The following is a 115,063-nucleotide window of genomic DNA, read 5'->3' on the forward strand; positions in this document are numbered from 1 at the left end:
GCCGCAAAGTCGACCGCCCGTTCGGGCGCGACGGCATCCAGACCGTGCGCGGTTCGGGATATCGACTGGCGGCCGACGGTGGCTGATTCCTCCACCGCGCGCGCCTCCACCACGCGCGCCCCCGCCACGCGAGCGGATGCCGGGGACCGGCGCCGCACATCGCTGCGAACCCGCATCGTGGCCGTGGCCGTCGCGGTGGTCGCCCTCGCGCTCGGACTCGGCGCGGTGGGCGTCGTCATCACCCTCGACCGCATGCTCACCTCGCAGGTCGCCGAGCAGCTGCGCGGCGACCTGGACACCATGGCCGACGGCATCGAAGACGGCACGCTGACGCGGGACGGGGTGGAGCAACGGGACGACGACGTCCTCATCGCCTGGCACACCGGAGGCGAGACGGTGGTGAACGAGGACGAGGCCCGGTCGCTGCCCATCCCCGACGAGGACGCCGTCGCGCACACGACGGTCGACGGCGAGCGGATGCTGGTCGTGGCCGAGCGCATCGACGGGGGCGCGCTCGTGCTGGCGCGTTCGGTCGACGATGTGACCGAGGCCGTCGGCACGACCGGCGCGCTCCTGGCCGTTGCGGTACCGCTCGCCATCGCGCTGATCGGACTCGTCGTGTGGCTCGTCGTGACGCGGGCACTGGCTCCCGTCGAGCGGATCCGAGCACAGGTCGACGGCATCGATGCGTCGGCGCTGGACCGCCGGGTCCCCACCAGCGGACGGGGCGATGAGATCGATCGGCTCGCGGGCACGATGAACCGGATGCTCGACCGCGTCGAGGACGGCTACCGTGCGCGACAGCGCTTCGTCGGCGATGCCTCGCACGAGCTGCGCTCGCCGCTCGCGACGATCCGGCAGTTCGCGGAGCTGTCGCGGGCGCATCCCGAGACGACGGCGCCGGGCGAGCTGGCCGAGGTCGTGCTGGCGGAGGGTGGGCGGATGCAGGACATCGTCGAGGGGCTGCTGCTGCTGGCGCGACTCGACGAGAACGCGGTCTCGACGGCATCCCTCGTCGATCTCGACGATCTCGCGCTCGCCGAGGTGCAGCGCTTGCGCGGCCTCGGCGCTGTCGCGGTCGATGGGCGCGCGATCTCCGCGGTGGCCGTGCGCGGCGACGAGCGGCTGCTCGCGCGGGTCGCGCGGAACCTCGTCGACAACGCCGCGCGGCATGCGCGCACGACGGTGGCGATCGGATGCCGTGTCGCCGAGGGTCGCGCGCTGCTGTGGGTCGACGACGACGGCGACGGGGTCGCCCCGGACGATCGGGAGCGCGTCTTCGAGCGATTCGTGCGACTGGACGAAGCGCGATCGCGGGATGCCGGCGGCAGCGGCCTGGGCCTGGCGATCGTGCGAGAGATCGTCCTCGCCCACGGCGGCGAGGTGCGCATCGACGATGCCCCCTCCGGCGGGGCCCGTTTCGTCGTCGTGCTGCCCGCCGCCTGAGCTGCGCGTCCGCCGTGCGGGACCGACGTCACGCGCCTCCTGACAGCGCGTTCAGGGGAGTTCAGACCGGGTTCAGCGGCCCCGCGGGATCGTGGACACATGAACAGCCACGACTCCTCCTCCGCAGACCGCACGCCCGCCGACGACCAGCCCACGCAGGACTTCGGCGCCGCTCCCTCCGCCCACGCCGCGCCCGCCCTCCCCGCTGAGCCGGCCGCCGCCGAGAAGACCCCCGCCCGTCGCCGCCTCTCCCGTCCCGCCCTCATCGGCGCCGCGGCCGCCGGCATCCTCATCGTCGGTGGCATCGGGGCGGGCATCGGCTTCGCGCTCGCCGACCTCGACGACGATGACGACGACCGCTTCGAGGGCTCGCCGGCGTCCACCTCCTCGTCGCTCACGACCGCGGATGCGGACGACGACGACGCGGAAGACGCCGCCATGGATGGCGACGCGGACGACGCCGCGGCGGATGACGATGCGGACGACGCCGCCGCGGATGCCGCGGGTCCCGCGGACGCGGATGACTTCGTCGCCGCGATCGACGCGGCGATCGCGGCCGCGGACGCCGACGGCGCGACGTCGATCGAGCGCGAAGGCGCCGGCTGGTCCGTCGACGTCGTGCTGGCCGACGGGACGGAAGCCGACGTCCGCGTCGCGGCGGACGGTGCTGCCACGGTCCGCCCCGATGACGACACGAAGCGCAGCACGGACCCGCTGCTGGACACGTCCCGCGTCGCCGACATCGCCGCCGCCGCGATCGCCGCCGCCGGAGGCTCGGGCGCGGTCACCTCGATCGAGACCGATCGCGACGACAGCCACGCCTTCGACGTGAGCGTCGACCTCGGCGGTGGCCGCGACGCCGACGTCGCCCTCAGCGACACCCTCGAGGTCGTGCAGGTCGAGCAGGACTGACCTCGCCCGTCCCCGGCCCCGCTGTCCTCTCGGACGGCGGGGCCTTCGTCGTCGCGACATCCGCTTGGTTCATCCGCGCCAATTGGCGGGTCTGCCGGGCCCGCACCCGCATGTCGGCGCGGATGAACCCCGCCTGAGCCCGCGCGATCCGCTCGCCTGTCGCGAGACGCCGCCCCGAGTCGAAGATCGCGCCCGGCGAAGTGCACGGATTCATCCGCGGCACTGTGCGGGTCACGCGGCCCCGCACCCGCGAATCGGCGCGGGTCAACGGCATCCGCTTCGTTCATTCGCGCCACATCGCGGGTCGCGCGACCTCGCACCCGCATTTAGGCGCGGATGAATCCCGCAGACCCCGCACGCGCATTTCAGCGCGGGTCAACGGCATCCGCTACGTTCATCCGCGCCACATCGCGGGTCTGCCGGGCCTGCACCCGCATTTCGGCGCGGATGAATCCCGTCTGAGCCCGCCTGAGCCCGCCCGAGCCCCGCGCGACCCCGCTCGCCCGGCCCCGCCACCCCGCCGGCCCCGGATCCGACGGCGGATACCCTGGAGGTGTGATCCTCGGCATCGACACCTCCCTCGGCACCGCGGTCGCCGTCGTCGATCGCGACGGTGTCGTCCGGGCCGACGAGTCCCGCACCGACCCGCTGGGCCACGCCGAGGCGATCGGCGGACTCCTGCACGATGCCCTGGCCGCCGCCGCCCTCGGTCCGCTGGGAGCGACGTCGCCCGAGCCGGTCACGCTCACGGCCGTCGCCTCCGGCATGGGCCCGGGCCCCTTCACCGGTCTTCGCGTCGGCATCGCGGCGGCGCGGGCGTTCGCGCTGGGGCGCGGCATCCCCGTCATCCCGGTCGCCAGCCATGACGCCGCGGCCCTCGCGATCCTCCTCGCCGACCCGTTCGCCGACCTGCCGCGCTTCGCGGTCGTCACCGATGCGCGCCGGCGCGAGCTCGCCTTCACGGTGTACGAGGGTGTCGACGACGACGGGCTCCCGGTCCGCGTCACCGAGCCGGCCCTCGCGCCGCGCGACGACCTCGACGCGCGCCTCGCCGATGTCGGCGCGGAGCGCCGCGACGTCGCCGCGATCTCCGCCGCCATGATCGCCCTCGTCGCCGGGCGCGCCCTCGCCGCCGGGCGCGAGCTCGCGTCGGCCGAGCCGCTCTACCTGCGTGCGCCGGACGTCACGCTGCCGGGCGCCCGGAAGAAGGTCGGCACGTGACGCTGCGCACGGCGACGGCATCCGATCTCGCCGCCATCATGGATCTCGAGCGCACCTCGTTCCCCACCGACGCGTGGAGCGAGGCGATGATGCGTGCCGAGCTCGCGTCGCCGCACGGCCGTTACGTCGTCGACGAGTCCGGCGAGAGCCTCCTCGGGTACGGCGGGGTGCGGGCCGTGCAGGGCGCGGGGGATGCCGACATCCAGACCATCGCGATCGCCGAGGCGGCCCGCGGTCACGGCCGTGGTCGCGCGCTGCTGACCGAGCTGCTGCGCACAGCGAACGAGCGCGGCGCGCGCGACGTGTTCCTCGAAGTGCGCGCCGACAACCCCGTCGCCACCGCGCTGTACGCCTCGGAGGGGTTCACCGAGATCGCCCGCCGGCCCCGGTACTACCAGCCGGATGACGTCGACGCCGTCGTCATGAAGCTCGACCTCGCGGCGTGGGCCGCGAATGCGGCCGCCGCGGACGAGCCGGCACACGACACGGCGGCGCCGCATCCCGCGGAGACGATCGACGGAAAGGGATGGTGCTGATGGGCCGCGCCGAGCCGCTCGTCCTCGGAATCGAGACCAGCTGCGACGAGACCGGCATCGGGATCGTCCGCGGTCGCACGCTGCTGAGCAACACGATCGCGAGTTCGATGGACGAGCACGCCCGCTACGGCGGCGTCGTCCCCGAGGTCGCCGCCCGTGCACACCTGGAGGCGCTGCAGCCCGCCATCGAAGCGGCCGTCGCCGAAGCGGGCATCGCCCTGTCCGACCTGGATGCCGTCGCCGTGACCTCGGGTCCGGGTCTGGCCGGCGCCCTCATGGTCGGCATCGGCGCGGCCAAGGCGCTCGCCGTCTCGCTCGAGAAGCCCCTGTATGCCGTCAACCATCTCGTCGGGCACATCGCCGCAGACGTCCTCACCGGCGAAGAGGTGCAGTACCCGACGGTCGCCCTCCTCGTCAGCGGCGGCCACACCTCGCTCCTCCTCGTGCGCGACCTCGTCTCGGATGTCGAACTGCTCGGCGAGACGATGGATGACGCCGCCGGCGAGGCGTTCGACAAGATCGCGCGCATCCTCGGCCTGCCCTACCCGGGCGGTCCGGAGATCGACCGCGCGGCCGCGAAGGGCGACCCGAACGCGATCCGGTTCCCGCGCGGCATGTCCCGCGCGTCGGACATGGCCGAGCATCGGTACGACTTCTCGTTCTCCGGCCTCAAGACGGCGGTCGCGCGGTGGATCGAGCAGCGCGAAGCGGCCGGCGAGCCGGTGCCGGTCGGCGACGTGGCGGCATCCTTCCGCGAAGCCGTCGTCGACGTGCTCGTGACGAAGGCCCTCGACGCCTGCGCCCGCCACGACGTCCCCCGACTTCTCCTGGGCGGCGGCGTCATCGCCAACCGGCGCCTGCGCGAGGTCGCCCTGGAGCGTGCAGCGGCGGCCGGCGTCGCCGTGCGGATCCCGCCCCTGTCGCTGTGCACCGACAACGGCGCGATGATCGCCGCGCTCGCCGCGGAGCTCATCATGAGCGGCCGCGAACCGTCGACGCTCGCGTTCGGCGCCGATTCGACCCTCCCGGTCACGGAGATCCAGGTGGCGCCGGCATGAGCGGGCCCACTCCCGACGAGCGCCCGACGCGCCCCGACGACCGCCCGCCGCTGCCGGAGATCGACGCGTCGATCGCGGCAGCCCGCCACACGACGCCCGCACCGGATGCCGTGCCCGCCGCACCGCCCGCGCTGCCCGCACCACCCCTGCCGCCGTCAGCCTCGTCGGCCGCCGACCCCCTCACCGCCTCGCCGGCCGCCGGCGACCCCGTCCCCGATGTGCTCCGCCCGCCCGCCGTCGACGCGCCCACCGAAGACGTCGACCCGGCGGGTGATGCCCCGGCGCTGCCGGGGGAGCACCGTGGGGGCTTCCAGCGCGCGATGACCGAGCCCGTGCCGATCACGCAGCCCATCCACACCGAAGTCCGGTGGGCGCCCCCGCCGCCCGCGCCGCTCCCGCGCTCCGCCGGGTGGGCCATGACCTTCGCGGTCCTCGGACTGCTGGTCTCGTTCCTCGTCGGCTGGGGCTTCCTCATCGGGCTCGTGGGTGCCGGGTTCGCGATCGTCGCGCTCCGCCGCCCCTGGGAGCGCCGCGGCCTCGCCCAGTGGGCGCTGTGCCTCAGCCTGCTCTCCCTCGTCTTCAGCGCGGGCTGGCTCTGGTGGGCGTCGACCCAGGCGAACCTGTTCGGCTGAGCCGAGCACGGACACCGGGCACCGCAGGGCACCGGATGCCGGCGCTCAGACCCGCTCGGCGAGGATCGCCACCCGCCGCGCGGCCGCCTTCGGCCCTACCCGCGTGAGGATGAGGGTCGCCGAGGCATCGCCGCGCAGCCGCAGCCTGCGGCGGAACTGCGCCGGATCGATGTCCACCCCGCGCTTCTTGATCTCGATGGTGCCGATGCCGTTGGCCGCGAGCGCGGCGTTGATCGCGGGGACCTTCAGCGGCATGACCTCGCGCACGCGGAAGGTCTGCACGAACGGGCTCGTGAGCGCCGCCTCCGAGGTGAGGTAGGCGATGCCCTCCGCCAGCATCCCGGCCTGCAGATCGCGGGCGACCTCCCCGATGAGGCGCGCGCGGATGACGGCGCCCTCCGGCTCGTGCAGGTACCCGTCCACGACGAGGTCGCGGACGTCCGCGTCGGGCGCGTCGGCGGCGGCCGTCAGTTCGTGTGCGGCACCTCCGCGGATGACGAGCGCGGCCCGGCCCACGCCCGCCCGGGCCAGGCGGCCCGACCAGACGACCAGCTCGATCGTCGACCCGTCGACGCTGATCCACTGCGCCTCCATGCCCGCCGGCACGCGGTCGCGGTCGAACGCCGGTCCCAGCTTGATGCCGGCCGGCATCCGCTCGGCCAGGTCGAACGTCCAGTCCAGCGACGGCGACCACTCGTCGGCGCCCAGACGCGAGGTCTCGCTGTGCCCCGCGGAGCGACGGGCCGGGTCGAGCCACACGGCATCCACGCCGTCCAGGTCGACGTCCTCGGCGCGGGCGTGCCGCACCTGCACGGCGTCGCCGAACGGAGCGAGGTTGTAGGCGGCGAGCGCGGCGGTGATCTCGTCGGCGTCGACCGCGAGGACGTCCAGGCCGATGCCGGCGAGGCCGAGGGCGTCGCCGCCGATGCCGCAGCCGAGGTCGGCGACGCGCGTGACGCCCGCGTCGCGGAAACGCCCCGCGTGCCGCGCGGCGACCTCCAGACGCGTCGCCTGCTCGAGACCGGCCCGCGTGAACAGCATCCGGTCGGCGAAGGAGCCGAACTTCGCGCGCGCCTTCACGCGCAGCCGGGCCTGCCCGACGACGGCCGACACGAGGTCGGGGGAGTGCCCGGCGCTGCGCAGCCGCGAGACGACGGCGGCGACGTCGGCGGACGACTCCGCCGCGTCGGTCTCATCGAGCAGGCGCAGGCCCTCCGGGGTCAGCAGCGCGGTGAGCTCGGCCTGTTCCATCCGGCCAGCCTAGGCGCTGGGCGCGCCGCGATCCCGGGTGCATGACGCCGGGCTGGCACTCGCGTTGCGAGAGTGCCAGACGCGCTCTAGACTTGCCGTTAGCACTCTCAGTGTGTGGGTGCTAACCAGTCTTGAAGCAAGAAAGAGGTAGACCGTGTCGGTTTCCATCAAGCCGCTCGAGGACCGCATCGTCATCAAGCAGGTCGAGGCCGAGCAGACCACTGCCAGTGGCCTGGTCATCCCCGACACTGCGAAGGAGAAGCCCCAGGAGGGCGAGGTCGTCGCAGTGGGTCCGGGTCGTATCGATGACAACGGCAACCGTGTTCCGCTCGACGTCGCCGTGGGCGACCGTGTGCTCTACAGCAAGTACGGCGGCACCGAGGTCAAGTTCGGCGCGGACGAGTACCTCGTCCTGTCGGCTCGCGACGTCCTGGCGGTCGTCGTCCGCTGATCTGCAGCGCTTCTGAGGGGCCCGGATGCTTCGGCATCCGGGCCCCTCTGCGTCTCTGGCAGTCCGCGCACGCACATCGGCAGGATCCGGCACCCTCGCGTGAACCCGGTGCAGTCATGACCGTTCTAGGCTCGGACTCATGACACCCGAGGAATCCGCCCGCGAGGAGACCCTCGGCGGCGTCTACGCCTTCTGCGCGTACTTCCTCTGGGGATTCATGCCCCTCTTCTTCCTCGTCCTCACCCCCACCGGGCCGTGGGAGATCGTCGCCTGGCGCATCCTGCTCTCGCTCGGCTTCTGCGCCATCCTCCTCACCGTCACGCGGACGTGGGCGAAGCTCTTCGCCATCCTCCGCAATCGCCGGCTCGTGTTCTGGACGATCGTCGCGGGGCTCCTCATCTACGTGAACTGGCAGGTGTTCCTCATCGGGACGCTCACCGGGCACGTCATCGAGGGCAGCCTCGGGTACTTCATAAACCCGATCGTGACCGTCCTGCTCGGCGTCCTCGTGCTCAAGGAGCGCCTGCGCATCGCCCAGTGGGTCGCGATCGGCATCGCTGTCCTCGCGGTCATCGTCATCATCGTCGGCTACGGCGCGTTCCCCTGGATCGCCCTGACCCTCGCGGCGAGCTTCGGCACGTACGGTCTCGTGAAGAAGCAGATCGGTCCCTCCGTGGATGCCGTCAGCGGTCTCACGCTCGAGTCGCTGTGGCTGGCGCCCGTGGCCGTCGTCCAGCTGATCGTCGTCGCCGCGACCGCAGGGCTCACGATGGGGCAGATCAGCGGCTGGCACACCGTCCTGCTCCTGCTGGCCGGAGCCGTCACGGCCACGCCGCTCCTCTTCTTCGCGGCCGGTGCGCGCCGCGCCCCGCTGACCGTCATCGGCCTGCTGCAGTTCGTCGCTCCGATCCTGCAGTTCATCACCGGCGCGTGGATCATGCAGGAGCCGATGCCCCTCGAGCGGTGGATCGGATTCGGCCTCGTCTGGCTCGCCCTCGTCGTGCTCATGGTGGACTCGCTGCGCAGCGCGCGACGGCCCGTGGTGGGCACCGCAAGATAACGATTCATCTCCGTTACACATCGTTAACGAGACGCAACACTCGCGAGACGTGGACTTGGTTAGGTTTGTCCCACTGGGCGGCGCCCGAGCCACCCGTGTCCAAACACAGCAAGGAGCAACATGAGCGTCTTTACACGTTCGCGTGCTGGCAAGGCTCTCGGCGGCATCGCCGTCGCTGCCGTCAGTGCGGTTCTGCTCGCGGGGTGTGCCGGTGGGGGAACCCCCGCCGAGCCCAGCGAGTCCAATGCACCTCCCGCGGAGGACCTGACCCTCAAGATCGGCACTGTGCTGCCGCAGACGGGCAGCCTCGCGTTCCTCGGCCCGCCCGAGGAGGCCGGCGTCCTGCTCGGTGTCAACGAAGTCAACGAGGCCGCCAAGGGCATCACCGTCGACCTGACGCCGGGCGACTCGGGTGACGCCGACAACAAGGCTTTCGAGACCACCGTCCCCAAGCTCCAGAACGCGGGCGTCTCCGCGATGATCGGCGCCGCCGCCTCGGGCGTGACGAAGCTGTTCCTGGACTCCAACGTCTCGGCTGGGATCATCACGTTCTCGCCGGCGAACACCTCGCCGGACTTCACCGAGTGGCCGGATGACGACCTGTACTGGCGCACCGCTCCGAGCGACCTGCTCCAGGGCGAGGTCATCGGCAACCTCGTCGCCGAGGACGGCCACAAGAACATCGGCATCCTGTACCAGAACGACGCGTACGGCACGGGCCTGCGCGCCGTCGTCAAGGAGGTCTTCGAGAGCACCGGCGGTACCGTCGTGGCCGAGGCTTCCTACAACGACGGTGACGGCCAGTTCGACGCTCAGGTCCAGACGATCTCGGCGGCCAACCCCGACGCGATCGTGCTGATCACGTTCGACCAGTTCGCGACCATCGCGCCGCTGCTGGTGAACGCTGGCCAGGACGCGGCGAACTTCTACCTCGTGGACGGCAACCTCAAGCAGTGGGGCGACGACGTGTCGGTCTCGCTCGAGGGCGCCAAGGGCACCACGCCCGGTCCGGTGCTCGAGGACGACTTCCAGGGACGTCTGAACGACGCCTGGACGGCCGAAGGCAACGACGCGCTGACCGACTTCTCGTACGCCGCAGAGTCGTACGACGCGGTCATCCTGATGGCGCTGGCCTCCCTCGCGGCAGGCTCGACGGACGGCGCCGACATCGCCGGTTCGCTGCAGGAGGTCTCCGGTGGCTCCGGCGAGGGTGAGAAGTGCAGCTCGTTCGCGGACTGCGCCGACATCATCCTCGGTGGCGGCACGGCTGACTACGACGGATACTCCGGCCCGGTCACGTTCGACGAGAACGGCGACCCGACCGAGGCGTCCATCGGTGTCTTCCAGTACAAGGCCGACAACACGCACGAGCGCATCGAAACCCGCTGACGCTCAGCACAACGCGGAAGGGCCCCGGAGCGATCCGGGGCCCTTTCCCGTGCGTGCGGCGCGCTCGGCGGCGTCGGGTGCGGTGCGAGGCGGTGCGAGCCGCAGGGCCGAGCGTGACCCCTGTGGCGGGTCGCACGCCGGGGCACAACGACGAGGGGGGCGGATGCCGCAGCATCCGCCCCCCTCGTGACGCGCGTCAGTCGTTGCCGAGCGTGCCCAGGTACAGGCCGATGACGTGCGGGTCGTTGAGCAGGTCGCGGCCGGAGCCGGTGTGGGCGTCGCGGCCCTGGTCCAGCACGTAGCCGCGGTCGCAGATCTGCAGGCAGCGACGCGCGTTCTGCTCGACCATGATCGTCGTCACGCCGGCCTTGTTGATGTCGGAGACGCGCAGGAACGCGTCGTCCTGGCGGACGGGGGACAGACCGGCGCTCGGCTCGTCCAGGAGCAGCACGGACGGCTCCATCATGAGCGCGCGGCTCATCGCGACCATCTGCCGCTCGCCGCCGGAGAGCGACCCGGCGCGCTGCTTGAGGCGCTTGCCGAGCTCGGCGAAGATGCCGGTCACGAACTCGAGACGCTCGGCGTAGATCTTGGGGTTCTGGTAGAGCCCCATCTGCAGGTTCTCCTCGATGGACAGCGAGGGGAACACGTTGTTCGTCTGCGGGACGAAGGCGACGCCGCGCTGCACGAGCTTGTCGGCGTTGAGGCCGACGATGCTCTCGCCGTTGACGGTGATGTCGCCGCCGCGGATCTTCACCATGCCGAAGATCGCCTTCAGGAGCGTCGACTTGCCGGCGCCGTTCGGGCCGATGATGCCGATCAGCTCGCCCTTGCGGGCCACGAGATTCGCGCCGTTGATGATGTTGATGCCCGGCAGGTAGCCGGCCGTCAGGTCCTGCACGTCGACGACGATGTCGGATCCGGTCGTCGTCGGCGCCGTGGCGGGGGCGGGAGTGCTCACTTGGTCTCCTCCTCGGCGTGGGCGATCGATGCCGCCTCTTCCTCCTTGATCTCCTCGAGCAGCTCCTTCGCGGAGCTGTCGAGCTCACCGGCCACACGGCCGGTCACGACACCGAGGTCGACGTCCTGGTGGCTGCCGAGGTACGCGTCGATGACCGCCTGATCCTGCATGACGCTGTCCGGCGGGCCCTCTGCGACGACGCGGCCTTCGGCCATCACGACGACCCAGTCGGCGATGTGGCGCACCATGTGCATGTCGTGCTCGACGAACAGGACGGTGACGCCGAGGTCCTTGAGGTCGAGGATGTGGTCGAGCAGCGACTGCGTGAGGGCCGGGTTGACGCCGGCCATCGGCTCGTCGAGCATGACGAGGTTCGGGTCGCTCATGAGTGCCCGCGCCATCTCGAGGAGCTTGCGCTGGCCGCCGGAGAGCGAGGCCGCGAAGTCCTTCTCCTTGGCGTCGAGCTTGAACCGCTTGAGCAGTCCGCGCGCCTTCTCCTCGTTGTCGGTCTCCTGCGTGCGCCAGACGAACGGCAGGAACGCCTGCCAGAACTTCTCGCCGCGCTGCCCGGGAGCACCGAGCTTCATGTTCTCCAGCACCGTCAGGAGCGACAGCGCCTTCGTCAGCTGGAACGTGCGGACCTGGCCGAGGCGAGCGACCTTGAACGCGGGGATGCCGGCGAGGCTCTTGCCGTCGTACGACCATGTGCCGGTGTTCGGCTTGTCGAACCCGCACAGCAGGTTGAACAGGGTCGTCTTGCCGGCGCCGTTGGGGCCGATGAGGGCGGTGATGGCGTTCCGCGGGATCTCGAGGTGCTCGACGTCGACGGCGGTGAGACCGCCGAAGCGGCGCGTGACGCCGTCCATGACCATGATGGGGTCGACCTTCGCGACGCCGGGGACGCCGGGTCCCTTCGCGAGTCCCGTCGCCTTGGGACGGGGGATGCTTCCGGTGGCGGAGGCCGGTTCGGTGACGCCGTCCGTCTCGCCGGCCGGGGTGTCGCCCATCGGGACGTACGCCGGCTCGCTCGGACGGTCGCCCGGAGCGCCGGCCGCGTTGCTTGGCGGGTTATTTGACAAAGGTCATCTCCCTCTTGTCGCCGAGGATGCCCTGCGGCCTGAAGATCACGATGAGCATGAGCGCGACGCCGACGAGGATGTACCGCAGCGTGCCCGCCTGGATGTCGGTCATCGGCAGCCAGCCGGCCTGCGCCATCTGGGGGAGCAGGTTGCCGAGCAGCGCCAGCACCATCCAGAAGATCACCGCGCCCAGCGACGGGCCGAAGATCGTCGACGCGCCACCCAGAAGGAGGATCGTCCAGAGGAAGAAGGTCAGCGCCGTCGTGTAGCTCGACGGGATCACGGCGGACGGCAGCACGTAGATGATGCCGCCGAGAGCGCCGATGACACCACCGACGACGAGCGCCTGCATCTTGTACGCGAACACGTTCTTGCCGAGCGACCGCACGGCATCCTCGTCTTCACGGATGCCCTTGAGGACGCGGCCCCACGGGCTGCGCATGAGCGCCCAGACGACGAACAGCGAGACGGCGAGCAGGAGGACGCCGAACACGATGACCCACAGCTGGGCCGCGGTGTACTGCCACGGGCCGAAGCCGTACCGCTCGCCCTTGGGCAGCGCGGGGAAGGGGTTCGCGGACTGGAAGCTCCCGTTGTAGCCGCCGAGGCCGTCGGCGGAGTTCGTCCATGTGTCGAACACCTGCGTCGTGAACAGCAGGCGCACGATCTCGGCCGCCGCGATCGTGACGATCGCGAGGTAGTCGGCGCGCAGACGCAGCGTCGGCACACCGAGGATGATCGCGAACAGCGCCGCGAGCAGGAGGCCGACGAGCATCGCGAGGTACCACGGCATGCCGAAGCTCAGGACCGAGATGGCGTACCCGTAGGCCCCGAGGGCCATGAAGCCCGCCATACCGAAGTTGAGCAGACCCGCGTAGCCGAAGTGGACGGCGAGACCGGTCGCGGCGAGCGCGTACGCGATCGTGACCGGGCTCAGCAGGTAGCCGAGCGTGTTGGTGAGGATGGCGCCCCAATCCATGGCGGCTACCCCAATCTTTCTTTACGGCCGAGGAGACCCTGCGGCCTCACGAGGAGGATGAGGATCAGGACGACGAGGGCGCCTGCGTACTTGAGGTCGGAGGGGATCCACAGCGTCGAGGTCTCCACGACGATGCCGACGATCAGCGAGCCGAGCAGGGCGCCGAACGCGGTGCCGAGGCCGCCGAGGGTGATGGCCGCGAAGATCAGCAGAAGCATCTGCGTGCCCATGTCCCACCGCATCCCGGGGCGGAAGTAAGCCCACAGCACGCCGGACAGGGCGGCGAGGATGCCGGCGACCACCCAGACGATGCGGATGACGCGGTCGACGTTGATGCCCGACGCGGCCGCGAGCTGCGGGTTGTCGGAGATCGCGCGGGTCGCCTTGCCGATGCGCGTCCGCAGCAGGAAGTAGGCCACGGCGAGGATCGCCACGACGCTCACCGCCATGCTGATGAGGTCGATGTACGAGAGCTGGATCGGTCCGAGCTGGATGGGCGCGGGGCTGGCCCCGGCCAGCTGGTAGGTCTTGCCGCCGATGAAGTACTGGAACGTGTACCGCATCGCGAGCGACAGGCCGATGCTGACGATCATGAGCTGCACGACGCCGAGTCCGCGGTGTCGCAGGGGACGCCAGAGCCCGGCGTCCATCGCGAGGCCGAGGACGGCGCCGCCGAGCACCGCGGCGATCACGCCGGCCCAGAGCGGCAGCTGCCACATCGTGGTGGCGACGAGGGTCACGAGCGCGCCCCAGGTCACCATCTCGCCGTGCGCGAAGTTCGACAGGCCCGTCGTGCCGTAGATGAGGGCCGCGCCCATCGCCGCGAGGGCGAGGAGGAGGCCGAAGTTCAAGCCGCCGATGAGGCGGACGAACAGCTGCTCCGCGAAGCCCTGCGTCACGCGCTCGCCCTCGCCGAGGAAGAGGTTGACGATCTTCGACTTGGTGAGGCCGAACTCGACCTTCTGCGATGCCGACTCGCCTTCGACGATGACGCCGTCCGGCAGCGTCGACTCGTCGACCGTGAGCGTGTACTCCGCCTTCTCCGGCACGTACAGCCGCCAGCGGCCGTCGTCGCCCGTGAGCGTCTCGGCCTCGAAGCCGGCGCCTTCGATCCGCAAGGTGACATCCGGAACCGGCTTGTCCTCGAAGGTGATGACACCGCCGAAGTAGAAGTCGGTCTGCTCCTGGTCACCGCCCGGCTCGTCGGGTGCGGCAGCCATCGCCGCGACCGGACTGCTGAACAACAGCAGTGCGGCCGCCAGCATGGCGCCCAGGAACAGCACAAGCCACCTCAATGGGCGTCTTGCGGTCACGGTCGTGGGACTCACGAATCCTCCAGTCCGGCGCACCTGCTCGGGTTGATGCGGTCGCATCGGCATTGATCAACGACGGTACGAGCGTAATGTGTCGGTTTTGTTTCGCCTATCGCACTCTTTTCCGCCTGCGGCCGCGGGGGCCCGCAGATGCCCGGATTCCCGGCGATCACGCACCCGGATCCGGAATGAAACGCCCGGCGCGCCGCTTAGAATCAGTAAGCCCGGAAGATGCAGGAGAGCGCATGGAGCACAACGACCCGTTCGGTTTCGTAGGACTGACGTACGACGATGTCCTCCTCCTCCCGGGGCACACCGACGTGATCCCCTCCGAGGCGGACACCTCGTCGCGCGTGTCGCGTCGCATCACCGTCGCGACACCGCTGCTGTCCTCCGCGATGGACACGGTCACCGAAGCGCGGATGGCGATCGCGATCGCCCGCGAAGGCGGGCTCGGCATCATTCACCGGAACCTCTCCATCGAGGACCAGGCGTCGATGGTCGACCGCGTCAAGCGCTCCGAGTCGGGCATGATCACCGACCCCATCACGACCACGCCGGACGCGACGATCGACGAGGTCGACGCGCTCTGCGCGCAGTACCGCATCTCCGGTCTGCCGGTCATCGACGAGGACGGGCGCCTCCTCGGCATCATCACCAACCGCGACATGCGGTTCGTCTCCGGCTTCGAGCGGCAGAGCACGAAGGTCCGCGACGTCATGACGAGCGAGGGCCTCGTCACCGGCAAGGTCGGCATCGGCGCGAACGAGGTCATCGCCCTCTTCGCCCAGCACCGGGTCGAGAAGCTCCCGCTCATCGACGACGACGGCAAGCTCGCCGGCCTCATCACGATCAAGGACTTCGACAAGAGCGAGAAGTACCCCCTCGCCACGAAGGACGAGCAGGGCCGACTCCGCGTCGGCGCCGCCATCGGATTCTTCGGGGATGCGTGGGAGCGCGCCGAGGCGCTGCGCGACGCGGGTGTCGACGCCATCGTCGTCGACACCGCGAACGGGCAGTCCGCCGGCGTCATCGACATGGTGCGCCGCATCAAGGCCGACCCGACGTTCGCGCACATCGACGTGATCGGCGGCAACGTCGCGACGCGCGAGGGCGCCCAGGCGCTCATCGACGCAGGTGTGGATGCTGTCAAGGTCGGTGTGGGTCCGGGCTCGATCTGCACGACCCGCGTCGTCGCGGGCGTCGGCGTCCCGCAGGTCACGGCGATCTGGGAGGCGTTCCTGGCCGCCCGCGAGGCCGGCGTCCCGATCATCGCCGACGGCGGTCTGCAGTACTCCGGCGACATCGCCAAGGCGCTCGTCGCCGGCGCCGACACCGTCATGCTCGGCTCGCTGCTCGCCGGCACCGACGAGTCGCCGGGCGAGATCGTCTTCCAGGGCGGCAAGCAGTTCAAGCTGTACCGCGGCATGGGGTCGCTCGGCGCGCTGCAGACCCGCGGCAAGAAGACCTCGTACTCGAAGGACCGCTACTTCCAGGCCGACGTCCCGAGCGACGACAAGCTCATCCCCGAGGGCATCGAGGGTCAGGTCGCGTACCGCGGCCCCGTCTCGGCCGTGGCGTACCAGCTCGTCGGAGGCCTCCGGCAGTCGATGTTCTACGTGGGCGCTCGGACGATCGAGGAGCTGAAGGCGCGCGGCAAGTTCGTCCGCATCACCTCCGCGGGCCTCAAGGAGTCGCACCCGCACGACGTGCAGATCATCGTCGAGGCCCCCAACTACAAGAAGTAGCCTCGCGCTCGGCGCCGCGGCGCGCCGGCATCCGGCATCCATCTCGCCGAGAAACCACATCGGACACGAGAAACCACGGATGCCGTGATTTCTCATGCGGAATGTGGTTTCTCGCAGGCGCGACGTCTGGGGCTCGCGGGCGCGACGTCGGGGGCGAGCGCATTGCGCGAGCGCGCGCCGAAACCCTGAGAGTCGTCTCCGAGACCGGGCTGTGGCTTGAGATGCCGGCCGGTTCTCGGCATCGTGGCCTGCTCCAACGCCCGACGAACGAAGGAGAAGGCATGCTCACCCTCACGACAGACGCACGCACGGCCGTCGCATCGATCGTCTCGAACGCCCACGTGGCCGAGACCGGCGGTGTGCGCATCGCCGATGACGGCACCGGCGCGCAGGGCTTCGCGCTCAGCATCACCGGACAGCCCGAAACGACCGACACGGTCGTCGACGATGCCGGAGCCCGCGTCTTCCTGGACGCCGCCGCGGCGGCGGTCCTCGACGACAAGGTGCTCGACGCCGCCCCGGACGAGAACGGCGCAGTGCGCTTCGAGCTGCTGCCGCAGCCGTAACCGCTCACTTGTGCGACGGCCCCCGGTGCGATGCGCGCCGGGGGCTTCGTCGTGCGCGGCGGCGGCAGAATGGATGCCGTCGCCCGTCGAGAGGAAGCACCCATGCCCGAGCGCACCAGATTCGTCGTCGTCGGTGGCGGCGTCATGGGGCTCGCCGCGGCGTGGGAGCTGAGCCGGCGCGGTGAGCGTCCCCTCGTGCTGGAGCGCTTCGCGCGCGGCCACACCCGCGGCGCCTCGCATGGAGCGACCCGGAACTTCAACAACGCCTACGCCGAGGAGCACTACCTCGACCTGCTGACCCGCGCGCGGACGGGCTGGGACGCGCTCGGCGAGGTGGAGGGCGAACCGCTCCTGCGTCTGCACGGCCTCGTGTCGCACGGCGCGGGCGCGACGCTCGGGGGCACCGGCGGCGGCCTGGTCGAGGTCGAGCGGAGGCTCCGCGAGCGCGGCATCCCGGCGACCCTCCTCGACCCCGCGGACGCCGCGCGGCGCTGGCCCGGGATGCGGTTCGAGGACACCGTGCTGCACTCGCCCGACGCGGGCGTGGCGCGCGCCGACGCGACCCTCCGCGAGCTCGAGCGACGCATCGTCGCGGCCGGCGGCGAGGTCCGGTGGGAGACGCCGGCGCTCGGCATCGACGAGGACGCCGACGGCGTCACGGTGCGCACCGACGGCGGAGCGATCCGGGCCGAGGTCGTGGTCGCGGCGGCCGGAGCGTGGACGAAGGCCCTGCTCACCGGCATCCGCCTGCCGCGTCTCACCGTCACGGAGGAGAGCCCCGCGCACTTCACGCCGCGCGAACCGGGCTCGCCGTGGCCGTCTTTCAACCACTTCGTGACCCCCGGGACGTGGCCCGCCCCGGTGTACGGCATGCCGACGCCGGGCGAGGGCGTCAAGGTCGGCTTCCACCGCGTCGGCGACGAGGTCGACCCGGACGCGCGTCCCTTCCGCCTCGACGCGCACGCGGAGATGCTCGCCGCCTACGTGCGGGAGTGGATGCCGGGGCTGGATGCCGGCACCGCCGCTCCGATCAGCTGCACCTACACCTCGACGGACGACGACGCCTTCGTGCTCGACCGGCGCGGGCGGATCGTGGTCGGCGCGGGGTTCTCCGGGCAGGGCTTCAAGTTCGCGCCAGGCGTTGGCGCCGTGCTGGCCGACCTCGCGCTGGATCCGGCGGCGCTCGCCGCGCCGGCGTTCCGCCTCCCCGCCTGACGCCTGCGCGGGCCCGGGGTGTCGCGCACCGCGACCGGTAGGCTGGGGGGGTGACCATGGAGATCGAGCTCGGCCGCGCCAAGCGTGCCCGCCGCGCATATGCGTTCGACGACATCGCGGTCGTGCCCTCCCGGCGCACGCGCAACCCCGAGGACGTGTCGACGGCGTGGTCGATCGACGCCTTCGGCTTCGGGATCCCCGTGCTCGGGGCGCCCATGGACTCCGTCATGAGCCCCCGCACCGCGATCATGCTGGGCCAGCTCGGCGGGCTCGGCGTCCTCGACCTCGAGGGCGTATGGACGCGCTACGACGACCCCGAGCCGCTGCTCGCCGAGATCGCCGGGCTCCCGACGGATGCCGCGACCTCGCGCATGCAGGAGCTCTACTCCGCGCCCATCAAGCCGGAGCTCGTCCGGGCCCGTCTCGCCGAGATCCGCGCGGCCGGCGTCACGGTCGCCGGCGCCCTCACCCCGCAGCGCACGCAGGAGCTCTACGAGACCGTCGTCGCCGCGGGCGTCGACCTCTTCGTCATCCGCGGGACCACCGTCTCGGCCGAGCACGTCTCGAGCGTGTCCGAGCCGCTGAACCTCAAGAAGTTCATCTACGACCTCGACGTCCCCGTCATCGTCGGCGGTGCGGCCACCTACACGGCCGCCCTGCACCTCATGCGCACCGGCGCCGCAGGCGTCCTGGTCGGGTTCGGCGGCGGCGCCGCCTCCACGACGCGCGCAACCCTCGGCATCCACGCCCCCATGGCGACGGCCGTCGCCGATGTCGCCGGCGCGCGCCGCGACTACCTCGACGAGTCCGGCGGGCGGTACGTGCACGTCATCGCCGACGGCGGCGTCGGCACCTCCGGCGACATCGTGAAGGCGCTCGCGATGGGCGCGGATGCCGTCATGCTCGGCGTGGCCCTCGCCCGCGCGACCGACGCGCCCGGCGGCGGGTTCCACTGGGGCCCCGAGGCCCACCACGCGAAGCTGCCCCGCGGAACGCGGGTCGAGGTCGGACAGGTCGCCCCGCTCGAGGAGATCCTCTACGGACCGGCCCCGGTCGCCGACGGCACCGCGAACCTCATCGGCGCGCTCCGCAAGTCGATGGCGACGACCGGCTACTCCGACCTCAAGGAGTTCCAGCGGGTCGAGGTCGTCGTCGCCCCGTACACCTTCGGCTGAGATGAGCTCTGCCGGCCCCGAGGTCTTCCCGCCGACCCTGCGCGAGGTCATGCTGCGCCCCTGGTGGCTCGGGATGCTGGCCTTCGCTCTGCTGCTCGCCGCCGTGTTCGCGTGGCTCGGGCAGTGGCAGCTCTCGAGTGCGCTGGACACGGCGCCCGTCGATCCCGGCGCCACCGAGAACGTGCGGCCGCTCGAAGACGTCGCGACGCCCGGCGCCTACCTGCCGGACCCCCTGGTGGGTCAGAAGGTCGCGGTCACGGGGTCGTTCGTCGCCGGCGACTTCGTCGTCGTGTCCTCGCGCTACAACGACGGGGCGGCCGGCTTCTGGGTGACCGGCCAGCTGCGCATCACGGAGGCTGCCGCCCCGACCGCCCTCGCCGTCGCCGTCGGCTGGACCGCGGACCGGGACGACGCGGAGGACACGGCATCCGCTCTGAACGACGACCCCCCGCAGGACGTCGATCTGACCGGCAGGATCATCTCCGACGAAGGGCCCGCCCTGCCGCGTCCGGGAGCACCCGCCGCCGAGATGACGCGGATGTCGCCGGCGGCGCTCCTCGGCGTGTGGCACGACGTCGACGGACTCGCGGTCTACCGCGGCTACCTCACGGCGGCGGAGCCGCTCGGCGGCCTCACCGCCATCCACTCCCCGGCGCCGGAGGAGAGCGGCGGGGTCAACTGGCTGAACGTCTTCTACGCCGTCGAGTGGGCCATCTTCGCGGGCTTCGCGTTCTACATGTGGTACCGCCTCGCACGGGATGCGTGGGAGAAGGAGATCGAGGCCCTCGAGGAGAGCCCGGTTCCAGCCGGAGACTAGACTTGAGGCATGCCTCAGCCCAAGCTCGCCACCTTTCCGGCGATCCGCGGAGCGCTGAAGTTCTACCAGGTCGCGTCGGTCATCACCGGCGTCATGCTGCTGCTGCTGTGCGCCGAGATGATCGTGAAGTACTTCCTGAAGTACGAGCTGTTCCTCGGCGGGGCCGGCGGCTTCCTGTGGTTCGCGCAGGTGGACGCCTTCGGCGAGTCCACCGGCGACGGGATCAATCTGTCGCTCCTCATCCTCATCGCGCACGGCTGGTTCTACGTCGTGTATCTCTTCGCGTGCTTCCGCGTGTGGAGCCTCATGCGCTGGGGCTTCGTGCGGTTCGTGATGCTCGCCCTCGGCGGCATCGTCCCGCTGCTGTCGTTCTTCATGGAGCTGCGCGTCGCGCGTGAGGTGCGGGCGTACCTCGCACAGCGCGAAGCGTCCGAGCGTGAAGCCGCCCTGACCTCCGAATCCACCCCGATCCCGACGGAGAACATCCGGTGACCAGCCAGACCGAGACCGCCCAGCGGCCCGTCCTCGTCGTCGACTTCGGCGCGCAGTATGCGCAGCTGATCGCGCGCCGCGTGCGCGAAGCCGGCGTCTACAGCGAGCTCATCCCGCACACCGCGACGGCGGCCGAGGTCGCCGAGCGCAACCCCGTGGGCATCATCCTCTCCGGCGGGCCGTCCTCCGTCTACGAGCCCGGCGCTCCCTCGCTCGACCCCGGCGTGCTCGAGCTGGGCATCCCGACCCTCGGCATCTGCTACGGCTTCCAGGTGATGGCGCAGCAGCTCGGCGGCGAGGTCGCCAACACGGGCCTCCGCGAGTACGGCGCCACCGACGCGACGCTCGCCGGCGACGGCGGCGTGCTGCTGGGCGGTCAGCCCGCCGAGCAGAACGTCTGGATGAGCCACGGCGACCAGGTCGCCAAGGCCCCCGAGGGCTTCGACGTGCTCGCATCGACCGCCGCGACGCCCGTCGCCGCGTTCGGCAACGCCGAGCGGAACCTCTACGGTGTTCAGTGGCACCCCGAGGTCAAGCACTCCGACCACGGGCAGAACGTCCTGGAGAACTTCCTGCACAAGGCGGCGGGCCTCCCCGCCGACTGGAACAGCGGCAACGTCATCGCCGAGCAGGTCGAGAAGATCCGCGCCCAGGTCGGGTCGAGCCGCGTCATCTGCGGCCTCTCCGGCGGTGTGGACTCCGCCGTGGCCGCGGCGCTCGTGCACAAGGCCGTCGGCGACCAGCTCGTCTGCATCTTCGTCGACCACGGCCTCCTCCGGAAGGACGAGCGCGAGCAGGTCGAGCAGGACTACGTCGCCTCCACCGGCGTCCGCCTCGTGACCATCGATGCGCGCGACCAGTTCCTCGCAGCGCTCGCCGGCGTCAGCGACCCGGAGCAGAAGCGCAAGATCATCGGCCGCGAGTTCATCCGCACGTTCGAGCAGGCCGAGGCCGCCCTCGTCGCGGAGGCCGCCGCCGACGGCGAGCCCATCCGCTTCCTCGTGCAGGGCACCCTGTACCCCGACGTCGTCGAGTCGGGCGGGGGAGCGGGCACCGCGAACATCAAGAGCCACCACAACGTCGGGGGCCTGCCGGAGGACCTGCAGTTCGAGCTCGTCGAGCCGCTGCGGACCCTCTTCAAGGACGAGGTGCGCGCGATCGGGCGCGAACTGGGGCTTCCCGAGGTGATCGTCGGCCGCCAGCCGTTTCCGGGGCCCGGTCTCGGGATCCGGATCGTCGGTGAGGTCACCGCTGACCGCCTCGCGATTCTGCAGGATGCCGACGCCATCGCCCGCGAGGAGCTGACCAAGGCAGGCCTGGACGACGAGATCTGGCAGTGCCCCGTCGTGCTGCTGGCCGACGTGCGCTCGGTCGGCGTCCAGGGCGACGGCCGCACCTACGGGCACCCCATCGTGCTGCGCCCGGTCTCCAGCGAGGACGCCATGACGGCGGACTGGACCCGCCTGCCATACGACGTCCTGTCGAAGATCTCCAACCGCATCACGAACGAGGTCCGCGAGGTCAACCGGGTCGTGCTCGACGTCACGTCGAAGCCCCCGGGGACCATCGAGTGGGAGTGAGCTGAGCCGACCGGCTCCGCAAAATCGCCCCTTCCGGACAAGAGCGGGGACCCCTACCCCGATTGCCCGGAAGGGGCGATTTCGCTGCGCCTGCGTCGTTCGCGGCTGATGACGACGGAAGGGCCGCCCGGCGTACCGGACGGCCCTTCTCGAGGAGTGGATGTCAGTTGCTGCCGCGGACGATCGCGATCATGCGCAGGATCTCGACGTACAGCCAGACGACCGTGACCATGATGCCGAAGGCGCCGAGCCAGCCGAACTGACGCGGGGCGCCGTTGCGGACACCCTGCTGGATCTGGTCGAAGTCCAGCACGAGCGAGTACGCCGCCATGATGACCACGAGGACGCCGATGATGAGGCCCAGCGGGATGCCGGCGACCTTGGCGCTGTAGAGGCCGAACGCCTGGTCCTGCGGCAGGACGTTGGTCCACATGAGCACGAGGTTGAGAAGCGAGAACACGAGGTAGCCGACCATCGCGATCATGAAGATCTTCGTGGCCTTGGCCGAGGCGCGGATCTTGCCGCTCGCGAACAGCGCCAGCGTCACACCGACCACCGAGACGGTCGCCAGGGTCGCCTGCATGACGATGCCCGGCCACATGATCTCGAAGAACGCCGAGATCCCGCCGATGAAGAGGCCCTCGAACGCCGCGTAGGCGAAGATCAGCGCGGGGCGGATCTTCTTGCGCGACGTGAAGGTGATGACCAGCGCGAGCACGAAGCCGCCGAGCGCGCCGACGATCCACGGCACCATCGTGAAGGCCTGGTTCGGGTCGCCCGTGATGCCGAACGAGCCGCCGAGCGTCCACAGCCACCCGACGACCGCCGTGACCAGCAGGATGCCGAACAGGGCGAACGTCTTGATGACGGTGTCCTCGACGGTCATGCGACCGGTCTCGAGCGATCCCGCCGGCGGGGCGGCGAACATGCCCTCGAGCTGTGCGTTCGCGGCGACGTCCGCGCCCTGGTGGGCCGCGGTGGCGTACTGCGTCGTGGCGCCCGCCTGCTGCGCCGTGGGAGGGGTCAGTCCCGGCCGCTGCTCTTTGAAGGCCGGGTTGTTGAATGCGAAGTTGCCGGAGGCCATGGTCTCTCTCACTCCAAAATCGGGTCACAGCGCGGTGCTGTGGATTACAGGGTATCGGACACGGTTCTCGCGGTGACAGTGCAGCCTGTGAGAGCGCTACGAACCGCTGGGATCGCGGCGGGTAGCCTGGAACGATGCCCCGCCGCAGACCCCTCGTGATCGGTCATCGCGGCGCGCCCGGGTACCGCCCCGAGCACACCCGCTCGTCCTACGATCTGGCACTCGAGCTGGGCGTCGACGCCGTCGAGCCCGACGTCGTCGTCACGAAGGATCACGTCCTCGTCGTGCGGCACGAGAACGAGATCGGCTCGACGACCGACGTCGCCGCGCACCCCGAGTTCGCCGACCGCCGCACGACGAAGACGATCGACGGGGCCGAGATCACGGGCTGGTTCACCGAGGACTTCACGTGGGACGAGCTCACGACGCTGCGGTGCCGAGAGCGGCTCCCGCAGCTGCGCCCCGCGAGCGCGAGCTTCGACGGCGAGCAGCCGCCGCTGCGGCTGCTCGACGTGCTCGACATCGTGCGCCGGGCGTCGCTCGAGCAGGGCCGGGAGATCGGTGTCGTGCTGGAGATCAAGCACGCGACGTACTTCGCGGGGCTCGGGGTCGACGTCGCGAGCCTGGTCGCCGCGGAGCTCCGGGCGAGCGGCTGGGCCGACGGCGAGCTGCCGCTGGTGCTCGAGTCGTTCGAGTCGACGGTGCTGACGCAGCTGCGCGAGCACGGCATCCGCGGGTCGTACATCTACCTCTTCGAGTCGGCCGGCCGCCCGTACGACCTCGTCGCCGCGCACGGTCGCGACGCCCCGACCTACAAGGCGCTGGCCACCCCGGCCGGACTGGACGGGCTCGTCGGGTCGATCGACGGGATCAGCCTCGACAAGCGGATGATCCTCGCGCCCGACCGTCGCGGCCGCGCCACCGGACCGGCGCCGATCGTCGCCGATGCGCACGCCCGCGGCCTCCGGGTCTTCACCTGGACGTGCCGGCCGGAGAACACGTTCCTCCTGCCGTCGTTCCGGCACGGGCGGGACAAGGCCGCGCTCGGCGATTACGAGGCCGAGTGGCAGGTCATCGCGGATGCCGGCGTGGACGGCGTCTTCGTCGACCACCCCGATCTGGGCCGGGAGTTCTTCGCCTGATCACGCGGGCGCAGAGGCCCGTCGTCCGGCGGATCGGGCACATGCCGCGACGTTCATGCATGGGCCACAGCAAACCCCTAAGGTGAGCGCATGAGCACCCCTGGCATCGTCGCGCGCGGAGTCAAACGGTCCTTCGGGAACGTCCACGCGGTCCGCGACGTCACACTCGAGGCGCGCGAGGGCGCCGTCACCGGCCTCGTCGGCCCGAACGGGTCGGGCAAGACCACGCTGCTGCTGATGCTGGCATCCCTTCTCCAGCCCGACGCCGGCGAGCTGCGGATCGGCGGCATCGATCCGATCGCCGACCCGGCCGGTGCGCGGGCCCTGCTCGGCTGGATGCCGGACGCGCTCGGCGCGTGGCAGACCCTCACCGCGCGCGAGACCATCGTGACGACCGGGCGTCTCTACGACCTGGACAAGGACCGCGCCGCCGCCCGCGCAGCCGAGCTGCTGAGCACCGTCGGCCTCGAGGACCTCGCCGACGCACCCGCCCGCGTCCTCTCCCGCGGCCAGAAGCAGCGCCTCGGGCTCGCCCGCGCGCTCGTGCACGACCCGCGCGTCCTGCTCCTCGACGAGCCCGCGTCGGGCCTGGACCCGCAGGCGCGCATCGACCTGCGCGTGCTGCTGCGCCGGCTCGCCGCCGAGGGCCGCACGATCCTCATCTCCAGCCACATCCTCTCCGAGCTCGAGGAGGTGGTCGACGACGCCGTCTTCCTGATCCAGGGCGAGACGGTCAGCTCCGAGCGCGTCGCCGCCGCGGCGGCCCGGGGCCGGATGTGGCGGCTGCGCCTCGCCGACCGGGACGCCACCGCCGCCGCCCTGCCGGTCGCCCAGGCGCTGGGATGGGACGTGAACCACATCCCGATCGAGCGGCGCGACCTGCTGCTGCACTTCGCCTCCGACGCGGACGCCGCCTCCGGGGTCGCCGCCCTCGTGCGCGCCGGCCTTCCGGTCGCCGAGTTCAGCGCCGCCACGGGCCTCCTCGAACACACCTTCCTCGACCTCGAAGGGGGCGCGCGATGAATCTCGCGAGACTGTGGGCCATCGCCCGGCTCGAGCTCGTCCAGCGGATGCGGACGGTGTCGTGGTTCGTCCTGCTCGGCATCTTCGCGGCCCTGCTCGCGGGTGTGACGCTGCTGTCGTTCTTCGCGTTCCAGCGCACCGACCAGAGCGGCGCCGCGATCTACTCGACGGTCGTCTACATCACGCTGCTGCTCGTGATCCTCGTCTCGCCGACCCTGAGCGGCAACAGCATCAACGGCGACCGGGACGCGGCGACCCTCGCGCCCGTGCAGGTCACTCTCGTGACGACCGGTGAGATCCTCCTCGGGAAGTTCCTCGCCGCCTGGATCACCGGCCTCGCCTTCGCGGTGGTCGCCGCCCCGTTCCTCGTCATCGCGACCTTCGCCGGCGGCGTGCAGGCCGGGACGGTCCTCGCCTCCCTGGTGATCCTGATCGTGGAGACGGGCATCATCGCCGCGATCGGCATCGCGATCAGCGGCATCCTGCCCCGCCCGCTGTTCTCCGTCGCCGCCACGTACCTCGTCGTCGCCGCGCTCGCGATCGGCACGGTCATCGGCTACGGGCTCGTCGGCGCCAGCATCACCTCGGAGGCGACGAACTCCTACCGCACCGCCGAGTACGACCCCTCGACGGGCAACCCGGAGTGCAAGGACGGCTCCGAGAAGTGCTGGGGCAACCCCGAGGACATGGTGTGCGGCGACTGGCAGGTGGACACCTGGCATGTGCCGCGCTTCGACTATGTCTGGTGGATGCTGGCGGCGAACCCGTTCGTCATCCTCGCCGACGCCACACCCACCCAGTTCGACGGGCAGGGCAACGCCGTCGACGCCTTCGGGATGGTGAAGTACGGCGTGCGCTCCGCCCAGCTGCCGCCCGATCTCGATCAGCGCTGGGACGAGTGCGCGCCGTACGAAGAACAGATGATGCCCACCGCACGCGAGGTCATCGGCAAGACCGTGCCGAGCTGGTTCGTCGGGCTCGGCGTCCAGATCGCCCTGGCCGCGGCGCTGCTGTGGTGGGCCTGGGCGCGCACCCGCACGCCCGCGCGGCATCTGCCGCCCGGAACGCGCATCGCGTGAGCACTCCCCGTCCTCGAAGATGAGAGCCTTCTCATCTTCAGAGGGCTATCGTCGGCTGTCGGTCGATGCATAGCCTCCTATGAGCCTCTGCACACGAAGCGGAGGTAGTGCCCTGCACGGAAAGGCGGTTCCCTTTTGCACCGACGAATCCTGGCGGCAGCCGGCGTCATCGCGCTCTCGCTGCCCACCTCCGCGGCTTTCGCCGCGACAACCGACGACGATCCGTCGTCGCGCTTCACCCAGACGGAATCCAGTGGTCGCATCGACTCGAGCTTCCGCTCGGCCGCGCTCGACGCGGACGGCCGTGTCACCGTCGTCATCGAGATGGCGGGCGACCCCGTCGCCGTCGTCCAAGCCGAGAAGGGTCGCGAACTCACCTCGACTGAGCGCTCGTCCGTCAAGGGCAAGCTGAAGAAGGCCCAGGACTCGATCCGCGGCTCGATCACCGGCAAGGGCGGCAAGATCCAGGCGCAGATGCAGTCCGCGTACAACGGCTTCCAGGCCTCCGTGCCCGCCGCCCAGCTCGACGCCGTCGCCGAGCTCCCCGGCGTCGTGGCCATCCACCCCGTGCGCACCTACGAGCTCGACAACGCCGTCTCCGTGCCGTACCTCGGCGTTCCGCAGGTCTGGGAGAACACCGGCTACACCGGCGAGAACGTCAAGGTCGCCATTCTCGACACCGGCATCGATTACACCCACGCCACCTTCGGGGGCCCCGGCACCGTCGCGGCGTTCGAAGCGGCCGAGGCCACCTCGACCCAGCCCGCCAACCCCGCGCTGTTCGGTCCGGCCGCGCCGCGCGTGAAGGGCGGCATCGACCTCGTCGGCGACGCCTACGACGCCGGCGGATCCGGCGCCGCCCTGACGCCCGTTCCCGACACCAACCCGCTGGACTGCCAGGGGCACGGCTCGCACGTCGCCGGCACCACGGCCGGCAGCGGCGTCCTCGCCGACGGCTCCACGTACGACGGCGCCTACGACTCGACGACGTCGTCGAACTCGTTCCGCGTGGGTCCCGGTGTCGCACCTGAGGCAGACCTCTACGCGGTCCGCGTCTTCGGCTGCGAGGGATCGACGGATGTCGTCGTCCCGGCCATCGACTGGGCTGTCGCCAACGGCATGGACGTCATCAACATGTCGCTGGGCTCCTCCTTCGGTCGCGGGGATGACCCCGACGCCGTCGCCGCCTCCAACGCGGTGGGTGCCGGCGTCGTCGTCGTCGCCTCCGCCGGCAACTCCGGCCACAACCCGTACCTGACCGGTTCGCCGGGCACGGGTGACGGCGTCATCGCGGTCTCTGCGGTGGACAGCTCGGAGAGCTTCCCCGGCGCGACGATCACCGTGAACGGCACAGCCGTCGAGGCGATCAACGCGAACGGCGCCTCGCTCGCCGGCATCGGCGCCCTCACGGTCGTCCGTCTCGCCGACGACCCGGCCACCGCGGGTGAGAACGAGGCCCTCGGCTGCTCGGTCGCGGCCTTCACCAAGGCCGGAATCGTGGCGGGCGGCAACCAGCTGGCCGTCATGCAGCGTGGCACGTGCGCCCGGGTCGCGAAGGCGATCTACGCGCAGCAGGCCGGCGCCGCCGCGGCTGTGATGGTCAACTCCGACAACACCCTGCCCCCGTACGAGGGCATGATCACGTCGAACCCCGACGACGGCACGCCGTACGTCGTGACGATCCCGTTCCTCGGAGTCCGCGCCTCGAGCAGCGCCACTCTCGTGGCGGGTGCCACCGCGACCCTCGCGGCGGCGCAGATCGCCAACCCCGGGTTCCGCGGCTACGCGTCGTTCACCTCCTCGGGTCCCCGCAGCGGTGACAGCGCGATCAGCCCCGACGTCGCGGCGCCGGGCGTCTCGATCGCGTCGGCGGATGTCGGCTCCGGCAACGGAGCGGCCATCATGTCGGGCACGTCGATGGCGGCCCCGCACGTCGCGGGTGTCGCGGCGCTGTCCGTGCAGGCGCACCCCACGTGGTCGGCCTCGCAGGTCTCGGCAACCATCGTCTCGACGGCTGACCCGGAGAAGGTCGCCGGGCAGAGCCTCACCATCGGCGGCGTCGGCCTCGTCGACACGGCCCAGGCCGTCGCGACGACCGTCACGGCGACCGGTGATGCGTTCCGCACGGAGAGCGGCTGGGCGCGCGAGTCGGCGCTGAGCTTCGGCTTCCAGGAGTCGCCGGTCGGCTTCGGTGGCGTGAAGACGGTGACCGTCCGCAACGACGGCAAGCAGGCCGTCACCTACCAGGTGACGACCACGCCGTCCGCGGCATCGCAGAAGGCCAAGGTGAACGTCAGCGCCAAGTCGGTGACCGTCCGCCCCGGCAAGTCGGTCAAGCTGCTGGTGACGGTCGCGGCCCTCGCGAAGGACATCCCGACGTCGAACGCCGGTGACGACCAGTTCTCGTTCTACGAGATCTCGGGCGACATCGTGCTGACGGCGCCGAAGTCCACGCTGCGGGTGCCGTACTTGCTCGTCCCGCGCTCGAACAGCACGGTGTCGGCGACCACGAAGGGCCCCTGGGTCACCAAGGGCCAGAAGGTCACCGACGGCACGAAGCAGGTCACGCTGCGCAACACGCGCGGTGCACTCGACGCGGACGCCGACTTCTACACGTGGGGTCTGTCCGACGCGAAGGATGCCACGAAGTCCCTTCCGGACAACGGCTACGACATCCGCGCCGCCGGCGTGCAGTCGTTCCCCGTGGCCGGCGGCGACCACCTGGTCGTCTTCGCGCTGAACACGCACCATCGCTGGTCCAACGCGGCGAGCAACGAGTACGACGTCATCATCGACACGGATCAGGACGGCGAGCCGGACTGGATCGTGCTGTCGTACGACTCCGGTGCCGTGCGCGCGGGTGACAACGACGGCCTGGCCGAGACGTTCCTCGTGAACGCCAAGACCGGTGCCCTCTACCCGAGCGGGTTCCTCACCACCGCCCCGACCGACAGCAGCACCCTGCTGCTGCCGGCCTACGCGAGCGACCTCGGGATCACGGGCGAGTTCGACTACACGGTGCAGACGTTCGGCATCTCCGGCGGCGAGGACGCGGCGTCCACCTGGGCGACCTACGACCCGACCGCTCCGGCGATCAGCAACGGCCAGTACGAGACCGTCCCGCGGCGCGGCAGCGTCACGGTGCCCGTCGACGTGGATGCTGCGGCGTACGCCGCGCAGAAGCCGCTGGGCAGCATGATCGTGGTGCTCGACAACAAGTCGGGCTCCGACGAAGCGGTGCTCGTCAAGATCAAGTAGGACAGATGCAGTGAGGGCCGGGCGCGCGAGCGCCCGGCCCTCATCGCGTGTGCGGGCTGCGCGCGCTCAGCGCTCGCAGAGCTTGGGCGCGTCGCCGGTGCCGAACCGGTAGTCGTAGCGGACGCCGTCCACCTCGACGACCACGCGCATGCCGTCGACGATCGCCTGCGTGTAGGACTGCCCCGGCTGGGCACACCCGAGCGCGCCGTCGTTGAACGTCACGGCTTCGGCGGAGACGACCTCCGGAGTCCCGGTCACGCCACGGGATTCGAGGTCGGCGACGAGCGCCGACCAGCGCGCATCGGGGACCGTGATCGGGGTGCCGGTCGGCGCCATCGGGGTGGTCGTGATGAACGGGGGGCGGCTCGAGCCGGAGGGCGAGCCGGGGGAGGCGTCGTCGGACATGGGGCTCCCTGCGCAGGCGGTGAGGGCGAGTATCAGCAGTGCGGTGGCGGATGCCGCGACCATGTGACGTCTCGTGCGCATGGCGCCTCCCTCTCAGCTGCTCGCGTGACCGCACCAGCGTATGGCTGGGCCCTGCGAAACGGCGGGGAGTTTCCGGCATCCGCCACCCGTCTCCTGCTCGAGGCGGCGGGACGCGGGGCGGGTGTCCCCGCCCCGCCCCGCGCGTCGTTGCGCGTCAGCCGTTGCTGAGGTGCTCGCGCGACTGCTGCGCCTGGTCGGAGACGGTGTCCGCGGCGTCGGTCGCCTCGCTCTTGACCGTCTCGACGGCCTCGGTCGCGCGGTCCTTGACGGCCGCGGCTGCCTCCTGGGCCGGCTGCTTGAGGTCGCCCGCGACCTCCTTGGCCACGCTCGCCACTTCATCCACGAGCGGCTGCGCGGTGTCCTTGACCGACTCGGCGAGCTCCTTCTCCTTGCGGGAGGCGGGGATCAGCGACGAGACGAGGAGGCCGAACCCGAAGGCGATGAGGCCGACGGCGAGGGGCGCGCCCTCCGCCTTGACCTTGACGTCGTGGGCGACGTCCGCGGCCCCGTGGGCGAGGCCGGACGCGGCCGACGACGCCGACGACGACGCGTCATCCGCGGCCCCCATCACACGCTCGCGCACGGACACGAACGCCCCGCGCACCTTGTCGGCCTGGCGCTGCGCGATCTTGGACGGGGTGACCTTGTCGGCGAGGGCGTCGACGTCCTGGCCGAGTTCCTCACGGGTGCGCTCGATGTCGGCGCGGATCGCTTCGGGTGAATCGCTCATCGGTTCTCCTCATTTCTCTTGAATGCTTCCGGGATCTCCTGGAGCGTCTCCACGGTCTGCGGAGCGCCCTTGACTTCCTGCAACTGCTTGCGGCCGACGGCGTACAGCACGGCGGCGATGATGGCCCACAAGACGGCGACGACGACACCGGACCAGCCCGCGCCGATCAGGTCCGACAGGGCGGCCCAGAGCGCTATGGACAGGAACAGCACCGTCATGGATGCCGCGTACCCGGCGCCGCCCAGAAGGCCCGCACCCTTGGCGGATGTCGTCGCCGTCTCCTTCAGCTCCGCCTTCGCGAGCGCGAGCTCCTGGCGCATGAGCGTCGAGAGGTCGCGTGTCACCTCGCCCAGCAGGTCGCCGAGCGACGTGTCGGCGGCGCGCCGCTCAGACGGAGTCGTATCGCTCATCCGACACCCCCTGTCCGGTGCCACCGAGGCGGGACTCGGACGCCGAGAACACCGGGGTCTGCTCCGCGTAGCTCGGCGTCCTCTCCACGACCGGCGTCGGCGGGACGATGGTGACGTTCGACGGGAGGGCAGGCTTCGCGGTCGCCGCGGTCGCATCGGACTGGTCCTTCGCGTTTGCGGCGAGGGCGCGGGTGAGTCGCCCGACGAGGACGCCGGCGACGAGTGCGCCGCCGATGAATGCCCCCGGACGACGTCGCGCGAACGCCTTGACATCCGTCATGACCGCCGAGGGGTCGCGGCTGCTCAGCCACGTGGCCGCCCCGGAGACCCGCTCGGACACCTTCTGGACGAGATCGCCGGCGATGCCGCCGCCGTCGGAGGTGCGGGCCATCGAGCCGAGCTGGTCGCCGAGCGCGCTCAGCCCGGTCGCGATGCGCTCCTGCTGCTTCGACGCCTGGTCGGCGATCTCGTCACGGGCCTGGTGATAGAGGTCGGTGACCTGCGCCTTGGTCTCGTGCGCGACCGACGCCGCTTCATCCTTCGCCGTCCCCGCGACATCCTTCGCCGCACCGGTGGCGGTGTCCTTCAGGTCGGCGGCTTCCTGCTTCGCGGTGTCGACGACGTGCGACTCTCCGCTCCGCGTCTCCTGGGACTCACCGGCGCCCATGGCGTAGCTGCCATCTGACATGGTCTCTCCTTCGATCGGGGCCCCACCGGGTTTCAGTGGGGTCACCCCGGTCTACGCGTCCCGTGAGGAGTGACTGAGGGGCTTGCGTCGAGCGCAGGTATGTGGCACACGCGCCCGAGGCGTGACGGCGCCTCGGATCGCCCCGACCGACCACGGTCGCGGCGTCAACCCCCTCGGGGCGGTGTGCGCACCGGGATACCGTGACGCCATGGCCCGATCTCCTTTCGCCGCGCGTCGCCGCCGCGTGGCGGGCGCAGTGCGCACCGCACGCGGCGAGGTGTTCGCAACCTCGCGGCTCGTGCTCGCGCTGAAGACCGCGATCGCTGCGGCGGTCGCCTGGTATCTCGCGCCGCTTGTGCCGTTCGCCGATGCGGAGTACTCCTACTACGCGCCCCTCGGCGTGCTCGTGGCGATGTACCCGACCGTCGTGGACTCGGCGCGATCAGGGCTCCTTGCGCTCGTCGGGCTCGCCTGCGGCATCGCGCTGGGACTCGGCGGGCTCGGGCTCGTGGCTCTCGGGGCGCCCGGGATCGTCGCGGTCGCCGTCGTCGTGGGCGTCGGTGTCGCCGTCGGCGGCATCCGCGCTCTCGATGCCGGGCGGGACTGGATCGCGATCGCCGGGCTGTTCGTGTTGCTGCTCGGCGGCCGCGAGACCGAGGAGTTCTCGAGCTCCTATATCGCGACGATGGCCTTCGGCGTGCTCGTGGGTGTCGTGGCGAACCTCCTCCTCTTCCCGCCCGTGTACCTCCGCGAGGCGGCGGAACGCCTGTCCGAGTTGCGTGGCGACCTCGAAGCCGAGTTGCGGCTGATGGCCGACATGGTGGACGCCGGACGAGTCGATGGCGACCGGCTGGCGCGGGCCAGCGACCACCTGGCCGCCCTGGCCGCCGCGGTCGCCGACGATGTGCACGAGGCAGCCCGAAGCCGACGGGCCAACCCGCGCGCACGGCGCCTCGATGATCTCGATGAGGAGAACGAACGACGGTGGTGGGCGCTCGAGCGATCGGCCTTCCTGACCCGCGACATCGCGGACATGCTCGCCCATCACGCAGGTCTGGTCGACAACTCGGCGGGCCCCCTCGCCCACGCGCTGCGCCGGACGGCGGACGTCGTCGCCACGCCGCTCGGCGATCCGGCGGCTGAGCCGCGCCTGGATGAGGCCCAGGCCGCAATCGATGCGTACACCGCCACCGTGCCCCACGACGCCGAGCGCCGCCTCTCGAGCCTGCGGCCGGAGCTGGCCGTCGCCGCGGCCCTCGGTCGCCTGACCGAGATCTCGCGACCGTTCGTCTGAGGCGCCGACCCCGCAGGTGCGGCGCGTGGCCGGCTCGGGGTCCACACCCCCGTCGAGAAACCGCTTCGGGCATGAGAAACCACACCCGGAGCGGTTTCTCATGCTGGATGTGGTTTCTCGCGCCCGCGGCCCGGCGCGCGTGGCCGCGCGGGCCGGGCGGGGGACGCGCGGCGCGGATAATGGGCGGGTGGAGCCGTGGGAGATGCGTGAGTGGCACGCCGAGTACCTCGACGCGTGCAACCGCCACGACCTCGACGCGATCCGCTCGTTCATCGATCCGTCCGTGCGCCGCGCGCACCTGCCGGGCGGCGCCGATGCCTTCATCGCCGACATGGCCGACCTCTTCCACGCGTTCCCGGACTGGCGGTGGCGGCGCATCCAGCTCATCGCCGAGGACGACCGCCTCGCGGTGCATCTGCGCGGCGGCGGTACGCACCTGGGCGCGTTCCGCGGCATCCCGGCGACGCGGCGGCACGTCAACGTCGCCGAGTTCGCGATGTACCGCGTGCAGAAGGGCCGCATCGCGGAGGCCACCGGCACCGACACCGGCGAGCTGCTGGCCCAGATCGGGGGATGACCCGGTGCCACGCCCGGGCGCCAGACTGGTCGTCATGACGATCGACGAGGCGCTCGTGACACGGCTGGTGTCGGAGCAGTTCCCGCAGTGGCGGGGGCTTCCCGTCCGTCAGGTCCGCCCGGGCGGCTGGGACAACCGCACCTTCCGCCTCGGCGACGACCTGCTGGTCCGCCTGCCCAGCGCCGATGGCTACGCCGCGGCGGTCGCGAAGGAGCAGCGCTGGCTCCCGGTGATCGCCACCGGGGTGCCGTTCGAGATCCCGGAACCGGTCGGGCTCGGCACGCCGACGGCGGACTTCGAGCGCCCGTGGTCGGTCTACCGCTGGATCGAGGGGGTGCCGGCCGGCGAGGCGGGCATCGGTGACCTGGATGCGTTCGCCGCCGACGTCGCTCGGTTCCTGGCCGCGCTCGCCGCAGTGGACGCGTCCGGCGGACCGGCGGCGGGCCCGCACAGCTTCTGGCGCGGCGCGCATCCGCGGGTCTACGAGCAGGACGTGACGCGTTCGCTCGACGCACTGACGGGGCGGATCGACAGCGCGGCGGCGCGGGCGGTGTGGGATGCCGCGCTGCGAACGGAGATCGCAGACCCGCCGGTCTGGTTCCACGGCGACATCGCGCCGGGCAACCTCCTGCTCCGGGACGGGCGTCTCCGCGCCGTCATCGACTTCGGTACCTCGGGCGTCGGGGATCCGGCATGCGATCTGGCGATCGCGTGGACGATGTTCGACGATTCGGCCCGGGCGGTGTTCCGCGACGGCCTGCCGTGGGATGACGCCGTGTGGGCGCGCGGTCGCGCCTGGGCGCTGTGGAAAGCGCTCCTGCTGCTGGCGGACGGCACCGGATCCCACAACCCCGAAGCGGAAGCGCGCAGTGCGCGCGTCGTGGTCGAGAGGATCCTCGCCGAAGCGCCCTGATCGGCCCCGCATCCTCAGGTCGGCGCTGCAGAGTCCTCATCGTCGCGCGCCGCGCGCACCCGTGAGCCGATCGCGATCGCGAATGCCACCGCGAACAGGCCGACGGCGATGAGCAGCGAGGAGCGCTCGCCGAGCAGGGTGGCCGCGCTTCCACCGGCGATGGCGCCGACGGCCCCGAGGGTCCGGTTGGCGGACCGCATCGTGGCATTGACGCGCCCGAGCAGCCCGTCGGGCGTCACGGCCTGGCGGAGGCTCATCTCGTTGGCATTCTCGAGCCCGCCGGCGAAACCCTGGAGGATCATGCCCGCGAAGACGAGAACCGCGGCGATGGCGGCGGGGCGCGCTGACCCGCCCGCAGGAGCGGACGTGACCAGCATCCACGCGACCGGATAGAGCGCACGGCCGACCGTGATCGTCGAACCCGAACCGAGACGAGCGCCGACGCGCGGGGCGAGCGTCGCACCGAGGAGGTTCGCCAGCCCCGCCCCCGCGAACAGCAGCCCGTACAGGAGGGGGGAGAAGCCCAGGGTGCGCAGCGCGAACACCGTGAAGATCGTCAGCGCGGCGGCGTTCGCGATGAACCACACGTGTGTGGACCACGCGAGAGGCGCGAGGACCGGATGCCGGTAGACCCAGCGCAGTCCCTCCGCCATCTCGCGCCGGACGGATCGCCGCGTCACCGCCCGCGGTTCTCTTTCCGTCAGACGCAGTCCGGAGATCAGCACGGCATCGATGACATAGGTGACGGCGTCGACGGCGATCGCGAGAGGGGCGCCGATCCAGCCGACCAGGGCGCCGCCGAGGGCGGGTCCCGCCGTCTGTCCCACCGCCTCGGCCTGATCCAGTCGCGCGTTCGCGGCGCGAAGCGCCCGCCGCTCGACGATCTGCGGCAGAAGCGACTGGGTGGCGGCGAACCCGAAGACGGAGAACGCGCCGAAGAGGAGGAGCAGGACGACCAGCATCCAGATCGGCAACAGCCCGGCGACCCACATCGCGGGGATGAGCGCGAGGCTCACCGCGCGGCCGACGCTCGCCCACACCAGCATGCGCTGACGCTGCCACCGGTCGACGAAGACGCCGGCGAAGAGCCCCAGCACGGCATAGGGAACGAACTGGGCGGCGTTCACGATCCCGACCTCGAACGCGTTCGCGCCCAGGACCGCGACTACGAGCACGGGGAGCGCGACCGACGTCAGTGCGGTGCCGAACGCGCCGACGGCGATCGCGGAGAAGTACCGGGCGAACGCGCGATTGCCGAACGACGCCGGACGTCGATCGCCCGCGCCCTCGCCGTTGTTCGACACCAGGGCATCATCGCATCAGGGCGGTGCCACGGAGTGCACGGCCAGGACTCTGCGGGCTGTCAGTGGACGCGACGGCGGGAGTCGAACCCGCAACGCAACCGGGTATGAACCGGTGCCCGGGACCACCCGGACCGCCGCGATGGATCGACGCTAACCCGGACCTGCGACCCCCGCACAAGCCGTGACACGGGGTGTCGCATCGTGACGCCGTGTTGCGGCATCCCGTGCCCAGCGACGACTCGTGATGACCAGCGGCGGGCGACCCCGCCCTACGGGATCAGCGCACCGGGCGGTCGAACGCGCCCTGACGCGTCGAGACGATGTCCTTGCCGAGTGGCATGAGCGAGATCGGGATCATCTTGAAGTCGGCGAGGGCGAGCGGGATGCCGATGATGGTGATGAACAGCGCGATTCCGGAGAGCAGGTGCCCGATCGCCAGCCAGATCCCGGCGAGCACGACCCAGATGACGTTGCCGATGAACGAGCCGACACCGGCGCCGGGCTTGTCGACGATCGTGCGGCCGAACGGCCACAGCACGTAATTCGCCGTCCGGAAGGATGCGATCGCCCACGGAATCGTGATGATCGGGATGCAGAGCAGCACTCCGGCCGCGACGTAGCCGAGGAACAGCCAGAATCCAGCCAGGACCAGCCAGATGATGTTCAGCAGAGTGCGCATGCATCCATTCTCGCGCGTACCGTCGCGCTCGCTCTCGCTACGTCGCACGGCACGTCGACTTGCCAGCATCCGGCGTCCATACCAGGGTGCTTGTATGGCCTTTGTGGAGCAGGACGTCGACAGCGAGACGGCGCGGCAGCGAGCCCTCGAGGCACTCGACATCCTCGACGCCCCCCGCGACGAGCGCGTCGACCGCATCACGCGACTCGCGCACGAGTTCTTCGACGTGCCCATGGTCAGCGTCTCGCTGCTCGATCGCGATCGGCAGTGGCGACTGTCGGAGTACGGGTTCGATGGCGAGCGCGAGGCGCCGCGTGCCGACTCGTTCTGCGACGCCACCGTCGGCAAGGGCAGCATGCTCGTCGTCGAGGATGCCGCGGCCGACGCCGACTTCGCCACGAGCCCGTTCGTGACCGGCGACCCGCACCTGCGGTTCTACGCCGGCCAGCCCTTGGAGGCGCCCGGCGGGGAGACCGTCGGGACGCTGTGCATCGTCGACACCAAGCCGCGCCAGCTCAGCGCGGCGCAGCGCGTCCTGCTGCGCGAACTCGCCTCGTGGGTGCAGGCCGAGATCGCGCGGGAGCACGAACTCGACCACGCGGTGGTCGTGCAGCGCGCGCTGCTGCCGCGCCGCACCCCCCGGATGCCGGGGTACACGCTGGCGGCCACCGCCGTCGCATCCGGCCATGTCATGGGCGACCTGTACGACTGGGAGCTCCACGGCGACCGCCTCCGGCTGACGCTCGCCGACGTCATGGGCAAGGGGATCGGCGCGGGGATGGTGGCGGCGGGCGTCCGCGCGTCGTTGCGCACGGCGCCCGAGCGCTCGCTCCTCCACGCTGTGCGCGACGTCGACCGGATGCTGGCGCAGGACCTCGAAGACCTGCACATGTTCGTGACGGCCCTGCACGCCGACGTCGAAGCCGCGACCGGCCGCGTCACGTTCGTGGATGCCGGCCACAGCCTGGCCTTCATCCTCCGCCGTGACGACACGTGGGAGCCACTGCGCTCGACGGGACTGCCGCTCGGGATGGGCATCGACGAGGAGCGCTCGGCGGGGGAGGCCTTCCTCGAGCCCGGCGACATCCTCATGTGCTGCAGCGACGGGCTGCTGGACGTGCTCGACCCCGATGACCCGTTCGGGCACGTGCAGCGGACCCTCCGGGAGGCGGGGCCTGCCGGGGCGGTCGCGGAAGCAGCGCGCATCGCCCGAGCGTCCAAGGCGCCCGACGACGTCACCGTCGTCGTCGTGAGGCGCGACGCATGACGGCGCGCTTCGTCGTCATCCGCATCCTCGCCCTCCTGTCGGTGCTGCTCGGCGTCAACTACGTCGCGTGGCGGTGGCTGGCCTCGGTGAACTGGGAGGCGTGGTGGATCGCGGTTCCGCTCGTCATCGCCGAGACCTACAGCCTCATCGACACGATCCTCTTCGCGCTGACGATGTGGCGCGCCCGCGACCGCCCTGCGCCGCGCTCGGCGCCCACGGGCACGGCCGACGTCCTCATCACCACCTACAACGAACCGGTCGAGATGGTGATGGCGACCGCGGTAGCCGCGCAGCGGATCCGCTATCCGCACGAGACGTGGATCCTCGACGACGGGGCGCGGCCCGAGATGGAGGCGGCCGCTCGCGCGGCGGGTGTCGGCTACGTCACCCGCTCCGATGACTGGGTCGGCAAGCCGCGGCATGCCAAGGCCGGCAACCTCAACAACGCCCTGATGCAGACCGACGGCGAGTTCCTCCTCATCCTGGACGCCGACCAGGTGCCGGACCCGCACATCCTGGACCGCACGCTGGGCTATTTCGCCGATGACCCTGAGGTCGCCCTCGTGCAGACCCCGCAGTGGTTCGTGAACGTCGACGACGCCGATCCGCTCGGCAGTCAGGCGCCGCTCTTCTACGGTCCGATCCAGCAGGGCAAGGACGGCTGGAACGCCGCGTTCTTCTGCGGCTCCAACGCCGTGCTGCGCCGGGACGCGCTCATGCAGCTCGGCATCGTCGGGTACGTCCGCAACCTCGAGCAATCCGTCACGACCGCGCTGCGCGCCGCCCGGCGGATGCTGCAGCGCGCGGTCGCCGATCGCTCGGCTCCGCCGGAGGTCACCGCCGAGCTCGTCCGTCTGCAGGCCGTCGTCGAGCGCGCTCGGTCGGACGCGGCATCGGGCACGCCGATCGCGGACGTCACCTACGGCGTGCACAGCGCCATCCAGGATTCGTCGCGACGGCTCGTCGCATCCGATCTCCAGGCCGCACGAGCCGACCTCACCGCGATCGCCGAGCTGCCCGTGCAGCACGACGCCGAGCTCGACGCGTTCATCGTGGACGAGACCGCCCTGGACGCGCTCGCGGTGCGCGAGCTCTCGCCCCTCGGTGCGGTGGCCGCCGTCGACGCGCTGATCGAGGCGCTGCGCATCGACCGCCCCGACGAGGCGCAGCCGGTGCAGCCCCTCGCGACCATCTCGATCACCGAGGACATGGCCACCGCGATGCAGCTGCACTCGCTGGGGTGGCGCAGCGTCTACCACCACGAGATCCTCGCCCACGGCCTCGCACCCGAAGACCTGCGGACGATGCTGAAGCAGCGGCTGCGGTGGGCGCAGGGGACGATGCAGGTCCTGCTGCGCGACAATCCGCTCACGAAGAAGGGCCTCGCCGGCGGGCAGCGGCTCATGTACTTCGCGACGATGTGGAGCTACCTGTCCGGCTTCGCCGCGATCGTCTACATCGCCGCGCCCATCATCTACCTGCTGCTCGGCGTGCTCCCGGTGACGGCGTGGTCGGTCGACTTCTTCGCGCGCTTCCTGCCGTACTTCCTGATCAATCAGCTGCTGTTCGTCGTGGTCGCGAAGGGGATCCGCACCTGGCGCGGGCAGCAATACTCCCTCGCCCTGTTCCCGATCTGGATCAGAGCCTGCACGACGGCGTTCTCGGATGTCGTCCTCGGCAAGTCGCTGACCTTCGTGGTCACGCGGAAAGACGGCCGCGCGGCGGGCGGCCCGCCCTGGCGGGAGATCTGGCCCCAGCTGACGGCCATGGCTCTGCTGGCCGTCGCCCTGGTCGTCGGCGTCGGTCGGGTCATCGTGGGGACGGGCGACGGCACCGGCACACTGGTGAACTCCATGTGGGTGCTCTACGACCTCGCGGTGCTGAGTGTCATCATCCAGGCCGTGCGGTACCGCGGCTACACCCCCCGGACGCTCGACGAGAGGGCAGAAGTATGAACATCACCGTCCGCACCGTGAACGGCGCGGCCGTCGTCGCGGTGTCCGGCAGGCTCACCGCGACGGGGGCGCCCCGGCTGCGTCAGGCCGTGGACGACGCCGTCGCCGCCGGCACGCCTCGCGTCGTGATCGACATGAGCGACACGGAGTTCATCGACTCCTCCGGCATCGGCGCCCTCATCGGGGGGCTCAAGTCGACACGGCTCGCGGACGGCGACCTGCGCATCGCGGCTGTCCCCGAAGCGGTGCGCCGGGTCCTCAAACTCACGAACCTCGACCGCGTGCTCCGTGAGTACCCGGCGGCGGAAGCCGCGTTCGATGAGCAGTGACGCGATCGCCGACGTCTACCTCGAGGGTCCCGCCGACCTGACCCTCGTCGACGCCGTGCACGATGCCCTCGCGGACCTCTGGAGCCGGGTGCCGGAGGTGTCGGACGAGGATCGGATGCTGTTCGCCCTGGCCGTCAGCGAGGTCGCCACGAACGTGGTCGAGCACGCCGAAGGGCCCGAGCATCCCACCGTCACGATCCGGCTCGAGGTGGACGCCACGACGTTGACCGCCGTCATGACAGACGACGCCGATCCCGCGCTCATCCGACTCGATCGGGTGACGATGCCGGGCGAGGATGCCGAATCGGGCCGTGGCCTGGCGCTCGCGCTCGCCGCCCTGGACGACCTGCAGCACGATCCCACCCACGGCAACGTGTGGCTGCTGCGCCGGCGGCGCCGCGACGTCTGACCGCCCGGCGGCATCGTCGGTCCCGCGTCGGGTTCACCCGCGGCGCTGAGAAACCACTTCGGGCATGAGAAACCATGCCTCGCGGTGTTTCTCGCGCTGGATGTGGTTTCTCAGCGCGGTCGACCCGTCAGCGACCCGGCTTGGCGGCCTTCTTCGCGGCCTTCTCCGCCTCGCGCTGCTGGGCGGCCTGCTGCTTCGCGGCCTCGCGGGCGGCCGCCTCGGCCGCCTTCTGCTCGTCGCGGGCGGCTTTCGCGGCGTCGCGCGCATCCTCCGCGGCGGCCTTCGCGGCCTCCTTCGCCGTCTTGTCGGGGGCGGACGGCGCGGTCTGCCGGACATCGCCGGCGGGGAGGATGGTCTCCGTCTCGTCGTCGGTGGCCGCCTCCTCCACGACCGACGTCGGGGAGGGAGTGGGGCCGACGACCGGCGCCACGCCGGACTGCAGCTGCATCCCGCCCATCCACATGCCGACCTGAATGCAGAGCAGAGCACCGGCCGCGGCGAGCGGGAGGAGCACTGCCGCACGCCGCGTGCGACGACGCGGGGCCACGTGCGACGCGTCGCCGGCCCCGCGGGCGTCGGCGACCGGAGTGGATGCGGGTGCCTGGTCGAGCTCGGCGGCGGGCGGCCACGCTGCGGGGAGCGCGAGCGGGACCGTCGGGGCCGGCTCGTCGTCCACTGCTGCCGCGGAGACCGGCGCGGGACCGATCGCGACCGGCAGTCCGGCGACGGCGTCGAGGACGGCAAGGGCCGTCGGTCGCTCAGCGGGGTCGGTCGCCGTCATGTCCTGCAGCAGAGCAGTCCATTCCGGTCCCATCCAGTCAGGGATCTCCGGCACCTCGATCAGCCGCGTCATGACGGCGCCGATCCCCGACGCGTGCGGGAACGCGCGGTGGCCGGTGAGGGCCTCGAGGAGCATGAGGCCGAGCGCGTAGATGTCGACCGGCGGTCCGGCGTGCTCGCCGCGCACCTGCTCCGGCGCGAGGTAGGCGGCGGTGCCGATGATGAGGCCCGGCGAGGTCAGCCTGGTCGAGTCGGCGAGATAGGCCACCCCGAAATCGGCGAGCTTGGCGCGGTGACGTCGTCCCGGCAGTGCCGTCGGGGCGAGGAGGACGTTGGAGGGCTTGATGTCGCGGTGCACGATCCCCGCGTCGTGCACGACGTGCAGGGCGGCGGCGATCTCGGCGGCGATGGCGGCCACCTCGACGGCGGGCATGGGGCCCGCGGCCAGCTCTTCCGCGAGGGAGGCCCCGTCGACGAACTCCATGACGAGGTACTCGGGCTTGCCGGGCACGATGCTCGCATCGAACAGCGTGACGAGCGATGGGTGGTTCAGGGATGCGAGCAGCGCCATCTCCATGCGCGCGCGCTCGGGAGTGGCGTGGGCGTCGGCATCCGCGCGCAGCATCTTGATCGCGACGGTGCGGCCGAGCTGGATGTCCTCCGCCCGGAAGACGCGCGCCATACCGCCTTGTCCGACGCACTCGCCGAGCTGATAGCGGCCGTCGAGCAGCGCCGCCGTCGACGTCTCCTCCAGCGACTGTGTCACGTCGATCCTCCCCGATACGCCCGACGGGCGCGACGCAGGCGACGTTACCGGGGCAGGATCAAAGCCACTTCCCGGTTGACATCCAGGCCGATTCCTGCAAGACGGGCGAGTCCCGGCTCATGCCGGCAGAGGTGTCTCCATGTCGACGCCGGCTTGCACATCGTCCGGGATCCGCGTCCCCAGCAGGTCGTGCAGCTTGGCGGCGCCGCGCCACTGATCCAGGTCGACGATCATGAAGTGCCCCTCGCGACCGACGAGGCACCAGTAGCGCTGTCCTTCGGAGTAGAGGGCGACCGGCATGCTGTCGAAGCGGACCTCCATGGTTCCCTCGCGGGAGGAGAACGTCACCCGCTCGAGGTCGACGAACAGGTCTGCGCCGCGCAGACCACGGAAGGTGCGACCGCTGAACACCTCGACCTCGTCCGGCATGACGTGGCGCACCCACTCCATGCGGGAGAGCGAGACGGCGAAGGGCGTCGGATCCTCCGCGGGCGGCATACCGAGCGCGGCGGTGACCTCATCGTCATCCGGAAGGGGAGTGTCGCCTGCGAACGTGATGAACCGTGTCGTCATCGCATCGGCGATGACGCGCTGCACGTCAGCGGCGGTGACCGCGTGCAGATCGGCGGCGGCGACGTCGTCGCGGCCCCGACGGCCCCGGAGAACGGCCCCTGCCAGCGCGTCCAGGTGCGAGGCCTGCACCAGCGGGTCCTCGTCGGCGGCATCCCACGATTCCAGCTGCTCGCGGATCGCGGACTCGTCCGGGCCCGCCTCGGCGAGCTCTCGGAGGAGCTCGATCGCGCCTGTCGCCGCCGACAGGGCGTCCTCGGCGCGGGGATCGAGTGCGTAGCCGACGAACGTGGCATCGGTGCTCAACGGCAGCGCGAAGCCGTTCACCGAGTACACGAGGTGCCGCTCGGTGCGCAGCCGCGTGAGCAGCGCGTCCTCGAGCAGGGTCCGGGCGATCGCGATGTGCGCCGCCTCGGTCGAACGGAGGACGAGCGAGAGGACGAGGGGGATCTCGCCGTTGGGGATCCATGCCTCGTGGCGGATCGGCTCGGGCACCGTCCGATCCGGGATGGGCCGCGCGGCGGGCAGGTCGAGGGTGAACCCGTCCGGGACGGGTCCCGTGAAGGTGAGCGCGGCGTTGCCTGCGTGCAGCCAGGTGTCCGCGAAGCCCAGCGCGTCGGCGCGCGTGTGGGAGCGGTGGGCGGGGCTTCCGAAGTCGAGCAGTCCGAGCGACTGATTGCCGAACCGGTCGATGAGGTTCCCGCGGCCGATGCGCTCGTCCCCTTCGCCGAGTTCGGCGGAGATGATGCGCCGCTGCTCGAGGACATCGTCGACCGTGATCTCGTGCAGCGACGAGATGGCGGCGCCGACCCGAGCGAGGAAGTCGCCCACCTGGGCAGGTGAGCCCTGTGCGAAGAACGCGATGACTTCGTCAGCGGTCGTCGCGTTGTGGGTCACGGTGACCTTGCCGACGCGCTTCATGATCAGGTGCTCGAGCAGGTGGGCGGTGCCTGCGGTGCGCGCGGTCTCGTCCCGCAGGCCGACGCCGAAGACGAGCGTCCCGGTGAAGGTGGTGGCGATGTCGGACACATAGGCGGGGACGCCGGAGACGTCGAGGACGCGAATGGCAGGCAAGGTCATGGATCCATCCTCGCGGAAGCGCGCCATCCGGTCGGCACCCCGCCGGCAGGACACGCCGACCCGGGGTCGGCGGTCGCGCCTAGACTTGAGGGGACATGAGTGACCCGATCAAACCAGTCATCGTCGGGGCAGCAAGCACCGGCGCGCGTGCCGACGACGACCTGCTGAAGGGCCTCAATCCGCCGCAGCGCGAGGCGGTCACCTCGCGTGGCCAGGCGCTGCTGATCGTCGCGGGTGCGGGGTCGGGGAAGACCCGCGTGCTCACGCATCGGATCGCGTCCCTCCTGCGCGGCCGGGAGGCGTGGCCCAGCCAGATCCTCGCGATCACGTTCACCAACAAGGCCGCGGGCGAGATGCGCGAGCGGGTGACGCAGCTCATCGGCGACAGCGCGCAGGGCATGTGGATCTCGACGTTCCACTCCGCGTGCGTGCGCATCCTGCGCCGCGAGGCGCAGCAGTTCGGGTTCACCAAGAGCTTCACGATCTACGACTCGGGCGACTCCCGCGCGCTCATCAAGCGGCTCGTCAAAGAGCATGAAGCGGATGCCTTCGGACTGACCCCGGCATCCGTCCAGGGGCGCATCTCGAAGCTGAAGAACGAGCTCGCGGATGCCGAGTCCTTCGCGCGCACCGCCACCATGTCCGACCCCGCCGAGCGCCTCTTCGCGGAGATCTTCGCGGACTACCAGCGCGCGCTGCAGAGGGCGAACGCGTTCGATTTCGACGACCTCATCGCCCAGACCGTCTACCTCTTCCGTGCCTTCCCGCACGTCGCCGACGTGTACCGGCGACGTTTCCGGCACATCCTCGTGGACGAGTACCAGGACACCAACCACGCGCAGTACGCCCTGATCCGCGAGCTCACCAGGCCCGTCGTCGGCAAGGCCGGCGACTCGTTCTCCAGCGGCGGCATGATGATCTTCGAGCCGGAGCAGGCACCGGAGATGGACGGCGCGTCGCTCACCGTCGTCGGCGACTCCGATCAGTCCATCTACGCGTTCCGCGGCGCGGACATCCGCAACATCACGGAGTTCGAGCGCGACTATCCGGGCGCCAAGGTCGTGCTCCTCGAGCAGAACTACCGCTCGACTCAGAACATCCTCTCCGCCGCGAACGCGGTCATCGGCAACAACTTCGACCGCAAGGACAAGAAGCTGTGGACCGATGTGGGCGCCGGCGAGCCGATCATCGGCTTCACCGGCTACTCGCAGCACGACGAGGCCCAGTTCGTGGCGGATGAGGTCGAGGCGATCCGGAAGGCCGGCGTCGACTACTCGCAGATGGCCGTCTTCTACCGCACGAACTCGCAGTCCCGCGCGCTGGAGGAGATCTTCATCCGGTCGGCGGTGCCGTACAAGATCATGGGCGGCACCAAGTTCTACGACCGAGCCGAGATCAAGGACGCGATGGCGTACCTCATCGCCGTCGCGAACCCGGCGGACGAGCTCGCGGTCCGCCGCATCCTGAACCGGCCCCGGCGTGGCATCGGTGACGTGACCGAGACCGCGATCGCCCGCTACGCCGCGGAGGAGGGCATCACCTTCCGCGACGCCCTCGCGAACGCCTCGGCACTCGGCGTGGGGCCCAAGATCCAGCAGGCCATCGCGCGCCTCGACGCCGTGCTCGCCGAGGCGGCGGAGATCATGCTCCCCTCCTCCGGCGAACTCGCACCGTCGACGTCGGTCGCCGAGGGCCTCTCGTTGCTGCTCAACAAGTCGGGCTACCTCGACGCGCTCCGGCAGAGCAAGGACCCGCAGGACGAGGCGCGCGTCGAGAACCTCGACGAGCTGGTCGCGGTGACCCGCGAGTTCGCGCGGAACAACCCGGAGGGGACGCTGCTGGACTTCCTCACGGAGGTCGCGCTGGTTTCGGATGCCGACGACCTCTCGGATGCCAGCGGCTCGGTCTCGCTCATGACGATGCACACCGCCAAGGGCCTGGAATACGACGCCGTCTTCGTCACGGGCGTCGAGGAAGACCTCATCCCGCACCGCATCTCCGCGGGCGAGCCGGGCGGGCCGCAGGAGGAGCGGCGCCTCTTCTACGTCGCGCTCACCCGGGCGCGCAAGCGCCTCTATCTGTCGCTCGCGATGACCCGTGCCCAGTTCGGCGAGGTCACCGTGGCGATGCCGAGCCGGTTCCTGCAGGAGATCCCGCACGAGCTCATCGACTGGCGTCAGTCGCCGGGCGACGTGAATTCCCGTGGCGGCATGCAATCGCGCGCGCTGAACGCGCGGCGCCAAGGAGGCGGATCGGGCGGTGGTTTCGGTGGTGGCGGAAACCGCTACGGCGACGACCTCGTGCCGCTGCCGCCGCGCGAACGCACCGGCTCGATCGAGAAGTTCGCGAACAGAATCCCTTCCAAGGTGCGCGACAACGGCGATCTCGAACTCGGCGCGGGCGACCGCATCCGGCATGACGACTTCGGCGAGGGGCGGGTCGACATGGTGACCGGCGAGGGCGCGAAACGTGTCGCACACGTGCGGTTCGACACCGCCGGACCGAAGAAGCTCCTCATCAAGATCGCACCCATCAGCAAGCTGTGAGCGGCCGTTCTCCCCGACCGGGAGTGGCGGCGAACATGAGAGCGCTCTAATCTTTTAGGGGTGCGCAGTGATGCGCGCGAGACGGCGACCCGAGCCGTCACGGAAAGGGAATCCCCCATGCGTTTCACCTCGCGCGCCCGGGCGCTCGCTGTCGGCATCTCTGCGGTCCTCGTCGCGGGGCTGTTGAGTGTCGCTTCACCGGCGCTCGCCGCGGGCAGCGGCAGCGGTTCGGTCTCCGGCACCGTGACCTTCCCGGCGGGGCTGCACGCGATCGACGGGTCGACGGCCGTCAACCTCTACACCGCGGATGGGACGGACCCCGTCGCGTCCGATGACGTCGAGCCGGACGGCACCTACCGCGTCATCGGCCTCCAGCCCGGCACGTACCGGCTGCAGGTCACCTCCGACATCCCGGCGATCGCTGACGAGTGGTGGCAGAGCGCCGTGGATTACGCGGATGCGACCGACATCGTCGTCCTGGGCACGGATGTCCCCGGCGTCGACATCACCCTCGACCGCGGAGCCACCGTTTCCGGGACGGTCGACGGGGGCTATGTCGCCTACGGTGAGGCCGTCGCCGTCGCCTACCGGAAGGACCGCGTCCGCGGCTGGGTCGCCGAGAGTTCCGGCCCGATCACCGCAGACGGCCTGTACACGATCCCGGGCCTGCGGGCCGGTACGTACACTCTGTCCTTCACCGACGTGGGTTGGCAGGAGTTCGACGAGGACGGCACCGAGTACTCGCAGTGGAAAGAGTGGTGGAACGACCAGCCCGGGATAGGCACGGCGAGTGAGTTCGACGTCTCGGTCGCCGACACTCTCACGGGCTACGACGCCGACCTGGACACCGTCGGCGACGCGTACAGCTGGCCCACGATCAGCGGAGTCGCACAGGTCGGCCAGACGCTGACGGCCGCCGCCGGCGTCTGGGCGCCCGGCACCGCACTGGAGTACCAGTGGTACGCCGATGACGAGCTCATCAGCGGCGCCGTGGGCACGAAGCTCGTCCTCACCCCGGCTCACCGCGGCCTGCGCATCGTCGTCGCCGTCTGGGGTCGCACCGGCCCGACCACCTGGGAGGTCAAGGACTCCGACCCGACGGACGAGGTGTCGACCAACGTTCTCACCGCGGCCACGCCGACCATCTCGGGGTCGCTCGCCTACGGTTCCATCGTCACCGCCAAGCCCGGCGTCTGGACCGCCGGCGCCACGCTCTCCTACCAGTGGTACGCCAACGGACGGGCGATCTCGGGTGCCACGGCCGCATCCTTCAAGCTCGGGACCGCGCAGAAGGGCGTCACGCTCGCCGTCAAGGTCACCGGCAAGAAGACCGGCTTCATCACCGCTTCACGGACCAGCACGACGACCGCGAAGGTCGCCACCGCGGGCACGCCCACCGTGACGGGCAGGGCCTCCGTCGGCTCCACGCTGACGGCGAAGCCCGGCACCTGGACGAGTGGAACCACGTTCAGCTACCGCTGGTACGCCGACGGGGTGGCGATCACGGACGCGACCCGCTCGACGTTCACGATCACGAAGTCCCAGATGGGCAAGGCGATCACCGTCAAGGTGGCCGGCCGCAAGTCCGGCTACGCGACGGTCGCCAAGGCCTCCGCGGCGACGCCGCGCGTGCCGCGGGTCGGCACGCCGACGATCGCCGGGCGCACCTACCAGACTCTGACCCTGACAGCGAATACCGGCACCTGGTCGTCCGGGACGAGCTTCAGCTACCAGTGGTACGCCGATGGCCGCGCACTGACGAACGCCACCAAGAGCACGCTCACCCTCAGCAACGGGCACATCGGCAAGCGGATCACGGTGAAGGTCACGGGGCGCAAGAGCGGCTACACGACGATCTCGAAGATCTCGGCAGCGACCGCGGTCGTGAAGAGCGGCACGTCGCGTCCCGCGTCGAAAGACAACTGCCCCAGCGCCTATCCCGTGAAGGGCAACCAGACGACGCGGCACACCACGGACTGGATCTACCATGTGCCCGGCGGGCGGTACTACGCCGTGACCGACCCCGAGCAGTGCTTCGTCACACCTCGCGCCGCGGAGCTCGCCGGATACCGCGCGTCGCGGGAGTAGCGCGCTCCCGGCACCTTGCCCCGGGGCGCGGGTCCCCGGTATAACAGCGCATACGTGCGCCGGGGGTTGGCGCGCGACGCCTCGCACACCGGAGTGCCGTGTCATGCCGTCGTACCTACGTGCCCTTATCCGCCTTCTCGCGGTCGCCACGCTGCTCGTGCTCGCGGGCACATCGGCGGCCGCCGCGGCACCCGCCGATGCCGCACTGACCGGCACGGTCACCCGTGGTGACACGGGAGCGCCGGTGGCGGGCGCGGAGGTGCTCCTCATCGGCGACGAGGTGTTCCTCGTGGCCGTCACGGATGCCGACGGACGCTACGCGATCCCCGAGGCGCCGGCCGGCGACTACCGTGTGCGCTTCGTGCCGCCGCCCGGCTCCGATCTCACCTTCGTCTTCTGGGACGGGGCGGCGACGTTCGACGACGCCGACATCCTGACCCTCCCGGACGGGGAGGCGCGAACGGGTGTCGACGGCGTCCTCCCGCTCGGCGGCACGATCTCCGGCACGGTCACGCGGGCCGCGGACGGGACGGCCGTGCCCGATGTCACGGTCTGGGTGGACGGCGACGGCGGTTCCACGTCGGTCGTGACGGATGCCGCCGGGCGCTACACCGCGGTCGGACTGGGCGTGGGCGAGTACCTGATCGAGTTCGCGCCGCCGATCATCGACGACCAGCCGCCCGAGCTCGCCCCCGAGTACTACGACGACGCGCGGTCCCCCGACGCCGCGACACGGGTGCCCGTCGCGCCGGGTGGTGCGGCCGTGGGGATCGATGCGGCGCTGGAGGCGACCGGCGCGATCAGCGGCACCGTCACACGCTCCGACACGGGTGCGCCCGTCGCAGGTGTCCTCGTCAGCGCCGAGACCACCGCGCACACGAGCAGCATCTCCGCGGTGACCGCCGCCGACGGCGGCTACACGATCGCCGGCGTCGGTCCGGGCACGCACTTCGTCGCCTTCGGTGCCCCCGACGACGACGGCCTGCTCGACCAGTTCTGGCCCGGCGTGTCCGACTTCGCCGACGCCGAGCCGGTGACCGTCGCTCCCGGAACCACGACGCCGGGAATCGACGCCGTGCTGGAGGCGGCCGGTTCGATCTCGGGATCCGTGCGCTTCGACGGCTATCCCTGGACGGACGGCGGCACTGTCCTCCTCACCGAGACCGGGGCCGGCGAGCCGACGGCATCCACCGCCATCGGTGACGACGGGACGTACCGGATCGGGAAGGTCCCCGCCGGCACCTACACGCTGCAGGTGCGCCCGCGCGCCACGGCGGCCCGCGTCGCGCTGCAGTACTACGCGGGCGCGGCCGGCCCCAAGGGGGCGACGCCGCTCGTCGTCACCGGGGGTGACGAGGTGACGGGGATCGATGTCGCTCTCGCGGCAGGGGTCGACATCGCCGGACGCGTCGCGGCGGCGGTGGGCGAGCTGACCGAGCCCGCGCAGATCCGCGCGCTCCGCTGGGACGGGACCGAATGGGAGGAGATCGCCCGTGCGACCGCGTGGGCGGAGTACTCGTTCGCCCACCCGCCCGGCGATGTGGAGGGGTTCTACCTCCCGACCGGCACCTACCTCCTCGCCTTCGCCGCCGAGGGGATGTGCCCCCTCTACTGGGACGGCGCCCGAACCCCGGAGGCCGCCGACCGGCTCGTCCTGGAGGACGGCCGGTCCGCCGACGGCATCGACGCCGTCCTCGCAGCGACGTGCGAGGAACCGGTCATCGTTCCCGGGGACCCCGCCGTCGCCGGACTGCCGCGCGTGGGCGAGACGCTGACCGCGGATCCCGGGACATGGCTGCCCGCCGACGTCACCCTGCGGTACCAGTGGCTGCGGGACGGCAAACCGCTGAAGGGCGCCACCGACCCGACGCTGACACTCACGCCCGCGCACAAGAACCACCTCGTCTCCGTGCGGGTCACGGGGTCGCGGGACGGTTTGCCGGATGCGGCGGCGGAGAGCGCGCCGGTCGGCCCCGTCACGCGCGCACCCGAGGTGAGCCTCTCGGCGCGGAGCATCCAGCGCGGCGCCCTCCTCACCGTCTCGGGGACGGGATTCGCTCCCGCCGAGGAGGTCGTCATCGAGCTGCACTCGACGCCCGTCGAGCTCGCCCGGACGGAAGCGGACGCGGCCGGCTCGCTGCGGATGCGGGTGCGGATCCCGGAGGCTGCGGCATTCGGTCCCCACGAGATCGTCGTCACGGGCCCGCAGTCCACCGCGCGGCTCGCGGTGCGCGTCGTCGCGGGCGGGCTCGCCGCGACCGGCGGCACCGTCCCGACGTCTCTCGCGGCCGCGGGTGCGATCGCCGCGGCCGCGGGGGTGCTGCTGACCCTGTGGGCACGCGGCCGGCGCCGGGGGAGTCGGGCCCCGGCGGGTTAGGCTCGCAGGATGGCCCTCTTCTCCCGCCGCCCGAAGCCAGACGAGACACCGGCTCCCGAGCCGGCGGCCGCGCCGGACGCACCGGATGCCGAGGCGTCGCCGACGCTCGTCCTCCCCGAGGAGATCATCCCCGAGGTCGGCATCTCGTTCTCCACGTTCGGGCAGGCCGCGAGTGCGCGTGCTGTGCTCCGTCCGGCGGCCGAAGCGCCGCCGCGCAGCGAGACCGTCCCGGGGATGCCCGACAACGTCGTGCTGCGCGCCGCGCTCGACGCGCTCCCGGAGAAGCCCGAGAACCTCGACGTCATGGACGTCATGCGACAGACGCTGCAGGGCCACCTGTACCTGCGCGTGCGCGGCGATGCCCGGATGCTCGTCGCGGAGGGCAAGCCGCTCTCACCCGCCGTCTCCACGATCGAGGACAAGCGGTTCCTCCTCGCGTACACCGGCGGGGATCCGCTGCAGGCCGCCGTCCGCGCCGACGGCGACAGCGGCACCTCCGCGCTCGGACAGCCCGTGGGTGTCGTCCTCGCCAACGCTCTCGCGGGCGACTACTCCGGGATCATCCTCGATCACGCGACCCCCACGGGCCGGATCGCGCTGCCGATCGAGCTCATCCGCAAGGCCGTGGAAGAAGGCGATCCCGAGCTGACGGTCAAGAACCTCCTCTGCCGCCCCCGCGACCAGAAGACCGCCGTCGACATCGCCGGCGCTCTCGCGCGCGTCAAGCTCTGGGTCGCGGCGGGGCCCGCCGACGAGAACGGCCGCTTCGGCCTGGCCGAAGCCCGGACGGCGGAGGGAGCGCGGACACTCGAGGTGTTCTCGCACCCGCTCGAGGTCATCGCCATGCGCCGCGGCGACCGGCCGCTGCCGCTGACCGGTGCCCAGCTGCGCGCCGCTCTCGCGAGCGACTCCGCGATCTCGGGCGTCGTCGTCGACCCGGCGGGGCCGTGGATCAGACTCGACCGCGAGCCGCTGCTCGCGGGACTCGCCGCCGGCGCCCCCGACTGACCGGGCTCGCGACGTCCCATCGGAGGTCCTCGACCAGCGTCGAGCCCTCCGCCTAGGGTGGGTCGCATGGCGACTGAACGGACGACGCTGACCGTGCCGGGACCGGACGGTCCCCGGGACGTGTCGGTCTCCAGCCCGAACCGGGTCCTCTGGCCCGAGCTCGGCATCACCAAGCAGGAGCTCGCGGAGTACGTCGTCGCCGTCGCGGACCCGTTCCTGCGCGCCAACGGGCACCGCCCGGTGTCGCTGGAACGCTTCCCGGAGGGCGTGGACGGGGAGAGCTTCTTCTCCAAGAACCCGCCGAAGGGCGCGCCCGACTTCGTCCGGGACGTGATGTGCACCTACAACAGCGGCCGCCGCCACCCGCAGGTCGTCCTCGACAGCGCCGCGGCGATCGTCTGGGCCGTGCAGATGAACACGATCGTGTTCCACCCGTGGGCCTCGCTGGCAGCCGACACCGACAATCCGGTGGAGCTGCGCATCGACCTCGACCCGCAGCCCGGCACGGACTTCGCCGACGCCGCGGCCGTCGCCCCCGCATTGCGCGACGTCCTGCGCGAGGCGGGTCTCGAGGCGTGGCTGAAGACGAGCGGGAACCGCGGCATCCACGTCTTCTGTCCGATCGAGCCGACCCACGAGTTCCTCGACGTCCGGCATGCCGTCATCGCGGCGGGGCGCGAACTCGCGCGTCGTATGCCGGACCGCGTGACGATGGACTGGTGGAAGGAGGAGCGCGGTCAGCGCATCTTCATCGACTTCAACCAGGCCAACCGCGACCGGACCATGGCCGGTGCCTACAGCCCGCGCGCCCTGCCGTCCGCCACCGTCGCGACGCCCATCACCTGGGACGAGCTCGAGGCGGGGGTCGACCCGGCGGCGTTCACGGTGCGGACCGTCCCACAGCGCCTCGCGGATCTCGGCGACCCGTGGGCGGATCTGCAGGCCGCACCCGGCCGCATCGACACGCTGCTGGGGTGGTGGCAGCGCGACCTCGACGCGGGTCTGGGCGAGCTGCCGTTCCCGCCGGAGTTCCCGAAGATGCCCGGTGAGCCGCCTCGCGTGCAGCCGAGCCGCGCCCGGAGCACGGACTGAGGTTCAGGCTGCCGGAGACGTCACGGGCGCCTCGGTGAGGACATCCTCGCGGTGCTTCGGTCGCGCCCACCGCGCCGGCGTGTGCGGACCGTCCCACACCTGGATGGCGCCCCACACGACCGCGGTGATGGGCACGGCGAGCACGGCGCCCACGATGCCGGAGAGCACCGCGCCGACCGTCAGGGCGACGAGGACGACGAAGGCGTGCAGCTTCATCGACCGGCCCATCAGCACCGGCTGCAGGAAGTTCCCCTCCAGCTGGTTCACGAGGACCACGACGCCGACGACGATGAGCGCGACCACCCAGCCGTTCGCGACGAGCGCGACGAGGGCGGCGAGGATGCCGGCGACCGTCGCGCCGACGATGGGGATGAACGCGAGCAGGAACACCAGGACGGCGAGCGGGATGGCGAGCGGGACCTGGAGGATGAGAAGACCGATCAGGATGCCGATGGCGTCCACGGCGGCGACGGTCGCCGTCCCTCGCACATACGAACCCAGTGTCGCGACGGTCTTGTCGCCGATCCGCACCGCGCGCTGGTAGTCCTCGCCGCGGAAGGGTCGCAGCAGGAACGCCCACATCTGCGGGCCGTCCTTGAGGAAGAAGAAGAGCATCGTCACCATCAGGACGAGACCCGTCACGAAGTTGGCGACCGCGCCGACCCCGGCGAGGGCCCCGGAGCCGAACTGGGCGCTCGTGACGAAGTCGGTGAGGGCCCCGATCCACTCGTCGATCTGCGCCTGGTCGATGTCGATCGGGAGGGTCTCGGTCCAGGCGAGCAGATCCTGGAAGCCCTGCTGCGCCTGCGAGTACAGCTCATCCCACTGATCGCGGACCGCCCACGCGATGAGCCAGGACAGGGCGCCGAGGATGGCCGTGATCGTGACGAGCGTCAGCAGGGTCGCGACGACCGACGGGATGCCGCGCCGCCGCATCCAGGACATGACCGGTTCGAACGCGGACGCGAGGATGAGCGCGATGACGAGCGGGATCGTGACGACCGTCACCTGCTGGATGCCCCAGATCGCGGCCGCGGTGATCGCGATCACGATCATGACCTGCAGGGCGCGGATGGCGGTGCCGCCGAGACCGTCGGCCCACAGGCTCCACGGTCGTCCCGATGCGTCGATGCGCAGCGGCTTGCCGGCGGTGTCGAGCCGGACGGTCTTCGGGGCGGAGCTGAACGGTCCCATGCCTCGACGCTAGACGACGCGGCGACGGATGGTCATCCTTGACGCCGCGACCATTCGCGTTCGGTGAGCACGCGCGAGACCGTCAGGCCGATGGCGAGCGCGACGACGACGAAGACCGCCTGCACGCCGTTCTGGATCGCGGCGACCGTGTCGCCGTCGATCACGCCCGCGATCGAGCGGTATGCCGCGGCGCCCGGCACCATGATCAGCACCGCCGGCACCGTCAGGGTCACGCGCGCGGCGCGCATCCGACCGGAGACGACGAACGCGCCGAGACCGACGGCGACGGCTGCCGCCGCGGCGGCGACGGCGGGCATGGTGCCCGCGTCCACGAGGGCGAGCCGTCCCACGTTGGCGAGCGCGCCGAGGGTCGCGGCGACGAGCGCGATCGTCCAGGGGGTGGCGAACAGCACGGCGAAGCCGAGCACGCCGATGAAGCCCGCGACGAGCCGGACGAGCGAGAGGACCGGTTCGTCGAACGCGGGGGAGGCGGTCTGCGACACCGAGACGCCGACGACGGCGGCCGTCCCCCAGACCGCGGTTCCGGTGGCGAGCAGGACCAGGCACGCGTAGACGACGCGGGCGATCCCGGCGTTGAGGTCGAGGCGGGCGAGATCCAGTGCGCCCGTCACGAGGGCGAAGCCGGGCACGAGGTAGAGGACGGCGCTCGTGAGGGCGGCGTCGTGCTGCCCTCCCGGTACGCCGGCGAGGTCGAGCAGCCCGGCCGCGCCGAGGTAGACGACGAGGGCGACGAGGGCGGAGGTGAAGACGAGCAGGAACTCGTTGACGTGGATCCGGCCGAGCAGCATCCGCACCCACTGGCCGAGCCCCGCCGCGATCCCGACCGCCAGGCATTCCTGCCAGCCGCCGTTGTTGAGGAGCGCGAACGCCGCGCAGGCGAGCGCCGCGGCGAGGATCTTGACCGGGTCGGCGATGCGGCGCGCCCGCGCCTCCACGGCGTCGAGGCGCTCTTGGAGCGAGGCCGCCGTGGTCTCCGGGCCGAGGTCGTTCGTCAGACGCTTGAGATGCGTCAGGCGATCGGCGTCGACGGCCGGCCGGCCGATCTCGGCCACCCGCGTGCGGAACATCTGCCCGCGGCTCGTCGTGGCGACGAGATCGGTCATCCCGATGCGGGTGTGCAGCTGGGAGATGCCGACGGCCTCGGCGGCGCGGTGCATGCTGTCGCGCACGCGGGCGGCGGACGCGCCGGCGCCGAGCATCATCGAACCGAGCCGCACGACGGCATCCGTCCGGGCGATGAACTGCACCGGTTCGAGGCGCAGCTCCGCCGTGTGCGTCGACTCGCCGGAGGGGTCTGCGGAGGGTGCGGACACGTCGGTCATGACTTGATCCTGGCACCCTCGGACACCCCGCGCGAAAGCGCGTTATTCACGGCCCGTCGGTCGCCTTCGCCCGCCGGGGCGTGCGTAAGGTCGTGGGCACAGGACGAACAGCGGCAGCTGATCGGACGCAGATTTCGGGCCCGCACGACGAGCCGCCGGATCCCGGCGCCGGTGCGGGCCCGTTCTGCGTGACGTCAGTCCAGCACGTCGCCGAGGTCGTAGGCAGACACCGTCTCCAGCTGGTCGAACGTGCACGACCGCGGGTCGCGGTCGGGACGCCAGCGCTCGAACTGCACGGTGTGGCGGAAGCGCTCGCCCTCGAGCTGGTCGTAGCGCACCTCGAGGACGAGCTCGGGCCGCAGCCGCACGAACGAGACGTCCTTCGCGCCGCTGAACCGCGACCGGTCGGTCTCGCCCGTGACGGCGCCCCCGTCCTCGTCGCGTTCGACGAGCGGCGCGAGTTCGTCGATGAGCTCGCGGCGCCGGGCATCGCTCCACGCGGCGACCCCGCCGACGTTCCGCAGCCTGCCCTCCGCGTCGTGCAGCCCGACCAGCAGCGAGCCGACGCCCTCCCCGCTCTTGTGGATGCGATACCCGAGCGCGACGACATCGGCGGTGCGGGCGTGCTTGATCTTGAACATCGTGCGCTTGCCGGGGGCGTACGGCTGGGCCAGCGGCTTGGCGACGACGCCGTCCAGGCCGGCGCCCTCGAACTCGGCGAGCCAGCGACGGGCGAGGTCGGGGTCGCGGGTGGTGCGGGTGAGGTGCAGCGGATGCGGGACGTCGCCGAGGAGCTCCTCCAGTTCCGCGCGCCGTGTCTCGAACGGCTCGGACTGCAGATTCCGATCGCCGCGCGCGAGCAGGTCGAAGGCGACGAACATCGCCGGGTGCGTCTCGCTCAGCATCTTCACGCGCGACGCGGCCGGGTGGATCCGCTGCGAGAGGATCTCCCACTGGAGGCGCTGCGCGCCGGTCGCGCCGTCCGCGACGACGATCTCCCCGTCCAGCAGGCACGGCTCCGGAAGCAGCCGCGCGCACGCGTCGACGAGCTCGGGGAAGTAGCGGGTCAGCGGCTTCGCGCCGCGGGAGCCCAGTTCGACGGTCGTGCCGTCCCACGCGATGAGGGCGCGGAACCCGTCCCACTTCGGCTCGTACGACAGCCCGCCGGCGGTCCTGCCGGGGTCCGGGATCTCCGGGACGGACTTCGCGAGCATCGGTGCGGGGATCTCGTACATGCGACCATCACACCGGGCGCCGCCGACATGCGCAATGCGCGGTCGGTGCCCGGGGGTCAGGCGAAGGCCGACATCCCCGTGATGTCACGGCCGATGAGCAGCGCCTGCACCGACTCCGTGCCCTCGTAAGTGTGGATGGCCTCGATGTCGGCCATGTGCTGCATGACGCCGTTCTCCAGCAGGATGCCGTTGCCGCCGAGCAGGTCGCGCGCCACCGACGCGATCCGCCGGGCCGCCCGCGTGTTGTGGTACTTCGCGAGCGACGCCTGCGTGGGCCGGAGGCCGCCGGACTGCTCGAGGTCGGCGAGGTGCCGGCAGTACAGCTGCATCGCCGTGAGCTCCTCGAGCATCTGCGCGAGCCGCTCCTGCACCATCTGGAACCTCGCGAGCGGTCTGCCGAACTGCGTGCGCTGCTGCGCGTACTGCAGCGCCGCCTCGTAGCAGGCCGTCGCGTGGCCGAGCGCCGACCAGGCGACGCCCGAACGAGTCGAGTAGAGGACGGTCGAGGCGTCCTTGAAGCTCTTCGCGCCCGGCAGGACGGCGTCCAGGCCGACCCGGACGTCGTCCAGCGCGATATGGGCCTGGTGGATGCCGCGCAGCGATGCCTTACCTGTGATCACGGTGCCGGTGTAGCCCGGCGTCGACTGCTCCACGAGGAAGCAGCGCACGGCCCCGTGCGCGTCGCCGCCCTCATCGTCGATGCGCGCCCACACGAAGGTGACGCCGCCGGAGGCGCCGTTGCCGATCCACTTCTTCGTGCCCCGGATGACCCACCCGTCGCCGTCGCGGCGGGCGACGGTCTCGAGGGAGACCGAGTCCGAGCCGTGATCGGGCTCGGTCAGGGCGAACGCGGCGGGGAGCGCGGCGCGGGCGATGGGTTCGAGCCACGCGTCCTGCTGCTCCGCGCTTCCGAAGAGGGCGAGGGTGCGCAGCGCGAGTCCGCCCTGCACGGCGACGACGGTGCCGAGCGATCCGTCGCCGCGGGAGATCTCCATGTTGACCAGGCCGGCCGCGAGCGGCGAGAAGTGCGTGAGCCGCGGGTGCTCGATGCCGTCGTTGAGGAGATCGAGCTCGCCCATCCGCTCGGCGAGGTCGAGGGGATACTCGGCGCGGTCCCACGCCTCCTGCATCCGATCGCCGACCTCGTCGATGAAGTCCTGGGCCCGCTGCCACACGGCCCGATCCGCCTCGGGGGTGTCGGCGAAGACGGCGTAGTAGTCCGTGCCGAGCCGCCCCGTCACGTCGTAGGAGGAGACGGCTTCGCCGGGCAGTGCGCTGGTCATGCGCCCAGCTTATCCGATGCGGTACTCAGTGTCGGACGAACTGAGACTTAGTGCCATCGCTGCGCAGCCGTACGCTGGAGCGGTGCCAGCGCTCAGTCCTCACGTCCTCGCGGTCCCGGCCAGCGGCATCCGTCGCATCTTCGAGGTCGCCCTCGCCCTCGACGACGTGACGCTGCTCGCGGTCGGCGAGCCCGACGTGCCGGTCGCCCCGCACACCCTCGCCGCCGCGGCGGCGGCCTGGACCGCCGACGAGACCGGGTACACCGCCAACGCCGGCATGCCGGAGCTGCGTCGTGCCTTCGCGGACCGGTTCGCCGCGGACCACGGAGCCCTGCTCGAGGCCGAGCGCGTGTGCGTCACCGTCGGCGGCACGCAGGCGCTGCACCAGGCGCTCGGACTGATCCTCGGTCCGGGTGACGAGGTCCTCATCCCCGATCCGGGCTACTCGACGTTCTCGATGAGTCCGCGGATGCTGTCCGCCGTCCCCGTCCCGTACGCGCTGCGCGAGGAGGCGGCGTTCCTGCCGGAGGTGGAGCGGCTCGAGCCGCTCGTCACGGAGCGCACGCGCGCGATCATCGTGAACTCGCCGTCGAACCCCCTCGGGACGGTGCTGGACGAGCCGCGCGCCCGCGCACTCCTGGAGTTCGCCCGACGCCACGACCTGTGGGTCATCAGCGACGAGGTGTACTCCGAGCTGACGTTCGACGCCCCGCACGTCAGCCTCGTCGCCCTCGACACGGCCGAGACGGGAGGGGAGCGCGTGCTCGGCGTCTTCTCGACCTCGAAGACCTACGCGATGACCGGCGCGCGCGTCGGCTTCCTCGTGGCTCCGGCCGAGTGGGCGCCGCACCTGCGCACTGTGCAGGAGGCGATGATCTCGTGCGTCGACGCCCCGGCGCAGCGGGCGGCGATCGCCGCGCTGCGCGGCGAGCAGGACCACGTCGCGGCCGCGCGCGAGCACTACCGCGCGAACCTCGCCGCGGCCACGGCGCTGCTCGAGGAGCGCGGGATCGCCTTCCTGCGGCCCGCCGGAGCGCTCTACCTCTGGATCGACATGCGCCACGCCACGGGCGGCGACGTCGCACGCTGGGCGGAGGCGTTCCTCCGCGAGAGCCTCGTGGCCGTCGCTCCGGGATCCGCGTTCGGCGCGTCCGGCGAAGGCTGGATCCGCGTCTGCGTCGCGGCGTCCCGCGCCGACCTCCTGCACGGGCTGGCACTGCTGCCCGCGCCGTGAGGCCCGTCAGTCCAGCTCGGCGGTGAGCCGTCGAGTGACCTCGGCCCTCGGCATCCGCCGGGGGAAGGTCGCGACGACGAGGTCGTCGTCTGCCGGGTCGGTCCCGTCCGGGTGGACGCCGAAGCGGTGCAGCACGACGTCGTAGGCATCCGTCAGCACGGAGACCGGGACGCGCTTCCCGCCCCGCAGGAGCCGGCGCAGGACGTGGTTGTGCACGGCGGTGACGGCGGCGGCGAACGCAACCGAGTCGAGCGGGTCGAGGCCGGGCAGGGCGGAGCGGAGATACTCGTCGAAGAGCCGCTCGTACTGGAACACCGTGACGATCTCGCGATCGCGCAGCGCCGGCACCTCCCGGACGACGGCGTACCGCCGGCGGGCGAGCTCGGGATCGGCGGCGAAGTGGCGGAACACCTGCACGGACGCGTCGCAGACGGCGGCCCAGGGGCTCTCATGCGTCTCGGCGAGGTACTCCCGCAGCCGCTCGAGCAGGAGGTCGTGGTCGGAGAAGACGACGTCGTCCTTGCCGCCGAACTGGCGGAAGAAGGTGGAGCGGGAGACCCCCGCCGCGTGCGCGATCTGCTCCACCGAGGTGGCTTCGAAACCCTGCGCCGCGAAGAGGTCGAGCGCTGCGGCGACGACGCTGTCGCGGGCGGTGCTGCGGGCCGGTTCGGTCATGGTGGTGAAAGCTTAGTTGTCCGGCCGCGGGGGCTGCAGGCGGAAGGGCGGCCCCGCCGCGGGTACTAAGCTGGGGCACTGGTCGATATCTCGACATCGAGATTCTTTCGGCACCGAAACCACAGTCGCCCAGCGAAGGATTGCACGTGGATCTTTACGAGTACCAGGCCCGAGACCTGTTCGAGAAGTACGAGGTGCCGGTGCTCGCCGGCATCGTCGCCGACACCCCCGAGGAGGCGAAGGCGGCCGCGGAGAAGCTCGGCGGCGTCGTCGTCGTCAAGGCGCAGGTCAAGACGGGCGGCCGCGGCAAGGCGGGCGGCGTCAAGGTCGCCAAGACGCCGGATGAGGCGTACGACGCCGCGAAGGCCATCCTCGGCCTCGACATCAAGGGTCACGTCGTCAAGCGCGTGATGGTCGCCGCCGGCGCATCGATCGAGAAGGAGTTCTACTTCTCGGTGCTGCTGGACCGTGCCAACCGCTCCTACCTCTCGCTCGCCAGCGTCGAGGGCGGCATGGAGATCGAGCAGCTCGCCGTCGAGAAGCCGGAGGCGCTCGCCCGTGTCGAGGTCGACCCGATCGTCGGCATCGACCACGCCAAGGCGCTCGAGATCGCGAAGGCCGCGAACTTCGACGACGAGCTGGCGCCTAAGGTCGCCGACGTCTTCGTCAAGCTCTTCAACGTCTACAAGGGCGAGGACGCCACGCTCGTCGAGGTGAACCCCCTCATCCAGTCCGCCGACGGCGAGATCATCGCGCTCGACGGCAAGGTCACGCTCGACGAGAACGCCGAGTTCCGGCACGCCTCGCACGCCCTCCTCGAGGACAAGGCCGCCGCGGACCCTCTTGAGGCCAAGGCCAAGGAGAACGACCTCAACTACGTCAAGCTCGACGGCCAGGTCGGCATCATCGGCAACGGCGCGGGACTCGTCATGTCGACGCTCGACGTCGTCGCGTACGCCGGGGAGAACCACGGCGGCGTGAAGCCGGCGAACTTCCTCGACATCGGCGGCGGCGCGTCGGCCGAGGTCATGGCCGCGGGCCTGGACGTCATCCTCGGCGACCCGCAGGTCAAGAGCGTCTTCGTCAACGTGTTCGGCGGTATCACGGCGTGCGACGCCGTCGCCAAGGGCATCGTCGGCGCGCTCGCCGAGCTCGGCTCGACGGCATCCAAGCCGCTCGTCGTGCGCCTGGACGGCAACCGCGTCGAAGAGGGTCGCAAGATCCTCCAGGACGCCAACCACCCGCTCGTGACGCTCGCCGCGACGATGGACGAGGGCGCCGACAAGGCCGCCGAACTCGCCAACGCCTGAGCCCCGCATCCGGAATAGGACTTACTGAAATGTCGATCTTCCTCAACAAGGACTCCAAGGTCATCGTCCAGGGCATCACCGGCGGCGAAGGCACCAAGCACACCGCCCTCATGCTGAAGGCGGGCACCCAGGTCGTCGGCGGCGTGAACGCCCGCAAGGCCGGCACCACCGTGCTGCACAAGGACAAGGACGGCGCGGACATCGAGCTGCCCGTGTTCGGCTCGGTCGCCGAGGCCATCGAGAAGACGGGCGCCGACGTGTCGATCGCGTTCGTCCCGGCTGCCTTCACGAAGGCCGCGATGGTCGAGGCCATCGACGCCGAGATCCCGCTGCTCGTCGTCATCACCGAGGGCGTCCCCGTCGGTGACAGCGCCGAGGCGTGGGCGTACGCGAAGAGCAAGGGCAACACGACCCGCATCATCGGCCCGAACTGCCCCGGCATCATCACCCCCGGCGAGTCGCTCGTCGGCATCACCCCGGCGAACATCACCGACAAGGGGCCGATCGGCCTCGTGTCGAAGTCGGGCACCCTGACGTACCAGATGATGTTCGAGCTGCGCGATCTCGGCTTCTCGACCGCCATCGGCATCGGCGGCGACCCCGTCATCGGCACGACGCACATCGACGCGCTCGAGGCGTTCGAGGCCGACCCCGAGACGAAGGCCATCGTCATGATCGGCGAGATCGGCGGCGACGCCGAGGAGCGCGCGGCCGACTACATCAAGGCGCACGTCACGAAGCCGGTCGTCGGCTACGTCGCGGGCTTCACCGCCCCGGAGGGCAAGACCATGGGCCACGCCGGCGCCATCGTCTCCGGCTCGGCCGGTACCGCGCAGGCCAAGAAGGAGGCCCTCGAGGCCGCCGGAGTCAAGGTCGGCAAGACGCCGTCCGAGACGGCCGCGCTCATGCGGGAGATCATCGAGGCGCTCTAAGCAGCGTTGCGGGGGGCCGGATGCCGTGGCATCCGGCCCCTTCCGCGTACCCGGACCCCCTGTGGGGGTCGGGCGCGTGCTTGCCGTGCGCTGTTCATTCGCGGCGAATGGCGGGTGTCACGGCGACGCACCCGCATTCTGGCGCGGATGAACGACCTGCCGTGGGGGCGGATGCGCGTCAGCCGCGGCGAATGGTGGGTTCCCGCGCCGCACACCCGCACTTTGGCGCGGGTGAGGCGGGCGGACGGGATCGTGCGCGGCCCAGGAGGCGCGCGGTCAGGCTGCGGGGGCGCCGAACTTCGCGACCACGTCGGCGCGGCTCGCGTCGTCGGCCGCGAGCACACCGCCGTTGGAGACGAAGTCGGCGGCGACCTCCTCGAACACGATCCGCACATCCTGGCGTCGCGCCCCGAGCGCCTCGACGGCCGCGTCGGTGACGCGCTCCGCGAAGTCGCGGCGCTGGTCGATCGTGCGTCCGGGCAGGAGCTCGACTCGCATGTTGGGCATGGGGTTCCTCTCAGATGACGGGACGGCGGCTGCCGACCTGGCGGCTCAGTTGATCGCGGGCCTCGAGCAGGAGCGCGATGATCGAGCGCTCCTTCTCGGCGTCGAGGCGGGCCAGCGGCACCGAGCAGCTGATCGCATCCTTCGACGGGGTCTGGAAGGGGAGGGTGACGGCGAAGCACCGCATCCCGATGCCCGCCTCCTCCGCGTCGATGGCGAACCCCGTCTCGCGCACCTCGGCGAGGTGCGCGATGAGGTCCTCGCGCGACGTGATGGTGTGCGGCGTCGTGCCGGGCAGGGTCTCGGGCAGGAGGGCGCGGATGGCGTCGTCCGGGAGCTCCGCCAGCGCGGCCTTGCCGAGCGCCGTCGCGTGCGCCGGAAGCCGGCGTCCGATCGCGGAGAACATGCGCAGCGGGTGGACCGACTCGCGCTTGGCGAGGTAGACGACGTCGGGCAGTTCGAGGCGCGCGAGGTGGATGGTCTCGCCGGTGTCGGCGGCCAGGCGGTCCATCGTGTCCGAGGTGCGCAACACGGTGCGGTCCTGGTCGACGTAGGAGGCGCCGATGAGCAGGGCGTTCATCCCGAGGCTGTAGGTCGACCGCGCGGCATCCGCCTCGACCCACCCTCGGTGCTCGAGCGTGCGCAGGATGCTGTGCAGGCTGCTCTTCGGGATGTGCAGCCGCTGTGCGAGCTCCGCGAGACTCGACGCGCCGTTCGACAGCGCCTCGAGCACGTCGAGCGTGCGGTCGGCGGACTTGACCGGGATGAACTCGGGCTCCTCGACGGAACCGGGCTCGGTGAGCAGTTGACTCATGGCTCCCCCTCTCCTCCATCAGGATAGCGTCGATTCCACCGATCGTTCACAAGTGTGAACGCCATTCGCCTACTTGACTCGGCGGTGATCCATACCCTAGCGTCATCGTACAAGCTACGGAACATCGTTCAAGGATGAAGATGGACTGCCTGACACTCGGAGAACCGCTGATCTGCTTCGACAGCGATGATCTCCCCCTCGACGCCACCGGCACGGTGCGCTCCTACGCCGTCGGCGCGGAGAGCAACGTGGCCATCGGCCTGGCGCGGCTCGGCTGGGACGTCGCCTACGTCGGCCGCGTCGGGGCCGACTCGGCCGGACGCGTCATCGCCCGCACCCTGCGCGGCGAAGGTGTCGACGTGTCGGCGCTGCGCACCGTCCCCGACCTCGTCACCGGGCTGCTCCTCAAGGAGGGCGACGGACCGGGCCGGGTCACCGTGACCTACCACCGTGCGGGCTCCGCGGGATCCACCCTCGCCCCCGAGGACCTCCCCGCCGACCTCACGGGCCTCCGCCGCCTGCACGTCACCGGCATCACCCTCGTCCTCGGCGAGACCGCCCGCGCCGCCACCATCGAGGCCATGCGCCGCGCCCGGGCCGCCGGCGCACGGGTCAGCCTGGACGCCAACTTCCGTCGCAAGCTCGCCGACGACGCCGCGCTGGCCGGGGCCTTCGCCGAGGCAGCACCGCTCGCCGACGAGGTGTTCCTCGGCCGCGGTGAAGCCGCGCTGTGCGCGGGGTCCGAGTCCGACGACGCCATCGAGCACTTCGCCCGGTCGCTGCCCGGCACGACCGTGCTCAAGGGCGCGCGTGGGGGAGCGACCGCGTTCGTCTCCGGCGCCCGGCACGAGCACCCCGCCGAACCGGTCGCAGTCGTCGACCCCGTCGGGTCCGGCGACGCGTTCGTCGTGGGGTGGCTCCACGCGCTCCTCGGCGGCGGCACCGTCGAGGACGCCCTCGCGACCGGTGCCCGGGTGGCGGCGCGCGTCATCTCCCGCCGCGGCGACTACCAGGGACTCCCGTATCCCGAGGACCTCGCGCGCACCGACGGCCTCGCGGCGGTGTCGCGATGAGCGCCCTGCTGGACACGACGGTCCTGGACGCCGCTATCGCGGCGGTGCCGGTCGTCGCCGTCATCCGGCACACCGACGCCCCCTCCGCCGAGCGGATCGCCCGCGCGGCCATCGAAGGCGGCATCCGGGTCGTGGAGATCACCTTCACGGTCCCCGGTGCCGATGCGCTCATCGCGCGTCTGCGCGCCGACCACCCCGACGTCGTCATCGGCGCCGGCACCGTCCTCACGCCGGACCAGCTGGACGCGGCCGCCGATGCCGGTGCGGTCTTCGCCGTGGCGCCGATCCTCGACGAGGCGGTCGCCGCGCGCGCCGCGGAGCGTGCGGTCGCCTTCATCCCCGGGGCCTTCACACCCACCGAAGTCGCCCGTGCGTCCCGCGGCGCCGCTGCGGTCAAGCTGTTCCCGGCCGCCGGCCTCGGCACCGCCTTCGTCACCGCCGTCCGCGACGTCCTCCCCGATGTCCGGCTCATGCCGACCGGCGGGATCACGGCCGCCGCCGTCGGCGACTGGCTTCACGCCGGGGCGTACGCCGTCGGCCTCGCCGGAGCCCTCGGCACGGCCTGGCGCGCCGGCGGCGCCGCCGACGTCCAGAACACCGCCCGGATCGCGGTCGCCGCAGCGACCGCGGAGAGGAACCCCGCATGACCACCGATCGCCCCGCGACCGACCCCCGGCACGCCCGCACCGCGACGACGCAGGAGCTGCGCGACGCCTTCCTCGTCGACGATCTCTTCGTCGCGGGGGAGGCCCGCGCGACCCACACGGCAGAGGACCGGATGCTGATCGCCGGCGTCGTGCCGACGACGGGCGAGCTCGCCCTCCCCGACGTCGACGCGCTCGGTCCCGACGGGTACGCCCGTCGCGAGTTCGGCGTCATCAACCTCGGCGAGCCGGGAGAGGTCCTCGTCGGCGACGAGGCCCACACCCTCGCACACCGCGACGGCCTCTACGTCGGCCGGGGTGCGGCGCTGCGGTTCCGGGGCGAGGGCGCACGGTTCTACGTCGTGTCGGCACTCGCCCACACCGACAAGCCCACCGTCCACATCCCGTTCGCCGAGAGCGAGCCGGTCATGCTGGGCGACGAGGCGGGCGCGGGGAAGCGCGGGCTGCACCGCTACGTCTGGGGCGGCGGCGCCGTCGACTCGTGCCAGCTCCAGTTCGGCGTGACGGTGCTCGAGCACGGCGCCGTGTGGAACACGTTCCCCGCCCACCTGCACGAGCGGCGCACCGAGATCTATCTCTACTTCGAGCTGGACCCGGCCGCCGTCGTCGTCCACCTGATGGGAGAGCCGGCCCACACCCGTCACCTCATCGTCCGCAACGAGGAGGCCGTCATCGCGCCGCGCTGGTCGATCCACTCCGGCGCGGGAACCGGACGGTACGCGTTCGTCTGGGCGATGGCCGGCGACAACCGCGACTACGGCGACCTCGCCCCCGTCCCGGTCGGGGAGCTGCGATGACGGCGACCCTGGGTCTCTTCTCGCTCGCCGGGCGCACGGCGCTCGTCACCGGCGCGGGGTCCGGCATCGGACGCGGACTCGCCCTCGCCCTCGCCGGCGCCGGCGCCTCGCTCGTTCTCGCCGGGCGCTCCGATGCGGTCGACGAGACCCGCGCGCAGGTCGAGGATCTCGGCGCCGAGGCGGTCGGCGTCCGGATCGATCTGCGCGACAGCGCCAGCCTCGCCGCGATCGCGACCGAGCTCGCCGCCGAGACTCCGGTGGACATCCTCATCAACTGCGCCGGCGTGATCGACCGCGGCGCCTTCGTCGAGACCTCCGACGAGCGATGGCACGACCTGCTGGCCGTCAACCTCGACGCCCCGCGCATCCTCAGCCGCGCCTTCGGCGCCCGGATGATCGCGCGCGGCTCGGGGAAGATCGTGAACATCGCGAGCCTGCTCTCCTTCCAGGGAGGCCGCGAGGTCGCCGGCTACACCGTCAGCAAGCACGCCCTCGTCGGCCTCACCCGCGCCCTCGCGAACGAGTGGGCCGGTCGCGGCGTGCAGGTCAACGCGATCGCGCCCGGCTACATCGCCACCGACAACACCGCCCCCCTCCGTGCCGACAGCGTGCGCGATGCCGAGATCCTCTCCCGCATCCCCACCGGTCGGTGGGGCACCCCGCAGGACCTCGGCGGCGCAGCCGTCTTCCTCGCCTCCGCGGCATCCGACTACGTCACCGGCCACACCCTCGTGGTCGACGGCGGCTGGATGTCGCGATGACACAGACCACCCACCTCCACACCCGAACCCGGAACAGGAGTACCGCACCATGATCACCACAGCATCCCGCGGCCGACGAGCATTGACGCTCACCGTCGCAGGCCTCACCATGCTCGCCCTCGCCGGCTGCGCGAGCGGCGGCGCAGAGCCCGCCGCAGGCGACGACACCGCCGCCTGCGCGCCCGAGGACATCCAGCTCGTCGGACAGGTCCGCAACGAGACCAACCCCTACGAGAAGGCCTGGCTCGACGGCGGCGACGCGTTCGCCGAGTCGGTGGGCCTGACCCAGACCCGACTCACCTACGACGGCGAGTCGCCCAAGCAGCAGGACCAGCTCCGTCAGGCGCTCAGCACCGGCAACCCCGAGTGCATGGTCCTGAACATCCTTCCCAACGGCGACTCCGACACCACGCCGATCGTAAAGGAGGCCGACGCCGCCGGCGCCTACCTCGTGACGCACTGGAACAAGCCGGCCGACCTGAACCCCGCCGACTACGACACCTGGATCACCCACGTCACGTTCAACGGCGTGGACTCCGGACAGCAGATCGCCGAGGCGATGTTCGAGGCCATGGGCGGCGAGGGCGGCATCATCGCGCTGCAGGGCATCCTCGACACGAGCGCCGCGAAGGACCGCTTCCAGGGCCTCCAGAACGCGCTCGATGAGAACCCGGGGATCACACTGCTCGACGAGCAGGCCGCCGACTTCGACCGCACGACCGCGTTCAACATCACCAAGACGCTGCTCACCAAGCACGGTGACGCGATCACGGGCGTGTGGGCAGCCAACGACGACATGGCTCTCGGCGCCCTCCAGGCGCTCGAGGCGGCAGGCCGGTCGGGCGAGGTCGCCGTCGTCGGCATCGACGCGGTGCCCGAGGCCGTGCAGGCCGTCGCGGACGGCGCGATGACCGCGACCGTGTCGGTCGACGGTCCGTGGCAGGGTGGCATCGGCCTCGCGATGGGCTACTGCGCCCTGACCGGAGAGCTCGACGTCGCCGACATCGAGGACGACAAGCGCGCCTTCTACGCCAAGCAGACGCTCGTCACGACGGAGAACGCCGCCGCGAACCTCGCCCCCGAGGCGAACCTCGACGACTTCGCGTGCGACAGCCTGTTCGACCGGTTCGACGGGGCGGTGGGCTGAGATGGCGCCCGCCCGGTCCGGGCTGGCCGCGCCCGAGACCGGGCGGGCCATCCCGCGCATCCGCAGCCGATCGACGCTCATCGCCGACATCGGACCCGCGATCGCGCTCGCACTCCTCTGCGTCGTGTTCGCGGCCCTGAGCCCGCAGTTCGCGACGTGGGGGAACATCCGCAACATCCTCGACTCGGCCGCCGTCCTGGCCGTCATCGCGGTGGGGCTCACGTTCGTCCTCATGCTCGGCGCCATCGACCTGTCGATCGAGGGGGTGATGGCCGCCGCGGCCCTGTGCGTCGCGCTCCTGGTGGCCAACACCCGCAACGACAACGACTTCGGGTTCCTCGCGATCATCGCGGCCACGGTGCTCGGAGCGTGCTTCGGGCTCGCCAGCGGGCTGCTGTCGACGGGGCTGAAGATCCCGTCGTTCATGACGACGCTGGGCATCTCGGCGATCGGCATCGGCGTCGCCACCGTCCTGTTCGGCGGGGTGCAGCCGAGCCTCGCATCCCCCGAGCTGGCCGAATGGGCGTCGGGGCAGTGGTTCGGCCTCACCCGCCTCACCTTCGTCGCGGTAGCGGTCGTGGCCGTCGGCATCCTGATCGAGCGGTACACGCGGATGGGGCGCTACGCGCGCGCCATCGGTGGGGCCGAGGAGATCGCGTATCTCTCCGGCGTCCCGGTGCGGCGGGTGAAGATCCTCGCCTTCGCGTTCGCCGGCGCCACGTACGCCATCGCCGGCATCATGGTCACGATCCAGCTCGGGTCGGGGATCGTGCAGGCCGGCGTCGGCCAGAACTTCGCCGCGATCACGGCGGCCGTCGTCGGCGGCACGCTGCTCTCCGGCGGCCGCGGGGGCGTGCTGCACTCGATCGTCGGCGTGCTCATCGTCACCGTCCTCGTCAACGGGCTCGTCCTCATCGGGGTCAGCCCCTACGTCCAGCGGGCCGTCCAGGGCGTCATCGTCGTGGTCGCCGTCGCGATCACCGCGTGGCCCCTGCGCGCCAGAATGCGAGTCGTCAAATGAGCGTGTCCGCCACCGGCATCCGCCCCGTCGACACGGAGGCCCCCGTCCTCGCCGTGCACGACCTCCGCAAGAGCTATGCGGAGACGCGGGCCCTCGACGGGGTCACCTTCGAGGTGCGCCGCCACGAGGTCGTCGGCCTCATCGGCGAGAACGGCGCGGGCAAGTCCACGCTGCTGAAGATGCTCGTCGGGCTGGTCCAGCCCGACTCCGGTCGCATCGAGCTGCGCGGCACCCCCGTCAAGATGCGCGGCATCGCGCAGGCCGGCGCCGCCGGCATCGGCATGGTGTTCCAGGAGCAGTCGCTCATCCCGAACATCACCGTCGCGGAGAACATCCTGCTGGCCGCGGAGGGCGACGCCGTGCGCGGCGGCGTGTACCGCTGGAGTGAGCTGAAGCGGCGTGCGCAGGTGCAGCTCGACAAGATCGGCTCCGACATCCGCCCGGATGCCGTCACCGAGACGCTCAGCTTCGCCGACCGGCAGTTCGTCGAGATCGCCAAGGTCCTCGCGACCGAGGAGCGCACGAACGCCGAGCCCGTCGTGCTGCTGGACGAGCCGACGTCGGTGCTCGACCGGGACGAGACCGAGATCCTGTTCGCGCAGATCGAGCGGCTCCGCACCCGTGCGTCGGTCGTCTTCGTCTCGCACCGCCTCGACGAGGTGCTGCGGGTCTCGGACCGCGTCTACGTGCTCCGCAACGGCCAGACCGTCGCGGAGTGCACGCCCGGCGAGGTCGACGAGGCGGCGCTGCGGCGTCTCATGATCGGCCGGGACCTCGAGGGCAGCCACTACGGCGAGGAGGACCAGCGCCCGCCGCAGGACGAGGTGCGTCTCGCCGTCCGCGGCCTGACGGTCCGGGGCGTCTGCGACGGCGTCGACTTCGACCTGCGTGCGGGTGAGGTGCTCGGCATCGCCGGCGTGCAGGGGTCCGGTCGCGAGGAGCTCTGCCGCGCCCTGTTCGGCGCACTGGGCATGAAGAGCGGCTCGATCACCCTCGACGACGACGCGATCCGCCCGCGCACCCCGCGCGCCGCGATCGCGCACGGCCTCGGCTTCGTGCCGGCCGAGCGTCGCAGCGAGGGCATGGTGGGCACCATGACGGTCGCCGAGAACATGACCCTGCCGCACATCGGGGAGGTGTGCACGGGGCCCGTCCTGCGGCGCGGCCGCGAACGGCGGCTCGCCGACACGTGGATCGAGCGCCTCCGGATCAAGACCCCGTCGGCCGCCGCGCCGATCGGGGCGCTCTCCGGCGGCAACCAGCAGAAGGCCGTGCTCGCGCGGTGGCTGGTCTCGGACGGGCTGCGCGTGCTCATCCTCGATCACCCCACGCGCGGACTCGACGTCGGCGCGAAGGGCGAGGTGTACCGCCTCATCCGCGAGCTGACGGCATCCGGCGTCGCGGTGCTCCTGATGGCCGATTCGCTCGAGGAGCTGATCGCGATGAGCCACCGCGTGCTCGTCATGAAGGACGGGCGCGTCACCGACACGATCGATGCGTCGCCCGGCGAGAAGCCGACGCCCCTCACGATCCTGGAACGGATGATCTGATGTACGTCACCGAGAAGACCGGAACCCTGCCCCGCGTCGCCGGCAACCCCCGGCTGACGCGCGCCGCGCGCCGCCGGCTGCTGCTCATGGTCATGCCGGGCGCCGTGCTCGCGGTCCTCGTGGCGGCCATCGCCGTCGCCAACCCGAACTTCCTCCGCGCCGGGAGCATCTGGACGGTGCTCGATTCGGCGGTTCCGATCCTCATCCTGGCGACCGGCGCGATGCTCGTGATCCTGTGCGGCGGCATCGACCTGTCGGTCGCCGCCCTCGCGTCGCTCGCGTCGGTGCTCGTCGCGCTGTGGATCCCTCTCCTGGGCGGGTGGGCGGTGCCCGCCGTCGTCCTCCTGTGCGCCCTCGCGGGCCTCCTGCAGGGGGCGATCCACGTCGTCGCGCAGATCCCGTCGTTCCTCGTGACGCTCGGCGGCATGGCCGTCTGGGCAGGGCTCGCCCTCGTCATCTCGGGCGCGGCGACGATCGGCGTGAGCGGCACGACGCTCGACTGGGCGTTCACGCGGGTCGGAGACGCCCGCATCCCGAGCGCCGTGCTGATCGCGGCCGCGCTCGTCGTCGTCGTCGCGGTCGTGCTGCAGTTCACGCCGCTGCGACGCTGGCTCGTCGCGATCGGAAGCTCGGAGTCCGCGGCCCTCATGGCCGGCGTTCCCGTCGCGCAGACCAAAATGGCGGTCCTCGCGGTGTCGGGCGCGTGCGCGGGCTTCGCGGGGGTCATGCTGGTCGGCCGCACCTTCAGCGGTGCGCCGAGTCTGGCCGACTCCCTTCTTCTGCCGGTGGTCGCCGCCATCGTGGTGGGTGGGACGGCGATCACCGGCGGATTCGGCGGCATCGGCCGTACCGTGATCGGGGTGCTCATCATCACGGTGCTGCGCGTCGGGCTCTCGGTCGCCGGCGTCGACTCGTCCTATGAGCAGATCTTCTACGGCGTGCTCGTGATCGGCGCCGTGGCCTTGACCATCGACCGCTCCAAACTCCCTTTCGTCAAATGACCTCCCTCTTCGACCACCCGTCCCCCGAAAGGACCGCCCCCATGACCGAGACCGCACTGCTGCCGCAGGTCGCCGACTTCCTCCGTTCCCCCCGCCGCCTGCTGATCGACGGCGAATGGCGGGATGCCGCCGACGGTCGCACCTTCTCGTCGATCGACCCCGGAACCGAGGCCGTCGCCGCGACGGTCGCGCAGGCCGGCGTCGCCGACATCGATGCCGCGGTCGCCGCCGCGCGTCGCGCGTTCGAGGACGGCTCGGACTGGAGCCGGTTCACACCGCGCCGCCGCGCCCGGCTGCTCTGGCAGATGGCCGACCTGCTCGAGTCCCGTGCTGAGGAGTTCGCGCAGATCGAGGCCGTCGACAGCGGGAAGCCGTTCGCGGCCGTCCGTGACGGCGACGTGCAGACGGCCGCCGAGCTGTTCCGCTACTTCGCCGGCTGGGCCACGAAGATCGAGGGCACGACCGTGCCGATGTCGAGCGAGATCCGCCAGTTCCACGCGTACACGCGGCGGGAGCCCGTCGGCGTGGTCGCCGGTATCGTGCCCTGGAACTTCCCGCTCGTCATGGCGTGCTTCAAGATCATCCCGGCCCTCACGGCCGGCAACACGATGATCCTCAAGCCCGCCGAGCAGACCCCCCTGACGGCGCTGCGCCTGGGGGAGCTGTTCCTCGAGGCGGGCCTGCCCGCCGGTGTGCTGAACATCGTTCCGGGCTTCGGCGACGCGGGGGCCGCGCTGTCGGCGCACCGGGACGTCGACAAGGTCGCCTTCACCGGCTCCACCGAGACCGGCAAGAAGATCGTGGCCGCCGCGGGCGGCAACCTCAAGAAGGTGTCGCTCGAGCTCGGCGGCAAGGCGCCGAACCTCGTCTTCGCCGACGCCGACATCGAGGCCGCGATCGTCGGCTCCGCGCACGCCGCCTTCTTCAACCAGGGTCAGTGCTGTGTCAACGGATCCCGCCTGTACGTGCAGCGCGGCGTCTTCGACGAGGTCGTCGCCGGCATCTCGGCCATCGCCGGCGACATCGCCGTGGGCGCGGCCCTCGACCCCGCCACCGAGATGGGGCCGCTCGTCTCGGACGAGCAGTACACGAAGGTCATGGGCTACCTCACGGCCGGCCGCGAGGCCGGTGCCACGGTCGCCGCGGGCGGCGACCGGGTGGGCGACCGCGGCTACTTCGTGCGCCCCACCGTCTTCACGGACGTGACCGAGGACATGTCGATCCAGCGCGACGAGATCTTCGGCCCCGTCGTCACCGCCGTGCCGTTCGACACCGAGGAGCAGGCGATCGCCCTCGCGAACAACACCCGGTACGGGCTCGCCGCCGGCGTGTGGTCCCGCGACATCGGCACGGCCCATCGCGTGGGCGCGCGCCTGCGCGCGGGCACCGTGTGGCTGAACACGTGGCACGCGGACGACGTGACGCTGCCGCGCGGCGGCTACAAGGAGTCGGGCTGGGGTCGCGAGCTCGGCGCCTTCGGCCTCGACGACTACACCCAGCTGAAGACGGTCATCGCGGAGCTCTGAGCTCGGGTGAAGGAACGCGAGAGGCCGCACCCGTGCAGGGTGCGGCCTCTCGGCGTCGCGGGTCAGGCGCCCAGGAGCGTCTCGATCGGACCGCGGGCGAAGTAGATCACGAAGCCGCCGGCGACGATCCACAGGAGCGGGCTGATGGTCTTCGCCCGGCCGGACAGCGCGTGCACGAGCACCCAGCTGACGAATCCGGCGCCGATGCCGTTGGCGATCGAGTAGGTCAGCGGCATGACGCTCACGGTGAGGAACACCGGGAGGAGCACGCGGAAGTCGCTGAGGTCGATGCTCTTGACCTGGGCCATCATCATCGCGCCCACCGTGACCAGGGCCGCCGCGGCGACCTCGGTCGGGACGATCGAGGTCAGCGGCGTGAAGAACATGGCCAGGAGGAACAGCACGCCCGTCACGACGTTGGCGAGCCCCGTGCGGGCTCCCTCGCCGATGCCGGAGCCGGACTCCACGAACACGGTGGCGGAGGACGACGAGGTCGCACCGCCGACCACGGCGCCGACGCCCTCGACGATCAGGGCGGACTTGATGCGCGGGAAGTCGCCCTTCGCGTCGGCGAGCTCCGCCTCCTTCGCGAGACCGGTCATGGTGCCCATCGCGTCGAAGAAGTTCGAGAACACGAGTGTGAAGACGAGCATCACGAGCGTGACGATGCTGACCTTGCCGAGGTCGAAGCCGAAGTCGACGGCGCCGAGGAGGCTGAGGTCGGGGATCGCGACGGGGGAGCCGTCCAGCGCGGGGATAGTGAGCCCCCAGCCGCCCGGGTTCTCCTGGGCGGAGCCGAGGTGCCAGATCGCCTCGACGATGATCGAGAGGACCGTGCCGGCGACGATGCCGATGAGCATCCCGCCCTTGACGCGACGGGCGACCAGGATGCCGGTCAGCAGCAGCGTGACGATGAACATGAGCGTCGGCACCGAGGCGACGGAGCCGCCCACCCCGAGGCCGACCGGGGGCGAGGACTCGCCGGTCGCCGTGACGAAGCCCGAGTTGACGAAGCCGATGAAGGCGATGAAGAAGCCGATGGCGACCGTGATGGCGAGCTTGAGCTGCACCGGCACGGCATCGAAGATCATCTTCCGGAGGCCCGTCGCCGCCAGCAGCACGATGATGAGCCCGTTGATCACGACGAGCGCCATCGCTTCGCGCCACGTCACCTCGCCGACGACGCTGAACGCGAGGAAGGCGTTGATGCCGAGGCCGGCCGCGAAGGCGAACGGCAGGCGCGTGACGATGCCGAACAGGATCGTCATGACGCCGGCGGTCAGCGCGGTCGCGGCGCCGACGGCGGCGAAGTCGAGGGAGTTCCCGGCGATGTCGGGCTTGCCGGAGAGGATGATCGGGTTCAGGACGACGATGTAGGCCATCGTCACGAACGTGACGAGGCCGCCGCGGACCTCGCCGCCGATCGTCGACCCGCGCCGGGTGATCTCGAAGAAGCGGTCGAGGGCGCCGGTGGCGGCGGCGTCCGAGGCGGGGGGTTTCCGGGTGGTGCTGGTGCTCATGACATCGAAGGTATCGACTTCCGCGCCCGTCCCGCGCCGCCGGGCCGCCGCGCAACCGTGTCCGAGGCTGCCCGATGGCGGTGCCGTGGGCGCGCCCGCCTGAGCGCAGGGCCGCGCGCTGGGTAGGGTCGAAGCCGCATGAACCGTCTCCTCGTCGCCGTCCTGGCCGCCTTCGACGCCGTGATCGCCGTCGCGGTCGGCGTCGCGGCGACCCTCGCTCCGCTGACCCTGCTGTGGGTGTTCGGCTTCTCGGCGGCACCGCAGTGGGGGGCCCTGTGGCCGGTCGCGGTCCGGATCTGGCAGCTCGGACACTTCGTGCCCGTCGACCTGACGCTGCCCGAGGAGTATCTGACCGTCGCGGGTCTGCCCGACGCCGCTGCATCCTTCACGCTGTCCCTCGCCCCGCTCGCGTTCGCCGTCTTCACGGCGGCCTTCGCCGCCCGCTCGGGATCACGCGCCGCGCACGCCGGCGCGTGGCTCACCGGTGTGCTCGCCGGCACCGTGGTCCTCGCCGCGCTCGCGACCTGCCTCACGCTCACCTCCGGCCTCGCCGCCGCGCGCGTCGATCTCGCCGCCGCCGTGCTGCTCCCCGTCCTGGTCTTCGCCGTCCCGGCCCTGCTGGGCGCGCTCGTCCGCGCGTGGCGCGAGGGCGACGGCGGCCTCGTCGACGCCGCGCGGGACCGTCTCGACCGCACCGCCTGGGCCGCCGAGGTCCCCGCCGCGGTCGCCCGCGGCGCGGCGATCGCCGCGCTCGGCCTCATCGGCATCGGCGCGCTCCTCGTGGCGGTCTCCCTCGCGGCGCGCGGGGGAGAGGTCATCGCCCTGTTCGAAGCCGCGCACGTCGACCTCATCGGCGCCGTCGTCCTGGCCCTCGGCCAGCTCGCGTACCTCCCGACGCTGATCGTGTGGGCCGCGTCCTTCGCCGCCGGGCCGGGCTTCGCGGTCGGCGCCGGCACGAGCGTGTCGCCCGCGGCGACGAATCTCGGCGTCGTTCCCGGCATCCCGCTCTTCGGCGCCCTTCCGGAGAGCACCTCGAGTTGGATGCTGCTGCTCGCGCTCACCGTCGTCGGCGTCGGCGTCCTCGCCGGCGGGGCGGCGCGCGGACGCCTGCGCGCCGATCCGGACGCCGTCGAGCTGCTCGCGCCCCGCATCGCCGCGCTCGCCGCCATCGCGGTGCTGGGCGGTGCCGCCGCCGCCCTCCTCGCCGCCGCGGCATCGGGGTCGATCGGTCCCGGCCGTCTTGCGGAGGTCGGCCCGGCCCCGGGACCGTTCGCCCTCGCGGTCGGCATCGAGCTCGCGATCGGCGCGGGGATCATGCTGCTCTCTCCACGGCGGCTGCAGCCTGAGCACGCCTACCCGGCCGACGATCCCCGCGATCCGTCCCACCGGCGGGCACCCGAACCTCCCGCGTGGTCCCCGGTAGACTGAGCGGATGCTCTCGGTCGCCGTGCTCATCTCGGGTGCCGGCTCCAACCTGCGGGCCCTCCTGGAAGCCACCGGCGACCCCGACTTCCCGGCCCGCGTCATCGTCGTCGGCGCCGACCGGCAGGCCGACGGCTTCGCGCACGCCGAGCAGTTCGGCATCCCGACGATCATGGTCCCGTTCCGCGAGTTCGAGACCCGCGAGCACTGGGGCGAGGAGCTGCAGAGCCAGCTGGCGGTGTGGAACCCCGACCTCGTCGTCCTGAGCGGGCTCATGCGACTGCTGCCGCCCGCCGTCGTCGAGGCCTGGGCGCCGCAGCTGATCAACACCCACCCCGCGTTCCTCCCGGAGTTCCCGGGCGCGCACGGCGTGCGCGACGCGCTGGCCTCCGGCGCCACCGAGACCGGCGCGAGCGTCATCGTCGTCGACAACGGCGTCGACACGGGCCCGATCCTGGCGCAGGAGCGCGTCCCCATCCTCCGCGGCGACACCGAGCACACCCTCCACGAGCGCATCAAGCCCGTCGAGCGCCGCCTGCTCATCGATGTCGTCCGTCGGATCGCCCTCGGCGACCTCGACCTCGCCCCGTACGACCACCACTGAATCCAGGAGCTCCCACCATGGCCGGCCCGACCATCGACCCCTCCCTGTACCGTGCGCGCGACCTCGTCCCCGTTCGGCGCGCGCTGATCTCGGTGAGCGACAAGACCGAGCTGCTCGCCCTCGGGCAGGCCCTCGCCGGCGCCGACATCGAGATCGTCTCCACCGGCGGCTCCGCCGCGCTCCTGCGCGGGGCCGGCCTCGCCGTGAAGGATGTCGCGGAGATCACCGGCTTCCCGGAGTCGCTCGGCGGCCGCGTCAAGACGCTGCACCCGCACGTGCACGCCGGCCTCCTCGCCGACCTTCGTCTCGAAGACCACGAGGAGCAGCTGTCCGAGCTCGGCATCCTGCCGTTCGAGCTCGTCGTGGTGAACCTCTACCCGTTCGTCGAGACCGTCTCCTCGGGTGCCGAGGGTGACGCCGTCGTCGAGCAGATCGACATCGGCGGCCCCGCCATGGTGCGCGCCTCGGCGAAGAACTACGCCAACGTCGCGGTCGTCGTCTCGCCGGAGTCCTACCCGGCGATCATCGAGGCCGTCGGGCAGGGCGGCACGACCCTCGCGCAGCGCAAGGAGCTCGCGGCCCGCGCGTTCGCCCACACGGCCGCCTACGACCGCGCCGTCGCGACCTGGTTCGCCGACGAGACGCTCGTCGAGGAGGGCGACCTGCCGCAGCACCTCACGATCAAGGCCGAGCGCCTGTCGACGCTCCGCTACGGCGAGAACTCGCACCAGCGTGCCGCCATCTACACGCGGACCGGCGGCCACGGGATCGCGCAGGCGACGCAGCTGCAGGGCAAGGAGATGTCCTACAACAACTACGTCGACGCGGATGCCGCCCTGCGCGCCGCGTTCGACATGGTGCTGCCCGCCGTCGCGATCATCAAGCACGCGAACCCCTGCGGCATCGCCGTCACCGCGCCCAATGCGCTGGACCCGATCGCGTCCGCGCACCTGCGGGCCCACGAATGCGACCCCGTGTCCGCCTTCGGCGGCGTCATCGCCGCGAACCGCACCGTCACGCTGAAGATGGCCGAGAACCTCCGCGACATCTTCACCGAGGTCATCGTCGCGCCCGACTTCGAGCCCGAGGCGCTCGAGCTGTTCAAGCTCAAGAAGAACCTCCGCGTCCTGCAGCTTCCCGCGGACTGGCGCCAGGAGCCCATGGACGTGCGCCTCGTCTCCGGAGGCCTTCTCCTGCAGGATGCCGACCGGTTCCCGGACGAGATCGGCGCCGCGGCCAAGGACTGGCAGCTCATGACCGGTGAGCGGCCGAGCGAGGACGAGATGACGAACCTCATCTTCGCGTGGAAGGCCTGCCGCGCCGTGAAGAGCAACGCGATCGTCCTGGCGAAGAACTCCGCCACCGTCGGGATCGGCATGGGCCAGGTCAACCGGGTCGACTCGTGCCGTCTGGCGGTCGAGCGCGCGGGTGACCGTGCCGCCGGCTCCGTCGCGGCCTCCGATGCGTTCTTCCCCTTCGCGGACGGCCCGCAGGTGCTGCTGGACGCCGGCATCACCGCGATCATCCAGCCGGGTGGGTCGGTGCGCGACCAGGAGGTCATCGACGCGGCCCGCGAGGCGAACGTGACGATGTTCTTCACGGGCGAGCGTCACTTCTTCCACTGATCCGGCCGCCGCGCTCCGCCGCGGCGCGGCGCGGGAGCGCCGCGCCCGGCAGGTAGGGTCGATGCGCAGCGCGCGCGAGGAGGAACGGTGATCTGGGAGATCCAGGACGAGGCCCGGAAGGTCGAGGGGCTCGACGAGCACGGCCGCGCCCGGCCCGACTATGCCGCGTCCCTGGGTCTCGTGCCCGCCGCACCGGGCCGTCGCGTGACGGCGACCCTCGTCGAGGTGCTCGTCGTCCTCGTGCTGCAGCTGCCGCTGCTCCTGGCCGTCCTCCCCGCCGCGGTCGAGCTGACGGGGGCGACCGACCCGCAGGCCGCGCTCCGCGGGCGTTCCGATCTCGTGCTCCTCATCGTGTGCGCCGCCGTGTCGTACGCGCTGACGACGGCGTTCATCATCGTCCAGCTCGTCCTGCACGGTCGTCGCGGAGTGACGCTCGGCAAGGCGCTGCTCGGCATCCGCTCCGTCAACGTGCGCACGCTCGAGCGACCCACCTTCTGGCGCGGCGCGGTCGTCCGCTACCTCGTGCTGTGGGGGAGCTTCCTGCTTCCCCTCCTGGGGCCGCTGCTCGTCGTGCTCCTCTCTCCGCTGTTCGACTCCGAGCGCCGCGGGCGCGGGTGGCCCGACCTCGCCGCGGCGACGTGGTTCGTCGACATCCGGCGGGGCTTGAACCCGTATGACGCGAAGCGCATGCGCATCGCCCGCAAGACCGTCGCATCGGACCTCGCCGACGAGCGCAGCGAGCTCCCGTCGCTCGCGACCCCGGCGGGGGAGCACCGCCCCGAGGTGTACATCCCGGTCGCCCGCAACAGCGGCGGAGTCCTCGGCGCCACGCGCACCGACGCGCCCGCCGTGCCGGCAACCGCTCCGGCGGCGCCGGCTGTCGTGGCGCCGGCTCCGGCAGCGGCGGCCGCCGCCGCGCCAGCCCCGCCCGTCGCCGCCGCGGTCGCACCGACGGTCCCGCCGCCGACGGCGGAGCCGATCGCGTCGCCCGCCCCCGCGACGGCCGGGACCGGGACGTGGGCGCCGCCGACCCTGCTGCCCGACGCCGCACCTGCTGCCCCCGGCGCGCCGACGGCCCCCGCCACGATCACCCTCGTCCTGGACACCGGCGACACCGTCGAGGTCTCCGGCGCGGGCGTCCTCATCGGACGCGCCCCTGCGGCGGACGACGGCCTCGTGCCGACGCCGGTGCTGGACCGCACCATGAGCGTCTCCAAAACGCACCTCGCGGTGCGCCGCGACGGGGATGCGCTCCTGGTCGAGGACCGCGGATCCACCAACGGCAGCGCGCTCGCGCGCAACGGCGGTGAGCGCCCGCTCGTACCCGGTGAACGGGTGCCCGTGCAGGACGGCGATACGATCCGATTCGGAGATCGCCACGCCGAGGTCAGGATCGCCCGAGGCTGAGAGCCGGATGAGGACACCCCCATGAGACTCAAACTGACCCTGCAGCGTCGCGACGCCCAGCGCACCGACATCGTCGTCACCTCGGACACGACGGCGACCGTGCAGGAGGTCGCGCGCCGCATCGTCGAGGCCGACCCGACCCGCGAGATCCTCGCCGCGCCGGCGGACGTCCTGACCCTCAGCGTCGCCCCGCCGACCTCGTCGGACACGACCATGCTCGACCCGAACATGCTCATCAGCGACGCCCCGGTCGGCTCCGGGTTCGTCGCCTCGATCGTCAACCTCGGCGCCGACTACGTCGCATCCCGCGGCGCCGGTGCGCCGCCCGCGGCGATCCTGCACGCCGTCCGCGGCCCGCTCGCCGGTCGCGAGTTCCCCCTGCCGCGCGGTCACTTCACGATCGGTCGCGCCCCCGAGAACGACGTCGTGCTGGAGGACGCGCTCATCTCCAAGCGGCACGCCCGCATCGAGGTCGGCGCGGCCGTCGACCTCGTCGACCTGAACTCCGCCAACGGGATCGTCGTCGACGGCGGCCTCGTGCAGCGACTCCGTGTGATCCCCGGGCAGCGCTTCGTCCTCGGCGACACCGAGCTCGTCGTGCGCCTGGTGCAGGACTTCGCGCCGGTCGAGCAGGATCCCGTGCTCGAGCGCGGCGGCACGCTGCTGTTCAACCGGAGCCCCCGCGTGGAGCCCCGCTACGTCGGGGAGGAGCTCGCGGAGCCGCGTATGCCGAAGGAGCCGATGTCGCGGCTCTTCCCGTGGCCCATGCTCATCGCGCCGATCATCCTCGGTGTCGCGATGTTCACGATCTTCGAGCAGCCGAGGGCGCTGCTGATCATCTTCATGACGCCGATGATGATGCTCGGCAACTTCGTCTCGCAGCGCACCCAGATCGGCCAGCGCGTCAAGAAGGAGGCCGAGGTCTTCGAGCGCACGTTCGAGGAGCTCGAGGAGACCCTGTACCGGGAGCGGCCGCGAGAGCGCGAGGTGCGCAACGCCGAGGCCCCGCCGGTGGTCGTCGTCTTCGACGAGGCCATGCGCCTCGGGCCGATGCTCTGGACCCGACGCCCCGAGCACTGGAACTTCCTCGCCGTCCGTCTCGGCACGTGCGATGCGCCGTCCCGCACGACGATCAAGCGGGCCGACAATCCCGACGCCCTGCAGGAGTACGTCGAGCGCGTCGACCGCCTGCGGGACCGCTACCGGATGCTCGACGGCATCCCCGTCCTCGAATCGCTGCAGAGCGTCGGCGTCCTCGGCGTGGCGGGATCGACCCGCGAGGCCGCGGATGCGCTCCGCGGTCTGTGCGTGCAGCTGTTCGGACTGCACTCGCCCAACGAGCTCGTCGCGGTCGCGCTCACCGAGCCGGAGTGGGCGCAGCAGCTGGAGTGGCTGAAGTGGCTGCCGCACACTTCGAGCGAGCGGAGCCCGTTCCGCGACATGCCGCTGTCCGACTCCGCCTCCACGGGTGCCGCGCTGCTGTCCGGGCTCGAGGAGCTGGTCATGCGCCGGTCGAAGGCGGCGGCATCCCCGCGGCTGCCCTTCGACGACGAGTGGGACCCGATGCGGTACGGCACCGACGTGCGCCGCGCGGCGGAGGACGCCACGTTCCCGGGGCAGACGGCGGTCCTCGTCATCGTCACGGCTGACGCGCCGGTCGACCGCGCGCGCCTGACCCAGGTGCTCGAGCGCGGCGCCGACGTCGGGGTCTACGGGCTGTTCGTGGCGCCCGTCGTCGACGCCCTGCCGGCGGTCTGCCGCAGCTTCCTCGACGTCTCGGCCGGACTGGACCGGGCCCGTGCCGGCACGGTCCGCAGCGGCGTGGACTACCCGGACACGGCCGTCGAGGGCGTGTCGAACGAGCTCATGACGGTGCTCGCCAAGCGCCTGGCCCCCGTCGCCGACTCGAGCACCGTGATCGAGGATTCGTCCGACATCCCGAACTCGGTCATGTTCCTCTCCCTCGTCGGCACGGAGATGGCGGAGGACCCCTCCGCCGTCGTCGAGCGGTGGCGGGAGAACAACACGATCCTCGACAGGTCCGGCGCGACCCTCCCACGGCTCAAGAAGGCGGGCAGCCTCCGCGCGATCGTCGGCCAGGGGCCCTCCGACGCCATGACCCTGGACCTGCGCGGACAGGGGCCGCACGCGCTCGTCGGCGGCACGACGGGCGCCGGCAAGTCGGAGTTCCTGCAGGCCTGGGTGCTCGGCATGGCCGCCGCGCACAGCCCCGACCGCGTGTCCTTCCTCTTCGTCGACTACAAGGGCGGCTCCGCGTTCGCGGACTGCGTCGACCTCCCGCACACGGTGGGCCTCGTCACCGACCTCAGCCCCCACCTCGTCCGGCGCGCCCTGACGAGCCTGCGGGCCGAGCTGCACCACCGCGAGCACCTGTTCAACCGCAAGAAGGCCAAAGACCTCCTCGAGCTCGAGAAGCGCCGCGACCCCGACACCCCGCCCGCCCTCGTGCTCGTCATCGACGAGTTCGCGGCGCTCGCCGGAGAGGTCCCCGAGTTCGTCGACGGCGTCGTCGACATCGCGCAGCGCGGCCGGTCGCTCGGCATCCACCTGATCATGGCCACGCAGCGCCCCGCGGGCGTCATCAAAGACAACCTGCGCGCGAACACCAACCTGCGCGTCGCGCTCCGGATGGCGGACGAGTCCGACTCGAAGGACGTCGTCGACGATCCGGTGGCCGCACGCTTCGATCCCAGCATCCCCGGTCGCGGCATCGCGAAGACCGGTCCGGGCAGGCTCGTGTCGTTCCAATCCGCGTACGCCGGCGGGTGGAGCTCGGACGAGAAGCCCGTCGCCGACGTGAGCGTCTCCGAGCTGCGCTTCGGCTCGATCCAGCGCTGGGAGCTCGAGGACCAGGGCGAGTCCGACTCGCACGACGTCGACCCCGGACCGAACGATCAGAAGCGGATCGTGGCGACCCTCGTCGCCGCGGCCGGACAGGCGAAGATCCCCGCCCCGCGCCGTCCGTGGCTCGACGACCTCGAGTCCACCGTGGACCTCCGCCAGCTGCCCGCCGGGCGCTCGGGGTCGCTGCTCCTCGGCAAGCGCGACGTCCCGGAGCGGCAGCTGCAGGAGCCCGTCTACTTCGAGCCGGACCGCGACGGCTCGCTCCTCGTCTACGGTACGAGCGGGTCGGGCAAGTCGACCGTTCTCCGCACCGTCGCGCTCGCCGCGGCGATGGGCCGGCGCCCCGAGAACGTGGCCGTCTACGGCCTGGACTTCGGCTCCGGGTCGCTGAAGAGCCTCGAGGTGCTGCCGCACGTCGGCTCGGTGATCCCGGGCGATGACGCCGAACGCGTGCAGCGCATCATGCGCTCGCTCGGCGCCATCCTCGACGACCGCGGCAAGAGGTTCAGCGCGGCGAACGCGTCGAGCGTCGCGGAGTACCGCGAGCTCACCGGCCGCGACGAGTCCCGCATCATCCTGCTGCTGGACGGGCTGCCCCAGTTCCGCGCGGAATGGGAGTCCACGACGGCGCGGATGCCGTTCTACCAGGCGTTCATGCGGATCCTCGGCGAAGGGCGCCCGCTGGGCGTGCACGTCGTCGCGACCGCCGACCGGTCCGGGTCCGTGCCCACGGCGGTCAGCTCGAACGTCTCGCGGCGCGTCATCCTGCGTCTCTCCGACGAGAACGCGTACGCGCTGCTGAACGCGCCGAAGGACGTGCTCGATGAGCGGTCGGCGCCCGGCCGCGCGATCGTGGACGGGTTCGAGACGCAGATCGCCGTCCTCGGCGGGACGCCGAACGTCGCGGAGCAGACCAAGCTCATGACCCAGTGGGCCGAGGAGCTGCGCACCCGGGGCGTCCGGGAGGTGCCGGAGATCGGCTCCCTGCCCACCCGCCTGTCGCTCGCCGATCTCCCGGACCGGATCGGGGAGAACCCCGTCCTCGGCGTCGCGGAGGACACCCTCCAGGCCCGCGACTTCGACCCCGTCGGCACGTTCGTCGTCGCGGGTCCGCCGTCCTCGGGCAAGACCAACGCGATGAAGGCGCTCATCACCTCGATGACGCGCCTGGACCCGACCGTGAAGATGTTCCACTTCGGCGGGCGCCGCGCCCAGCTGAAGGACTTCGCACCGTGGATGCGCAGCGCCGTCACGCCGGACGATGCGAAGGACCTGGCGACCGAGCTCGCCGAGCTCGTGGCGGACGAGACGATCGGCACGCGGCTGCTCATCGTGATCGAGGACGTGCCCCAGTTCGCCGACTCGCCCGCCGAGCGTCCGCTCAAGGCGCTGTTCCAGGCCGTCAACCGCAGCGAGCACCTGCTCATCGGCGACGCCGATGTGAGCCAGGTGACGAGCGGCTTCGGCCTGGTCGGCGACTTCAAGGGCGGACGCAAGGGCATCGTGCTGCGCGCGGACGCCTTCGACGGCGACGCGATCTTCAAGGTGCCCTTCCCCAAGGTCAAGCGCTCGGACTTCCCGGAGGGCCGCGGCATCTTCGTGCAGGCCGGACGCGCCGTCACGGTGCAGATGCCGCTCGTGGAGACCACGTCCGTCACGATCGCCGCGCCCGCCGACGCCTGACCGATGTGCCGGGGGGTGGGTGCCCGGGGGATGGGGAGTGCTCCCCATCGACGGTGTGTGGGGGTGGCGGTTAGGTTCGGTGTATCGGCCCGGTGTGGGTCGGGACACTGACTGAGGGAGTTGACGATGGCTGATTTCGGAGCGTCGTATGCGGAGATGGAGCAGGTGGCGTCGTCGCTGTCGCAGGCTCGTGATGACATTCAGGGTCAGCTGGACACCCTGAAGTCGCAGGTGGACACCCTGTTGGGTGAGGACTTCAAGACGCAGCACGCGTCGGGGAAGTTCGGTGAGGGGTATGGGGAGCTGACGACGGGTCTGAAGAATGCCACGGACGGCATCAATGACATGTCCGAGGCTCTGCTGGGCATGATGCGCGCGATCCAGGACCTCGACCAGCAGCTCGCCGGCAGCTGACACCGGTTCGACTTCTGAGGGGGCGACCAACGGGCCGCCCCCTCACCCGCGACCCACACATTGACGGAGGATGCCGCAGATGGACATCATGCTCGACCTCGAGCAGCTCAAGGACGCGAAGGCCGGTCTCGAATCGTCCATCTCGGAGTTCGAAGCGGCCGCCGACACCAATGACGACCTCGAGTCGGCGATCGCGCGCCCCGACGGTCGCAGCGACCTGCTGAACCAGGTGATCGACTTCGAGGTCGCGTGGCGGGACAAGCGCGGCAAGCTCAAGGAGAACCTCACCAACATCAAGGACCAGCTGACCTCGATCATCGACGGCTGGGAGGAGTGGGACACCACCACCGCCAGCGATCTCGAGGGCAGCACGACCACGCAGAACGTGACCGCACGCGGGGGAGCCCGATGAAATCGCCGAACACGGGACACACGCTCCGTCAGCTCGAGGGGAACGCGGCCGACATCGTCAGCCGGGGAGAGGCGCTGAAGACCCTCGCCACGACGATGGAGACCACGGCCACCCACCTGAAGAACATCGGCAACTCGTCGATCCACAAGAGCAAGGGCACCGACAAGCTCGCCGAGATGGCGAACGAGACGCACGGCGACCTCTCCGACGCCGCCGTGCGCTACCGCGGCACCGGCAAGAGCCTGGCGACCTACGGCGACGCGCTGGACACCGCGCAGACGTGGCTGCGCAGCAACATCGACGACGTCGAGTCCGCCGAGAACGCCTACCAGGCGGCGCTGGATGCGAAGGCGGATGCCGACTGGGCCGAGACCCTCGCGGCGACGCGCGCGTCGTCGGCCGACCCCGAGGACGATGCGGCGTCCCGGGCCGCCACGCGAGCCGAGGATGCGGCCGATGACGCCGCGACGAGCCTGACGAGCGCCAAGACCCACCGCGACGAGATGTGGAAGGCGTTCGACGACGTCTTCGACACCTGGTCGGACGCCTACGACGACGCCGTCGACGGGATCGAGAACGCGATCGAGTCCGCCGACAACAACGACGGCTTCTGGGAGTTCGTCGACGATCTGCTCGACGTCATCGCGATCGTCCTCGTCGTCCTGAGCATCATCGCGCTCATCATCGGGGCGCCGCTGACCGGCCTGCTGGGGATCATCCTGCTCGTGCTCGCCGCCGCCTCGCTGCTCCTCACGCTCCTCCAGTTCGCCTACGGGCGGGCGAGCCTGAGCGACGTCGCCTGGAGCGCCGTCGGGCTCCTCCCGTTCGGAGTCGGCAAGATCCTCTCCCGCGGCGTACCCGCGCTCGGCTCGGTCGTCCAGGGCGGCCGCGGCGCCGTCACCGCCGCCATCCGAGCCGGGCTGCCGCGTGTCGCGCTGCTCCGGCCCGGCACGTGGGCGACGCCCATCCGCTCGCTGTTCGCTCCGGTGCGGTCCTGGCTCGCGCTGCCGAAGCCCGGCATGCTGACGAACCCGCTCACCGCGATCCGCCTCGGCGGCAGCGAGACGGCGCAGGTCTCCACCTTCCTCAACACGGTGCGCAACTCGCCGTGGGCGAGCAACCCCGGCGTGCAGCAGTTCGTGTCCTCGACGGCCGCCTCGCTCCCCGGCGGCATCCGCCAGGGAGCGAACGTGATCACCTGGGGCGGGTTCAGCCTCGTCGACGGGCTGGGGCTCGCCGACGCCCAGCCGGAGATCCCGGGTCTTCGCGACGTCCGCGTAAGCTGACGCCGTGTCAGACAGCCCCGCGCGAGCGCGCTCCGTCCATTCCGTCCTGAGCACGATCCTGGCCATCGTCGCGATCGTTCCCCCCGCCGCCCTCGTCGTCTTCCTCGTGGGTTCGCTCATCTTCTCCGGCGGTCAGGTGAGCGCATCCATGGACACGAAATGGGATGCCGTCTGGCCGTACCCGCTGTTCGCGGTGCCCACGATCGTGCTCGTCGTCCTGGCGGCCGTGTCGGTCCTCCTCGCCCTCATCGTGGCCGTGACGGCCCGCGCGGGCGACGAGACCGGTCTCCGCGGTCTGGTCGGCCCGCTGGTCGGCGCGATCATCGCCGCCATCCTGTTCGCGGTGCTCATCCCCGACGGCGGAACGCGCGAAGGGGACATCACGGTGGGCGGGCAGTGGATCGCCGCGCCGATCAGCGCCGTCGCCCTCGCCGTCGTGCTCCTCGGTGCCGCCGCCGCCGCGGCGAAGAGCCGCGCGCGGGAGCGGACGGCGTGAGCGCGCTCTCGGGCTTCCACATCATGCTGCCGCCGGGCTGGTCGCGTTATCGCGTCGATGAGGACGGTCGGAAGCAGTTCGTCGCCAAGCTCTCCGCGCGGATGAAGGAGCTCGGGCACCCCGAGCTCGACGTGCGGCTCCGCATGCTCGCGAACGCCCAATGGCGGCGGCTCGAGCAGACGCGCACGCACAGCGTGTACCTCGCCGACCACGACATCGACGGCCTCGTCCACCTGCCGGTCTCGGTGGCCGTGCGACAGCACGTCGTGCCTTCGGGCGTCGCCTTCGGCAACGGGCTCCGCGACCTCACGCCCGCGCAGATCGACGTGTACGACACCGCGATCGGCCCCATCCGGCGCTGGGAGACCGACAAGCCCGGCGAGGGCGAGACCGAGGGGATCACGACCCGCACGCTCGGGTACGGCTTCGCTCTGCCGGATGCCGACGACCGCCGCGGCCTCGTCTTCACGGCATCCATCCCGTACCCCGACGGTGCGGACGGTGCGCTCGTGGAAGCGGCGACCGAACTCGTGGACTCGATCATGGAGACGTTCCGATGGCGGTAGCCCCCACGTACACGCTCAGCCTCGAAACCACGTGGCTGCCCGTGCCGCTGCAGTTCCCGTGGGGCGCCTTCCCGGACGCCGAGGCGTGGGCGGATGAGCTCACCGACAGCCTGCTGGCCGGAACCGGAGTGCCTCCCGAGGCGCACGACCAGCTGCGTGCCACCGCGCTCCTGCTCCAGGCGATGCCCGGACCGCTGCCCGGTGCGATGGAGCGGTTCTGGCGCACCGAGTACGTCGGCGGGCCCGCGATCGTCGCGCACCTGTACGTCACCGACTCGACCGCGAGCACCCCGGACGAGCTGCTGCAGCTCGCGCGGGCCGGCATCGGCGGGCGGGTGCAGACCTGGACGTCGCTCGAGGACACCGCGTTCCCGGCGGCCGTGCAGGCGGTCGTGACGACGGAGATCGACGGTGCGGCGATCGGCGCCATCCGCCACCTGGGTGTCCGCGACGGCTACGTCTTCCTGCTCGACTTCCTCAGCGAGGATCCGCTTCTCCTGGAGGCCGTGCAGGGCGAGCTCGCAGCCGTCTTCCGCTCCATCCGCTTCGCCTGACGGGCCCCGCGCCGGTCGCGCTCCGCGCGCAGCCCCGCGCCCCTCGCCCGCTGGCCCCCGCCTCGAGGCGAACCTCTATTGGTTCGCCGGCTCTATGCCGGTTTGGCGTGATTCGGGTGTGGGGTGGGCGAGCCGATCAGGGTTCGGGGGGTCCTCGAGGTGCTGTCGAGCGGGGCTGTCGTGGGGCAGGGGTGGGGGTGGGTGCCCGGGGGATGGGGAGTGCTCCCCATCGACGGTGTGTGGGGGTGGCGGTTAGGTTCGGTGTATCGGCCCGGTGCGGGTCGGGACACTGACTGAGGGAGTTGACGATGGCTGATTTCGGAGCGTCGTATGCGGAGATGGAGCAGGTGGCGTCGTCGCTGTCGCAGGCTCGTGATGACATTCAGGGTCAGCTGGACACCCTGAAGTCGCAGGTGGACACCCTGTTGGGTGAGGACTTCAAGACGCAGCACGCGTCGGGGAAGTTCGGTGAGGGGTATGGGGAGCTGACGACGGGTCTGAAGAATGCCACGGACGGCATCAATGACATGTCCGAGGCTCTGCTGGGCATGATGCGCGCGATCCAGGACCTCGACCAGCAGCTCGCCGGCAGCTGACGACACGCTTCCGAACGGGGGTCGACCGGGCGGTCGGCCCCCGTTCCGTGCGTCCGGGTCGATGGGCAGTGCTCCCCATCGACGCCCCCGCATACGTGTCGTTAGCGTGAGGGCATCGCCGCAGGATGAGGGAGGGGCAGCGCATGGCCGAGGACGCCGTCTGGATCGACTACGCGACGCTGCGTCGCACGAGCGGTCGCCTGGGCCGCATCATCGACGAGCTCGAAGAGGCCGGCAGCCTGTCCGACGAGCTGCGCGTCGCGATCGGGTCCCCCTTCGGTAAGGACCGGCTGCGCGACAAGGTGGGCGATTTCGAATCCCGCTGGGACAACCGCCGCGGCGATCTCATCCGCGACATCACGAAGATCCACGACCACGTCGTCGGCGTCGTCGACGGCTTCGCCGACTGGGATGCCGAGACCGCCGCCGGGATGGATGTCGACGCGTCCGGGCTGAGCGACGCGACCCGGCCGACCCCGGCCTGACACGGAGGAACCCTGACCATGGAACGTTCCCCGGGAGGTCGCCGCATCGAGGAGCTCGAGGGCGAAGCCGCCACGATCATCCGCCGCGGCCGCCGCATCGAGTCGATCGGGCGGCAGATGATCCAGAGCGCGGACGTGCTCGAAGACCTCGTCGACGGCGACGACCAGCGCGGCAAGGCGATCGACAAGATCCGCGAGATCGTCGGCGACACCTACGTCGAGCTGCGCCGCGCCGGTCGGATGTACGAGCCGACCGGCCCCGTCCTCATCGACTACGGCCAGGCCGTCGGCGAGGTCCAGCCCCTCATCCGCATCGCGGTGTCGGCGTGCGAGCAGGCGTGGGTCGACTACGCGGCAGCGCCGAGCCACCCGACGGCGCTGCTGGACATGGTCCCGGACCTCGCAGAGAGCCGGCGCGAGGACAACGAGCGCAAGGACGAGCTCTACGACGACTGGGTGCTCGAGGCGCGCGCCTTCGACCGGCACTACGACACCTGGGAGGACGCATTCGACGCCGCCGTCACCGGGATCGGGGAGGTGCTGGAGGGGGCGATCGAGGACAGCTTCTGGGATGACCTCGACGGGGTCGTGGCCGTCGTGCTGGAGGTCCTGGGCTGGGTCTCCCTCGTCATCGCGATCGCCGGCATCATCATCGGCGGACCCATCTTCGCGCTCATCGGGGCGGTGCTCGGAGTGGTCACCCTGCTGCTGACCGCCTACCAGGTCCTCCGGCAGGATGCCGGGGCGGACAAGCTCATCATCGCGATCATCGGCGTCATCCCCTTCGGCAAGGTCGGCAAGCTCTTCCAGGGCCGCGCCGGGATGCTCGCCTTCGGCGGCGAGATGGTCACGGCGTTCCGCCCGTCCGCGTGGTCCGCGGCCGGCGGCCAGCTGCGCAACATGTCGATCCTGTCCCGGTTCGCCGGCGGGGGAGTGACCGGAGCGCAAGCCGCGTTCCGGGGCCTGTGGAGCATGAACAACCCCGCGGGGGCCGGCGACATCATGTGCCGGTTCATGTTCGGCCGGAACTCCCAGGGGCTCACCGACCTGGCTGAGACCGTCGGAGGGTCCGTCAACGGGTGGTGCACGTCCAGCACGATCTCGGCGGCGTGGGAGGGCGGCTACATGATGGTCTCCGGAGCGTGGGGGGTCGGCGACAAGATCGCGACCTGGACGGGCAACAAGGACCTGAAGCCCAGCAGCGTCCTGCCGTGGGTCGGGGCGCTCCTGTGACGGCGGCGACGACCGGGTCCGCTGCGCTCACCGGCACCCCGACAGCGCCCCCGCCCGGGTGGGGCGAGGGACTCTGGCGGCTGTCCGGCCGCAGCGAGACCGCGGGGTGGCTGCTGCAGCCCTCTCGTGTCGAGGATGCCGACGCCTGGGTCGACACGCAGACGGCGGAGCTGCGCGGAGCGTGGGGCGAGCGCTGGCGTACCGAGGATGAGGCCTCCGTCCGCGCGCTCCTGCGCCTCGGGCTCGACGCCCGACCCGCCGAGGCCGCGCTCGCCTTCCAGCTGTGGCCGGTCCCGGCGCCGCTTGTCGCGCATGTGCACGTGGGCTACGGTGCCGCGCCGGAGGCGCCGGTCGGCCCCGACGCCGGCAGCCTCTACGAGGCGGCCGGTCTCGGCTTCGGCGTCCAGGCCGTGCGCCGCGTCCGGGACGCCGACCTCGACCTCATCGGTCTCGACATCGTCTTCCTCGCGGACAGCGCGGCGGTCGTCGCCTCCTTCGAGCCCACCGTGCCGGAGCTGTTCGCCCTGCTGGTCGGACAGTTCCACGCCTTCGTCCAGACCCTCGAGTTCGTCGCGCCCGACGGGCGGCCGGTCCGCGCGGCGGCGCCGGCCGGGTTCCTCGACGCGTCCGCCGATGCGGACTGGGCTGATACCGTGCCGACAGGATGAGTTTCCGTCACGCGAGCGCCCGGGAGTGGGCGCAGGAGCATTCCCTGGCCGCTCCGGTCCGCCTGGGGCTCCTCGAGGTGATGGCGTTCCAGCGGCATCCCGACATCTACGGCCTCTTCGGCGCGGACGGCGCCGTGCTCGCCGCGCGCGAGACGGCCCGCCGCCCGTCGCCGGCGCGCCGCGCGGGCACGGCGCTCGCCGTCATCCTCGCGGTCGTCGGCGCCGCCGCCCCGGTCGTCGCCGTCGCGGCGATGGGCGGCGACCGCTTCAACTTCTTCCGGATGGATGCCGCGGCATCGGTGCCGTTCGCGGGCGCGATGTTCGTCCTGGCCGCCGTGGCCCAGCTCGTCCTGCTGGTCGGCTGGCTGCGCGGCGGCGCCCGCTACGACGGCCTCCTGCTCGGGATCGTCCTGGTCGCGGTCGTCTTCTCCGGCTTCGCCGCCGTGGGGATGCCGAACACCGCCGCCACCGACGGCTTCGACGGATGGGCGCCGTGGTACCCGCCGGTCCTCGCGTGCCTGGTGATCGCCGTCGTGACAGCGATCGCGATGCTGCTCCGGTTCCGCGCGCGCGTTCCGGAGACGGTCGCCGAGGCCCCCGAGACGATGTCGTCGACGGTCGCCGTCGCACGGATCCGCGCGAAGACGGCGGCGCTCCGGCACGAGGAGCGCGCCGCCATCACGGCGGACCGCGATGCCGCCCTCGTGGTCCTGCATGAGCGGGGCGTCATCGAGGCCGGGCTGCTCGAGCGCGCCCGGACCGCCCAGCCCGGCACGCTGTTCACGCTGGACGACGAGACATGACGAGAGGACCCCGGTGAACGACGCCGCCGCGACCGACGACCCCCTGCAGAGCACGCCCGAACGCGTCAGCCTGCGCGAGAGCCTCGGGGCGGCCGGCCCCGGCTTCGACCTCGCCCTGCCCACCGGGTGGGTACGTCGCGAGGCGACGGCCGGTCAGCGCGACGAGATGGTCGCCGCGGTGCGCGGCCGACTCCTGCAGGCGCACCGTCCCGACCTGTTCGCCCGCGTCCGGCCGCTCCTCGACGACGCCTTCCAGCAGATGGCGCAGGCGTCGGTCATCGCCTTCTTCACCCCGGCGACCGGGGACGACGAGGCGCTCGCCCTGCCGGCCTCGCTGGTGGCATCCATCCGTACTCCCACGACCCCCGGCGGTACCCTCGACCCGCTCGTGCAGGCGCTCGTCCGCGAGGCGGGCGCCACGCCCCTCCTGGGCGACACGCGGTTCCTGCGGTTCGAGCGCGAGTCGCGTCAGCGACTGGAGGACACCGATTTCCTCAGCACGCAGATCGTGTACCTGACGCCGATCCCGGGCACCCGCCGGCGGCGCGGACTGCAGTTGACCGCCACGATCGCCCGGCCGCTCGACACCCCCGCGGATGATCGTCCGCTCGTCCTGATCCGGACGCTTCTGGACCTCTCCGTGTCGTCCCTGACCTGGACGGCGCCGGCTCAGACGGCCGGCCGGCCGTAGTCCTCCAGCCACCGCAGCCACAGCTCGCTCACCGTCGGATAGGCCGGGACGGCGTGCCAGAGGCGCGCGAGCGGCACCTCGCCGACGATCGCGATCGTCGCCGCGTGCAGCAGCTCGGCGACCTCGGGACCGACGAAGGTCGCCCCGACCAGGACATGCCGATCGCTGTCGATCACCGCCCGGGCCTGTCCCCGGTACGCATCCGAGTACGTCGTGGACCCGGCCAGCTCGGCGAGGTCCACGTCCAGGATCCGCACCGACCGGCCGGCCGCTGCGGCCGCCGCCGAGCTGAGTCCGACGGAGGCCACCTCGGGATCGGCGAACACGACCTGCGGCACCGCGGCGTGGTCGGCCGTGGCGGCGTGCGCGCCCCACGGACCATCCTCGACCGCCGCTCCGCGGGCGCGCGCCGCGATGACGTCGCCGGCCGCACGAGCCTGATACTTCCCCTGGTGGGTCAGCAGGGCACGGTGGTTGACGTCGCCGACGGCGTACAGCCAGTCCGTTCCCTGCACGCGCAGCGTGTCGTCGACGTCGAGCCATTCGCCGGGCATCAGCCCCACGGTCTCGAGCCCGATCCGCATCGTGCGCGGTACGCGCCCGGTCGCCACGAGCACGCGCTCGGCCGCGACGCGCCCGCCGTCCGACAGGACGACGACCGCGCCGTCGTCGGTGCCGTGCACCGCGGACGCCGTCGCTCCGAGGCGCACCGTGACCCCCAGCGCCGCCAGGCCTTCCTGCACAGCCTGTCCCGCGAAGTCCTCCACCCCCGAGAGCAGGCCTGAGCGCGCCACGATCGTGACGTCGGTGCCGAAGCCCGCATAGGCGGTCGCCATCTCCACCGCCACCACGCCGCCCCCCAGGATCACGAGGGAGACCGGGGCGGACGGCGATGAGGTGGCGTCGCGGCTCGTCCACGGCTCCACCTCGCGGAGCCCCGGAATGTCGGGCATCAGCGCGGCCGAACCGGTGCAGACCGCGACGGCGTGGCGGGCGACGAGGCGCGTCTCCCCGCCCTCGGGCGAGGTCACCGTGACCTGCTTCGGCCCGGTCAGCGCGCCGTGGCCCCGCACCAGGTCGATGCCCGCGCCCTCCAGCCAGCGGACCTGCCCGCCGTCGTCCCAGTCGTGCACGATCCGGTCGCGCCGCGCGAAGACGGCGGCGACATCGAGCTCGCCCGTCACGGCCTGCCGCGCGCCGTCGACGTTCCGCGCCGCGCGCACACTCGCCGCGCTGCGCAGCAGCGACTTCGACGGCATGCACGCCCAGTACGAGCAGTCGCCGCCGACGAGCTCGGCTTCCACGATCACGACCGAGAGGCCGCCCTGCACGGCACGGTCGGCCACATTCTCGCCGACTGCGCCGGCGCCGATCACGATGAGGTCGTATTCGCGCGAAGTCATGCGCTCACGGTACTCATGACGAGCCGATCGCGCACGGGTCCCCTGGTCGCCTTTACACCCCGAGCACCATCCGCACAAGGACGTTGCCGGGTGCCCCCGCGGCGACGAGCGTGGGCAACAGCATCGGTCGGAACCATCGTCGGTCCCGACCAGGGAGTGTCCTGCGGCGCGAGCCGCGACGCGGATGAAGGAGCACGACAATGCAAAGACGCACACTGATCATCGCTGCAGCAGCGGCATCCACCCTCGCCCTCACCGCCTGCGGCGGAGGCGGCGGCAATCAGGCCGCCGACCCGGAGGGCCGCGGCGACATCACCATCTGGTACTCCAACAACGAGCAGGAGATCGCCTGGGGCAAGCAGATGGTGGAGGCGTGGAACGCGGAGAACCCCGACGAGCAGGTGAAGGCGCAGGAGATCCCCGCCGGGTCCTCCAGCGAAGAGGTCATCGGCGCGGCCATCACTGCCGGCAACGCCCCGTGCCTCATCTTCAACACCGCCCCCGCGGCCGTCCCGCAGTTCCAGAAGCAGGGTGGCCTCGTGAACCTGTCGGAGTTCACTGACGGCGATGACTACATCACGGAGCGCAGCGGCGACCTCGCCGAGCAGTACCGCTCCGCGGACGGGTCGTTCTATCAGCTGCCCTGGAAGTCCAACCCGGTCATGATCTTCTACAACAAGGACATGTTCCAGGAGGCCGGCCTCGATGCCGAGAATCCTTCCCTGTCGACGTACGACGAGTTCCTCGAGACGGCGCGGACGCTCAAGGAGAAGGGCGTCGCACAGTACGCGATCAACCCGGCACCGACGAGCGAGTTCTTCCAGTCGTGGTTCGACTTCTATCCCCTCTACGCCGCGCAGACCGGCGGCACGCTGCTGCTCGAGGACGGCAAGGCCACCTTCGACAGCGCGGAGGGCAAGGATGTCGCCGAGTTCTGGCGGACGTTGTACGAGGAGAAGCTCGCCGGTCAGGAGCAGTACCAGGGCGACGCCTTCGCGGACGGGTACGCCGCGATGTCGATCGTCGGCCCGTGGGCCATCTCCGTCTACGGCGACGCCGTGAACTGGGGCTCGGTCCCGATTCCGACGAAGGACGGCGCCGAGGCCGCGGATTCCTGGACCTTCAGCGATGCGAAGAACGTCGGCATGTTCACGGCGTGCGAGAACCAGGCGACCGCGTGGGACGTGCTGAAGTTCGCCACGAGCGAGGAGCAGGACGGACTGTGGCTCGAGACCACCGGACAGATGCCGCTGCGGCAGGATCTCACCGGCACGTACCCGGACTACTTCACCGAGAACCCGGCGTACGAAGTGTTCGGAGACCAGGCCGCGCGCACCGTCGAGGTGCCGAACGTGCCGAACTCCGTCGAGATCTGGCAGGCGTTCCGCGACGGGTACTCCAAGGCGGTCATCTTCGGCGAGGGCGACATCGACGCGTTCCTCTCCGACACGGCCACGAAGGTCGACCAACTGGCGGCGGGTAACTGACATGACCGTCGGCGTCGCCGGCGCGCCGGACCGGGAGGGCGCCGCGCAGCCCTCCCGGCGGGCGGCCCCGGCCGCCCCGCCTGAGACCGAGAAGAAGAAGCGCCGCCGGGGGAGCATCCTCGGGTCGCAGCCGCTCGGCATGGTGTTCATCGCCCCCTATCTGGTATTCCTCGGGATCGTCTTCGCCTACCCGATCGTGTTCGCGGTGTGGATGTCGTTCCACGACTACTTCTTCGCCGCCCCCGGCGCGGACGTCGACCGGCCGTTCATCGGGTTCGACAACTTCGCCAAGGTCATCGCCGATCCGGCGGTCTGGCGGTCGTTCCTGAACGTCGGGATCTTCCTCATCATCAACGTCCCGTTGACGGTCGTGCTCTCGATCGTGCTCGCCACGGCCCTGAACCGTGTGGTGCACGCCCGCACGTTCTTCCGGGTCAGCTACTACGTGCCGTACGTCACGGCATCCGTCGCCGTCGTGGCGGTGTGGCTGTTCCTGTTCGCGGAGAACGGTCTCGTCAACAACCTGCTGGGTCCCCTCGCGCCGGTGCCGTCCTGGGTCATCAACTCCGCCCTCGCGATGCCGACGATCGCCTTCTTCGTCACCTGGAAGGGGCTGGGGTTCTACATCCTGCTCTACCTCGCGGCGCTGCAGAACGTCCCGAACGAGCTGTACGAATCGGTGTCGGTGGACGGGGGCGGGCGGATGCGGCAGTTCTTCTCCGTCGTCGTGCCGGGCGTGCGCCCGGCGACCCTGCTCGTCGTCCTGCTCGCGACCATCACCGGCGCGAACCTCTTCACCGAGCCCTACCTGCTCACCGGTGGCGGCGGTCCGAATGGGGCATCGACCTCGCCCGTGCTGCTGATCTACCAGCGGGGCATCGAACAGGGCAACCCCGACATCGCGGCGGCGATCGGGGTCATCCTGATCATCTTCGTGCTCGGGATAGCCGCCATCCAGCGCAAGCTCGTGGGAGGTGAGGAATCGTGAAACGCGCACTGGGCAGCAAGGTCGCCCTCTACGTCGTGCTGAGCCTCGGCGCGCTGTTCTTCCTCTTCCCCTTCTACTACATGATCGTCGGGTCGCTGCAGACGAAGGTCGACCCGTCGATCGGCGGCGCCTTCCCGAACCCCGCCAACCTGTCCGTCGACAACTACGTCGCCATCAACGAGCGGATCAACCTGCTGCAGGGGCTGGCGAACTCGGGGATCTTCACCGGCGGCGTCCTGCTCGGCACGGTCGTGTTCGGTGTTCTCGCCGGGTACGCGCTCGCCGTGCTGCACTGGCGGGGGCGCGGCGTCGCGTTCGGCCTCGTCCTGCTCGTGCAGGTGATCCCGTTCCAGCTGCTGATGATCCCGCTCTACGTCATGATCGCCCGTGACTTCGGGATGGCCGACAGCTACTTCGGCATGATCCTGCCGTTCTTCATCAACTCCACGGCGGTGCTGATCTTCCGGCAGTACTTCCTGCAGCTGCCGAAGGAGATGTTCGACGCCGCCCGCATCGACGGGGCCGGTGAGTTCCGGCTGCTGTGGAGCGTCGCGCTTCCGCTCGTGCGGCCGGCGCTGCTGACGGCCGTTCTGCTGACCTTCATCGGCCCGTGGAACGAATTCCTCTGGCCGTTCCTCATCACGAAGGAGGCGTCGATGCAGCCCCTCGCCGTGTCGCTCGCGAACTTCATCTCGAACATCGCCGCATCCACGGCGAACCCGTTCGGCGCCATGATGGCCGGCGCCGTCGTCCTCGCCGTCCCCGCCGTGGTGCTGTTTCTGCTGTCGCAGCGGTATTTCACGTCGAACGACATCGGGTCCGGAGTGAAAGGCTGAGCATGAGCGCATTCCCGTATCGTCTGTCCCGTGTCGGCGTCGTGATGACGCCCGACCCGGACGACCCGCACGAGGCAGAAGGCGTGCTGAACCCCGGTTCCGGCCGCGGCCCGGACGGCGAGCTGTACCTGCTGCCGAGGCTCGTCGCCGCCGGCAACGTGTCCCGGGTCGGACTCGCCCGGGTCGTCGTCGAGGACGGCGTGCCGGTCGGCGTCGAGCGCCGCGGCGTCGTGCTGGAGCCCGACCGCGGGTGGGAGCGGGGGGTCGGCAACGCCGGCGTCGAGGATCCCCGCGTGACGTGGATCGAGACGCTCGGACTGCACGTGATGACCTACGTCGCCTTCGGACCGCTCGGCCCGAGGACGGCCGTCGCTGTGTCGGAGGACCTCAAGAACTGGCGGCGGCTCGGTCCGGCGCTGTTCCTGTTCGACGACGACCTGGACATGGACCTGAACCTCTTCCACAACAAGGACACGGTCTTCTTCCCCGAGCCCGTGACGGCGCCCGACGGCCGGGAGGCCCTCGCCGTGCTGCATCGTCCGATGTGGAACCTCAGCGAGACCAAGGCGGGCGAAGGCGTCCGGGTTCCGGCCGGCATCACCGACGAGCGCCAGTCGATCTGGATCGCGTACATCCCGCTCGACGCGGTCCGGGCGGACCTGTCCGCCCTGGTCCTGTGGGAGCAGAGCCGCATGCTCGCTGGCCCGCAGTACGCGTTCGAGGAGCTCAAGATCGGCGGGGGGCCGGCGCCGCTTCGCGTACCGGAGGGCTGGCTCATGATCCACCACGGCGTCACGGGCGTGATCGACAACGCCTTCGCCCAGCAGCAGAACGTCAACTACGCCGCCGGGGCGATGCTCCTGGATGCCGACGACCCCACCCGCGTGCTCGACCGGACGACCGAGCCTTTGCTCGCGCCCGAGACGGACGACGAGCGCAGCGGAATCGTCCCGAACGTGGTCTTCCCGACGGCGATCGAGCAGATCGACGGCAAGTACTACGTCTTCTACGGCATGGCGGACTCGAAGATCGGCGTCGCCCTGCTGGAGCGCACCGACCAGACCTGAGTGGGCGACGACGCCCGGAGAACCATCGGAGGAACCATGAACCTGCATCCTCGACGGCGAGGACGCGCGCTCGGCGTACTCCTCGCCATCATCGCGACGACGGCGCTCGCCGTGCCGACGGCCGCCGCTGCGGCATCCGCCCCGGCAACGGCCGTGCCGGCGGCATCCGCCCCGGCCGCGGCCACCGCGGCGCCGCTCACGAATCTCGCGCACCTGGACTTCCTGCTCGACGAGGCCACCCCGCCGGCGGCGGTCCCCGGCCACACGACGTACCGGCTCGCCGAAGAGCCGACGCTCGTCCTGCCGTGGACGTACGCCGACGCGCGAGACGGCGGCACGTTCGAGCGGGTCGGCGGCGGGCCGCTCGATCCCGCGACCGGCTACTGGGGTCAGGGCGCCTACAACGCCGACGACGTGTCCCGCGCGGCCGTCGTCTACCTCCGGCACTGGGAGCTCACCGGCGAGGCGAGCAGCCGAGACAGCGCGTACGAGATGCTGCGCGCCCTCGCCTACATGCAGACGACGGACGGCGCCAACGCCGGCAACGTGGTGCTGTGGATGCAGCCCGACGGCACCCTGAACCCGTCCGCGGAGCCCGTCGAACTGCCCGACCCGTCCGACTCCGGACCGAGCTACTGGCTCGCCCGCACGATCTGGGCGTTCGGTGAGGGGTTCGCGGCCTTCGAAGACGACGACCCCGCGTTCGCCGCCTTCCTGGACGAACGGCTCACCCTCGCAGTGGATGCCGTCATCCGTCAGGAGCTCGTCGACTACGGCACGTGGAAGCAGGCCGACGGCATGCGCGTCCCGGGCTGGCTCATCGTCGACGGCGCCGACGCGTCCGCGGAGGCCGTGCTCGGCCTCGCTGCGCGCGTCGACGCAGGTGGTGCCGACGCCGATGTCACGGACGCGCTCCGCAAGCTCGCCGAAGGCATCGCCGCCGTGGGCGCCGACGACCAGCGGTCCTGGCCGTACGGCGCCGTGCTGCCGTGGGCGCTGTCCCGCAGCATGTGGCACGCGTGGGGCTCGCAGATGCCGGCGGCGCTCGCCGTCGCGTCCGAGACGCTGCACGCGCCGAGCCTCCTGGCCCCGGCGGTGCGCGACGCCGCGAGCTTCACCACGACGCTGCTGACCGCGGGCGGACCGGACAACGGGTGGTTCCCCACCCCCGCCGACCGCGTGCAGATCGCGTACGGCGCGGACTCGCGGGTGCAGTCGCTGCTCGCGGTCGCCGACGCCACCGGTTCGACGGGGTTCGACCAGCTCGCCGCCGTCCAGGCGGCCTGGTTCTTCGGCGCCAATCGGGCGGGGGTCGACATGTACATCCCGGCCACCGGTGTCACCTACGACGGGCTTCAGCCCGACGGCTCGGTCAACCGCAACAGCGGCGCGGAGAGCACGATCCACGGGCTCCTCACGATGATCGCGCTCGACGCACGCCCGGCGCTCGCCGCCCGCGCGACATCGGTCACGGATGTCGCGGAGCGCGACGGCTTGCGCCTCGTCGAAGCCGAGACGGCGACGACCGACGGCACCGTGATCACGCCGACGGCGTGGACCGGCGAATCGCTGTGGTCCGGCGGCGGGCTCGCCCTGTCGGCGGGTCAGCATGCCGTCTTCGCGATCGGCCGCGACACGCAGGACCGCATCGTGCAGCCCGTCGTGTGGTCGGCGCCGGACCGTGCGAGCAGTTCCACGTGGCGCGCGGACCGGCTGCGGCTCGGCGTGCTGCGCGAGACGGCGCCGGCGCAGGGCATATCGCCGACACCGGGCGTGCTGCTGCCGCGGAATCTGGACCGCTCGGTCGGCGCCAAGCACGCGACCGTGCGGGTCGACGTCGACCGCGGCACGCTCCAGCTCGACGCACTGCTGGTTCGCCCGGTCGTCTCCCGCCTCGTGCTCACCGGCGAGGGGCGCACGGAACTCGTGCACTCCGCGTCCACGCACCGGGAGCCGGTCCTCGTGGGCGTCCGTGGCGAGCGCGCCATCGCGCGCATCTACGACGCGCGCGGACGCCTCGTCGGCACCCAGCCGCTCCGCGGAGAGCGCACCATCGTGCTCCCCGCCGGAGGCTTCGCGCTCCTGGAGCGCTGACCCCCGTCCCCGACGCCCGACCGACCGCGGTCGGGCGTCGGGGGCCCGGCCGACGGTGTCGGGGCTGGATTCGCGGCGCTCGGCGATGACTCCGGCGATGGCTCCGGCCACGGCTACGGCGATGGCCGATTTCCGCGAGACGAGGACCGCGGGGCATGTCAGAGTAGATGCATGCCCGCGACCATGACCTTCGACGAGCGGTACCGTGCGATCGACGCGCGCGACACCCGCTTCGACGGGCAGTTCGTCACCGCGGTGCGTACGACCGGCATCTACTGCCGGCCCAGCTGCCCTGCCCGCACCCCGAAACCCGGCAACGTCACCTTCTACCCGACCTCGGCGGCCGCGCACGAGGCCGGGTATCGCGCGTGCCGCCGCTGCCTCCCCGAGGCGACGCCCGGCTCGCCGGAGTGGGACCTCCGCGGCGACGTCGCGGCGCGCGCCATGCGCCTCATCACCGACGGCGTCGTGGAGCGCGAGGGCGTGCCGGGGCTCGCCGGGCGCCTCGGCTACTCCTCGCGCCACCTCACGCGCATGCTGTCCGCCGAGCTCGGCGCCGGACCGCTCGCGCTCGCCCGCGCGCACCGCGCGCACACGGCGCGGATGCTGCTGGTCGGCACCGACCTGCCGGCATCCGAGGTCGCGTTCTCCGCCGGGTTCGCGAGCGTCCGACAGTTCAACGACACCGTCCGCGAGGTCTTCGGTATGCCGCCGCTCGAGCTGCGCGCCCGCCGCCATCGCCACGGTGCTGCCGACGAGCCCGGCACCATCGACCTCGTCCTGCCGCACCGCGGTCCGCTCGACGTCGACGGCCTCTTCGCGTGGATGGCAGCCCGCGCGATCCCGGGGATCGAGACCGCGACCCCGACCTCGTTCGCGCGGTCGCTGCGACTGAGCGGCGGACCGGTCTGGTTCGAGCTCCGTGTCGACGAGCAGGGGCGGATGCGGTTGCGCGCACGCCTCACGCAGCTGCGGGACCTGCCGACCGTCGTCGCCCGCGCGCGGCGGCTGTTCGATCTCGACGCCGATCCCCTCGCCGTCGATGCGGCGCTCGGCAGCCACCCCGAGCTCGCGCCGCTCGTGGCCGCGGTCCCGGGCATCCGGGTCCCCGGCGCTGCCGACCCGCACGAGATGCTCATCCGCGCGATGGTCGGCCAGCAGATCACGGTCGGGGCCGCGCGCACCGCCCTGACGGTGCTGTCCGACGCGCTCGGCGACCGCGCACCGGGCTTCCCAGAGAACCCGGTGCTGTTTCCGACCATGGCCGCGATCGCCGAGCGCGGACATGAGGTCCTGCGCGGCCCCGCCGCGCGCATCCGTGCGCTCACCGGTGCCGCGGCCGCCCTCGCCGACGGCGGCCTGACCCTCACGACCGGCGACGACGGCCCGACCCAGCGCGCCGCCCTCCTCGCGATGCCCGGCATCGGACCGTGGACGGCGGACTATGTCCGCATGCGCGTGCTCGGCGACCCGGATGTCGTCCTGCCGGGGGACGTGGCCGTCCGCGCCGGCGCCGCGGCAGCCGGCGTCCCGGACGATCCGCGCGGACTCGAGGCATGGTCCGCCCGTGTCGCCCCGTGGCGCAGCTACCTCACCGCGCACCTCTGGCGCGCCGCCTCCGCCGCACCTCGCAGCCCGCGCGCGCCGCGCGCACCCCGCACCGATCCCGACATCCCCCAGGAGCAGTCATGACCGCCGTGATCCAGACCCTCGACACCCCCGACGGCCCGTTCACCCTGCTCGCCGACGACGCGGGCCGCGTGCTCGCGTCCGGCTGGACGTCCGACCCCGACGCGATCCTCGCGCGCCTCCGCGCACGCCCCGACGCCGTCCGCGCGGGGGAGACCGACGCGGCGTCCGCGGTGCGCGCGTACTACGGCGGGGATCTCGCCGCGATCGACGCCGTCGCGGTGGCCCAGACCGGGACACCGCTGCAGGCCGCCGGCTGGGCGGCGCTGCGCCGCATCACGCCCGGCCGACCGCTCACCTACACCGAGCTGGCAGCCGAGATCGGGCAGCCCCGCGCCGTGCGCGCGGCCGCCTCGATCTGCGCGCGCAACGCGCCCGCCCTCTTCGTCCCGTGCCACCGCGTCCTGCGCTCGGACGGGTCGCTCGGCGGCTTCGCGTGGGGGACCGATGTCAAGCGTTCGCTCCTCGCCCGCGAAGAAGCCGCCTGAAACGCCGAGCTTGCGCTCAGGGAACTCCCAGGCATAGTCTGGAGGGCTGTCGCGTCGCATCGGCGCGACAGCCCCACTCACCGGACCCAGGAGGACGCCATGTACCAGGCCATCGTCATCACGAAGCCCGTGCTCCTCGCCGCCGGTGCGTTCGGGGCCCTCGAGGGATAACGCGGCGATCCGCACGTCCTCGGCGGCATAGACCCGCCGCATCCCGCGTTCACACCTTCAGGGCATCGCCTCCTGCCGCGCCGCCGCGCGCCCCCACGACCTGTCGCCTCGCGATCCGCCACCACCCCTCCCAAGGACCATGACCCCTCCGGAACGTCTTTCCACCCTCCGGGCTCTCGCCCGCATCCTCCCGTTCGCCAAGCCCGTCATGCCGCGGCTGTTCGCCGGCATGCTGAGCGCGCTCGGCGCCGCCGTCGTCTCGCTCATGATCCCGCTCGTCCTGCAGGCGACCGTCGACGGCCCGATCGCCTCCGGCGACCTCACGGTCATCGTGTGGGCCTCGATCGGCGTGCTCGTCCTCGGGTCGCTCGAGGCGCTGTTCGTGTACCTGCGACGGGCGTTCGTCCTCACCCCGGCGACCGGCGTCGAGTACGAGATCCGCCAGCACTTCTACCGGCGCCTGCAGCGCCTGCCCGTCGCCTTCCACGACCGCTGGCAGTCCGGTCAGCTGCTCAGCCGCATGATGCAGGACATCAACCTCATCCGCCGCTGGCTCGCGTTCGGCTCGATCCTCCTGGTCGTCAACGTCCTGACGATCGTCATGGGCGCCTTCCTGCTGTTCCGCTGGCACTGGGCGCTCGGCACGACCTTCCTCGTCGTGTCGATCCCGCTGTGGTTCTTCGGCTACCGCTTCGAGCGGCACTACAACGTGCTGGCCCGGCAGAGCCAGGATCAGGCCGGCGACCTCGCGACCTCCGTCGAGGAGAGCGTGCACGGCATCCGCGTCCTGAAGGCGTTCGGTCGCGGCAAGCACGCGCTGCAGAAGTTCACGCGTCAGGTGGAGAGCCTGCGGCAGACGGAGCTCGGCAAGGCCCGCGAGGTGGGCCTGCTGTGGTTCTGGCTCGAGGTCGTCCCGATGGTCGCGTTCGCGCTGTGCCTTCTCATCGGCATCTGGCTGGCGACGCAGGGGCAGCTCACCGTCGGCGAGATGCTCGGCTTCTTCGCGATGGCGACCGCGCTGCGCTGGCCGCTCGAGTCGCTCGGCTTCCTCTTCTCCTTCCTCGTCGACACCCGCACGGCCATCGACCGCGTCTACGAGGTGCTGGACGAGGAGAACGCGATCGTCGACGCGCCGGAGCCGAAGACCATCGCCGAACCGCGCGGCGAGCTCGCCTTCCGCGGCGTCCACTTCCGCTACCAGGATGCCGCCGGCACCGAGCGCGACCTGCTCGACGGCATCGACCTCGTGCTGGAGCCCGGTGAGACCATGGCGCTCGTGGGGCTGACCGGGTCCGGGAAGACGACGCTGACGACCCTGCCGACGCGGCTGTACGACGTCACGGGCGGCTCGGTCGAGCTGGACGGCGTCGACGTGCGCGACCTCACGCTCGACGACCTCCGCCGCCACATCGCGATGGCGTTCGAAGACGCGACGCTCTTCTCCGCAAGCGTGCGCGAGAACGTGCTGCTCGGCCGCGACGACCTCGAGGTGCACAGTCCCGAGGCCGACGCCGTGCTGACCGAGGCGCTGCAGATCGCGCAGGCCCAGTTCGTCCACGACCTGCCGAACGGCGTCGACACGACGGTCGGGGAGGAGGGGCTCAGCCTCTCCGGCGGGCAGCGTCAGCGGCTCGCGCTCGCCCGCGCCGTCGCCGCCCGGCCGACCGTCCTCGTCCTCGACGACCCGCTGTCGGCCCTCGACGTCGACACCGAGGCGCTCGTGGAGGCCGCGCTCCGGCGTGTCCTCGCGACGACGACCGCGCTGATCGTCGCGCACCGGCCCTCGACCGTGGCGCTCGCCGACCGCGTCGCCGTCCTCGAATCCGGCCGCATCACAGCCGTCGGCACGCACGTCGAGCTCCTCCGCACCAGTGAGCACTACCGGCACGTCATCTCGAGTCTCGAGGCAGAGGATACGCGTCACCGAGAAATGGAGGTGAACCTGTGAGCGAGGAAACCGTCCAGGGAACCCGCGGCGAAGACCGCAGCGACTACACGAAGGGCGAGAGCCGCGCCATCCGCCGGCGGTCCCTCCGCCTGCTGGGCTCGCTGGTCTCCAACATGCGGGGCCTCCTCACCCTCACCGCCGCGGTCATCGTCGTCTCGACGGCGTTCCGCGTGCTCGGCCCCGCCCTCATCGCGTACGGCATCGACACGGCCCTTCCGCGCGCCGTCTCGCAGATGGACTGGATGCCGGCCTTCGGCGTCACGCTCATCTACCTCGTCACCGGCATCGCCGGCGCCGGCCTCATCGGCTGGTACGTCGTGCTCTCCGCACGTCTCACACAGGCGATCCTCATGGACCTGCGCACCCGGATCTTCCGGCACACCCAGCGGCTGAGCCTCGAGTTCCACGAGACGTACACGTCGGGCCGCATCATCTCGCGGCAGACGAGCGACCTGGAGTCCATCCGGGAGCTGCTGGACGGCGGCCTGAACCAGCTCGTCCAGGGCGCGCTGTACGGCGTCTTCACGCTCGTCGCGCTGTTCCTGCTCGACTGGCAGAGCGGCGTGGTCCTGCTCGCCATGGGCATCCCGCTCGCGCTTCTCATGCGCTGGTTCTACATCGAGTCGCAGAAGGGCTTCCGCGTCTCGCGGGTCGTCAGTGCCAAGCTCATCGTCCAGTTCGTGGAGACGATGACCGGCGTCCGTGCCGTGAAGGCATTCCGCAAGGAGAAGCGCAACGACGACGAGTTCGGCGGGATCTCGGCGGAGTACCGCCGCGTGAACCTCAAGCTCGTGAAGCTCTACGGCGTGCTCGACCCGGGCCTCATCCTGCTCGCGAACGTCACGATGGCGATCGTCCTGCTGTGGGGTGCCTTCCGCGTCGTCGACGACACCCTCGCGCTCGGCGCGCTGCTGGCGGCGGTCATGTACGTCCGCAACTTCTTCAGCCCGCTCGAAGAGGTCGCGATGTTCCTGAACTCGTACCAGTCGGCCACTGCCGCGCTGGAGAAGGTGTCCGGTGTCCTGGAGGAGTCGCCCACCGTTCCCGACCCGGCGACGCCCGTGGACCTGTGGGCGGCGAAGGGCCACATCGAGTTCCGGGGCGTGCAGTTCGGCTACGCGAACGACCGCGTCATCCTGCCCGACTTCTCCCTCGACATCCCGGCGGGGGAGACCGTCGCGCTCGTCGGTACGACCGGTGCCGGCAAGTCGACGCTCGCGAAGCTCGTGTCGCGGTTCTACGACCCGTCGCGGGGCGCCGTGACCCTCGACGGCGTCGACCTGCGGTCGATGCATCCGAAGGACCTGCGCCGCGCGATCGTCATGGTGACGCAGGAGGCGTACCTCTTCAGCGGCACCGTCGCGGACAACATCGCGCTCGGCAAGCCCGAGGCGACCCTCGACGAGATCAAGGCGGCGGCGCGCGCCGTCGGCGCCGACGAGTTCATCTCGAAGCTGCCCGACGGGTACGCCACCGACGTCAACAAGCGCGGCGGCCGCGTCTCGGCGGGTCAGCGCCAGCTGATCTCGTTCGCCCGCGCGTTCCTCGCCGACCCCGCGGTGCTGATCCTCGACGAGGCGACGGCATCCCTCGATATGCCCAGCGAGCGGCAGATCCAGGATGCGCTGCAGACGCTGCTGGCCGACCGCACGGCGATCATCATCGCGCACCGCCTCTCGACGGTCGCGATCGCCGATCGGGTGCTCGTGATGGAGCACGGCCGGATCATCGAGGACGACACCCCGGATGCCCTCATCGCGGGCACCGGCAAGTTCGCCCAGCTGCACGCCGCGTGGCGGGAGTCGCTCGTCTGACGCCGGGCGTCGCGTCGCGGCGCCCGGGGCTAGAGGCGGACTTCGGCGACGACCTCGCCGAACTCGGTCTCATCGACCGGGGTGAAGCCCACGCGGCGGAAGAAGGCCTCGGGGCCGCCCTCGCCGGCTTCGAAGATGACGTTGACGTGGTCCATGCCACGATTGCGGGCTTCCTCGAGCAGCTGCTGGACGGCGAACCGTCCGACGCCGCGGCCCTGGTCGTCGGCGTCGACGTTGATGCGCCAGAGGACCGAGCGGAAGTGCTCCTGCGGAGCCTCCTGGTCGAAGTTCGCGCTAACGAAACCGACGACCTCGTCTCCGTCCAGGACGACGCGCTGCCACGCCGTGGCGGGGTTCACGACCGCGCCGGCGACGGCATAGCTCGTCGGCGCGAGGTACTGCTCCTGCCCGGGTTTGAGGGACATGTTGTTCACCGCGACGATCGTCGACGCGGACAACTCCACCACTCGCAGCTCAGACATGCCCCCAGGCTAGCGGGCGAACGCGACAGGGGCACATCTGTTTCCGCGTCGTTCACGCGGGGCCTCGGGTATCTTGATATCGAGACAACTCCGCTCGCGAACGAAAGAGACGACACGTGCCCGAGCCCACCATCATCTACACGTACACCGACGAAGCTCCGGCACTGGCGACCGCGTCGTTCCTGCCGATCGTGCAGGCCTATACGGGACAGGCGGGGGTGTCCGTGGAGACGCGGGACATCTCGCTGGCGGGCCGCATCCTCGCGGCGTTCCCGCAGCGACTGACGCCCGAGCAGCAGGTCGGCGACGCGCTCGCCGAGCTCGGCGGCCTCGCGACGCTCCCCGAGGCGAACATCATCAAGCTCCCGAACATCTCCGCCTCCATCCCGCAGCTCAAGGCCGCGGTCGCGGAGCTGCAGGATCAGGGCTACGACATCCCGGACTACCCGGACGACGCCACGACGGTCGAGGAGAAGGACGTCCGCGCCCGCTACGACCGCATCAAGGGCTCGGCGGTGAACCCCGTGCTCCGCGAGGGCAACAGCGACCGTCGTGCGCCCCTGTCGGTGAAGAACTACGCGCGGAAGCACCCGCACCTGAACAAGCCGTTCCCGGCCGGGTCGAAGACCCGCGTGGCGACGATGGGCCACGACGACTTCAAGGCGAACGAGAAGTCCTGGGTCGCCGCGCACGACGACCTGCTCAGCATCCGTCACATCGCAGCCGACGGCACCGTCACGGTGCTGAAGGATGGGCTGAAGGTCCTGCCGCGCGAGGTCATCGACGCGACGTTCCTCTCGGCCGCGGCGCTCGACGCGTTCCTGGCGGACACGATCGCGCAGGCGGCCGACGAAGACCTCCTGTACTCCGTGCACCTGAAGGCCACGATGATGAAGGTCAGCGACCCGATCATCTTCGGCCACGTCGTGCGCGCGTTCTTCGCCGACGTCTTCGCCACGTACGGCGACACGCTCGCCGCGGCGGGCCTCTCGCCCAACGACGGCCTCGGCTCGATCCTCACGGGGCTCTCCTCCGTCGCGGACGGCGAGCAGATCGCCGCGGCGTTCACCGCCGCGATCGAGAAGGGCCCCCGCCTCTCCTACACGAACAGCGACAAGGGCATCACGAACCTGCACGTGCCGAGCGATGTCATCGTGGACGCCTCGATGCCGGCCCTCGTCCGCAACGGCGGAAAGCTGTGGGGCGCCGACGGCGGCGAGGACGACACCATCGCGGTCATCCCGGACTCCTCCTACGCCGGCGTCTACCAGGCGGTCATCGACGACGTCATCGCGAACGGCCCGCTCGACCCGACGACGATCGGCACCGTGCCGAACGTCGGTCTCATGGCGCAGGCCGCCGAGGAGTACGGCAGCCACGACAAGACGTTCGAGATCCCGGCCGCGGGCGTCGTCCAGGTGCTGGACGGCGAGGGCACCGTGCTCATCGAGCACGAGGTCGCCGCCGGCGACATCTGGCGTGCCACGCAGACGAAGCACATCGCCGTCATGGACTGGGTGAAGCTGGCGGTCGGTCGCGCCCGCGCGACCGGTGCGCCGGCCGTCTTCTGGCTCGACGTCAACCGCGCGCACGACGCGCAGCTGATCGCCAAGGTGCACCAGGGCCTCGCGACCCTCGACACCGCCGGCATCCAGATCACGATCCTGCCGCCGGCCGAGGCGACCCGCTACACGCTCGCACGGCTGCGCCAGGGACTGGACACCATCTCGGTCACCGGCAACGTGCTGCGCGACTACCTCACCGACCTGTTCCCGATCCTCGAGGTCGGCACGAGCGCCAAGATGCTCTCGATCGTGCCGCTCCTCGCCGGCGGTGGCCTGTTCGAGACGGGGGCCGGCGGCTCGGCGCCCAAGCATGTCCAGCAGCTCGTCGCGGAGAACTACCTGCGGTGGGACTCCCTGGGCGAGTTCTTCGCGCTCGCGGCGTCGCTCGAGCACCTCGGCGAGCGCAACGACAACCCGAAGGCCAAGGTCCTCGCCGACACGCTAGATGCCGCGACGGGCACGTTCCTCGAGAACGACAAGTCGCCGGGGCGCAAGCTCGGGACGACCGACAACCGGGGAAGCCACTTCTACCTCGCCCTGTACTGGGCGCAGGAGCTCGCGACGCAGACCGAGGATGCCGCACTGGCCGCCGCGTTCGCCCCCGTCGCGGAGGCGCTCGCCGCCCACGAGGAGCAGATCGTCGCCGAGCTGATCGCGGTGCAGGGATCGCCTGCCGAGATCGGCGGCTACTACCGCCCCGACGTCGAGCTGGTCACGGCGATCATGCGTCCGTCCGCCACCTTCAATCAGGTCATCGACGGCCTGAGCTGACACCACGCACACGAAGCCCCGCCCGGCACCGCCGGGCGGGGCTTCGTCGTGTCGGCGCTACTCGGCGCGGATGTGGAGCGCGAGAGCCTGCAGCGGCCACAGGGTCGGCAGCTGCAGGCCGATCTCGGCCAGCACCGCTCCCGTGAGGGTGATGCCCCCGTCGCTGAGCCACGGCGGGACGATCCACCCGGCACGGGCCGCACCGATCTCCGTCCGCACGGCCACGCGATACGTGCGGAGCGGGTCGAGGCCGGGGAGGCGCAGCCGCTCGGCGCGGGCGTCCTCGAGGCCGGCGATGGTCGCGACGATCACGAGGGCCTCGCCCCCGTCGGGGGCGACGAAGCCGGTGACCCGCCAGGCCGGGTCGCGCAGCGGCGGGTGCACGACCGTGCCGGTGTGGACGAGCGACCGGAGCTCTTTGTACAGGGCGGCGAACCGCGTGATGGCGGCGGTCTCCTCGGCGTCGCAGGCGAGGATGTCCCACTCGAGCCCCGCGGATCCCATGAGGCTCGTCGCCATCCGGTAGGACAGGTCGGTGACCCGACCGGAGCTGTGCGACCGCGTCGGCCCGACGTGGGCGCCGACGAGCTCGGGGGGCAGCAGGAGGCCGGTCCAGCGTTGGATGTCCTGGCGTTCGACGGGGTCGTTGGAATCGCTCGCCCAGACCCGGTCGCACACCGCCAGGATGCCGAGATCCGTACGCGCCCCGCCGCTCGAGCACGACTCGATCTCCAGGCCCGGATGGCGCTGCTTGAGCTCCGCGATGAGCCGGAGGACCGCGAGGGTCTGCGCGTGCGTCCCGGGCCGGCCGTCGTGGACGGGTTCGACGAGGTCGCGGTTGTGATCCCACTTGATGTAGTCGATGCCGATGCCGGCGACGAGGGAGTCGATGCGGTCCCTGATGTGCCGGTACGCGTCGGGGTTCGCGAGGTCGAGCACGTACTGGGTGCGCCAGGACAGACCCGCCTCATGCGCGAGATGCCGCGGATCGTGCAGCAGCCACTCCGGATGCGCGCGGGCGAGGTCGGAGTCCAGGCTGATCATCTCCGGCTCGAACCAGAGGCCGAACTGCATGCCGAGCGCGTGCACGCGGTCGGCGAGGGGGCCGAGGCCGTCCGGCCACACGCCCGCATCGACCTCCCAGTCGCCGAGGCTCGTCGTGTCGTCGCGCCGCCCCGTGAACCAGCCGTCGTCGAGCACGAAGCGTTCGACGCCCACCTCCGCCGCACGTTCGGCGAGGCGCGTCAGCTGCGCGGGATCCTGGTCGAAGTACACGGCCTCCCACGTGTTGAGCGTGAACGGCCGCGGCGTGCGCGGGTGCTGCGGCCGTGCGCGCAGCCAGGTGTGGAAGCGCGCGGCGACGCCGTCCAGGCCCCCGGTCGAGAAGGCGAACGCGACCGGCGGTGCCACGTACTCCTCGCCGGGCGCGAGCACGATCTCGCCGGGACGCAGCAGCTCGCCGGCGCCGAGGAGCGGCACGCCATCCGTCACCCGGTCGGTGCGGTAGGTGACATCCGCCGACCACGCGACATGCGCGGCCCACACCCGCCCGTCCCGCCACCGCGGCTCGCCCTCGGAGACGGCCAGGAACGTGGGCGCGTCGTGCCCGGGGCGTCCACGGCGCGACTGGCGGGCGGTCGCGCCGGGTGGCAGCGCCGTCGTGACGGGGCGCTTCTCCCGTGACCACCGACCGTCGAGCGAGGTCGCGTGCGTCGCCGACGGCGAGACGGGGAGCGTGGCCTCCAGGAAGTCGACGCCGAAGCTCTCGCCGCCGGTGTTGCGCAGCGCGTGCGTCACCCAGACCAGGCCGCCCGGCGCGATCTCGATCCGCGTCCGCAGGGCCGCGCCGAGTTCGTCGTCGACGGCGTCGATCTGGGCCGTCGCCCCGTCGACGCGGAGGGGCATCACGTGCCAGCGGGTCCGCAGCAGGATGCCCGCCCTGGTCAGCTGCAGCCCGGGTCTTCCCGCCCAGCCGTCGCCCTCCGCGGGCAGGATGCCGAGCTGCCAGGCGGCGTCGAGCGTCCCCGGCGGCGTCTGCCGGTGCAGCGCGCCGAGCAGGTCATCGCCGGGCGTGGCGCCCAGCGCGGATCCCCAGTGCAGCACGTCGGGGAGCCGTTGGGGTTCCTGTGCGAGGACGATGGCGACGCCGTCGCGTTCGAGGTGGGTGATGGTCATGCCTCGGGCCTTTCGACGGGCGGGCGTTCACCGGTGCCGCGTTCCACGATCCAGGTCGGCAGCTCGATCTGCTGCGTGAAGCCGGCCGGGTCGCGCATGCGCTCGATCGCGAGGGATGCCGCCCGCCGACCGAGCTCGAGCGGGTCGTAGGAGATCACGCTGACGCCGAGCACGTCGGCGGTGTCGAAGTCGTCGAAGCCCACGAGCGCCACCCGGCTCTCGAGGTCCCGCGCTCGCAGGGCGCGCAGCGCGGCGACGGTCACGCGGTTGTTGCCGGTGATGATGGCGGTGGGCGCTTCCGGGGAGTCGAGCAGATCGCCGACGAGGCCGTCGGACGGATGCGACAGGTCGTCGCCGAGGCGCTCCCACCGCGCCGACTCGTGGATGCCGTGGGTGGCCAGCGCTTCGCGGTAGCCGCGGAGCCGCTCGGACTGCGTGTACACCGAGGCGGGGTTGCAGACGTAGCCGATCCGCCGGTGCCCCCGCTCGAGGAGCCGCATGGTCGCCTCGTACACGCCCTGCCGGTTCTCCAGCACGATGGCGTCGGCGACGAGGTTCCGGGCGGGCCGGTCGATCGCGATCACGGGGGTGCCGAGCTGTCGCTCGCCTTCGAGGTAGGACTGGTCCTCGGCCACCGGGATCAGCAGGATCGCCCCGACCCGCTGCGCGAGCAGGGCATCCGCGACGCGCTCCTCACCCTCGGCGCTGTCGTCCGTCGTCGCGACCAGGAGGGCGAACCCGTTCCCCGCCAGCTCCTTCTCGATGCCCGCCGCCACCTTGTAGTAGAAGGGGTTGTTCAGCTCGCCCATGATGAAGCCGATCGTGTTGGTCGCGCCTCCGCGGCGCAGACTCCGGGCCAGGGTGTTGGGGCGGAACCGGAGACGCTTGGCCGCTGCGAGCACCTGCTCGACCGTCTCCGGTGCCACGAGCTCGCGATGCGTGAACACGCGGGAGACCGTCTTCGAGCTCACCCCGGCGAGACGCGCCACGTCCTGGAGCGTCGCCCGCTGCTGGACCGTCATCGTCTCTCCTTCGTCGGAACGAGCCCACCCTAGCATCGATCGGCACGATGTCTACGTGGGACATTTACCCGGACATTGCAGTCCGTGATTCTCCCTTTGCGAGGGAAAAAAGCCGGATCAGCGGGATTTCCGTTGGTAAGTGGTGAAGCAGGACAATCAAAGACAGCGTTGACATTGACCCCTTGCATGGGGCGGCGGGGGGACCTACTCTGGGGCCGCGAAGCACCCGCACGGACGCGGCACTCGCAGTCCCACGGTCGACGAAGAACCGAGAGGAACGACCCACATGACACGCAAGGCACTCGCAGGGATCGCCCTGCTGACAGTCGCCGGCGTCGCGCTCGCCGGCTGCGCCGGCACAGCCGGCACCGGAGGCGACACCGACAACGCGATCGACGGGGAGGTGGCCGGTGACATCAAGGTCATCACCTGGCGCACCGACCTCATCGAGGACGGCACGTTCGAGAAGTACGCGGACGCGTTCACCGAGGAGCACCCGGACGTCACCGTGACGTTCGAGGGCATCACCGACTACTCCGGCGAGATGCTCACGCGCATGAGCACGTCGAACTACGGCGACGTCATCGGCATCCCCGCCATCAAGCCCGCCCAGTACGAGCAGTTCCTCGAGCCGCTCGGCGACACCTCGTCCTTCGAGGACACCTACCGATTCCTGCCGGCGGCGAGCTTCGACGGCACGCAGTACGGGATCGCCTTCGGCGGCAACGCGAACGGCGTCGTGTACAACAAGCGCGTGTTCGAGGAAGCCGGCGTGACCACGCTCCCGACCAGCGAGGAGGAGTGGCTCGACGCGCTTGAGAAGGTCAAGGACGGCACCGACGCGATCCCGCTGTACACGAACTACAAGGACGGCTGGCCGCTCACGCAGAGCTTCGGCAACCTCGGCGCGGTGACCCACGATGCCGACGCCCCCGTGACGATGGCGGAGGACAAGGCGCCGTGGACCGAGGGCACGGACATGTATGCGATCGACTCGCTGCTCTACGAATCCGTCGCTGCGGGCCTCACCGAGGCCGACCCGCTCACCACTAACTGGGAGCAGTCGAAGGTGGACCTCGGAACCGGCAAGATCGCCGCCATGACCCTCGGGTCGTGGGCCATCTCGCAGATGCAGGCGGCGGCCGAGGCCAACGGCGCATCGGCGGACGACATCGGCTTCATGGCCTTCCCGGCATCGGCCGACGGCACGCAGTACGCCGTCATCGGCGGTGACTACAACCTCGCCGTCAGCAAGCACTCGAAGTCGAAGGCCGCTGCCTGGGCGTGGATCCAGTGGCTCGTCGAGGACTCGGGCTACACCGAGGCGCAGGGCATGGTCTCGCCGGTCATCGACAAGGAACTGCCCGGCACGCTGCAGGGCCTGTCCGACGCGGGCGTCGAGCTCATGGAGATCAACCCCGCCCCCGCCGGCAAGGAGGGCCTCATCAACGAGGTCGCCGACGACGCGCAGATCGACCTGTACGGCCCCATCTACCGGCAGAAGCTCGTCGACATCGCCCGCGGCGCGGCCGACGGCGACAAGGAGAGCTACTTCGCCGAGCTCAACGAGCGCTGGGGTGCGTCGGTCGAGAAGATCGCCGGCTGAGCGGAAAGGACGGCAGACGATGGTCCTCACCTCCCCGAGCAGCGCGCGTGCGGACGCGCCTGCCGTCCTTCCCCCCGCCCGGGGTCGCCTGCTCCGCCGCTCGCGCGGCGGGGCCGGCGCCCCGCGGGGCGGTGCCGCCGGGCGCGGCATCCTCGCCCGGCTGACGCCGTGGCTCTTCCTGTCCGGCGCCGTCGGGCTCCTGCTGCTGCTCACCTACTGGCCGGCCCTGAACCTCTTCTGGTTCAGCGTGACGGACTGGGACGGCATCGATCTCAACAAGGAGTTCGTCGGGATCGACAACTACGTGCAGGTCTTCACCGACCCGCGCATCTTCAGCGTCTTCTGGGTGAGCCTGTACTACTTCGTCGCCTCGTTCGCGCAGATGGCGATCGCGCTGTACTTCGCGACGATCCTCAGCTTCTCGACGCGCTTCTCGAATCTCTTCCGAGGCATCCTCTTCTTCCCCTACCTCATCAACGGCGTGGCCGTCGGCTTCGTCTTCCTCTATCTCTTCCAGCCGGGCGGCACGCTGGACACCGTGCTCGGCTGGGTGGGCGTCGCCGAACCCCCGCAGTGGCTGGGCGACCCCGACATCGTCAACTGGTCGCTCGCCGGCACGTCGGTGTGGCGTTACACGGGACTCAACTTCGTCCTCTTCCTCGGCGCGATCCAGTCGATCCCGCATGAGCTGTACGAGGCGTCCGAGCTCGACGGCGCGTCGCGCTGGCAGCAGTTCTGGGCGATCATCTTCCCCGGGATCCGGCGCATCATCGGGCTGTCCTTCATCCTCGCGATCGCCGGTTCGCTCTCGGTCTTCGAGATCCCGTTCATCATGACCGGGGGCGCGAACGGCTCGGCGACGTTCGTGATCCAGACGCTGCAGACGGCGTTCAACTTCCGCCAGGTCGGGCTCGCGTCGGCCATGGCGGTCGTGCTGCTCGTCATCGTCCTGGTGATCACGTGGATCCAGCGCCGGATCTTCCCCGACGACAAGGTGGATCTGACATGACCGCGACCATCGCCCCGAGCACGGGCCGCCGACGCTCGGCGCGCACCCTCGGCCAGCGCGTGCGAGGCGTGAGCGCCACGACCGCGAAGTACCTGAGCCTCATCGTCGCGGCCGTCGTCACGCTGCTGCCGCTGTCCGTCCTGCTGTTCGCGAGCCTCAAGACGGCACCCGAGTACGCGCAGACCGGACCGTTCGACGCGCCGCAGAACTGGTTCCACTTCGACAACTTCGTCACGGC

101 protein-coding genes and 1 tRNA gene (2 of these 102 running past the window's edge) are annotated in these 115,063 nt (G+C 71.2%); 75 read left to right on the top strand and 27 right to left on the bottom strand.

The window, feature by feature from the left end:
• The 7 genes from QZL85_RS10720 to QZL85_RS10750 form a co-directional block, all read left to right on the top strand.
• Positions 1-86: the 3' end of a response regulator transcription factor gene (locus QZL85_RS10720; RefSeq protein WP_295576624.1), read on the top strand. It extends 592 nt beyond the left edge of the window; the window shows 86 of its 678 coding nt (coding positions 593-678); its start codon lies off the left edge, out of view; the stop codon is at positions 84-86.
• Positions 79-1,446: a cell wall metabolism sensor histidine kinase WalK gene (locus QZL85_RS10725; protein WP_295576625.1), complete on the top strand. Its 1,368-nt coding sequence runs from the start codon at positions 79-81 to the stop codon at positions 1,444-1,446. The genes QZL85_RS10720 and QZL85_RS10725 overlap by 8 nt, the downstream gene beginning before the upstream one ends.
• A 99-nt stretch (positions 1,447-1,545) precedes the next feature.
• Positions 1,546-2,358, top strand: a complete 813-nt coding sequence (locus QZL85_RS10730; protein WP_295576626.1) for a hypothetical protein — start codon at positions 1,546-1,548, stop codon at positions 2,356-2,358.
• A 555-nt stretch (positions 2,359-2,913) separates the two neighbouring features.
• Positions 2,914-3,579, top strand: a complete 666-nt coding sequence (gene tsaB, locus QZL85_RS10735) for a tRNA (adenosine(37)-N6)-threonylcarbamoyltransferase complex dimerization subunit type 1 TsaB (protein WP_295576627.1) — start codon at positions 2,914-2,916, stop codon at positions 3,577-3,579.
• The gene (gene rimI, locus QZL85_RS10740) at positions 3,576-4,115 is read left to right on the top strand and encodes a ribosomal protein S18-alanine N-acetyltransferase (RefSeq protein WP_295576629.1); all 540 of its coding nucleotides are present in this window, start codon (positions 3,576-3,578) and stop codon (positions 4,113-4,115) included. The genes tsaB and rimI overlap by 4 nt, the downstream gene beginning before the upstream one ends.
• Positions 4,115-5,173: a tRNA (adenosine(37)-N6)-threonylcarbamoyltransferase complex transferase subunit TsaD gene (gene tsaD / locus QZL85_RS10745; protein WP_295576630.1), complete on the top strand. Its 1,059-nt coding sequence runs from the start codon at positions 4,115-4,117 to the stop codon at positions 5,171-5,173. The genes rimI and tsaD overlap by 1 nt, the downstream gene beginning before the upstream one ends.
• Positions 5,170-5,805, top strand: a complete 636-nt coding sequence (locus QZL85_RS10750) for a hypothetical protein (RefSeq protein WP_295576631.1) — start codon at positions 5,170-5,172, stop codon at positions 5,803-5,805. Before tsaD ends, QZL85_RS10750 begins: the two co-directional genes overlap by 4 nt.
• A gap of 45 nt (positions 5,806-5,850) precedes the next feature.
• On the opposite strand, the gene QZL85_RS10755 is transcribed toward QZL85_RS10750, so the two are convergent.
• Entirely contained in the window at positions 5,851-7,056 is a 1,206-nt protein-coding gene (locus QZL85_RS10755; protein ID WP_295576632.1) for a class I SAM-dependent methyltransferase, read from the bottom strand.
• Positions 7,057-7,210: 154 nt separating this feature from the next.
• On the opposite strand from QZL85_RS10755, the gene groES reads away from it, so the two are divergent.
• The 3 genes from groES (at position 7,211) to QZL85_RS10770 (ending at position 9,956) form a co-directional block, all read left to right on the top strand.
• On the top strand, positions 7,211-7,507 hold the full coding sequence (groES, locus tag QZL85_RS10760) for a co-chaperone GroES (RefSeq protein WP_039394204.1): 297 nt from the start codon (positions 7,211-7,213) through the stop codon (positions 7,505-7,507).
• Between the two features lie 139 nt (positions 7,508-7,646).
• Positions 7,647-8,567, top strand: a complete 921-nt coding sequence (rarD, locus tag QZL85_RS10765) for an EamA family transporter RarD (protein WP_295576633.1) — start codon at positions 7,647-7,649, stop codon at positions 8,565-8,567.
• Between the two features lie 120 nt (positions 8,568-8,687).
• Entirely contained in the window at positions 8,688-9,956 is a 1,269-nt protein-coding gene (locus QZL85_RS10770; protein ID WP_295576635.1) for an ABC transporter substrate-binding protein, read from the top strand.
• A 196-nt stretch (positions 9,957-10,152) separates the two neighbouring features.
• Here the strand turns inward: QZL85_RS10770 and QZL85_RS10775 are convergent, their stop codons facing one another.
• The 4 genes from QZL85_RS10775 to QZL85_RS10790 all read right to left on the bottom strand — a co-directional run bounded on the left by QZL85_RS10775 (position 10,153) and on the right by QZL85_RS10790 (position 14,240).
• Positions 10,153-10,917 carry an ABC transporter ATP-binding protein gene (locus QZL85_RS10775; protein ID WP_295576636.1) on the bottom strand — a complete coding sequence of 255 codons (765 nt, stop codon included), beginning with the start codon at positions 10,915-10,917 and terminating at the stop codon, positions 10,153-10,155.
• Positions 10,914-11,789 (bottom strand): ABC transporter ATP-binding protein, encoded by an 876-nt coding sequence (locus tag QZL85_RS10780; RefSeq protein ID WP_295576781.1) that lies wholly within the window; start codon positions 11,787-11,789, stop codon positions 10,914-10,916. The genes QZL85_RS10775 and QZL85_RS10780 overlap by 4 nt, the downstream gene beginning before the upstream one ends.
• Before the next feature lie 196 nt (positions 11,790-11,985).
• Positions 11,986-12,975, bottom strand: coding sequence for a branched-chain amino acid ABC transporter permease (locus QZL85_RS10785; RefSeq protein ID WP_295576637.1), 990 nt, complete (start codon positions 12,973-12,975; stop codon positions 11,986-11,988).
• Positions 12,976-12,980: 5 nt separating this feature from the next.
• Positions 12,981-14,240 carry a branched-chain amino acid ABC transporter permease gene (locus QZL85_RS10790; RefSeq protein WP_295576638.1) on the bottom strand — a complete coding sequence of 420 codons (1,260 nt, stop codon included), beginning with the start codon at positions 14,238-14,240 and terminating at the stop codon, positions 12,981-12,983.
• 293 nt (positions 14,241-14,533) lie between these two features.
• On the opposite strand from QZL85_RS10790, the gene guaB reads away from it, so the two are divergent.
• The 7 genes from guaB to guaA all read left to right on the top strand — a co-directional run bounded on the left by guaB (position 14,534) and on the right by guaA (position 21,881).
• A complete protein-coding gene (guaB, locus tag QZL85_RS10795) occupies positions 14,534-16,036 on the top strand; it encodes an IMP dehydrogenase (protein ID WP_295576639.1) in 1,503 nt (500 codons plus the stop codon).
• A 281-nt stretch (positions 16,037-16,317) separates the two neighbouring features.
• Positions 16,318-16,602 (top strand): Fe-S cluster assembly protein HesB, encoded by a 285-nt coding sequence (locus QZL85_RS10800; protein ID WP_295576641.1) that lies wholly within the window; start codon positions 16,318-16,320, stop codon positions 16,600-16,602.
• A gap of 102 nt (positions 16,603-16,704) precedes the next feature.
• Complete coding sequence (locus tag QZL85_RS10805) at positions 16,705-17,817, top strand: FAD-dependent oxidoreductase (protein ID WP_295576642.1); 1,113 nt, start codon at positions 16,705-16,707, stop codon at positions 17,815-17,817.
• 56 nt (positions 17,818-17,873) lie between these two features.
• Positions 17,874-18,992: a GuaB3 family IMP dehydrogenase-related protein gene (locus QZL85_RS10810; protein WP_295576782.1), complete on the top strand. Its 1,119-nt coding sequence runs from the start codon at positions 17,874-17,876 to the stop codon at positions 18,990-18,992.
• 1 nt (position 18,993) lies between these two features.
• The gene (locus QZL85_RS10815) at positions 18,994-19,809 is read left to right on the top strand and encodes an SURF1 family cytochrome oxidase biogenesis protein (RefSeq protein WP_295576643.1); all 816 of its coding nucleotides are present in this window, start codon (positions 18,994-18,996) and stop codon (positions 19,807-19,809) included.
• A gap of 9 nt (positions 19,810-19,818) precedes the next feature.
• Entirely contained in the window at positions 19,819-20,301 is a 483-nt protein-coding gene (locus QZL85_RS10820; RefSeq protein ID WP_295576644.1) for a DUF3817 domain-containing protein, read from the top strand.
• Complete coding sequence (gene guaA / locus QZL85_RS10825; protein ID WP_295576645.1) at positions 20,298-21,881, top strand: glutamine-hydrolyzing GMP synthase; 1,584 nt, start codon at positions 20,298-20,300, stop codon at positions 21,879-21,881. The genes QZL85_RS10820 and guaA overlap by 4 nt, the downstream gene beginning before the upstream one ends.
• A gap of 163 nt (positions 21,882-22,044) precedes the next feature.
• Here guaA and QZL85_RS10830 read toward each other — a convergent pair whose 3' ends face one another.
• On the bottom strand, positions 22,045-22,965 hold the full coding sequence (locus QZL85_RS10830; RefSeq protein WP_295576783.1) for a Bax inhibitor-1/YccA family protein: 921 nt from the start codon (positions 22,963-22,965) through the stop codon (positions 22,045-22,047).
• A gap of 134 nt (positions 22,966-23,099) precedes the next feature.
• Here QZL85_RS10830 and QZL85_RS10835 point away from each other — a divergent pair, with 134 nt between their 5' ends.
• From QZL85_RS10835 to QZL85_RS10850, 4 genes are all read left to right on the top strand, one after another.
• Complete coding sequence (locus QZL85_RS10835; RefSeq protein WP_295576647.1) at positions 23,100-24,107, top strand: glycerophosphodiester phosphodiesterase family protein; 1,008 nt, start codon at positions 23,100-23,102, stop codon at positions 24,105-24,107.
• 90 nt (positions 24,108-24,197) lie between these two features.
• A complete protein-coding gene (locus QZL85_RS10840) occupies positions 24,198-25,130 on the top strand; it encodes an ABC transporter ATP-binding protein (RefSeq protein ID WP_295576648.1) in 933 nt (310 codons plus the stop codon).
• Positions 25,127-26,209: an ABC transporter permease gene (locus tag QZL85_RS10845; RefSeq protein ID WP_295576649.1), complete on the top strand. Its 1,083-nt coding sequence runs from the start codon at positions 25,127-25,129 to the stop codon at positions 26,207-26,209. Before QZL85_RS10840 ends, QZL85_RS10845 begins: the two co-directional genes overlap by 4 nt.
• A 135-nt stretch (positions 26,210-26,344) precedes the next feature.
• Positions 26,345-29,467, top strand: a complete 3,123-nt coding sequence (locus QZL85_RS10850) for a S8 family serine peptidase (RefSeq protein ID WP_295576650.1) — start codon at positions 26,345-26,347, stop codon at positions 29,465-29,467.
• A 66-nt stretch (positions 29,468-29,533) separates the two neighbouring features.
• On the opposite strand, the gene QZL85_RS10855 is transcribed toward QZL85_RS10850, so the two are convergent.
• The 4 genes from QZL85_RS10855 to QZL85_RS10870 form a co-directional block, all read right to left on the bottom strand.
• Positions 29,534-29,953, bottom strand: a complete 420-nt coding sequence (locus QZL85_RS10855; protein ID WP_295576651.1) for a hypothetical protein — start codon at positions 29,951-29,953, stop codon at positions 29,534-29,536.
• 154 nt (positions 29,954-30,107) lie between these two features.
• A complete protein-coding gene (locus QZL85_RS10860; RefSeq protein ID WP_295576653.1) occupies positions 30,108-30,683 on the bottom strand; it encodes a DUF3618 domain-containing protein in 576 nt (191 codons plus the stop codon).
• Positions 30,680-31,093, bottom strand: a complete 414-nt coding sequence (locus QZL85_RS10865; RefSeq protein ID WP_295576655.1) for a phage holin family protein — start codon at positions 31,091-31,093, stop codon at positions 30,680-30,682. The genes QZL85_RS10860 and QZL85_RS10865 overlap by 4 nt, the downstream gene beginning before the upstream one ends.
• The gene (locus QZL85_RS10870) at positions 31,071-31,781 is read right to left on the bottom strand and encodes a hypothetical protein (protein ID WP_295576657.1); all 711 of its coding nucleotides are present in this window, start codon (positions 31,779-31,781) and stop codon (positions 31,071-31,073) included. Before QZL85_RS10870 ends, QZL85_RS10865 begins: the two co-directional genes overlap by 23 nt.
• Positions 31,782-31,989: 208 nt before the next feature.
• Here QZL85_RS10870 and QZL85_RS10875 point away from each other — a divergent pair, with 208 nt between their 5' ends.
• From QZL85_RS10875 to QZL85_RS10885, 3 genes are all read left to right on the top strand, one after another.
• Entirely contained in the window at positions 31,990-33,075 is a 1,086-nt protein-coding gene (locus QZL85_RS10875) for an FUSC family protein (RefSeq protein ID WP_295576659.1), read from the top strand.
• Positions 33,076-33,262: 187 nt separating this feature from the next.
• The gene (locus tag QZL85_RS10880; RefSeq protein WP_295576661.1) at positions 33,263-33,652 is read left to right on the top strand and encodes an ester cyclase; all 390 of its coding nucleotides are present in this window, start codon (positions 33,263-33,265) and stop codon (positions 33,650-33,652) included.
• Between the two features lie 34 nt (positions 33,653-33,686).
• Positions 33,687-34,565 (top strand): aminoglycoside phosphotransferase family protein, encoded by an 879-nt coding sequence (locus tag QZL85_RS10885; RefSeq protein ID WP_295576663.1) that lies wholly within the window; start codon positions 33,687-33,689, stop codon positions 34,563-34,565.
• A gap of 14 nt (positions 34,566-34,579) precedes the next feature.
• On the opposite strand, the gene QZL85_RS10890 is transcribed toward QZL85_RS10885, so the two are convergent.
• From QZL85_RS10890 to QZL85_RS10900, 3 genes are all read right to left on the bottom strand, one after another.
• Entirely contained in the window at positions 34,580-35,869 is a 1,290-nt protein-coding gene (locus tag QZL85_RS10890) for an MFS transporter (RefSeq protein ID WP_295576665.1), read from the bottom strand.
• A gap of 63 nt (positions 35,870-35,932) precedes the next feature.
• Positions 35,933-36,008: transfer RNA gene (locus QZL85_RS10895), tRNA-Met, on the bottom strand.
• A gap of 138 nt (positions 36,009-36,146) precedes the next feature.
• Positions 36,147-36,548 (bottom strand): YccF domain-containing protein, encoded by a 402-nt coding sequence (locus tag QZL85_RS10900; protein WP_295576667.1) that lies wholly within the window; start codon positions 36,546-36,548, stop codon positions 36,147-36,149.
• 94 nt (positions 36,549-36,642) lie between these two features.
• On the opposite strand from QZL85_RS10900, the gene QZL85_RS10905 reads away from it, so the two are divergent.
• From QZL85_RS10905 to QZL85_RS10920, 4 genes are read left to right on the top strand one after another with little or no spacing between them, the layout of a single operon-like run.
• Positions 36,643-37,815, top strand: coding sequence for a PP2C family protein-serine/threonine phosphatase (locus tag QZL85_RS10905; RefSeq protein WP_295576668.1), 1,173 nt, complete (start codon positions 36,643-36,645; stop codon positions 37,813-37,815).
• Positions 37,812-39,770, top strand: coding sequence for a glycosyltransferase family 2 protein (locus QZL85_RS10910; protein ID WP_295576671.1), 1,959 nt, complete (start codon positions 37,812-37,814; stop codon positions 39,768-39,770). The genes QZL85_RS10905 and QZL85_RS10910 overlap by 4 nt, the downstream gene beginning before the upstream one ends.
• Positions 39,767-40,099: an STAS domain-containing protein gene (locus QZL85_RS10915; protein WP_295576673.1), complete on the top strand. Its 333-nt coding sequence runs from the start codon at positions 39,767-39,769 to the stop codon at positions 40,097-40,099. Before QZL85_RS10910 ends, QZL85_RS10915 begins: the two co-directional genes overlap by 4 nt.
• On the top strand, positions 40,089-40,508 hold the full coding sequence (locus tag QZL85_RS10920) for an ATP-binding protein (protein WP_295576675.1): 420 nt from the start codon (positions 40,089-40,091) through the stop codon (positions 40,506-40,508). The genes QZL85_RS10915 and QZL85_RS10920 overlap by 11 nt, the downstream gene beginning before the upstream one ends.
• 127 nt (positions 40,509-40,635) lie before the next feature.
• Here QZL85_RS10920 and QZL85_RS10925 read toward each other — a convergent pair whose 3' ends face one another.
• Together QZL85_RS10925 and QZL85_RS10930 are read right to left on the bottom strand one after the other, a co-directional pair.
• Entirely contained in the window at positions 40,636-42,054 is a 1,419-nt protein-coding gene (locus tag QZL85_RS10925) for a serine/threonine-protein kinase (RefSeq protein WP_295576677.1), read from the bottom strand.
• A 117-nt stretch (positions 42,055-42,171) separates the two neighbouring features.
• A complete protein-coding gene (locus QZL85_RS10930; RefSeq protein ID WP_295576679.1) occupies positions 42,172-43,704 on the bottom strand; it encodes a pitrilysin family protein in 1,533 nt (510 codons plus the stop codon).
• Positions 43,705-43,799: 95 nt separating this feature from the next.
• Between QZL85_RS10930 and QZL85_RS10935 the strand changes: the two genes are divergently transcribed.
• The 5 genes from QZL85_RS10935 to ligD all read left to right on the top strand — a co-directional run bounded on the left by QZL85_RS10935 (position 43,800) and on the right by ligD (position 52,815).
• A complete protein-coding gene (locus QZL85_RS10935) occupies positions 43,800-46,250 on the top strand; it encodes an ATP-dependent helicase (protein ID WP_295576682.1) in 2,451 nt (816 codons plus the stop codon).
• A gap of 117 nt (positions 46,251-46,367) precedes the next feature.
• Complete coding sequence (locus QZL85_RS10940) at positions 46,368-48,338, top strand: hypothetical protein (protein WP_295576683.1); 1,971 nt, start codon at positions 46,368-46,370, stop codon at positions 48,336-48,338.
• 103 nt (positions 48,339-48,441) lie between these two features.
• Entirely contained in the window at positions 48,442-50,715 is a 2,274-nt protein-coding gene (locus tag QZL85_RS10945; protein WP_295576684.1) for a carboxypeptidase regulatory-like domain-containing protein, read from the top strand.
• Positions 50,716-50,724: 9 nt separating this feature from the next.
• Positions 50,725-51,723, top strand: coding sequence for an SseB family protein (locus tag QZL85_RS10950; RefSeq protein ID WP_295576685.1), 999 nt, complete (start codon positions 50,725-50,727; stop codon positions 51,721-51,723).
• Positions 51,724-51,789: 66 nt separating this feature from the next.
• Complete coding sequence (ligD, locus tag QZL85_RS10955) at positions 51,790-52,815, top strand: non-homologous end-joining DNA ligase (protein ID WP_295576686.1); 1,026 nt, start codon at positions 51,790-51,792, stop codon at positions 52,813-52,815.
• A 3-nt stretch (positions 52,816-52,818) separates the two neighbouring features.
• On the opposite strand, the gene QZL85_RS10960 is transcribed toward ligD, so the two are convergent.
• The 4 genes from QZL85_RS10960 to QZL85_RS10975 form a co-directional block, all read right to left on the bottom strand.
• A complete protein-coding gene (locus tag QZL85_RS10960) occupies positions 52,819-54,009 on the bottom strand; it encodes an AI-2E family transporter (RefSeq protein ID WP_295576687.1) in 1,191 nt (396 codons plus the stop codon).
• A gap of 32 nt (positions 54,010-54,041) precedes the next feature.
• A complete protein-coding gene (locus QZL85_RS10965) occupies positions 54,042-55,352 on the bottom strand; it encodes a threonine/serine exporter ThrE family protein (RefSeq protein WP_295576689.1) in 1,311 nt (436 codons plus the stop codon).
• A gap of 194 nt (positions 55,353-55,546) precedes the next feature.
• Complete coding sequence (locus tag QZL85_RS10970; protein ID WP_295576690.1) at positions 55,547-56,587, bottom strand: ATP-dependent DNA ligase; 1,041 nt, start codon at positions 56,585-56,587, stop codon at positions 55,547-55,549.
• Positions 56,588-56,643: 56 nt separating this feature from the next.
• Positions 56,644-57,870, bottom strand: a complete 1,227-nt coding sequence (locus QZL85_RS10975) for an acyl-CoA dehydrogenase family protein (RefSeq protein WP_295576691.1) — start codon at positions 57,868-57,870, stop codon at positions 56,644-56,646.
• 82 nt (positions 57,871-57,952) lie between these two features.
• Here QZL85_RS10975 and QZL85_RS10980 point away from each other — a divergent pair, with 82 nt between their 5' ends.
• On the top strand, positions 57,953-59,104 hold the full coding sequence (locus QZL85_RS10980; RefSeq protein ID WP_295576692.1) for a pyridoxal phosphate-dependent aminotransferase: 1,152 nt from the start codon (positions 57,953-57,955) through the stop codon (positions 59,102-59,104).
• A 6-nt stretch (positions 59,105-59,110) separates the two neighbouring features.
• Here QZL85_RS10980 and QZL85_RS10985 read toward each other — a convergent pair whose 3' ends face one another.
• On the bottom strand, positions 59,111-59,779 hold the full coding sequence (locus QZL85_RS10985) for a TetR/AcrR family transcriptional regulator (RefSeq protein WP_295576693.1): 669 nt from the start codon (positions 59,777-59,779) through the stop codon (positions 59,111-59,113).
• 146 nt (positions 59,780-59,925) lie between these two features.
• On the opposite strand from QZL85_RS10985, the gene sucC reads away from it, so the two are divergent.
• Together sucC and sucD are read left to right on the top strand one after the other, a co-directional pair.
• Complete coding sequence (sucC, locus tag QZL85_RS10990) at positions 59,926-61,089, top strand: ADP-forming succinate--CoA ligase subunit beta (RefSeq protein ID WP_295576694.1); 1,164 nt, start codon at positions 59,926-59,928, stop codon at positions 61,087-61,089.
• A gap of 29 nt (positions 61,090-61,118) precedes the next feature.
• The gene (sucD, locus tag QZL85_RS10995) at positions 61,119-62,021 is read left to right on the top strand and encodes a succinate--CoA ligase subunit alpha (RefSeq protein WP_295576696.1); all 903 of its coding nucleotides are present in this window, start codon (positions 61,119-61,121) and stop codon (positions 62,019-62,021) included.
• A 276-nt stretch (positions 62,022-62,297) separates the two neighbouring features.
• Here the strand turns inward: sucD and QZL85_RS11000 are convergent, their stop codons facing one another.
• Both QZL85_RS11000 and QZL85_RS11005 read right to left on the bottom strand, forming a co-directional pair.
• Positions 62,298-62,528: a tautomerase family protein gene (locus tag QZL85_RS11000; protein WP_295576697.1), complete on the bottom strand. Its 231-nt coding sequence runs from the start codon at positions 62,526-62,528 to the stop codon at positions 62,298-62,300.
• A 10-nt stretch (positions 62,529-62,538) separates the two neighbouring features.
• Positions 62,539-63,339, bottom strand: coding sequence for an IclR family transcriptional regulator (locus QZL85_RS11005; RefSeq protein ID WP_295576698.1), 801 nt, complete (start codon positions 63,337-63,339; stop codon positions 62,539-62,541).
• 140 nt (positions 63,340-63,479) lie between these two features.
• Here QZL85_RS11005 and QZL85_RS11010 point away from each other — a divergent pair, with 140 nt between their 5' ends.
• From QZL85_RS11010 to QZL85_RS11050, 9 genes are read left to right on the top strand one after another with little or no spacing between them, the layout of a single operon-like run.
• Positions 63,480-64,412, top strand: coding sequence for a sugar kinase (locus QZL85_RS11010; protein WP_295576699.1), 933 nt, complete (start codon positions 63,480-63,482; stop codon positions 64,410-64,412).
• Entirely contained in the window at positions 64,409-65,059 is a 651-nt protein-coding gene (locus QZL85_RS11015; RefSeq protein ID WP_295576701.1) for a bifunctional 4-hydroxy-2-oxoglutarate aldolase/2-dehydro-3-deoxy-phosphogluconate aldolase, read from the top strand. Before QZL85_RS11010 ends, QZL85_RS11015 begins: the two co-directional genes overlap by 4 nt.
• Positions 65,056-65,874: a 5-dehydro-4-deoxy-D-glucuronate isomerase gene (kduI, locus tag QZL85_RS11020; protein WP_295576702.1), complete on the top strand. Its 819-nt coding sequence runs from the start codon at positions 65,056-65,058 to the stop codon at positions 65,872-65,874. The genes QZL85_RS11015 and kduI overlap by 4 nt, the downstream gene beginning before the upstream one ends.
• Positions 65,871-66,635, top strand: a complete 765-nt coding sequence (locus QZL85_RS11025) for an SDR family oxidoreductase (protein ID WP_295576703.1) — start codon at positions 65,871-65,873, stop codon at positions 66,633-66,635. The genes kduI and QZL85_RS11025 overlap by 4 nt, the downstream gene beginning before the upstream one ends.
• Positions 66,636-66,684: 49 nt before the next feature.
• The gene (locus QZL85_RS11030) at positions 66,685-67,782 is read left to right on the top strand and encodes a sugar ABC transporter substrate-binding protein (RefSeq protein WP_295576704.1); all 1,098 of its coding nucleotides are present in this window, start codon (positions 66,685-66,687) and stop codon (positions 67,780-67,782) included.
• A 1-nt stretch (position 67,783) separates the two neighbouring features.
• Positions 67,784-68,803, top strand: coding sequence for an ABC transporter permease (locus QZL85_RS11035; RefSeq protein ID WP_295576705.1), 1,020 nt, complete (start codon positions 67,784-67,786; stop codon positions 68,801-68,803).
• Entirely contained in the window at positions 68,800-70,353 is a 1,554-nt protein-coding gene (locus tag QZL85_RS11040) for a sugar ABC transporter ATP-binding protein (protein WP_295576706.1), read from the top strand. Before QZL85_RS11035 ends, QZL85_RS11040 begins: the two co-directional genes overlap by 4 nt.
• Positions 70,353-71,354 (top strand): ABC transporter permease, encoded by a 1,002-nt coding sequence (locus QZL85_RS11045; protein WP_295576707.1) that lies wholly within the window; start codon positions 70,353-70,355, stop codon positions 71,352-71,354. The genes QZL85_RS11040 and QZL85_RS11045 overlap by 1 nt, the downstream gene beginning before the upstream one ends.
• A gap of 41 nt (positions 71,355-71,395) precedes the next feature.
• Positions 71,396-72,880, top strand: a complete 1,485-nt coding sequence (locus QZL85_RS11050; RefSeq protein WP_295576708.1) for an aldehyde dehydrogenase family protein — start codon at positions 71,396-71,398, stop codon at positions 72,878-72,880.
• Positions 72,881-72,942: 62 nt separating this feature from the next.
• Here the strand turns inward: QZL85_RS11050 and QZL85_RS11055 are convergent, their stop codons facing one another.
• Positions 72,943-74,400 (bottom strand): NCS2 family permease, encoded by a 1,458-nt coding sequence (locus QZL85_RS11055; RefSeq protein ID WP_295576709.1) that lies wholly within the window; start codon positions 74,398-74,400, stop codon positions 72,943-72,945.
• A 138-nt stretch (positions 74,401-74,538) separates the two neighbouring features.
• Here QZL85_RS11055 and QZL85_RS11060 point away from each other — a divergent pair, with 138 nt between their 5' ends.
• The 17 genes from QZL85_RS11060 (at position 74,539) to QZL85_RS11140 (ending at position 92,210) form a co-directional block, all read left to right on the top strand.
• Complete coding sequence (locus QZL85_RS11060) at positions 74,539-75,828, top strand: DUF6350 family protein (protein WP_295576710.1); 1,290 nt, start codon at positions 74,539-74,541, stop codon at positions 75,826-75,828.
• A 4-nt stretch (positions 75,829-75,832) separates the two neighbouring features.
• Positions 75,833-76,426, top strand: coding sequence for a phosphoribosylglycinamide formyltransferase (purN, locus tag QZL85_RS11065; RefSeq protein WP_295576711.1), 594 nt, complete (start codon positions 75,833-75,835; stop codon positions 76,424-76,426).
• Between the two features lie 17 nt (positions 76,427-76,443).
• Positions 76,444-78,051, top strand: coding sequence for a bifunctional phosphoribosylaminoimidazolecarboxamide formyltransferase/IMP cyclohydrolase (gene purH, locus QZL85_RS11070; protein ID WP_295576712.1), 1,608 nt, complete (start codon positions 76,444-76,446; stop codon positions 78,049-78,051).
• An 87-nt stretch (positions 78,052-78,138) separates the two neighbouring features.
• Positions 78,139-79,458, top strand: a complete 1,320-nt coding sequence (locus QZL85_RS11075; protein WP_295576713.1) for an RDD family protein — start codon at positions 78,139-78,141, stop codon at positions 79,456-79,458.
• A 21-nt stretch (positions 79,459-79,479) separates the two neighbouring features.
• Entirely contained in the window at positions 79,480-84,006 is a 4,527-nt protein-coding gene (locus tag QZL85_RS11080; RefSeq protein ID WP_295576714.1) for an FtsK/SpoIIIE domain-containing protein, read from the top strand.
• A 126-nt stretch (positions 84,007-84,132) separates the two neighbouring features.
• Entirely contained in the window at positions 84,133-84,420 is a 288-nt protein-coding gene (locus QZL85_RS11085; protein ID WP_295576715.1) for a WXG100 family type VII secretion target, read from the top strand.
• A 79-nt stretch (positions 84,421-84,499) separates the two neighbouring features.
• A complete protein-coding gene (locus QZL85_RS11090; protein WP_295576717.1) occupies positions 84,500-84,832 on the top strand; it encodes a hypothetical protein in 333 nt (110 codons plus the stop codon).
• Positions 84,829-86,118: a hypothetical protein gene (locus tag QZL85_RS11095; protein ID WP_295576719.1), complete on the top strand. Its 1,290-nt coding sequence runs from the start codon at positions 84,829-84,831 to the stop codon at positions 86,116-86,118. Before QZL85_RS11090 ends, QZL85_RS11095 begins: the two co-directional genes overlap by 4 nt.
• 4 nt (positions 86,119-86,122) lie before the next feature.
• Positions 86,123-86,614 carry a hypothetical protein gene (locus QZL85_RS11100; protein WP_295576720.1) on the top strand — a complete coding sequence of 164 codons (492 nt, stop codon included), beginning with the start codon at positions 86,123-86,125 and terminating at the stop codon, positions 86,612-86,614.
• A complete protein-coding gene (locus QZL85_RS11105) occupies positions 86,611-87,180 on the top strand; it encodes a hypothetical protein (protein WP_295576721.1) in 570 nt (189 codons plus the stop codon). The genes QZL85_RS11100 and QZL85_RS11105 overlap by 4 nt, the downstream gene beginning before the upstream one ends.
• Positions 87,171-87,734, top strand: coding sequence for a hypothetical protein (locus tag QZL85_RS11110; RefSeq protein WP_295576722.1), 564 nt, complete (start codon positions 87,171-87,173; stop codon positions 87,732-87,734). The genes QZL85_RS11105 and QZL85_RS11110 overlap by 10 nt, the downstream gene beginning before the upstream one ends.
• 308 nt (positions 87,735-88,042) lie before the next feature.
• Positions 88,043-88,330, top strand: a complete 288-nt coding sequence (locus QZL85_RS11115) for a WXG100 family type VII secretion target (protein ID WP_295576715.1) — start codon at positions 88,043-88,045, stop codon at positions 88,328-88,330.
• A 143-nt stretch (positions 88,331-88,473) separates the two neighbouring features.
• On the top strand, positions 88,474-88,815 hold the full coding sequence (locus tag QZL85_RS11120) for a hypothetical protein (protein WP_295576723.1): 342 nt from the start codon (positions 88,474-88,476) through the stop codon (positions 88,813-88,815).
• Positions 88,816-88,833: 18 nt separating this feature from the next.
• A complete protein-coding gene (locus QZL85_RS11125; protein WP_295576724.1) occupies positions 88,834-90,048 on the top strand; it encodes a hypothetical protein in 1,215 nt (404 codons plus the stop codon).
• The gene (locus QZL85_RS11130; RefSeq protein WP_295576726.1) at positions 90,045-90,716 is read left to right on the top strand and encodes a hypothetical protein; all 672 of its coding nucleotides are present in this window, start codon (positions 90,045-90,047) and stop codon (positions 90,714-90,716) included. Before QZL85_RS11125 ends, QZL85_RS11130 begins: the two co-directional genes overlap by 4 nt.
• Positions 90,713-91,519 (top strand): hypothetical protein, encoded by an 807-nt coding sequence (locus QZL85_RS11135; RefSeq protein ID WP_295576727.1) that lies wholly within the window; start codon positions 90,713-90,715, stop codon positions 91,517-91,519. The genes QZL85_RS11130 and QZL85_RS11135 overlap by 4 nt, the downstream gene beginning before the upstream one ends.
• Before the next feature lie 13 nt (positions 91,520-91,532).
• Positions 91,533-92,210: a hypothetical protein gene (locus tag QZL85_RS11140; RefSeq protein ID WP_295576728.1), complete on the top strand. Its 678-nt coding sequence runs from the start codon at positions 91,533-91,535 to the stop codon at positions 92,208-92,210.
• Here QZL85_RS11140 and QZL85_RS11145 read toward each other — a convergent pair.
• Positions 92,189-93,613 (bottom strand): NAD(P)/FAD-dependent oxidoreductase, encoded by a 1,425-nt coding sequence (locus QZL85_RS11145; protein WP_295576729.1) that lies wholly within the window; start codon positions 93,611-93,613, stop codon positions 92,189-92,191. The two genes, QZL85_RS11140 and QZL85_RS11145, sit on opposite strands and share 22 nt — an antisense overlap.
• A 200-nt stretch (positions 93,614-93,813) precedes the next feature.
• Between QZL85_RS11145 and QZL85_RS11150 the strand changes: the two genes are divergently transcribed.
• The 9 genes from QZL85_RS11150 (at position 93,814) to QZL85_RS11190 (ending at position 106,195) form a co-directional block, all read left to right on the top strand.
• Positions 93,814-95,100: an extracellular solute-binding protein gene (locus QZL85_RS11150; protein ID WP_295576731.1), complete on the top strand. Its 1,287-nt coding sequence runs from the start codon at positions 93,814-93,816 to the stop codon at positions 95,098-95,100.
• A 139-nt stretch (positions 95,101-95,239) separates the two neighbouring features.
• A complete protein-coding gene (locus QZL85_RS11155) occupies positions 95,240-96,088 on the top strand; it encodes a carbohydrate ABC transporter permease (protein ID WP_295576785.1) in 849 nt (282 codons plus the stop codon).
• A complete protein-coding gene (locus tag QZL85_RS11160) occupies positions 96,085-96,924 on the top strand; it encodes a carbohydrate ABC transporter permease (protein WP_295576732.1) in 840 nt (279 codons plus the stop codon). The genes QZL85_RS11155 and QZL85_RS11160 overlap by 4 nt, the downstream gene beginning before the upstream one ends.
• A 2-nt stretch (positions 96,925-96,926) precedes the next feature.
• On the top strand, positions 96,927-97,991 hold the full coding sequence (locus QZL85_RS11165; protein WP_295576733.1) for a glycosidase: 1,065 nt from the start codon (positions 96,927-96,929) through the stop codon (positions 97,989-97,991).
• A 36-nt stretch (positions 97,992-98,027) separates the two neighbouring features.
• Entirely contained in the window at positions 98,028-100,085 is a 2,058-nt protein-coding gene (locus QZL85_RS11170; protein ID WP_295576734.1) for a hypothetical protein, read from the top strand.
• Positions 100,086-100,256: 171 nt separating this feature from the next.
• On the top strand, positions 100,257-101,777 hold the full coding sequence (locus QZL85_RS11175; protein WP_295576735.1) for an AlkA N-terminal domain-containing protein: 1,521 nt from the start codon (positions 100,257-100,259) through the stop codon (positions 101,775-101,777).
• The gene (locus tag QZL85_RS11180) at positions 101,774-102,262 is read left to right on the top strand and encodes a methylated-DNA--[protein]-cysteine S-methyltransferase (RefSeq protein WP_295576737.1); all 489 of its coding nucleotides are present in this window, start codon (positions 101,774-101,776) and stop codon (positions 102,260-102,262) included. The genes QZL85_RS11175 and QZL85_RS11180 overlap by 4 nt, the downstream gene beginning before the upstream one ends.
• 310 nt (positions 102,263-102,572) lie before the next feature.
• A complete protein-coding gene (locus tag QZL85_RS11185; protein WP_295576738.1) occupies positions 102,573-104,381 on the top strand; it encodes an ABC transporter ATP-binding protein in 1,809 nt (602 codons plus the stop codon).
• Positions 104,378-106,195 (top strand): ABC transporter ATP-binding protein, encoded by a 1,818-nt coding sequence (locus QZL85_RS11190; RefSeq protein ID WP_295576740.1) that lies wholly within the window; start codon positions 104,378-104,380, stop codon positions 106,193-106,195. The genes QZL85_RS11185 and QZL85_RS11190 overlap by 4 nt, the downstream gene beginning before the upstream one ends.
• Before the next feature lie 29 nt (positions 106,196-106,224).
• Here the strand turns inward: QZL85_RS11190 and QZL85_RS11195 are convergent, their stop codons facing one another.
• A complete protein-coding gene (locus tag QZL85_RS11195) occupies positions 106,225-106,677 on the bottom strand; it encodes a GNAT family N-acetyltransferase (RefSeq protein WP_295576741.1) in 453 nt (150 codons plus the stop codon).
• 116 nt (positions 106,678-106,793) lie between these two features.
• Here QZL85_RS11195 and QZL85_RS11200 point away from each other — a divergent pair, with 116 nt between their 5' ends.
• Positions 106,794-109,013 (top strand): NADP-dependent isocitrate dehydrogenase, encoded by a 2,220-nt coding sequence (locus QZL85_RS11200; protein WP_295576742.1) that lies wholly within the window; start codon positions 106,794-106,796, stop codon positions 109,011-109,013.
• Positions 109,014-109,070: 57 nt separating this feature from the next.
• Here the strand turns inward: QZL85_RS11200 and QZL85_RS11205 are convergent, their stop codons facing one another.
• Positions 109,071-111,188 carry an alpha-galactosidase gene (locus tag QZL85_RS11205; protein ID WP_295576744.1) on the bottom strand — a complete coding sequence of 706 codons (2,118 nt, stop codon included), beginning with the start codon at positions 111,186-111,188 and terminating at the stop codon, positions 109,071-109,073.
• Positions 111,185-112,210, bottom strand: coding sequence for a LacI family DNA-binding transcriptional regulator (locus tag QZL85_RS11210; protein WP_295576745.1), 1,026 nt, complete (start codon positions 112,208-112,210; stop codon positions 111,185-111,187). Before QZL85_RS11210 ends, QZL85_RS11205 begins: the two co-directional genes overlap by 4 nt.
• 286 nt (positions 112,211-112,496) lie before the next feature.
• Between QZL85_RS11210 and QZL85_RS11215 the strand changes: the two genes are divergently transcribed.
• The 3 genes in view from QZL85_RS11215 to QZL85_RS11225 are tightly spaced (at most 19 nt apart) and all read left to right on the top strand, a layout consistent with a single transcriptional unit that may run on beyond the window.
• Entirely contained in the window at positions 112,497-113,816 is a 1,320-nt protein-coding gene (locus tag QZL85_RS11215; protein ID WP_295576746.1) for an ABC transporter substrate-binding protein, read from the top strand.
• A 19-nt stretch (positions 113,817-113,835) separates the two neighbouring features.
• Positions 113,836-114,825 (top strand): carbohydrate ABC transporter permease, encoded by a 990-nt coding sequence (locus QZL85_RS11220; RefSeq protein WP_295576747.1) that lies wholly within the window; start codon positions 113,836-113,838, stop codon positions 114,823-114,825.
• A protein-coding gene (locus QZL85_RS11225) for a carbohydrate ABC transporter permease (RefSeq protein WP_295576748.1) crosses the window boundary here: on the top strand, positions 114,822-115,063 show its beginning. 640 nt of this gene lie beyond the right edge of the window; only the first 242 of its 882 coding nucleotides appear in the window; its start codon is at positions 114,822-114,824; the stop codon falls past the right edge of the window. Before QZL85_RS11220 ends, QZL85_RS11225 begins: the two co-directional genes overlap by 4 nt.

The sequence above is a fragment of the uncultured Microbacterium sp. genome (assembly GCF_900078385.1).
GTDB lineage: Bacteria > Actinomycetota > Actinomycetes > Actinomycetales > Microbacteriaceae > Microbacterium.

What these genes read in the sequence shown, in the direction of transcription:
- QZL85_RS10730 (WP_295576626.1), top strand. Translation starts at nt 1,546, where the DNA reads ATGAACAGCCACGACTCCTCCTCCGCAGACCGCACGCCCGCCGACGAC.
- tsaD (WP_295576630.1), top strand. Translation starts at nt 4,115, where the DNA reads ATGGGCCGCGCCGAGCCGCTCGTCCTCGGAATCGAGACCAGCTGCGAC.
- QZL85_RS10750 (WP_295576631.1), top strand. Translation starts at nt 5,170, where the DNA reads ATGAGCGGGCCCACTCCCGACGAGCGCCCGACGCGCCCCGACGACCGC.
- QZL85_RS10755 (WP_295576632.1), bottom strand. Translation starts at nt 7,056, where the DNA reads ATGGAACAGGCCGAGCTCACCGCGCTGCTGACCCCGGAGGGCCTGCGC.
- rarD (WP_295576633.1), top strand. Translation starts at nt 7,647, where the DNA reads ATGACACCCGAGGAATCCGCCCGCGAGGAGACCCTCGGCGGCGTCTAC.
- QZL85_RS10770 (WP_295576635.1), top strand. Translation starts at nt 8,688, where the DNA reads ATGAGCGTCTTTACACGTTCGCGTGCTGGCAAGGCTCTCGGCGGCATC.
- QZL85_RS10780 (WP_295576781.1), bottom strand. Translation starts at nt 11,789, where the DNA reads ATGGTCATGGACGGCGTCACGCGCCGCTTCGGCGGTCTCACCGCCGTC.
- QZL85_RS10785 (WP_295576637.1), bottom strand. Translation starts at nt 12,975, where the DNA reads ATGGATTGGGGCGCCATCCTCACCAACACGCTCGGCTACCTGCTGAGC.
- QZL85_RS10790 (WP_295576638.1), bottom strand. Translation starts at nt 14,240, where the DNA reads ATGCTGGCGGCCGCACTGCTGTTGTTCAGCAGTCCGGTCGCGGCGATG.
- guaB (WP_295576639.1), top strand. Translation starts at nt 14,534, where the DNA reads ATGGAGCACAACGACCCGTTCGGTTTCGTAGGACTGACGTACGACGAT.
- QZL85_RS10800 (WP_295576641.1), top strand. Translation starts at nt 16,318, where the DNA reads ATGCTCACCCTCACGACAGACGCACGCACGGCCGTCGCATCGATCGTC.
- QZL85_RS10805 (WP_295576642.1), top strand. Translation starts at nt 16,705, where the DNA reads ATGCCCGAGCGCACCAGATTCGTCGTCGTCGGTGGCGGCGTCATGGGG.
- QZL85_RS10810 (WP_295576782.1), top strand. Translation starts at nt 17,874, where the DNA reads ATGGAGATCGAGCTCGGCCGCGCCAAGCGTGCCCGCCGCGCATATGCG.
- QZL85_RS10815 (WP_295576643.1), top strand. Translation starts at nt 18,994, where the DNA reads ATGAGCTCTGCCGGCCCCGAGGTCTTCCCGCCGACCCTGCGCGAGGTC.
- QZL85_RS10820 (WP_295576644.1), top strand. Translation starts at nt 19,819, where the DNA reads ATGCCTCAGCCCAAGCTCGCCACCTTTCCGGCGATCCGCGGAGCGCTG.
- QZL85_RS10830 (WP_295576783.1), bottom strand. Translation starts at nt 22,965, where the DNA reads ATGGCCTCCGGCAACTTCGCATTCAACAACCCGGCCTTCAAAGAGCAG.
- QZL85_RS10835 (WP_295576647.1), top strand. Translation starts at nt 23,100, where the DNA reads ATGCCCCGCCGCAGACCCCTCGTGATCGGTCATCGCGGCGCGCCCGGG.
- QZL85_RS10840 (WP_295576648.1), top strand. Translation starts at nt 24,198, where the DNA reads ATGAGCACCCCTGGCATCGTCGCGCGCGGAGTCAAACGGTCCTTCGGG.
- QZL85_RS10845 (WP_295576649.1), top strand. Translation starts at nt 25,127, where the DNA reads ATGAATCTCGCGAGACTGTGGGCCATCGCCCGGCTCGAGCTCGTCCAG.
- QZL85_RS10855 (WP_295576651.1), bottom strand. Translation starts at nt 29,953, where the DNA reads ATGCGCACGAGACGTCACATGGTCGCGGCATCCGCCACCGCACTGCTG.
- QZL85_RS10860 (WP_295576653.1), bottom strand. Translation starts at nt 30,683, where the DNA reads ATGAGCGATTCACCCGAAGCGATCCGCGCCGACATCGAGCGCACCCGT.
- QZL85_RS10865 (WP_295576655.1), bottom strand. Translation starts at nt 31,093, where the DNA reads ATGAGCGATACGACTCCGTCTGAGCGGCGCGCCGCCGACACGTCGCTC.
- QZL85_RS10870 (WP_295576657.1), bottom strand. Translation starts at nt 31,781, where the DNA reads ATGTCAGATGGCAGCTACGCCATGGGCGCCGGTGAGTCCCAGGAGACG.
- QZL85_RS10875 (WP_295576659.1), top strand. Translation starts at nt 31,990, where the DNA reads ATGGCCCGATCTCCTTTCGCCGCGCGTCGCCGCCGCGTGGCGGGCGCA.
- QZL85_RS10885 (WP_295576663.1), top strand. Translation starts at nt 33,687, where the DNA reads ATGACGATCGACGAGGCGCTCGTGACACGGCTGGTGTCGGAGCAGTTC.
- QZL85_RS10900 (WP_295576667.1), bottom strand. Translation starts at nt 36,548, where the DNA reads ATGCGCACTCTGCTGAACATCATCTGGCTGGTCCTGGCTGGATTCTGG.
- QZL85_RS10905 (WP_295576668.1), top strand. Translation starts at nt 36,643, where the DNA reads ATGGCCTTTGTGGAGCAGGACGTCGACAGCGAGACGGCGCGGCAGCGA.
- QZL85_RS10910 (WP_295576671.1), top strand. Translation starts at nt 37,812, where the DNA reads ATGACGGCGCGCTTCGTCGTCATCCGCATCCTCGCCCTCCTGTCGGTG.
- QZL85_RS10915 (WP_295576673.1), top strand. Translation starts at nt 39,767, where the DNA reads ATGAACATCACCGTCCGCACCGTGAACGGCGCGGCCGTCGTCGCGGTG.
- QZL85_RS10920 (WP_295576675.1), top strand. Translation starts at nt 40,089, where the DNA reads ATGAGCAGTGACGCGATCGCCGACGTCTACCTCGAGGGTCCCGCCGAC.
- QZL85_RS10930 (WP_295576679.1), bottom strand. Translation starts at nt 43,704, where the DNA reads ATGACCTTGCCTGCCATTCGCGTCCTCGACGTCTCCGGCGTCCCCGCC.
- QZL85_RS10935 (WP_295576682.1), top strand. Translation starts at nt 43,800, where the DNA reads ATGAGTGACCCGATCAAACCAGTCATCGTCGGGGCAGCAAGCACCGGC.
- QZL85_RS10940 (WP_295576683.1), top strand. Translation starts at nt 46,368, where the DNA reads ATGCGTTTCACCTCGCGCGCCCGGGCGCTCGCTGTCGGCATCTCTGCG.
- QZL85_RS10945 (WP_295576684.1), top strand. Translation starts at nt 48,442, where the DNA reads ATGCCGTCGTACCTACGTGCCCTTATCCGCCTTCTCGCGGTCGCCACG.
- QZL85_RS10950 (WP_295576685.1), top strand. Translation starts at nt 50,725, where the DNA reads ATGGCCCTCTTCTCCCGCCGCCCGAAGCCAGACGAGACACCGGCTCCC.
- ligD (WP_295576686.1), top strand. Translation starts at nt 51,790, where the DNA reads ATGGCGACTGAACGGACGACGCTGACCGTGCCGGGACCGGACGGTCCC.
- QZL85_RS10960 (WP_295576687.1), bottom strand. Translation starts at nt 54,009, where the DNA reads ATGGGACCGTTCAGCTCCGCCCCGAAGACCGTCCGGCTCGACACCGCC.
- QZL85_RS10965 (WP_295576689.1), bottom strand. Translation starts at nt 55,352, where the DNA reads ATGACCGACGTGTCCGCACCCTCCGCAGACCCCTCCGGCGAGTCGACG.
- QZL85_RS10970 (WP_295576690.1), bottom strand. Translation starts at nt 56,587, where the DNA reads ATGTACGAGATCCCCGCACCGATGCTCGCGAAGTCCGTCCCGGAGATC.
- QZL85_RS10975 (WP_295576691.1), bottom strand. Translation starts at nt 57,870, where the DNA reads ATGACCAGCGCACTGCCCGGCGAAGCCGTCTCCTCCTACGACGTGACG.
- QZL85_RS10985 (WP_295576693.1), bottom strand. Translation starts at nt 59,779, where the DNA reads ATGACCGAACCGGCCCGCAGCACCGCCCGCGACAGCGTCGTCGCCGCA.
- sucD (WP_295576696.1), top strand. Translation starts at nt 61,119, where the DNA reads ATGTCGATCTTCCTCAACAAGGACTCCAAGGTCATCGTCCAGGGCATC.
- QZL85_RS11000 (WP_295576697.1), bottom strand. Translation starts at nt 62,528, where the DNA reads ATGCCCAACATGCGAGTCGAGCTCCTGCCCGGACGCACGATCGACCAG.
- QZL85_RS11005 (WP_295576698.1), bottom strand. Translation starts at nt 63,339, where the DNA reads ATGAGTCAACTGCTCACCGAGCCCGGTTCCGTCGAGGAGCCCGAGTTC.
- QZL85_RS11010 (WP_295576699.1), top strand. Translation starts at nt 63,480, where the DNA reads ATGGACTGCCTGACACTCGGAGAACCGCTGATCTGCTTCGACAGCGAT.
- QZL85_RS11015 (WP_295576701.1), top strand. Translation starts at nt 64,409, where the DNA reads ATGAGCGCCCTGCTGGACACGACGGTCCTGGACGCCGCTATCGCGGCG.
- kduI (WP_295576702.1), top strand. Translation starts at nt 65,056, where the DNA reads ATGACCACCGATCGCCCCGCGACCGACCCCCGGCACGCCCGCACCGCG.
- QZL85_RS11025 (WP_295576703.1), top strand. Translation starts at nt 65,871, where the DNA reads ATGACGGCGACCCTGGGTCTCTTCTCGCTCGCCGGGCGCACGGCGCTC.
- QZL85_RS11030 (WP_295576704.1), top strand. Translation starts at nt 66,685, where the DNA reads ATGATCACCACAGCATCCCGCGGCCGACGAGCATTGACGCTCACCGTC.
- QZL85_RS11035 (WP_295576705.1), top strand. Translation starts at nt 67,784, where the DNA reads ATGGCGCCCGCCCGGTCCGGGCTGGCCGCGCCCGAGACCGGGCGGGCC.
- QZL85_RS11040 (WP_295576706.1), top strand. Translation starts at nt 68,800, where the DNA reads ATGAGCGTGTCCGCCACCGGCATCCGCCCCGTCGACACGGAGGCCCCC.
- QZL85_RS11045 (WP_295576707.1), top strand. Translation starts at nt 70,353, where the DNA reads ATGTACGTCACCGAGAAGACCGGAACCCTGCCCCGCGTCGCCGGCAAC.
- QZL85_RS11050 (WP_295576708.1), top strand. Translation starts at nt 71,396, where the DNA reads ATGACCGAGACCGCACTGCTGCCGCAGGTCGCCGACTTCCTCCGTTCC.
- QZL85_RS11055 (WP_295576709.1), bottom strand. Translation starts at nt 74,400, where the DNA reads ATGAGCACCAGCACCACCCGGAAACCCCCCGCCTCGGACGCCGCCGCC.
- QZL85_RS11060 (WP_295576710.1), top strand. Translation starts at nt 74,539, where the DNA reads ATGAACCGTCTCCTCGTCGCCGTCCTGGCCGCCTTCGACGCCGTGATC.
- purN (WP_295576711.1), top strand. Translation starts at nt 75,833, where the DNA reads ATGCTCTCGGTCGCCGTGCTCATCTCGGGTGCCGGCTCCAACCTGCGG.
- purH (WP_295576712.1), top strand. Translation starts at nt 76,444, where the DNA reads ATGGCCGGCCCGACCATCGACCCCTCCCTGTACCGTGCGCGCGACCTC.
- QZL85_RS11080 (WP_295576714.1), top strand. Translation starts at nt 79,480, where the DNA reads ATGAGACTCAAACTGACCCTGCAGCGTCGCGACGCCCAGCGCACCGAC.
- QZL85_RS11085 (WP_295576715.1), top strand. Translation starts at nt 84,133, where the DNA reads ATGGCTGATTTCGGAGCGTCGTATGCGGAGATGGAGCAGGTGGCGTCG.
- QZL85_RS11090 (WP_295576717.1), top strand. Translation starts at nt 84,500, where the DNA reads ATGGACATCATGCTCGACCTCGAGCAGCTCAAGGACGCGAAGGCCGGT.
- QZL85_RS11095 (WP_295576719.1), top strand. Translation starts at nt 84,829, where the DNA reads ATGAAATCGCCGAACACGGGACACACGCTCCGTCAGCTCGAGGGGAAC.
- QZL85_RS11110 (WP_295576722.1), top strand. Translation starts at nt 87,171, where the DNA reads ATGGCGGTAGCCCCCACGTACACGCTCAGCCTCGAAACCACGTGGCTG.
- QZL85_RS11115 (WP_295576715.1), top strand. Translation starts at nt 88,043, where the DNA reads ATGGCTGATTTCGGAGCGTCGTATGCGGAGATGGAGCAGGTGGCGTCG.
- QZL85_RS11120 (WP_295576723.1), top strand. Translation starts at nt 88,474, where the DNA reads ATGGCCGAGGACGCCGTCTGGATCGACTACGCGACGCTGCGTCGCACG.
- QZL85_RS11125 (WP_295576724.1), top strand. Translation starts at nt 88,834, where the DNA reads ATGGAACGTTCCCCGGGAGGTCGCCGCATCGAGGAGCTCGAGGGCGAA.
- QZL85_RS11135 (WP_295576727.1), top strand. Translation starts at nt 90,713, where the DNA reads ATGAGTTTCCGTCACGCGAGCGCCCGGGAGTGGGCGCAGGAGCATTCC.
- QZL85_RS11145 (WP_295576729.1), bottom strand. Translation starts at nt 93,613, where the DNA reads ATGACTTCGCGCGAATACGACCTCATCGTGATCGGCGCCGGCGCAGTC.
- QZL85_RS11150 (WP_295576731.1), top strand. Translation starts at nt 93,814, where the DNA reads ATGCAAAGACGCACACTGATCATCGCTGCAGCAGCGGCATCCACCCTC.
- QZL85_RS11155 (WP_295576785.1), top strand. Translation starts at nt 95,240, where the DNA reads ATGGTGTTCATCGCCCCCTATCTGGTATTCCTCGGGATCGTCTTCGCC.
- QZL85_RS11165 (WP_295576733.1), top strand. Translation starts at nt 96,927, where the DNA reads ATGAGCGCATTCCCGTATCGTCTGTCCCGTGTCGGCGTCGTGATGACG.
- QZL85_RS11170 (WP_295576734.1), top strand. Translation starts at nt 98,028, where the DNA reads ATGAACCTGCATCCTCGACGGCGAGGACGCGCGCTCGGCGTACTCCTC.
- QZL85_RS11175 (WP_295576735.1), top strand. Translation starts at nt 100,257, where the DNA reads ATGCCCGCGACCATGACCTTCGACGAGCGGTACCGTGCGATCGACGCG.
- QZL85_RS11180 (WP_295576737.1), top strand. Translation starts at nt 101,774, where the DNA reads ATGACCGCCGTGATCCAGACCCTCGACACCCCCGACGGCCCGTTCACC.
- QZL85_RS11185 (WP_295576738.1), top strand. Translation starts at nt 102,573, where the DNA reads ATGACCCCTCCGGAACGTCTTTCCACCCTCCGGGCTCTCGCCCGCATC.
- QZL85_RS11195 (WP_295576741.1), bottom strand. Translation starts at nt 106,677, where the DNA reads ATGTCTGAGCTGCGAGTGGTGGAGTTGTCCGCGTCGACGATCGTCGCG.
- QZL85_RS11205 (WP_295576744.1), bottom strand. Translation starts at nt 111,188, where the DNA reads ATGACCATCACCCACCTCGAACGCGACGGCGTCGCCATCGTCCTCGCA.
- QZL85_RS11210 (WP_295576745.1), bottom strand. Translation starts at nt 112,210, where the DNA reads ATGACGGTCCAGCAGCGGGCGACGCTCCAGGACGTGGCGCGTCTCGCC.
- QZL85_RS11215 (WP_295576746.1), top strand. Translation starts at nt 112,497, where the DNA reads ATGACACGCAAGGCACTCGCAGGGATCGCCCTGCTGACAGTCGCCGGC.
- QZL85_RS11220 (WP_295576747.1), top strand. Translation starts at nt 113,836, where the DNA reads ATGGTCCTCACCTCCCCGAGCAGCGCGCGTGCGGACGCGCCTGCCGTC.